This is a genomic window from Natrialba sp. PRR66, from assembly GCF_034808065.1.
Taxonomy (GTDB): Archaea; Halobacteriota; Halobacteria; order Halobacteriales; family Natrialbaceae; genus Natrialba; species Natrialba aegyptia.
This window is the reverse complement of sequence record NZ_JAXHGN010000001.1, coordinates 680,347-795,689: the sequence shown is the minus strand read 5'-3', so window position 1 is coordinate 795,689 and position 115,343 is coordinate 680,347. Positions and strand designations below refer to the sequence as shown.

Annotated in this window: 102 protein-coding genes and 1 tRNA gene (1 of these 103 running past the window's edge); 41 read left to right on the top strand and 62 right to left on the bottom strand. The window is 63.5% G+C overall.

The window, feature by feature from the left end:
• Positions 1-1,042, top strand: the 3' portion of a protein-coding gene (locus SM755_RS03735) for a hypothetical protein (RefSeq protein WP_323171501.1). The gene continues 281 nt to the left of window position 1, outside the view; 1,042 of the gene's 1,323 nt are visible here — the last part of the coding sequence; the start codon falls outside the window, past its left edge; its stop codon occupies positions 1,040-1,042.
• 14 nt (positions 1,043-1,056) lie between these two features.
• Here SM755_RS03735 and SM755_RS03730 read toward each other — a convergent pair whose 3' ends face one another.
• From SM755_RS03730 to SM755_RS03700, 7 genes are all read right to left on the bottom strand, one after another.
• Complete coding sequence (locus SM755_RS03730) at positions 1,057-1,833, bottom strand: hypothetical protein (RefSeq protein WP_323171500.1); 777 nt, start codon at positions 1,831-1,833, stop codon at positions 1,057-1,059.
• A complete protein-coding gene (locus SM755_RS03725; RefSeq protein ID WP_323171499.1) occupies positions 1,830-2,330 on the bottom strand; it encodes a hypothetical protein in 501 nt (166 codons plus the stop codon). Before SM755_RS03725 ends, SM755_RS03730 begins: the two co-directional genes overlap by 4 nt.
• Positions 2,327-3,127, bottom strand: a complete 801-nt coding sequence (locus SM755_RS03720; RefSeq protein WP_006664105.1) for a hypothetical protein — start codon at positions 3,125-3,127, stop codon at positions 2,327-2,329. The genes SM755_RS03725 and SM755_RS03720 overlap by 4 nt, the downstream gene beginning before the upstream one ends.
• 74 nt (positions 3,128-3,201) lie before the next feature.
• Positions 3,202-3,861 carry a hypothetical protein gene (locus SM755_RS03715; RefSeq protein ID WP_323171498.1) on the bottom strand — a complete coding sequence of 220 codons (660 nt, stop codon included), beginning with the start codon at positions 3,859-3,861 and terminating at the stop codon, positions 3,202-3,204.
• Positions 3,862-3,865: 4 nt separating this feature from the next.
• Positions 3,866-4,492: a hypothetical protein gene (locus tag SM755_RS03710; RefSeq protein WP_323171497.1), complete on the bottom strand. Its 627-nt coding sequence runs from the start codon at positions 4,490-4,492 to the stop codon at positions 3,866-3,868.
• Between the two features lies 1 nt (position 4,493).
• Positions 4,494-6,548: a type II secretion system F family protein gene (locus SM755_RS03705; protein ID WP_323171496.1), complete on the bottom strand. Its 2,055-nt coding sequence runs from the start codon at positions 6,546-6,548 to the stop codon at positions 4,494-4,496.
• On the bottom strand, positions 6,545-10,747 hold the full coding sequence (locus SM755_RS03700; RefSeq protein WP_323171495.1) for an ATPase, T2SS/T4P/T4SS family: 4,203 nt from the start codon (positions 10,745-10,747) through the stop codon (positions 6,545-6,547). Before SM755_RS03700 ends, SM755_RS03705 begins: the two co-directional genes overlap by 4 nt.
• A gap of 236 nt (positions 10,748-10,983) precedes the next feature.
• Here SM755_RS03700 and SM755_RS03695 point away from each other — a divergent pair, with 236 nt between their 5' ends.
• Positions 10,984-11,751: a 3-oxoacyl-ACP reductase family protein gene (locus tag SM755_RS03695; RefSeq protein WP_323171494.1), complete on the top strand. Its 768-nt coding sequence runs from the start codon at positions 10,984-10,986 to the stop codon at positions 11,749-11,751.
• A gap of 348 nt (positions 11,752-12,099) precedes the next feature.
• Here SM755_RS03695 and SM755_RS03690 read toward each other — a convergent pair.
• Positions 12,100-12,172, bottom strand: a tRNA-Arg gene (locus tag SM755_RS03690).
• Positions 12,173-12,184: 12 nt separating this feature from the next.
• Positions 12,185-12,493, bottom strand: coding sequence for a twin-arginine translocase TatA/TatE family subunit (tatA, locus tag SM755_RS03685; protein WP_323171493.1), 309 nt, complete (start codon positions 12,491-12,493; stop codon positions 12,185-12,187).
• A gap of 327 nt (positions 12,494-12,820) precedes the next feature.
• Here tatA and SM755_RS03680 point away from each other — a divergent pair, with 327 nt between their 5' ends.
• Both SM755_RS03680 and SM755_RS03675 read left to right on the top strand, forming a co-directional pair.
• Positions 12,821-13,300 (top strand): redoxin domain-containing protein, encoded by a 480-nt coding sequence (locus SM755_RS03680; protein ID WP_323171492.1) that lies wholly within the window; start codon positions 12,821-12,823, stop codon positions 13,298-13,300.
• A gap of 64 nt (positions 13,301-13,364) precedes the next feature.
• Positions 13,365-14,180 (top strand): HD domain-containing protein, encoded by an 816-nt coding sequence (locus tag SM755_RS03675; RefSeq protein ID WP_323171491.1) that lies wholly within the window; start codon positions 13,365-13,367, stop codon positions 14,178-14,180.
• A gap of 54 nt (positions 14,181-14,234) precedes the next feature.
• Here SM755_RS03675 and SM755_RS03670 read toward each other — a convergent pair whose 3' ends face one another.
• Entirely contained in the window at positions 14,235-14,459 is a 225-nt protein-coding gene (locus SM755_RS03670; RefSeq protein ID WP_006109584.1) for a helix-turn-helix domain-containing protein, read from the bottom strand.
• 153 nt (positions 14,460-14,612) lie between these two features.
• Between SM755_RS03670 and SM755_RS03665 the strand changes: the two genes are divergently transcribed.
• A complete protein-coding gene (locus SM755_RS03665; protein ID WP_323171490.1) occupies positions 14,613-14,807 on the top strand; it encodes a DUF1427 family protein in 195 nt (64 codons plus the stop codon).
• A 34-nt stretch (positions 14,808-14,841) separates the two neighbouring features.
• On the opposite strand, the gene SM755_RS03660 is transcribed toward SM755_RS03665, so the two are convergent.
• The 6 genes from SM755_RS03660 to SM755_RS03635 form a co-directional block, all read right to left on the bottom strand.
• Complete coding sequence (locus SM755_RS03660) at positions 14,842-16,146, bottom strand: 5'-deoxyadenosine deaminase (protein WP_323171489.1); 1,305 nt, start codon at positions 16,144-16,146, stop codon at positions 14,842-14,844.
• Between the two features lie 131 nt (positions 16,147-16,277).
• Entirely contained in the window at positions 16,278-18,110 is a 1,833-nt protein-coding gene (locus SM755_RS03655) for an FAD-binding protein (protein ID WP_323171488.1), read from the bottom strand.
• 1 nt (position 18,111) lies between these two features.
• On the bottom strand, positions 18,112-18,990 hold the full coding sequence (locus SM755_RS03650; protein ID WP_006664118.1) for a succinate dehydrogenase/fumarate reductase iron-sulfur subunit: 879 nt from the start codon (positions 18,988-18,990) through the stop codon (positions 18,112-18,114).
• Position 18,991: 1 nt separating this feature from the next.
• Positions 18,992-19,357, bottom strand: coding sequence for a succinate dehydrogenase subunit D (locus SM755_RS03645; RefSeq protein WP_006664119.1), 366 nt, complete (start codon positions 19,355-19,357; stop codon positions 18,992-18,994).
• The gene (gene sdhC, locus SM755_RS03640) at positions 19,357-19,788 is read right to left on the bottom strand and encodes a succinate dehydrogenase, cytochrome b556 subunit (protein WP_006664120.1); all 432 of its coding nucleotides are present in this window, start codon (positions 19,786-19,788) and stop codon (positions 19,357-19,359) included. The genes SM755_RS03645 and sdhC overlap by 1 nt, the downstream gene beginning before the upstream one ends.
• Positions 19,789-19,930: 142 nt before the next feature.
• Positions 19,931-21,073, bottom strand: a complete 1,143-nt coding sequence (locus SM755_RS03635) for a succinylglutamate desuccinylase/aspartoacylase family protein (protein WP_323171487.1) — start codon at positions 21,071-21,073, stop codon at positions 19,931-19,933.
• Positions 21,074-21,182: 109 nt separating this feature from the next.
• Between SM755_RS03635 and SM755_RS03630 the strand changes: the two genes are divergently transcribed.
• From SM755_RS03630 to katG, 4 genes are all read left to right on the top strand, one after another.
• Complete coding sequence (locus tag SM755_RS03630) at positions 21,183-21,932, top strand: GNAT family N-acetyltransferase (RefSeq protein WP_323171486.1); 750 nt, start codon at positions 21,183-21,185, stop codon at positions 21,930-21,932.
• 323 nt (positions 21,933-22,255) lie between these two features.
• Positions 22,256-23,731: a flippase gene (locus SM755_RS03625; RefSeq protein WP_323171485.1), complete on the top strand. Its 1,476-nt coding sequence runs from the start codon at positions 22,256-22,258 to the stop codon at positions 23,729-23,731.
• A gap of 179 nt (positions 23,732-23,910) precedes the next feature.
• Positions 23,911-25,254 (top strand): RimK family alpha-L-glutamate ligase, encoded by a 1,344-nt coding sequence (locus SM755_RS03620; protein WP_323171484.1) that lies wholly within the window; start codon positions 23,911-23,913, stop codon positions 25,252-25,254.
• Positions 25,255-25,560: 306 nt separating this feature from the next.
• Positions 25,561-27,744, top strand: a complete 2,184-nt coding sequence (gene katG / locus SM755_RS03615) for a catalase/peroxidase HPI (protein ID WP_323171483.1) — start codon at positions 25,561-25,563, stop codon at positions 27,742-27,744.
• 124 nt (positions 27,745-27,868) lie between these two features.
• Here katG and SM755_RS03610 read toward each other — a convergent pair whose 3' ends face one another.
• The 4 genes from SM755_RS03610 to SM755_RS03595 form a co-directional block, all read right to left on the bottom strand.
• On the bottom strand, positions 27,869-29,605 hold the full coding sequence (locus SM755_RS03610) for a hypothetical protein (RefSeq protein ID WP_323171482.1): 1,737 nt from the start codon (positions 29,603-29,605) through the stop codon (positions 27,869-27,871).
• A gap of 254 nt (positions 29,606-29,859) precedes the next feature.
• Positions 29,860-30,489 carry a DNA-3-methyladenine glycosylase 2 family protein gene (locus tag SM755_RS03605; RefSeq protein ID WP_323171481.1) on the bottom strand — a complete coding sequence of 210 codons (630 nt, stop codon included), beginning with the start codon at positions 30,487-30,489 and terminating at the stop codon, positions 29,860-29,862.
• A gap of 84 nt (positions 30,490-30,573) precedes the next feature.
• Positions 30,574-33,150, bottom strand: a complete 2,577-nt coding sequence (locus SM755_RS03600) for a heavy metal translocating P-type ATPase (RefSeq protein ID WP_323171480.1) — start codon at positions 33,148-33,150, stop codon at positions 30,574-30,576.
• A gap of 119 nt (positions 33,151-33,269) precedes the next feature.
• Positions 33,270-34,025: a helix-turn-helix domain-containing protein gene (locus tag SM755_RS03595; protein ID WP_323171479.1), complete on the bottom strand. Its 756-nt coding sequence runs from the start codon at positions 34,023-34,025 to the stop codon at positions 33,270-33,272.
• A gap of 59 nt (positions 34,026-34,084) precedes the next feature.
• Here SM755_RS03595 and SM755_RS03590 point away from each other — a divergent pair, with 59 nt between their 5' ends.
• The 3 genes from SM755_RS03590 (at position 34,085) to SM755_RS03580 (ending at position 36,976) form a co-directional block, all read left to right on the top strand.
• A complete protein-coding gene (locus tag SM755_RS03590) occupies positions 34,085-34,666 on the top strand; it encodes a hypothetical protein (protein WP_323171478.1) in 582 nt (193 codons plus the stop codon).
• Between the two features lie 177 nt (positions 34,667-34,843).
• On the top strand, positions 34,844-35,401 hold the full coding sequence (gene hpt / locus SM755_RS03585; protein ID WP_323171477.1) for a hypoxanthine/guanine phosphoribosyltransferase: 558 nt from the start codon (positions 34,844-34,846) through the stop codon (positions 35,399-35,401).
• A 180-nt stretch (positions 35,402-35,581) separates the two neighbouring features.
• A complete protein-coding gene (locus SM755_RS03580; RefSeq protein WP_323171476.1) occupies positions 35,582-36,976 on the top strand; it encodes a nucleobase:cation symporter-2 family protein in 1,395 nt (464 codons plus the stop codon).
• Positions 36,977-37,093: 117 nt separating this feature from the next.
• Here SM755_RS03580 and SM755_RS03575 read toward each other — a convergent pair whose 3' ends face one another.
• Positions 37,094-38,245, bottom strand: coding sequence for an acyl-CoA dehydrogenase family protein (locus tag SM755_RS03575; RefSeq protein WP_006664134.1), 1,152 nt, complete (start codon positions 38,243-38,245; stop codon positions 37,094-37,096).
• Positions 38,246-38,360: 115 nt separating this feature from the next.
• Between SM755_RS03575 and SM755_RS03570 the strand changes: the two genes are divergently transcribed.
• Complete coding sequence (locus SM755_RS03570) at positions 38,361-40,340, top strand: 3-hydroxyacyl-CoA dehydrogenase NAD-binding domain-containing protein (protein ID WP_323171475.1); 1,980 nt, start codon at positions 38,361-38,363, stop codon at positions 40,338-40,340.
• A gap of 340 nt (positions 40,341-40,680) precedes the next feature.
• On the opposite strand, the gene SM755_RS03565 is transcribed toward SM755_RS03570, so the two are convergent.
• Positions 40,681-42,654, bottom strand: coding sequence for a PAS domain S-box protein (locus SM755_RS03565; RefSeq protein WP_323171474.1), 1,974 nt, complete (start codon positions 42,652-42,654; stop codon positions 40,681-40,683).
• 237 nt (positions 42,655-42,891) lie between these two features.
• Positions 42,892-43,266, bottom strand: coding sequence for a cupin domain-containing protein (locus SM755_RS03560; protein ID WP_006664138.1), 375 nt, complete (start codon positions 43,264-43,266; stop codon positions 42,892-42,894).
• Positions 43,267-43,549: 283 nt separating this feature from the next.
• On the opposite strand from SM755_RS03560, the gene SM755_RS03555 reads away from it, so the two are divergent.
• Entirely contained in the window at positions 43,550-44,008 is a 459-nt protein-coding gene (locus SM755_RS03555; protein WP_323171473.1) for a hypothetical protein, read from the top strand.
• Here the strand turns inward: SM755_RS03555 and SM755_RS03550 are convergent.
• The 3 genes from SM755_RS03550 to SM755_RS03540 form a co-directional block, all read right to left on the bottom strand.
• A complete protein-coding gene (locus SM755_RS03550; protein ID WP_323171472.1) occupies positions 43,993-44,688 on the bottom strand; it encodes an O-methyltransferase in 696 nt (231 codons plus the stop codon). The two genes, SM755_RS03555 and SM755_RS03550, sit on opposite strands and share 16 nt — an antisense overlap.
• Before the next feature lie 101 nt (positions 44,689-44,789).
• Complete coding sequence (locus SM755_RS03545; protein WP_323171471.1) at positions 44,790-45,959, bottom strand: hypothetical protein; 1,170 nt, start codon at positions 45,957-45,959, stop codon at positions 44,790-44,792.
• A 333-nt stretch (positions 45,960-46,292) separates the two neighbouring features.
• Positions 46,293-47,876 (bottom strand): long-chain fatty acid--CoA ligase, encoded by a 1,584-nt coding sequence (locus SM755_RS03540; protein WP_323171470.1) that lies wholly within the window; start codon positions 47,874-47,876, stop codon positions 46,293-46,295.
• Between the two features lie 197 nt (positions 47,877-48,073).
• Here SM755_RS03540 and SM755_RS03535 point away from each other — a divergent pair, with 197 nt between their 5' ends.
• Positions 48,074-48,700: a universal stress protein gene (locus SM755_RS03535; RefSeq protein WP_323171469.1), complete on the top strand. Its 627-nt coding sequence runs from the start codon at positions 48,074-48,076 to the stop codon at positions 48,698-48,700.
• A 45-nt stretch (positions 48,701-48,745) separates the two neighbouring features.
• Here SM755_RS03535 and SM755_RS03530 read toward each other — a convergent pair whose 3' ends face one another.
• Positions 48,746-50,014: a cation:proton antiporter gene (locus tag SM755_RS03530; protein WP_323171468.1), complete on the bottom strand. Its 1,269-nt coding sequence runs from the start codon at positions 50,012-50,014 to the stop codon at positions 48,746-48,748.
• 96 nt (positions 50,015-50,110) lie between these two features.
• On the opposite strand from SM755_RS03530, the gene SM755_RS03525 reads away from it, so the two are divergent.
• A complete protein-coding gene (locus SM755_RS03525; protein ID WP_323171467.1) occupies positions 50,111-50,740 on the top strand; it encodes a hypothetical protein in 630 nt (209 codons plus the stop codon).
• Between the two features lie 62 nt (positions 50,741-50,802).
• On the opposite strand, the gene SM755_RS03520 is transcribed toward SM755_RS03525, so the two are convergent.
• The 3 genes from SM755_RS03520 to SM755_RS03510 form a co-directional block, all read right to left on the bottom strand.
• On the bottom strand, positions 50,803-52,656 hold the full coding sequence (locus tag SM755_RS03520) for an acetyl-CoA carboxylase biotin carboxylase subunit (RefSeq protein WP_323171466.1): 1,854 nt from the start codon (positions 52,654-52,656) through the stop codon (positions 50,803-50,805).
• Positions 52,657-52,782: 126 nt separating this feature from the next.
• Positions 52,783-53,175: a hypothetical protein gene (locus tag SM755_RS03515; protein ID WP_323171465.1), complete on the bottom strand. Its 393-nt coding sequence runs from the start codon at positions 53,173-53,175 to the stop codon at positions 52,783-52,785.
• 1 nt (position 53,176) lies between these two features.
• Positions 53,177-54,721: an acyl-CoA carboxylase subunit beta gene (locus SM755_RS03510; protein ID WP_006664148.1), complete on the bottom strand. Its 1,545-nt coding sequence runs from the start codon at positions 54,719-54,721 to the stop codon at positions 53,177-53,179.
• A 157-nt stretch (positions 54,722-54,878) separates the two neighbouring features.
• Between SM755_RS03510 and SM755_RS03505 the strand changes: the two genes are divergently transcribed.
• Together SM755_RS03505 and SM755_RS03500 are read left to right on the top strand one after the other, a co-directional pair.
• Complete coding sequence (locus tag SM755_RS03505; RefSeq protein WP_323171464.1) at positions 54,879-56,219, top strand: sodium-dependent transporter; 1,341 nt, start codon at positions 54,879-54,881, stop codon at positions 56,217-56,219.
• A 142-nt stretch (positions 56,220-56,361) separates the two neighbouring features.
• Entirely contained in the window at positions 56,362-57,639 is a 1,278-nt protein-coding gene (locus tag SM755_RS03500) for an ABC transporter substrate-binding protein (protein WP_323171463.1), read from the top strand.
• A 133-nt stretch (positions 57,640-57,772) separates the two neighbouring features.
• On the opposite strand, the gene SM755_RS03495 is transcribed toward SM755_RS03500, so the two are convergent.
• From SM755_RS03495 to SM755_RS03445, 11 genes are all read right to left on the bottom strand, one after another.
• Positions 57,773-58,477, bottom strand: coding sequence for an ABC transporter ATP-binding protein (locus SM755_RS03495; RefSeq protein WP_323171462.1), 705 nt, complete (start codon positions 58,475-58,477; stop codon positions 57,773-57,775).
• Positions 58,477-59,355 carry an ABC transporter ATP-binding protein gene (locus SM755_RS03490; RefSeq protein WP_323171461.1) on the bottom strand — a complete coding sequence of 293 codons (879 nt, stop codon included), beginning with the start codon at positions 59,353-59,355 and terminating at the stop codon, positions 58,477-58,479. The genes SM755_RS03495 and SM755_RS03490 overlap by 1 nt, the downstream gene beginning before the upstream one ends.
• Positions 59,352-60,887 (bottom strand): branched-chain amino acid ABC transporter permease, encoded by a 1,536-nt coding sequence (locus SM755_RS03485; RefSeq protein WP_323171460.1) that lies wholly within the window; start codon positions 60,885-60,887, stop codon positions 59,352-59,354. Before SM755_RS03485 ends, SM755_RS03490 begins: the two co-directional genes overlap by 4 nt.
• Positions 60,884-61,996, bottom strand: a complete 1,113-nt coding sequence (locus tag SM755_RS03480; RefSeq protein WP_323171459.1) for a branched-chain amino acid ABC transporter permease — start codon at positions 61,994-61,996, stop codon at positions 60,884-60,886. Before SM755_RS03480 ends, SM755_RS03485 begins: the two co-directional genes overlap by 4 nt.
• A gap of 319 nt (positions 61,997-62,315) precedes the next feature.
• Positions 62,316-62,618 (bottom strand): hypothetical protein, encoded by a 303-nt coding sequence (locus tag SM755_RS03475; protein WP_323171458.1) that lies wholly within the window; start codon positions 62,616-62,618, stop codon positions 62,316-62,318.
• 83 nt (positions 62,619-62,701) lie between these two features.
• Positions 62,702-63,595 carry a metallophosphoesterase gene (locus SM755_RS03470; RefSeq protein ID WP_323171457.1) on the bottom strand — a complete coding sequence of 298 codons (894 nt, stop codon included), beginning with the start codon at positions 63,593-63,595 and terminating at the stop codon, positions 62,702-62,704.
• Positions 63,596-63,606: 11 nt separating this feature from the next.
• The gene (locus SM755_RS03465) at positions 63,607-65,478 is read right to left on the bottom strand and encodes a hypothetical protein (protein WP_323171456.1); all 1,872 of its coding nucleotides are present in this window, start codon (positions 65,476-65,478) and stop codon (positions 63,607-63,609) included.
• Positions 65,475-66,794 carry a Single-stranded DNA binding protein gene (locus tag SM755_RS03460; protein WP_323171455.1) on the bottom strand — a complete coding sequence of 440 codons (1,320 nt, stop codon included), beginning with the start codon at positions 66,792-66,794 and terminating at the stop codon, positions 65,475-65,477. Before SM755_RS03460 ends, SM755_RS03465 begins: the two co-directional genes overlap by 4 nt.
• 127 nt (positions 66,795-66,921) lie before the next feature.
• On the bottom strand, positions 66,922-67,857 hold the full coding sequence (locus tag SM755_RS03455; RefSeq protein WP_369335239.1) for a hypothetical protein: 936 nt from the start codon (positions 67,855-67,857) through the stop codon (positions 66,922-66,924).
• Between the two features lie 274 nt (positions 67,858-68,131).
• The gene (locus tag SM755_RS03450; protein ID WP_323171453.1) at positions 68,132-68,467 is read right to left on the bottom strand and encodes a hypothetical protein; all 336 of its coding nucleotides are present in this window, start codon (positions 68,465-68,467) and stop codon (positions 68,132-68,134) included.
• On the bottom strand, positions 68,464-68,784 hold the full coding sequence (locus tag SM755_RS03445) for a helix-turn-helix domain-containing protein (protein ID WP_323171452.1): 321 nt from the start codon (positions 68,782-68,784) through the stop codon (positions 68,464-68,466). Before SM755_RS03445 ends, SM755_RS03450 begins: the two co-directional genes overlap by 4 nt.
• Positions 68,785-69,078: 294 nt before the next feature.
• On the opposite strand from SM755_RS03445, the gene SM755_RS03440 reads away from it, so the two are divergent.
• Entirely contained in the window at positions 69,079-69,753 is a 675-nt protein-coding gene (locus SM755_RS03440; protein WP_323171451.1) for a 2,5-diamino-6-(ribosylamino)-4(3H)-pyrimidinone 5'-phosphate reductase, read from the top strand.
• Positions 69,754-69,794: 41 nt separating this feature from the next.
• On the opposite strand, the gene SM755_RS03435 is transcribed toward SM755_RS03440, so the two are convergent.
• Positions 69,795-70,799, bottom strand: a complete 1,005-nt coding sequence (locus SM755_RS03435; RefSeq protein WP_323171450.1) for a nitronate monooxygenase — start codon at positions 70,797-70,799, stop codon at positions 69,795-69,797.
• A 172-nt stretch (positions 70,800-70,971) separates the two neighbouring features.
• Here SM755_RS03435 and msrA point away from each other — a divergent pair, with 172 nt between their 5' ends.
• The 3 genes from msrA (at position 70,972) to SM755_RS03420 (ending at position 73,361) form a co-directional block, all read left to right on the top strand.
• A complete protein-coding gene (gene msrA / locus SM755_RS03430) occupies positions 70,972-71,505 on the top strand; it encodes a peptide-methionine (S)-S-oxide reductase MsrA (RefSeq protein ID WP_006664157.1) in 534 nt (177 codons plus the stop codon).
• A gap of 114 nt (positions 71,506-71,619) precedes the next feature.
• Positions 71,620-72,057 (top strand): CBS domain-containing protein, encoded by a 438-nt coding sequence (locus SM755_RS03425; protein ID WP_323171449.1) that lies wholly within the window; start codon positions 71,620-71,622, stop codon positions 72,055-72,057.
• Between the two features lie 83 nt (positions 72,058-72,140).
• Positions 72,141-73,361: an FAD-dependent oxidoreductase gene (locus SM755_RS03420; RefSeq protein ID WP_323171448.1), complete on the top strand. Its 1,221-nt coding sequence runs from the start codon at positions 72,141-72,143 to the stop codon at positions 73,359-73,361.
• A 26-nt stretch (positions 73,362-73,387) separates the two neighbouring features.
• On the opposite strand, the gene SM755_RS03415 is transcribed toward SM755_RS03420, so the two are convergent.
• Positions 73,388-73,777, bottom strand: a complete 390-nt coding sequence (locus tag SM755_RS03415; protein ID WP_323171447.1) for a hypothetical protein — start codon at positions 73,775-73,777, stop codon at positions 73,388-73,390.
• A gap of 166 nt (positions 73,778-73,943) precedes the next feature.
• Here SM755_RS03415 and SM755_RS03410 point away from each other — a divergent pair, with 166 nt between their 5' ends.
• Positions 73,944-74,702 carry a glucose 1-dehydrogenase gene (locus tag SM755_RS03410; protein ID WP_323171446.1) on the top strand — a complete coding sequence of 253 codons (759 nt, stop codon included), beginning with the start codon at positions 73,944-73,946 and terminating at the stop codon, positions 74,700-74,702.
• A gap of 64 nt (positions 74,703-74,766) precedes the next feature.
• Here the strand turns inward: SM755_RS03410 and SM755_RS03405 are convergent, their stop codons facing one another.
• Positions 74,767-75,126, bottom strand: coding sequence for a helix-turn-helix domain-containing protein (locus SM755_RS03405; RefSeq protein ID WP_323171445.1), 360 nt, complete (start codon positions 75,124-75,126; stop codon positions 74,767-74,769).
• A 70-nt stretch (positions 75,127-75,196) separates the two neighbouring features.
• Between SM755_RS03405 and SM755_RS03400 the strand changes: the two genes are divergently transcribed.
• The 3 genes from SM755_RS03400 to SM755_RS03390 all read left to right on the top strand — a co-directional run bounded on the left by SM755_RS03400 (position 75,197) and on the right by SM755_RS03390 (position 78,354).
• Positions 75,197-75,949, top strand: a complete 753-nt coding sequence (locus SM755_RS03400; RefSeq protein ID WP_323171444.1) for a cob(I)yrinic acid a,c-diamide adenosyltransferase — start codon at positions 75,197-75,199, stop codon at positions 75,947-75,949.
• Positions 75,950-76,036: 87 nt separating this feature from the next.
• The gene (locus SM755_RS03395; RefSeq protein ID WP_323171443.1) at positions 76,037-76,795 is read left to right on the top strand and encodes an ABC transporter ATP-binding protein; all 759 of its coding nucleotides are present in this window, start codon (positions 76,037-76,039) and stop codon (positions 76,793-76,795) included.
• Positions 76,792-78,354: a hypothetical protein gene (locus tag SM755_RS03390; RefSeq protein WP_323171442.1), complete on the top strand. Its 1,563-nt coding sequence runs from the start codon at positions 76,792-76,794 to the stop codon at positions 78,352-78,354. Before SM755_RS03395 ends, SM755_RS03390 begins: the two co-directional genes overlap by 4 nt.
• Positions 78,355-78,384: 30 nt before the next feature.
• Here the strand turns inward: SM755_RS03390 and SM755_RS03385 are convergent, their stop codons facing one another.
• A complete protein-coding gene (locus SM755_RS03385) occupies positions 78,385-80,286 on the bottom strand; it encodes a 5'-nucleotidase C-terminal domain-containing protein (protein WP_323171441.1) in 1,902 nt (633 codons plus the stop codon).
• A gap of 167 nt (positions 80,287-80,453) precedes the next feature.
• On the opposite strand from SM755_RS03385, the gene SM755_RS03380 reads away from it, so the two are divergent.
• Positions 80,454-82,046 (top strand): cobyric acid synthase, encoded by a 1,593-nt coding sequence (locus SM755_RS03380; protein WP_323171440.1) that lies wholly within the window; start codon positions 80,454-80,456, stop codon positions 82,044-82,046.
• On the opposite strand, the gene SM755_RS03375 is transcribed toward SM755_RS03380, so the two are convergent.
• Entirely contained in the window at positions 82,047-82,445 is a 399-nt protein-coding gene (locus SM755_RS03375; protein WP_323171439.1) for a CopG family transcriptional regulator, read from the bottom strand.
• Positions 82,446-82,649: 204 nt separating this feature from the next.
• Between SM755_RS03375 and SM755_RS03370 the strand changes: the two genes are divergently transcribed.
• Together SM755_RS03370 and SM755_RS03365 are read left to right on the top strand one after the other, a co-directional pair.
• The gene (locus SM755_RS03370; protein WP_006109640.1) at positions 82,650-82,901 is read left to right on the top strand and encodes an MTH865 family protein; all 252 of its coding nucleotides are present in this window, start codon (positions 82,650-82,652) and stop codon (positions 82,899-82,901) included.
• A 175-nt stretch (positions 82,902-83,076) separates the two neighbouring features.
• A complete protein-coding gene (locus SM755_RS03365) occupies positions 83,077-85,626 on the top strand; it encodes a bacterio-opsin activator domain-containing protein (protein ID WP_323171438.1) in 2,550 nt (849 codons plus the stop codon).
• Between the two features lie 313 nt (positions 85,627-85,939).
• On the opposite strand, the gene SM755_RS03360 is transcribed toward SM755_RS03365, so the two are convergent.
• The 7 genes from SM755_RS03360 to SM755_RS03330 all read right to left on the bottom strand — a co-directional run bounded on the left by SM755_RS03360 (position 85,940) and on the right by SM755_RS03330 (position 92,719).
• On the bottom strand, positions 85,940-86,317 hold the full coding sequence (locus tag SM755_RS03360; RefSeq protein WP_006664171.1) for a winged helix-turn-helix domain-containing protein: 378 nt from the start codon (positions 86,315-86,317) through the stop codon (positions 85,940-85,942).
• A 202-nt stretch (positions 86,318-86,519) separates the two neighbouring features.
• Positions 86,520-87,560 carry a trehalose-phosphatase gene (gene otsB, locus SM755_RS03355; RefSeq protein WP_323171437.1) on the bottom strand — a complete coding sequence of 347 codons (1,041 nt, stop codon included), beginning with the start codon at positions 87,558-87,560 and terminating at the stop codon, positions 86,520-86,522.
• A gap of 101 nt (positions 87,561-87,661) precedes the next feature.
• Positions 87,662-89,266 (bottom strand): trehalose-6-phosphate synthase, encoded by a 1,605-nt coding sequence (locus SM755_RS03350; RefSeq protein WP_323171874.1) that lies wholly within the window; start codon positions 89,264-89,266, stop codon positions 87,662-87,664.
• 197 nt (positions 89,267-89,463) lie between these two features.
• Positions 89,464-89,640 (bottom strand): hypothetical protein, encoded by a 177-nt coding sequence (locus tag SM755_RS03345; protein WP_006664174.1) that lies wholly within the window; start codon positions 89,638-89,640, stop codon positions 89,464-89,466.
• 26 nt (positions 89,641-89,666) lie between these two features.
• On the bottom strand, positions 89,667-89,831 hold the full coding sequence (locus tag SM755_RS03340; RefSeq protein WP_323171436.1) for a hypothetical protein: 165 nt from the start codon (positions 89,829-89,831) through the stop codon (positions 89,667-89,669).
• The gene (locus tag SM755_RS03335; RefSeq protein ID WP_323171435.1) at positions 89,806-90,966 is read right to left on the bottom strand and encodes an iron transporter; all 1,161 of its coding nucleotides are present in this window, start codon (positions 90,964-90,966) and stop codon (positions 89,806-89,808) included. The genes SM755_RS03340 and SM755_RS03335 overlap by 26 nt, the downstream gene beginning before the upstream one ends.
• 115 nt (positions 90,967-91,081) lie before the next feature.
• Positions 91,082-92,719 (bottom strand): hypothetical protein, encoded by a 1,638-nt coding sequence (locus SM755_RS03330; RefSeq protein ID WP_323171434.1) that lies wholly within the window; start codon positions 92,717-92,719, stop codon positions 91,082-91,084.
• A 163-nt stretch (positions 92,720-92,882) separates the two neighbouring features.
• On the opposite strand from SM755_RS03330, the gene SM755_RS03325 reads away from it, so the two are divergent.
• The 7 genes from SM755_RS03325 (at position 92,883) to SM755_RS03295 (ending at position 100,084) form a co-directional block, all read left to right on the top strand.
• Positions 92,883-93,629, top strand: coding sequence for an SCO family protein (locus tag SM755_RS03325; protein WP_323171433.1), 747 nt, complete (start codon positions 92,883-92,885; stop codon positions 93,627-93,629).
• A gap of 2 nt (positions 93,630-93,631) precedes the next feature.
• Positions 93,632-94,228: a TlpA disulfide reductase family protein gene (locus tag SM755_RS03320; protein WP_323171432.1), complete on the top strand. Its 597-nt coding sequence runs from the start codon at positions 93,632-93,634 to the stop codon at positions 94,226-94,228.
• The gene (locus tag SM755_RS03315; protein WP_323171431.1) at positions 94,225-94,911 is read left to right on the top strand and encodes a cytochrome c biogenesis protein CcdA; all 687 of its coding nucleotides are present in this window, start codon (positions 94,225-94,227) and stop codon (positions 94,909-94,911) included. Before SM755_RS03320 ends, SM755_RS03315 begins: the two co-directional genes overlap by 4 nt.
• A gap of 89 nt (positions 94,912-95,000) precedes the next feature.
• Complete coding sequence (locus SM755_RS03310) at positions 95,001-95,132, top strand: hypothetical protein (RefSeq protein WP_323171430.1); 132 nt, start codon at positions 95,001-95,003, stop codon at positions 95,130-95,132.
• 62 nt (positions 95,133-95,194) lie between these two features.
• The gene (locus SM755_RS03305; protein ID WP_006664180.1) at positions 95,195-95,635 is read left to right on the top strand and encodes a universal stress protein; all 441 of its coding nucleotides are present in this window, start codon (positions 95,195-95,197) and stop codon (positions 95,633-95,635) included.
• Between the two features lie 220 nt (positions 95,636-95,855).
• Positions 95,856-98,909, top strand: a complete 3,054-nt coding sequence (locus tag SM755_RS03300; protein ID WP_323171429.1) for a bacterio-opsin activator domain-containing protein — start codon at positions 95,856-95,858, stop codon at positions 98,907-98,909.
• Positions 98,910-99,259: 350 nt separating this feature from the next.
• Entirely contained in the window at positions 99,260-100,084 is an 825-nt protein-coding gene (locus tag SM755_RS03295) for a helix-turn-helix domain-containing protein (protein WP_323171428.1), read from the top strand.
• 32 nt (positions 100,085-100,116) lie between these two features.
• On the opposite strand, the gene SM755_RS03290 is transcribed toward SM755_RS03295, so the two are convergent.
• Entirely contained in the window at positions 100,117-100,356 is a 240-nt protein-coding gene (locus SM755_RS03290; RefSeq protein WP_006664183.1) for a hypothetical protein, read from the bottom strand.
• Between the two features lie 141 nt (positions 100,357-100,497).
• Positions 100,498-100,686: a DUF5786 family protein gene (locus tag SM755_RS03285; RefSeq protein ID WP_006109654.1), complete on the bottom strand. Its 189-nt coding sequence runs from the start codon at positions 100,684-100,686 to the stop codon at positions 100,498-100,500.
• 638 nt (positions 100,687-101,324) lie between these two features.
• Between SM755_RS03285 and glmS the strand changes: the two genes are divergently transcribed.
• Positions 101,325-103,139, top strand: a complete 1,815-nt coding sequence (glmS, locus tag SM755_RS03280) for a glutamine--fructose-6-phosphate transaminase (isomerizing) (protein ID WP_323171427.1) — start codon at positions 101,325-101,327, stop codon at positions 103,137-103,139.
• A gap of 231 nt (positions 103,140-103,370) precedes the next feature.
• Here glmS and glmU read toward each other — a convergent pair whose 3' ends face one another.
• On the bottom strand, positions 103,371-104,552 hold the full coding sequence (gene glmU / locus SM755_RS03275; protein ID WP_323171426.1) for a bifunctional sugar-1-phosphate nucleotidylyltransferase/acetyltransferase: 1,182 nt from the start codon (positions 104,550-104,552) through the stop codon (positions 103,371-103,373).
• Positions 104,553-104,960: 408 nt separating this feature from the next.
• On the opposite strand from glmU, the gene SM755_RS03270 reads away from it, so the two are divergent.
• Entirely contained in the window at positions 104,961-105,170 is a 210-nt protein-coding gene (locus tag SM755_RS03270; RefSeq protein ID WP_006664187.1) for a hypothetical protein, read from the top strand.
• A gap of 445 nt (positions 105,171-105,615) precedes the next feature.
• On the opposite strand, the gene glmM is transcribed toward SM755_RS03270, so the two are convergent.
• Complete coding sequence (glmM, locus tag SM755_RS03265; RefSeq protein ID WP_323171425.1) at positions 105,616-106,929, bottom strand: phosphoglucosamine mutase; 1,314 nt, start codon at positions 106,927-106,929, stop codon at positions 105,616-105,618.
• Between the two features lie 190 nt (positions 106,930-107,119).
• On the opposite strand from glmM, the gene SM755_RS03260 reads away from it, so the two are divergent.
• Complete coding sequence (locus SM755_RS03260; RefSeq protein ID WP_006664189.1) at positions 107,120-107,434, top strand: helix-turn-helix domain-containing protein; 315 nt, start codon at positions 107,120-107,122, stop codon at positions 107,432-107,434.
• 80 nt (positions 107,435-107,514) lie between these two features.
• On the opposite strand, the gene SM755_RS03255 is transcribed toward SM755_RS03260, so the two are convergent.
• The gene (locus SM755_RS03255) at positions 107,515-108,540 is read right to left on the bottom strand and encodes a GNAT family N-acetyltransferase (RefSeq protein ID WP_323171424.1); all 1,026 of its coding nucleotides are present in this window, start codon (positions 108,538-108,540) and stop codon (positions 107,515-107,517) included.
• Positions 108,537-110,162, bottom strand: a complete 1,626-nt coding sequence (locus SM755_RS03250; RefSeq protein WP_323171423.1) for an alkaline phosphatase family protein — start codon at positions 110,160-110,162, stop codon at positions 108,537-108,539. The genes SM755_RS03255 and SM755_RS03250 overlap by 4 nt, the downstream gene beginning before the upstream one ends.
• Positions 110,163-110,387: 225 nt before the next feature.
• On the opposite strand from SM755_RS03250, the gene SM755_RS03245 reads away from it, so the two are divergent.
• Positions 110,388-111,521, top strand: a complete 1,134-nt coding sequence (locus SM755_RS03245) for a DegT/DnrJ/EryC1/StrS family aminotransferase (protein ID WP_323171422.1) — start codon at positions 110,388-110,390, stop codon at positions 111,519-111,521.
• A 65-nt stretch (positions 111,522-111,586) separates the two neighbouring features.
• On the opposite strand, the gene SM755_RS03240 is transcribed toward SM755_RS03245, so the two are convergent.
• Positions 111,587-113,431, bottom strand: coding sequence for a DUF87 domain-containing protein (locus SM755_RS03240; protein WP_323171421.1), 1,845 nt, complete (start codon positions 113,429-113,431; stop codon positions 111,587-111,589).
• Between the two features lie 211 nt (positions 113,432-113,642).
• Positions 113,643-113,855 carry a hypothetical protein gene (locus SM755_RS03235; protein WP_323171420.1) on the bottom strand — a complete coding sequence of 71 codons (213 nt, stop codon included), beginning with the start codon at positions 113,853-113,855 and terminating at the stop codon, positions 113,643-113,645.
• 141 nt (positions 113,856-113,996) lie between these two features.
• Here SM755_RS03235 and SM755_RS03230 point away from each other — a divergent pair, with 141 nt between their 5' ends.
• Complete coding sequence (locus tag SM755_RS03230; RefSeq protein WP_323171419.1) at positions 113,997-114,341, top strand: hypothetical protein; 345 nt, start codon at positions 113,997-113,999, stop codon at positions 114,339-114,341.
• Between the two features lie 47 nt (positions 114,342-114,388).
• Here the strand turns inward: SM755_RS03230 and SM755_RS03225 are convergent, their stop codons facing one another.
• A complete protein-coding gene (locus tag SM755_RS03225; protein WP_323171418.1) occupies positions 114,389-115,051 on the bottom strand; it encodes a hypothetical protein in 663 nt (220 codons plus the stop codon).
• Positions 115,052-115,343 lie beyond the last annotated feature (292 nt).

Here is a 115,343-nt window from a genome sequence, read left to right as displayed (position 1 = left end):
GATGACCTGGAGCGGTATCGACCGCGCTCTCTACACGAACGGCCACGAGTTCATCTGGCTTGCCGACAGTACTGGAACCACTGGCACCGGTACCGACACCGACACCGACACCGTCTCCGTCGGCGTCGACCACCTCGTCTGTGACCTCGCCTCGCTCGCCGACCACGCCACCTCAGTCGATCACTTCACCCGATCGACCATCGCCCAGCAACTCGACCCCAGCGCTCGCTCCGCAGTCGCCCGGCAACTCGCCCTCGAGCGCCGGGCAGTCGTCGACGCCCTCGTCGCTGAACTCGTTTCGACGACGCGGTCGGAAGGCGACAGGGCTGACGAACTCGAGGCGTTAACGGATCGATTCGTCGAACAGCTCATCGTGGTGTTTGCGGACGATGACAGCCATGTAGCGACAGCTAGCGAAGACTCGGCCGAAATATCGTTTCAGTTTACCGACTCGTCAACGGCTGACTCGTCAACGGCTGACTCGTCAACGGCTGACTCGTCAACGGCTGACTCGTCAACGGCTGACTCGTCAACAACCGACGAGGAGACGCCAGGAACGAGGACAGGGACAGCGACACCGGATGCGAAAGGCTCGTCGACTAATAGTGGCACCGATCGCCCGGCAGAGACGACGGAGTCAGAGACCGAAACAGTCGATATCGAAACTGAATCCGGCACCGAGACGGAAACCGAAACTACCGACGGCGACGGCAGCTACGTCGTCCGGTTTTTCAATGACCGCGGTTCGATCGGCGCAATCGGCCATTCGAGTTCACGCCAGGCGCTCGTTCAGGCGGCGGAGTACCTCTTCGAACGCGGACTGAGTGGTGTTGCCGTGCCGTGGCAGCCGCCGGATGGCGAGCGGACGGTCCTGAACGATGAGCCAATCGTCGCCGATGGGTCTCCGATGGAGTCGCCACAGCAACTCTCGAACGGACTGTATCTCGAAACGGCGGGCACTGCCGACGAGCACGCTGCTCGTGTCGAGTCCCTTACGGCACGGGCCGGCTTACGAGCGATGCTGACGGAAGCGTGGGCATAGCACAGTCTCTCATATCAGTACTCGATCGTCGCCTCAACGACCGTCACGAGCACTTCATCGACGCTGTCACACACGCCGTTATTCCAGCCGTTGCGCTCGAGAACGCCCTCTTCCCAGGCGCGTTCGGCTGATGACTCCTCAACGTCGATCGAGACATCCTCCGAAACGTCGATAATCTCGACGGTCCGATCAGTGGGAGTCATCGTAAACTGGAGTCCATCACTGCTCTGGATCGACCGCTCGGTCGCATTGAGCGCCACCAGCGAGATTACTGCTCGATCGCGTTCAGGCGAACACATCACCTGCGGCTGTCTTACGACTGCACTGCCGGTCTCGCCCTCTCGAACGACGGCACCGCCATCGTAGGCGATCGTCTCCGAGCCGGCCGCGTATCTGAACTCGCCGAGCGTCACGGTCTCCGTATCGGGATCGTAGAACTCGCTACCGTATCGGTTTGTGATCGGGGTTCCATCGACGGAGACGTTCAGTTCGGTTCCGCCGCTTCCGGTCGTCACCGTCCCCTCTCGTAACGAGAGTTCACTATCGCGTTCTTCGATCCCACTGTACTGTAAGACGTCGTTGAAGTTCTCCGCGAGGGCGTCCATCGCCCGCTCGGCGTTTCGCAACTGTTCGTTTTCCTGATAGTCTTCCATCGCCTGGAAGCCGGTCACCGAGAGGAGCGCGACGGACGAGAGGATGATTCCGAAGACGAGGATAAACGCGACGACTTCGGAAATCGCGCGCTCGTCGGTGTGGAACGAACGCGGCGGGTTTGGATCGTGCCCGTTCATCGGTTCCCACCGTCGATCGTCAGGGTGTTCCCATCGGCGCTGATCTCGATCGTTCCACCCGGCGCTGAACTCTCGTCGATATCTAATTCGGTGACGACAACGGGAACGTAAACGACAGTATCGGCCCCGTTCGACGTGAGTTTGACACAGTCCGTTTCGCCATCCAGAAGCGGTGCCTCGCAGTTTTCGGCTATCTCGACGGTGTATCCGGAGTTCGCGACCGTTCGTGGGTGGGACGCTCTGATCGTCACGGTATCGTCGCCAAGCCGGTCGACGCTTTCAATTTCACCGGCAATCCGCTCACCGATCGTCTCTAATGAGTGCTCTGCAGACCGATCCGTCTCCGTATCGAGCAACCCGCCAGCACTGGTGAGTAAGAGCGCGATCAAGATGGTCGTGATCCCGATCGTCAACACGTGCGTGACGGCGATCGACATCCCCCGATCGGTATCGCTCCGTTCGAGGGAATGGGTGGCGGAACTGGAATCGAAACTCATGTGCCGCCTCCGTAGACCGAGACATCGTCTGTTTGCTCGAACGAGACTGTGTTCGATTCGTAGGTTATCGTGGCCGTTACTGCCCACGCACCGTTGTGTGTGTTCAGCCTGGTATCCAGGCTATTGTCCCCTTTCGCGACGAGTTCGTATGTCCCATCGACGTTCGAGCCGACGGTGACGGTCACGTCGTCGTATTCCGTGTCGGGATCGAACACCTGCGGAACGTCCGATCGAGAGGTTCCATTGACCGTGCCAGCGACAAGATCGATTCGTGCAGGAGTCGACCCGACCGTTCCGCTGTCGATCCTCGTCGAGTCGGTCGAGTTGTCGATAACTATTCCATCGCCGTTGAACTCCTCGATCTCGAGGACGAAGTGGCCGACCTGCGCGTTGTGATCGTCGGCAGAGATGTTCCCACCGTTGAGATCGTCAACATCTCCAGTTGCACCCGTCGCCTCACTGGCCGGGCTCGATTCGATACCAATATCGGTCATCACAGCGCCCCCACTCGCCGTTACGTTCCGGAAGAGCGATGGATAGCCGTTGATGCTATAGTCATCATCATCGAGATTAGATCGATGCACGATCCCAGCCACACCGTTTTCGAGTTCATACTGGGTCACCTCGACATCGGCAGCGCTCTGGCTGGTTGAACTCGAAGAGATGGTTTCGGTGTAGAGAACGCCGTTGAAGACGACGACGATACCGAGGATGATGAACGCGAGTGCGATAGCGCCGATGAGGATGATCTGGCCCCGGCCGTGGCGTTGCTGCTGATCACCGGGAGATCCTTGCACGGGTTGAACACGGTTACGAGTCCGCTTCCGTTTCTGAGTCCGGGACCGATTCTGGGATTCGGTAGGCTGGTCCGCTACCATACGACCAGTCGCACCTCCACAACGTTGTAGACCGAACCATCAACGCCTTCTGCGGGAGGAATCACGGGTTCCTCGTTCTCCGAATCCGATGCAAACTCCTCGAGTGTTTGGTCGTTAGCTGGCGTAACGTACTGGTCATCATACAAAGTCACAGTATAACTTGCTGTAATCGCGTCTGCCGACGGACTCCCCTGATAGACTGCCGTCTTGTGTTCGGTCTCGATCTCAGTTCCGTCCGTGTAGTGGAACTCGAGGTTGTAGTTCCACCCCTGATTCGCGAACCGTTGGTTCAGAATCCCACCCAGAACGGAAGCGTTCTCTAGGTCGTTCTGCGTGAACGTCTCGTGATCCTCACCAGGTGCAACAGACCCGTTTGTACCTGCAAAGCCGCCGTCTTCGTCCCAGTGGCGGAGCAACGCTGAGACGTTCTCGTCGTGGTCGGCGACGACAAGTGCATCCTGCGCTTCCTGTTGGACCTGCGACTGGACCGATCGGTCGGTCAGTCCGCCGGATGATGGCGTGATGACCACCGACTGGAGCGCAAAGAGGACGGCCAGCAGCACGACCATCGCGCCGATGAACCCCTCGAGCGTGTAGGCTTGACCGCGATCGGTGTGCGCTGCGTCCGTGAGTGGTGACTGCCGGTTCCTCATACGGTCACCACGTCCTCACGACGAGTCTACACGCTGGCTCACAGTCACCGTCGTCGAGGATCCCCTCTTCATCGGCCACCGTAACGATTCTCGCGGCACTTGCTGCTGACTGATTGTTGTACGTCTCTCCGGCAGCCAGTGCCGTCGAGTTCACGTACTGTTCGTCGGGTGGTCCATCGGTAAGCGTCTCAACGCTTACGTTTACCCGATCGAAAGCCACCGTTTCACCCCCGTTCTCACTCGCACGCAATCCGAGTTCAGTTCGCAACTCCGCGGCCGAGCGTCCCGCATAGCGGTCTTCGAACTCGCTGGCATTGATCTCGTTTGGCCGGTCACTATCGGAGAGGTTCGTGACGACCTGGTCTGCGATTCGGTCGGCCTGTGCGATCTCCGCACCGCCGGCCGACGAATCGAACGGCGTGATCAGCGAGGGGAGAAACGAGAACACGAACGCCATCGCCAGAATGAAGATCCCGATCCCGACCACGAAGTCCTGCGTGGTCTGTCCACGCTGTCCGCGGGTTAGAGACCGGCGTTCGATTCCGGTTCCGATTCCGATTCCGATCCCAGTTTGCGATCTCGTTCTCGTTCCAGCCTCGATCGAACTCGTTTCTGTCCGTTTCCCGAACATGTCAGGCCACCATCGTCCAGCCGAGAAGAGCGATCGTCGCCAGGATGATCGCGTATTTGAGCCCGCTCAGTACGTCCGCATCGCGGATATAGCCACAGATGAATCCGGAGATGATCCCCTGCAGCGTCACCGCGTGGAAAAACAGCGCCGACAGCATATCGATCTGGATATTGTCGCTCAGGTCGGCCTGTGCGAGTTCACTGTTGGCCTCGCCGGCACCGCCGCTGTTGGTTTCGAGACCGGCCATCGTATCGATGAACTGCGTCTTGAGGATCGCGATTACGGCGAGGACGGTCAGGAACGTCATGACGATGATGACGACCTGCATCCGGGTGCGGGACTTGCGCTCGCGTTCGATGTCGTCGTGATTTTCGCTCGCGCTTGCGGCCGTCCGGAGCACGTCCGTAATCTGGTTCGAGGCCTCCTGTGCCTCCGTGATGAGCCGGGTCGTCCGGGCGAGTCGCGGAATGTGGTACTTGTTGTTGAACTCGATGAGCGCCGACTTCAGACTCGTCCCGTAGTTGACTTTCGTGTGCATGAGTTCGAACTCGCGGGCGAGTTTGCCACTCGTCGTGTCGGCGACGGACTTGAACGATTCGAGGAGTGTGAGACCAGTATCGTTCGCACTCGAGAGTTTCCGTAGGTCTTCCGAGAGCGTGTTGACGACGGTATTTCGGTGGCGGACGTTCCACTCGCGGAAGATCGAGAGCGGGATCGCAACGATATAGAACGGAATGTAGACGTAGATGACGGTTCCCCAGATGACGTTATCGAGCAGGGCGCTCCACGAGAGTGGTGCGGAACCGGTCATCATCGCCGTCGTCACGACGACAAGCGCCAGTGGGATCGTAAGCGCGACCGTGTACAGCGGGTTATCCCTGAAGAAGATGTGCGGTCGCTTTACGACCGCTATCGTTTCGTGGGTCCCCTCTCGGTTCTTGATTCGGTCGAAGACGCTGTGTTCGCCGGTGAACTGTTCGACGAGACCGAGATTGAGCAGTCCCTGTTCCGCCTTGCTCTCGACGTATCTGTTGCCGGTCGTATTCGAGAGGTAACCGTCGCCGGGCTCGTCGTGTTTGACCGTCGAGACCAGTATGAGGAACCCGACCCCGGTGAGCGGAATCAGCCCGTAGACGGTCATGTACAGCATGTTATTGGTGACATCCGCCTGTGGAATCATCTGCATCACGACCATGATGATGATGAGCAAGAGCGGAAACAGCGACAGCGTCATGTACATCTCCCCGAAGAGTTCGAGCGTCTCGAGGGTGAGTTCCTGTTCCTGCTTGGCCGTGCGCATGTGCTTTTCTTTCTTGTCTTCGAGGAAACTCTCCATGTCGCCGCCGCTGTTGACGATCGAGAGCATATCTGTCAGGAACTGCGAGAGTTCGTCACTCGGCGTTTCGATCGCCTGAGTGCGGATCGCGGTCCGGTAGTCGACGTCGAAGTACTCGGTTTCCTTGACGATGCTCTGGAACTCCTTTGCGACCTCGCCGTAGGTGTCGTCGGCCTGGGCCATCGCGTCGATGATCTCGAGTTGGTTTAGTCCGCCGACTGACAGCGCGTACATGAACGAGACGGAGTCGGTCAGCAACATGTTGATCTCGCGCTTGCGTGCCGATGCGCGCGAGTACGGGATCGCAGTGAGCGAGCCAAAGCCGAGTGCAAAGCCGATCGTCCCGAATATGATCCCGGTGATGAAGACGAGCGCCGGCACTCGGAGCGCCTCGATAATCGCGAGTAGCGTATCGTTCCCGACGGGGAACCCGATGATGGTATCGACGGCGATCAGCCCAGTCGCAAAGAGCGTATACCCGAGTGTGAGACCAATCAGCCACAGTGCAAGGCCACTGATGAACCCGATGCCGAGCGCGCGAGAGAGATAGAGTTCAACTGTGTCGGTCATTCGGGCCTGGGCGAGTTTCGTCTCGACGTCGGCGACGAACTCGCTGTCCTCGCCGAAGAGACGGCTATACAGCGGATAGAACGTTTCACCGAGGATATCGGATCCGCCGGCAACACTTTCGGAGTCGCCCGTATCGGTTTGCAGGCTCATTCGTCGCTCGCCTCGTCTTCGTCGGTTTGGCTGGCGGGTTCAGTCGGGGACTCGTCGTCCGTATCGGCACTCGTCTCGTCCTCGGCGGCGAAAATACTCGATTCGGATTCGGTCGTTCGTTCTGGATCAAACATCGACCCGTCGTCGGAATCGGCGCGACTATCGTCCTCGTCGTCGCTAAAGACCGACTCCGATTGCTCGCCGAAGATCGAGTTCGATGTGTCGCCGGTCTCGTTCGCGCTCGGATCAGCGGTTCGGTCTCCCGTCTCTACGGCCCTCTCCCTCTCACTGTCCGTGTCTGCGTCGGTGTCTGTATCCGTGTCCGCACCCGCGTCAGCGGCTGATTCGATCGTCGACTCGTCGAACGTCACTACGTCGCCTGTGTCACCTGCGTCGCCTGTTTGATCGTCCTCCGTTCCGTTATCAGGGGTCGAAGACGGCGCTGACGGATCTGGACCGGGATTGGACTCGGAATCTGGCCCAGGGTCCGCAGTCGCCTCGTGTTCGTATTCGTACTCGTCTGACCGGTCCTGATCTGACGCCGAATCGGGCGACCCCGTCGAAACATCCGTCGTCGGTCCAGGCCCTCGCTCTTCGACCGGTGTCCCAGAGCCGAGTTCGATCGACGGAACGGCGCTTTCGGGAACCGTCGGCTGCCCCGATTCTGTCGCCTCGTCGGCAGCAGTCGAGTCAGCGGCTGTTTGGTCGGCCTCCGCAGACGCTGACCCTGGCCCTGACCCTGATCCTGACTGCGCGTTCGGCTCCGTTACCGACTCGTCGGTAGTCCGGCGGTCGCCCTCGGCTCCATTCGGATCGGCCGATCCGCTCGGCGATTGTGACGACGCCTCGTTGGTTTCGCCACCTGCCGTGTCGTCCATCGAACCCGGATCTGGACCCGAACCCGGATCTGGATCGAACACGTCATCGAACTCGTCGCCGGCGAACACCTCATCCGTCGCAGTTGTATCGACGGTCCGATCCCCTGACTCCGCACCCGCAGTAGCCGATTCGAGTTCATCGAGCGTCTCGCCCATGTCGTCGAAGAGACCGCCCAGATCACCGTCGGCATCGTCGGACGGGAAGACGGTAACGTCGCCCGTCTCTCCGGAACCGGACTCCGTTGCTCCGGCGGTCCCATCGCTCCAGGCCGGCGCTTCGCCCGCAGCGAACTCGTCTGCTGTCTTCAGGCTGTCTATCTCGGGGGATGTCGAGTTCGCAGACGCGGGTTCAGTCGTCGTGTCGGTTCCGGTGCTGGTGCCGGTGCCAGCCTCAGTTCCGGGGCTGACACCGGGATCGGCCGCTCCGGTGTCCGCACTAGCCCCGTCACCGGTGCCCGCACTGGCACCACTGCCAGCAGTCGTCTCGGCGGTCGTCGCCTCGATACCAAACCCGCTGCTGTCCGTCTCTGCGAACCAGTCCGGTTCGTCGTCGTCCGCACCCATCGCCATCGTCGCCGCCGTATCCGCAAAGTCGGTCGCGCCGTCGCCGAACGTCCACTCCTCCGCGATGCCGTCCTCGATACCGCTCTCGAAGTCGAACTCGTCGTCCGTTCCGTCGACTTCGATCGGGTCTTCGTCGGCGACTTCTCCGAGTGCGCTCGCGAGACCGCTCGGCACCTTCCCGCGATAGTCTTCGAACAGCGACTCCTCGGCTCGCTCGAGGAGGTCCATCGAGAGGTTGTACGTTTCGGAGGTCGAATCCGGGCGCGGAACGAGTTCTTCTTTCTCCTGGTCGACGTCGATCAGGACGCTTTCCATCTCCCGGAGGTCGTCGAGGCTCTCCTCGAGTTGGCCGTTCGCGATGAGCGTCAGGATTGTATCGGGATCGTTGATGAACGCCTGGACCGTCGCGGCGACCTCGGCGTAGGTGTTGAGACCGTTCTTGATGAGGTAGGCGAGGATGACCTCGCGTTTGAACAGTTCTTCCTCGAGTTTCTCCGTGCTCCAGCCGCGGTCGAACTGGATCTCCTCTAAGGTGTTCGAGTCCCCCATCTTGAGGAACTCGTCCGTTTCGGCCTGCCACTGATAGACGTCTTGAACGTTGATCTCGTCGTGTTCGGCCTCGTAGTGGTTGATCTCCGTGAGCGACTTGTTCCGGCGGACCTTCCGGCCCTGGACCCGGGTCTGGGTCTGAATCGAGACCAGATCCAGGGCGGTGAACATCGTCTTCGAGACATTGATCGGGTCCGTCGTGAATCGCTTTAACACCTCGTCGACGGAGTCCGCGTGGAACGTGGTGTAGGTCGTGTGTCCCGTCGACATGACCTGGAACAGCGTCCGCCCCTCCTCACCGCGGATCTCGCCCATCACGATGTAGTCAGGCCGTTGGCGGAGGGCGGCTTCGAGCAGATCGAACTCGTCGACATCGCCCTGCTCGTCGTCGGCGAACGAGGGGCGAGTGACGCTTGCAATCCAGTTGCGCTGTGGCAATTCGACCTCGCGAGTGTCCTCGATCGAGACGATCTTTGCGCTGCTCGGGATGAACAGCGAGACCGCGTTGAGGGAGGTCGTCTTCCCGGATGCGGTACCCCCGGCGAAGATCAGGCTCTTGTGATTCTCGATCGCGAGCCAGAGGAACGCCATCTCGTCCAAGCTGAAGGTGTTCCAGTTGATGAGGTCGATCGGGGTAAACGGCACGTCCTTGAACTGACGGATGGTGTAGTTCGTCCCGTGATCGGACACCTCCTGACCGAGCGTCAGTTGCGCACGCGAGCCGTCCGGCAGCGTCGCGTCGACCTGCGGCAGCCGTTTACTGATGCCCTTGCCCGATCGCTGGGCGAGTTTGACGACGAAGTCGTCGAGTTCATCTTTGCCGTGGTAGATGTTTGAGATGATCTGTTCGTACTCGGAGTGATAGACGAAGACGGGCGAGTTGTAGCCGTCGACGGAGATGTCCTCGACGTTGATGTCGTGTTTGATCCCGTCGATGCGCTCGTAGCCGATGAAGTTTCGTTTGAGGAAGTACAGGAGCTTCTCGACCTGGTACTCGTTTAGCGTGTCCGGGTCCTCCGCGAGGAGGATCGGTTCCGGACGGACCTCGATGCCCTCGAGTTGGTTCTGGGAGAGGGCTACGTCGTCCGCCGTCTCCTCGTCTTCATCTTCGTCTGTATCGGCATCGTCATCATCGTCCAGCAGCGTCTGGACGGTCTCCAGAAGCCCCGCTTTCTTGCTCCCCGACTGCTTCTCGAAGAGGTCGTAGCGCTTTAACAACTGTCGCGTTTCGTCCTCGATGACGACCCGGCGGCCGTCCTCGTTTGCCTTTTCCTTGACGCCGTCATCGGAGTACTTGATCGCTTTCCTGAGTTTGCCCGAGAGGAACTCCTGGAGTTCCACCTCGATCTCGTTCAGGTACGGCTCGACCATGTAGTATTTCTTCTCGTTTTCCTTCTCGGAGTGGAAGACGACGACGAAGGCGTAGGGTTTGTTCACCCAGTAGCGCTCGACCTCTCGAAAGTGCGTCTTCTTCTCGAACGGCACCGTCTTCTCGAGGTCGTAGCGATTGCTGACCGTCGTGTTCCCGGCTGCGGTCGAGAAGAACTCGTCCTCGTCGATGTCTTCCTGGATGTTGACGGTCCGTTCCTCGACGATGTCATCGAGTTCCATCGCGATATCGTCGGCGATCGAGAGCCGATCCTCGAGCGTGTCGGGATCGAAGCCGAGGGCTTCTTCTTTGTCGTGGCGAACGATGTCACCCTCGTCATCGTGGGGCCGGTTTCCGTCTTCGTAGTAGTACTCCCACTTGTAGTGCTCCCAGGTCCAGACGTCTTTGACGACCGGCGTCGTCTCCGGGTCGACGTACTCCAAGAACGGCGTCTCGAGAGCGTCGGCGTTCGATCCGGCGATCGGCAATACCCGGTCGACTAACTCCTCGGGCTGGTAGCCGAGATACGGCTTCGGATCGAACGAAACGCGATCCCAGTCTCCGTCCGAAGGGACCGCCGGCTCCGGTTTCTCGTCGGTGTCGAGACCGAGTTGATCCGTCGGCTCGTCGGTGTCCCGCACAGCCGAATAGAGCGTCGAAACCTCGTCCCCGTACCCATACTCCTCCATAAAATCCGCCCACGTATACTCGCCGACACGAACGCCGGATCCCGAACCGGCATCCGACTCGTCGGAGTCCACGTCCCCCGACCCAGATGCAGACGTCCCAGCCGCAGACGCCTGTTTTGCATCCGGTTGGTCGGCTTCGTCAATAGCCATTGCACCTACCCTCTCAGTCACCCTTCAAAAAATTCATCCGCTCATTACCATATCTGATAACTTGGGAAGTCAAGGAATCAACATGTGCTCCGATACGGGTGTCTCCGTTCGGAACTCGTGGATGTGTCTCCCACATGCATTATTGATAGATGAATTATCTATCCGCGGTCACTACCCGCCGTGCCACCCGAAGCCAGTTTGATATACGCCCCGCACAGGACTACAAACGAGACCCCATGACAACCCCGTTCGACCTCGACGACACCGTCGCACTGGTTACCGGCGGGAGCCGCGGTATCGGCCGCGCCATCTCCCTCGAACTCGCAACCGCCGGCGCTGCCGTCGTCCCCGCTGCTCGCTCGACACCTGAACTCGAAGCAGTCGCTCAGGAAATCGTCGCCGATGGCGGCGACGCCCGTCCCGTCACCGCAGACGTTACCGATCCAAACGCCGTTGCGGACGCCGTCGACCGAGCCGAAGCCGAGTTCGGCGGCGTCGATGTCGTCGTCAACAACGCCGGCTTCAACCCCGACGACGCACTCGGCCGACCCGAAGACGTCTCGACAGCGGATTTCGAGCGGACGCTCGGCGTCAACCTCACTGGTGCCTACGAGGTGACAACCGCCGCAGCCCAATCCCTCCACGAAAACGACGGCGGCGCAGTCGTCAACGTCGCCAGCGTCGGCGGACTCGTCGGCCTCCCACGCCAGCATCCCTACGTCGCCTCCAAACACGGCCTGGTCGGACTCACGAAGAGCCTCGCACTCGACTGGGCCCCCGACGTCCGCGTCAACGCCGTCGCCCCCGGCTACGTCTCGACCGACCTGACCACCGAACTCGAGTCGAACGACCGCCTCCGCCAATCGATCCTCGATCGAACCCCACTCGATCGGTTCGCCGATCCGGAAGAGATCGCCGGCCCCGTCGTCTTCCTCGCGAGTTCAGCGGCGAGTTACGTCACGGGGTCGTGTCTGGCGGTCGATGGCGGATGGACCGCACGGTGAAGGACCGTTGTGTCGGCGCGAACAGTCGGAGTCGGAGTCGGAGGTGAACTCGGTTGGCCGGCTCGGCAGAGACGCCGTGAGAGCCGCTGAGCGTGGTGGTTGGGTTCGTACTCGAGACCGAGCTGTCTGTAGAATCGGCATTTCACTCGCACGGTGTGTAGTCACTTTGTAGAGACCAGGCGTGGCGGGATTCGAACCACGCTTGAGAACCTGCTCGCTAGCGCTCACAGGAACACGGGCGGGATTCGAACCGGAGCAAGACGATCACCTCCTTCGCTCGGCGCTGCGACTTGCAGGGTTCAGGAATCCCGCCATGCCGGTTCACTCGTCACTTCGTTCCTCGCTGCACGGGCGTGGCGGGATTCGAACCCACGATCAGAAGGTTAGGAACCTCCTGCCCTCTCCGCTAGGCCACACGCCCCGCAAAAGACGGTTAGTTGGTCGTGGTGTCTGTGCTGGTTTCCGTCTCCGTGTCGTCGTCTTCAGTGGTGACCGGCTCCGTGTCGACGAAATCGTCGTCCTCGTCGTCGAGGTCGCCCTCGAAGTCACCGTCGCGCATCTCTTCGAGTTCTGTTTCGACCTTCTCACGCCCCTTCTGGAACTCGCCCATGGCCTCGCCGGTCGAGCGTGCTAGTTGCGGGATCTTGTTCGCCCCGAACAGCAGAATGGCGATGAAAAGGATGATCAGTAGTTCTGGGCCCCCTGGAACAGGAGCGAACAGCGGTGCGATTTCGGCTACCATCTCTATGCGTGGCTTACCCGCTGGCAATTATAACCTTTTTGGACCTCCCAGTCCTGCAGGGACCGCCAACAGGTCACTCTCTGACGAGTTCAGCCAGCGACCACCGCCAGTATTCACAACGTGTTTTGTCCGGTGAATCGCCCGAGCAGCCGGTCGGAAGGGAACTGAGAGTCAGTGAGCAGCCCTCTACAGTCCCGTTCAGTGCTGTACTGGCGAGAAAGCGGATGATCCACACGAACGGTCTCTCACTGAACTCGTCACAATCCGCCACGCAGGTTCGGTCCGCGAACGAAACTGTCTTTCCTGCCTGTACGTAAGGTGGTGACGATGCCAGCAACTGGTGATGCCGCACCCGACTTTACCGCACCGCTCGCAAACGGCGATGTTGACGAGTTCAGTCTCTCGGCTAAACTCGACGAGGAGGCACCGATCGTCCTTGCGTTCTTCCCCGGTGCGTTCACGGGCGTCTGCACCGAGGAGATGTGTACGTTCCAGGATCGGCTCGCTGCCTTCGATGACCTCGACGCGTCGGTTTACGGAGTCAGCCGTGACTCGCCGTTTGCGCTTAACGAGTTCCGCGCGCAGAACGACCTCGAGTTCGGCCTGATCAGTGACTTCAACAAGGAGATCATCGACGAGTACGGTATCGAGATGGACTTCGACGACCTTGGCGTCTACGGCGTCGCCAAGCGCTCGGTGTTCGTGGTCGATGCAGACGGCGAAATTACGTATTCCTGGGTCAGCGACGATCCGGGCGTCGAACCGGAATACGCGGAGGTCGAGGCGGCTGTCGAGGACGTCGCCTAAGCGCATCGTCACCGAATCGGCAACCGGCGTAGCGCTTTTTTAGCCTGCAACCGACGTGGATGGTATGAGCGATACTGCTGGTGACGAGAATGGAAGTCGTGTCTACGTTCCCGAGAGCGAGCACAACTTTCCCGACGAGAAACTGAATGCCGTCCTCGAACGCATCGAAGAGGACGAGGAGATCCAGACGTATCTCGAGGCCCAGAACGTCAACGCCGTCGATCGGATGCGCTACAACGATCACGGTCGGAAGCACATCGAGATCGTTCGCAATCGCGCGCTCTGTCTGTACGACCTCCTCAAAGCGGGCAACGTCGACTTCAACGGCGCACGCCAGCAAGGACTCGCCGAGGCGGACGAATCGGTGATCATCGCTCTCGCGGCGACGCTGCACGACATCGGCCACGTGGTCCATCGGGACGAACACGTCTACTACTCGATCCCGCTCGCTGCCGACATTCTCGACCGGATCCTCCCCGAGTTCTACGAACTCGCCGAACAGGTCCGCATGAAAGGGGAAATTCTGCACGCGATCCTCTGTCACCACACGGCCGAGACGCCGCTGACGACCGAGGCCGGCATCATCCGCGTCGCCGACGCGCTGGACATGGAAAGCGGCCGCTCGCGCATCCCCTACGAACACGGCGGTCGCGGGATCAACACGCTCTCGAGTCAGGCGATCAGCCGCGTTTCGCTCTACGAAGGCGAAACCAGTCCGGTGATGGTCGAAATCGCGATGACCAACGCCGCTGGCGTCTATCAGGTGGACAACCTCCTCAAGGCGAAACTCCGCGACTCGGGGCTGGAGGACGAGATCCGTATCGTCGCGGTCAACACGAACGAGAACCACGACCAGTTGGTCGAGCGGATCGAACTCTAGACGCTTCCCCGATCGCATCAGCGACCGGTTTCCTCCCACTGCCAGTTATAGCCGTCAACAGAGCCGATATTGGCCCTCATCCCGTTCGACGTAGCCGCGCTTGCGAAGCGTTCGGATGATCGAAAGAACGGTTCCCTTGTTGATACTCAATGCCGCACAGAGGTCGTCGGCCGTCGATCCTGGCCAGACGTGCAAATAGAGATAGACGACTTTCGCCTGGGCCGAATCGAACTCGTCCGGGATCGAGACATCTGCCGTCGGTCGTTCGCTGAGTTGCATACTACACCATCCCTTGTTCGACGATATTAAAATTGAGTATCGTCGTTCGTCGAAATCCGTAGGACGAGAACAGGACCTGTTGCGTCAACGAAGAAAGCGATGGGCCGAACGCAAGCCAGCGTGTTTTTGTCGCTTTCCGCGTTCTCTCCCGGTATGAGCAGTCAACTCGTCGTTCTGGGACTGCTTACCGGTACACTCACCGGCGCGTTCTTCGCACTGATCGACGTACCGATTCCGGCCCCGCCCGAACTCCCCGGTCTCGTGGGCATCGTCGGAATCTCTCTCGGCTACAACGTCGTTACCGCAACCGCCCTCAGCCTCGGCGTTCTCGACTCGATCGAGTTCTGACGCTAGTTCACGTCGACTGTCGAACGACTATTCGTCACGCGGTGACATCCATCTCGGCAGCGAACTCGCGGGCGCGACTCCTGATCGCGTCAGCGTCGGCAACGAGCACCTCGCCGTCCTGCATGAGGACCTCCCCATCGACCATCGTGAACTGCACGTCGTCTCCGTGAGCGGCGAACGTGAGGTGTGAGAGGACGTCGTGAAGCGGGGTCGCGCGGGTAATGTCCGTCTCGAGACCGACGATGTCCGCCTTCCAGCCCTCGCGGAGTTTCCCGACGCGGTCGAAGCCAGCCGCCCGAGCGCCGTTGACCGTCGCCATCTCGAACACCGTCGTGGCCGGCAGCGCTTCGGAGTCAAGGTGGTCGACCTTCTGGAGCAAACTGGCCTGTCGCATCTCCGTGAACGGATCGAGCGTGTTGTTACACGGCGGCCCGTCGTTCCCCAGCGCGACGTTGATCCCGCGGTCCAGGTAGTCGAGCACCGGCGCGATTCCGCTCGCGAGTTTCATATTCGACGACGGACAGTAGGTGACGTTGGTCCCCGTCTCCGCGAGCACCTCGCGTTCTTCCTCGTCGGTCCAGACGCAGTGGGCGAGCACAACATCCTCCCCGGTCAGCCCGACCTCGTCGAGCCAGTGGATATTTCGCTTGCCGGTTTCGTCCTCGACGGTTTCGATCTCGCCGCGATTCTCGCTCGCGTGCGTGTGGATCGTCACCCCCTCGTAGGCGTCCGCGAGTTCTCTCGCGCCGCGGAGACACGCCTCGGTACAGCTCACGGCAAATCGGGGCGTCACGGCGTACTGAATGCGGCCGTCGTCGACGCCGTGATACCGCTGAATGAGCCGTTCGCTCTCCTCGAGTGCCGCGTCGGTGTCTTCGAGCAGGCCGGCCGGTGAATCCTTGTCCATCAGTACCTTCCCGAGCCGTCCGCGGATACCGAACTCGCGGGCGGCCTCGAAGGCTTCGTCGGCGTGGGCGACGGAGAGGTGGTCAATGCAGGTCGTCGTCCCGCTCTCGATCAGTTCGAGATACCCCAGTTCGGCGGCGGCGCGCATCCCGTCGGCCGAGAGGGAGGCCTCCATCGGGAGGACGTACTCGGAGAGCCATTCGAGCAGTTCGGTGTCGTCGGCGATGCCGCGACCGAGACTCTGGACGGAGTGAACGTGTCCGCCCACTGTGCCTGGCACGAGCACGTCACAGGCGCGGTGCTCGTGGTCCGGATATTGGTCGCGACACGTCGAACGGTCTCCAACGGCAACGATGATATCGTCCTCGACGACGACGGCACCGTCCGGAATCACGGTGTCGGCGTCGGCGACGACGGTCCCCGACAGCAACATACCGGCCCAGGATAGCCTGGCGGGTGCCTTAGCTCTGGTGGTTGGTGGGTGTCGAGAACGGGAGAACGGGAGAACGGAACACGGGGAACCGAGTTCGAAGAATCGACCGCGAGCAGAACCGCAGAGAGGCGTCAGTAACTGCGCTCTTTCGGCTCGTAGGTCTTGTCCTGCCCCTCGAGAATGACCGGGCGGTAGAAGATATCGGGCGCACCGTCGTCCCAGGAGACGAGCGTGTGTTTGAGCCAGTTCTCGTCGTCGCGGATCTGGTTCTCCTGTCGCCAGTGTGCGCCGCGGAACTCGTTTCGCACGAGTGCGCCGAGTGCGATCGTCTCGGCGACATCGATCAGGTTGCGCGTCTCGATCGTGTGCTGGAGGTCGGTGTTGAACGTCCGCGATGGATCGTCGACGTAGACGTTCTGGTACTCCTCGCGGCACTCGCGGATGATCTTCAGCGCTTTCTTGATGCCGTCTTCGGTCCGGAAGACGTTGACGTAGTCGGTCATCGCTTTCTGGAGCTTTGCGCGAATCTCGGCGTGCTGGACGCCCTCGTCGCGCTCCATCAGGCGATCGACGCGCTCGCGCTCGCATTCGACGGCGCGCTCGAGCGTTCCCGTCTCGGCCGCGACGCCACCGTCGGCAACGGCGTCGGACGAATCGAGTCCGGCCGCACCGGGAGCGACCGGTAACTCGGTATCGTCTTCGTCCTCGACGTCGTCGCCGTAGCCGGTCCGAATCTCGGGTTCGCCGAGGTCCTCGCCGGCGGCGTGACGGCCTGCGCGCTTGCCGAAGACGATGAGTTCGGGCAACGCATTCCCGCCCAGTCGATTCCCGCCGTGGACGGAGACGCAGGCGCACTCGCCGGCCGCGTAGAGGCCGTTGACGCAGGTCTGGCCGTTCTCGTCGACCTCAATGCCGCCCATCGCATAGTGCTGGCCGGGCTTGACCGGCATCGGCTCGACGAGGCCGTCGACGCCCTCGAAGTCCTCCGCGAGGTGCAGGATGTTCTCGAGTCGGTCCATGATGCGCTCTTCGCCCAGGTGGCGCATGTCGAGGTGGACGTACTCGTCCTCGATCCCCCGCCCCTCGTTGACCTCGGTGAGTTCGGCGCGGGCGACGACGTCGCGGCTGGCGAGTTCACCGGAGTTGTTCGCGTAGCCGTACTCGAACATGAACCGCTCGCCCTCGTTGTTGTAGAGGATACCGCCCTCACCGCGGACACCCTCGGAGATGAGGACGCCGGTCGACGGGAGCGAGGTCGGGTGGAACTGGATGAACTCCATGTCCTCGAGCGGCGCGCCCGCGCGATAGGCCATCGCGTGGCCGTCGCCGGTACAGGAGACGGCGTTGGTGGTGTGATCGAAGGCCTGGCCGGGGCCGCCGGTCGCGAGGATGACGCCCTGGTTGGCCTTGAATCCCTCCACGGTTCCGGACTGCACGTCGTAGGCGACGACGCCCTCGCACTGGCGGTCGTTGGGATCGTCCTCGTCGGTCGTCGCCAGGTTCATCACGTACCACTCGTCGTAGACCTGGATACCGCGTTTGACGACCTGCTCGTACATCGTGTGCAGCAGGTGGTGTCCGGTCTCCGCGCCGGCGTAGGTGGTACGAGGGTACGAGAGGCCGCCGAACGGGCGCTGGGAGACGCGGCCGTCGTCCTCGCGGGAGAAGGGCATGCCCCAGTGTTCGAGCGTGATGGTGTCTTCGGGAGCATCCTGAGCGAGGGTCTCGACCGCCGGCGCGTCGGCCAGGTAGTCCGAGCCCTTCATCGTGTCGTAGGCGTGGAGTTCCCAGTCGTCGCCCTCCTGAAGTGCGGCGTTGATCCCCCCTTCCGCCGCGCCGGTGTGGCTGCGGACCGGGTGGAGTTTCGAGACGATCGCCGTGTCGGCTCCTGCCTCGTTCGCTGCGATCGCGGCTCGGAGGCCGGCGCCGCCAGCGCCGACCACGATGACGTCGTGTTCGTACATGTTACCAGAACTTCAGGTTCTTCTTGACTGCCTCCCGCTTGAGCTCCTGAATGTGCTCGGTCAGCGGGATGTCCTTCGGACACACATCGGTACAGGAGAACTGGGTCTGACACCGCCAGACGCCGTGTTCCTGCTCTAGGATGCGGAGTCGGTGCTCCTTGACGTCCTCGGGTTCGCGGTCGTCCATCGCGAACTTGTAGGCCTTGTTGATCGCTGCCGGCCCGAGGTACTCGTTGTCGCCCGCGGCGATATTACACGAGGACATACACGCGCCACACCAGATACACCGCGTAGACATCTTGACCTTCTCGCGGTTCTCGCGGGACTGGCGCTGTTCTTCCAGATCGCTCGAGTCGGGCGTGTCGTCGTTCTGGAAGTAGGGTTCGACGGCGTGCATCTGGTCGTAGAAGTGGTCCATGTCGACGACCAGGTCCTTGACGACCTCCTGGTGGGGCAGCGGTTCGATGCGAACCGGCTGCTGCAGGTCCGAAATCTGGGTCTTACAACCCAGTCGCTGCTTGCCGTTGACGAAGAAGGCGTCGGATCCGCAGACCGCCTGCCGACAGGAGTGACGGAACGTCAGCGACGAGTCGAACTCGTCGCGGGCGTACATAACCGCGTCGAGGACGGTCATCCCCTTCTCGAAGGGGACGTGGAAGTCGTCGAAGCGAGGTTCCTGCTTGTCGGCGACCTCCGGATCGTACCGGAAGACCTTGAGGTGGACCGTCTCGCCCTCGACCTCGGTCTCCTTTTCGGCCTGGTCCTCGACCATGCCCTCCTGTTTTTCCCGGAGTCGCCGCTGCTGGGGCGACTCGGTGCCTTTCATCTCCGGATCCTGTGGCGATTCCTGACTCTCCGGCTCTTGTTGCTGGGTACTCATGTTAGATCATCTCCGCCATGACGAGCGCAACGTAGGTTCCCTGTGCGACGAGCGCGAGTCCTGCGAGGCTAAGCACTGCGAGCACAACCTTCTTTGGGGTGCCGCTCAGCCCCTGGTTGACGAGGGCGTTGTAGACGCCGTTGACGCCGTGGAAGGCACCGGCGACGAGGAACAGGACCATCGTCAGGAAGTAGCCGATGTGGTCCATGCGCTGCTGTGTTCCCATGAAAGTGACTTCGGCGGCGTGGTTGACGAAGTGCAAGAGGAAGAAGTGGAACGCGAGCACGACGATCAGAAACGCCGCCGTGACGCGCTGGAGGAACCACGCCGTGCCGCCGGGCGTGAACGAAGAATATCGTTCCGCCATCAGAGACCCACCCCCGAGAGGAAGGTCGGCACGCTCGCAACGGTGATGGCGCCCGTCAGAACGAGCGAGGCGTAGAAACTCTTATCCTGTGCAGTGAGACCGATACCGAGATCGACCATCAGGAGTCGGATTCCGTTCAAGATATGGAAGACGGCGACCGCCAGCAGTCCAACCTCGAGTATGCGAACGATAAAGAGCCCCTCGAGGCCCTGAATTGTCCCGGTGTATGCGTTGACCTGTTCTCCGGCAAGCATCATCGTTTCTCCGTTCGCCGCTGCGATGGCGCTGCTCAGCACGGCGATGTGGGTGAAGAGATAGCCGATAAGCATCCACCCGGTGAACTTGTGGAAGATCCACGCCCACATGCCGGCCGAGAACTCCTTCCAGCGACCGAAGTCCTCGATGAGGCCGCGATTGTAAGACTGACTCATACGCTCATGTGGACGGTTAGACCGCGGGGGTATAGAAGTTACTTTTATCGCTCTCATTGCCTCTTCGTCCCGTCTCCGTTTCTACCAGCCATCCGAATTCACTCGCACCCGAGTTCACCTCTCGAACGGTCGTGAATCTCGACTATCGCAGCTCCGACCGCGACCGCTCGGTCCGCTGTTCGCGCTCTAATGCCGTGCGCGTGTCGCGTTCGAGGCCGACGAGGTGACAGAGCGGGTTGCCGGGATACACGACCGGGTTCTCGAGGACGCCGACGATGAGCCCGGTGAACGGGGCCTCGACGGCGACGATATCGTCCTCCTCCTTGAACGGGTTGGTGATCGTACAGATCACGTCGCCCTCTTCGACCAACGCGCCGCGTCCGTGTTTCATGTCGACGATTCCGCCCGCATCCGCGCGCAGCCACGTCTTCTCGTCGTCATCGGTGATAACGACCCGCCAGCCGGGCCAGTGAACCGCGGACTCGCGATGACAGCCGAACTCGGCGAGGACGCTTGCGACGCCGGTCAGAGCGCGATCGATCAGGCGGCGTTGAAACCGGTGGGCCTCCCCCATCTCGACGGTAATGGTCGGGATGCCGGCCTCGGTCGCCTCGCGGCGGAGCGTTCCGGACGGGCCGTCGCCGCCGATGATGACGTTCGAACTGAACGCGTTCGCGAGTCGGACGACCGTTGGGTTATCCAGGTCCGCTCGGACGTGAAGCATGTTCGTTCGCCCGCGAGTGGATGTATGAAAGTCGATCCCCAGGTCACAGGGTTCGATGAAGTTCGTAAAGATCTGGTGTGCCATTCGGCGGGCGCTCGTCGACCCCTCGCGGCCGGGAAACGACCGGTTGAGGTCCCGGTCGTAGATCGGCAGATATCGCTCCTGGGCGAGAAAGCCCGGGACGTTCAGCACGGGCAGGCAAACCAGCGTTCCGTGTAACTCCGAATGATCCCAGTCGTGGGCAACCTCGCGGACGACCTCGATTCCGTTGAGTTCGTCCCCGTGGGCCGCAGCGGAGAGACAGACCGTCGGCCCCGGTTTCGCCCCGTTGATGATCGTCACCGGAATCCTGATCGGATCTCCGAGATACGTCTCGCTGATTCCATAGCGGATGTTCGCCGATTCGCCGGGATCGACTCGGCCACCGTTGTATGTGAACGCCTCATCGCTCTCAGCCGCAGTGCCATCTCCACCCGTCGCCCCCGACGAGTTCAGCTCCGTGTCCGTGCCGGTGTCCGTGTCCGCGTTCGACGAGCCATCGGCCGGCGTGTCACCTCCCATGGGCGTTTCTCGACCGGCAGTGACGTGAATCTTCGTCCCTGCTGTCTTCGGGGTAGACACTGTTCAAGCCGGGGCATACGTTTTATACGAGGTCATGATACACTCGCGCATGGAACTGCGCGAAGCAACTATCGACGATGTCGAGACGATTCGATCGATCGCACGTGATTCACTGCACTCGACGTATACCGACTTTCTCGACAGCGAGACGATCGATGACGCCATCGACCAGTGGTACAGTGACGGCTTCGCCGACGAACTCGAGAGCGACGATGCGGTCGTCCTCGTGGTCGAACGCGACGACGAACTCGTCGGCTACTCCCAGAGCGACCTCGTCGGCCAGCAGTACGGCACCGGGCGGATCCTCTGGCTCCACATCGACCCGGATGCGCGCGGCAGCGGCACCGGCGTCCGCCTGCTCGTCCGCACTCGCGAGAAACTGCTCGATTCGGGGGCCGATCAGATCGAGTGTTTCGTCCTCGCGGACAACGAGGGCGGCAACGAGTTCTACCGGGAACACGGGTTCGAACAGGCCGGCCAGCGCGAGGTCGACATCGGCGAGGAGACGTTCACCGAGAACGTCTACGTCGAACAAGATCTTGGCGACGAGGGGTGGGGAACCGTCGACGAACTCGATATCGACGGGACGACGGTCTACGTCAACTACGGCGAGGCGGCCCGCGGATCGCAGTCACCGTTCTACGTCGCCTACGAGGACCAGGAGCGGACGACGCAGTACGGCTGGTTCTGCGGGAACTGCGATTCGCTCGAAAACGCAATGGACGCGATGGGTCGGATCGAGTGTAACGTCTGCGGGAATCGGCGGAAGGCGACGCGCTGGGACGCGTCGTATCTGTGATCGCCAGCGGTCGTAATCCGTGATCAGAGTGCGGTGAACTCGACCGCAGGAGAACTCGTGATGGAAGGGGAACTCGCGGTGGATCGTTCGGGTTGGGGGCCGAACTACTGATCGCGAGTTCGTCGCGCTGGTCTCTTTCCCGGTCGGTACGCCGAGCCTACTCCTGTTGGCTGTGCATTACAATTGGCCCTTCTCGCATTCGGACACGCAGTGCGTACTCGGCTGTGGTCGCGCCACTGCAACCGGTTCGTCCGTCTCGCTCGACCACTCGACGCAGCCTCTCGCCTACTGCACATCGGGAGTACCGGACCAGTTCCCACGCTATGACCTCAGAGACACAGAATCACATCGTCCGCGGATTCAAGGCAACGCTCGTCGCTCGGGCCATCTATATGGTCTCGAGCGCCCTGCTGATGTTCGTTCTCGCCCGGTTTCTGCTCGATCCGGACGGCTACGGCGCGCTCTACTGGGTGATCGGTATCCTCGCCGTCATCCAACTGTTCGCCGACATCGGACTCGGCAAGTCGAGCGCTCGATACATCTCCGAATACAGCGAGCGAGACCCCGGTCAGATCCCCCACCTCCTCCGGACGACGATCATCGCCAAACTGTGTGTCGTCAGCGTCGTCGCGCTCGTCCTCCTACTGGTCTACGACGATCTCGCCGCCGTTCTCGGCAATCCCGGCGTCGCCTCGTTTCTCGCTATCGGCGCGCTCTACATCGTGGTGAACTCGTTTAACGCCTTCTCGCAGGTCGCGTTCCAGGGATTCAACGCCCTGGGCTATAGCGCTGCGATTCAGGCGATCGCCGGCGTCGCCCGGTTCGCCTTCGTCATCGCGCTCGTCCTCGCAGGCTTCGGCGCGCTCGGCGCGCTCTTCGGTTACGTCATCGGCTATACGATCGCCGCCGCGGTCGGGATAACCATCCTCTACGAACGGTTTTACCGCACGTACGAGCCGGCCGACGAGTTCGAGCCCGGTCTGTCGCGTCGCCTCCTCAAGTACAGCGTTCCGCTGACGGCGACGCGGAGCGCCAACGTCATCGACAAGCAAATCGACACGGTACTGGTCGGGGCGCTCCTGACGCCGACCGCGGTCGCCTTCTATACGCTCGGCAAGCAGATCACGGATTTCGTCCTCGCACCCGCGGAGGCGCTCGGCTTTACGATTTCGCCGAACTTCGGGGAACAGAAGGCCGCGGATCAACTCGAACAGGCCCGGCAGATCTACGAAACCTCGCTCGTACAGACGATGCTCCTGTACGTGCCGGCCGCAGCCGGTCTCGTGATCGTCGCCGAACCGTTTGTCAGAATGGTTTTCGGTCCCGACTACGCCGGTGCTGTTCCCGTTTTGCAGGTCCTCGCCGGGTTCGTCGTTCTGCAGGCGGTTACGAACCTGACCAGCGACAGTCTCGACTACCTTGGTCGCGCACGCGCTCGTGCCATCGCGAAGGGCGGCACCTCGGCCGCCAACTTCGGCCTCAACCTCCTGCTCATCCCGATGCTCGGCGTCGTCGGGGCCGCAATTGCAACCGTCATCACCCACACGGTCTACGTCGCGGTGAATCTCTACATCGTCCACGCCGAACTCTCGTTGCGCCTCGATCATCTCGGGCGGTCGATGGGTCTGATCTGTCTCATCACCGGCGTGATGGCGGTCGCCGTCTTGCTCGTCACGCCGATGGTGTCGAACCTCGTGATGCTCGGTGGCGCAGTTGCACTCGGTGCGGCCACGTGGGCCGTTCTCGCCGTCGTGAGCGGCCTCGTCGATCCGCGCGAGGTCCGTGCAGCGATCCGGTGATACTACGGTCTGCTGTAACGATTTACCGGTGCAACCGCGCCCGTCCTGCGGTTGCGCCGGAAATGACTTACCGCAGTCCGTAACGGCGACGTGATACAGCGGGTAGTCACGCCCGCACGACACTCTCACTGCGAACAGCGCCAGCCAATACTTTTCCCGTCCGTCGATGTGGAAGTGGTATGGCCGTTGCCGATCCCGTCACCGTCGGGGTACTGAGTCTTCACACGAGCAAGGAGACGAAAGCAATACTCAACGCCGTCGATAAACTCGGACACAATACCGAGTGGCTCCGCCACGAAAACACCTCGATCAGCGTCACGGATGGTCGCGTCGACCTCGAACCCGCCGTCGATGTCATCGCCAACCGGATGCTCCTTTCAAACACCGAACAACCCGCCGAAGAACTCGGTCTCGCGAACACGTTCGCCCAGGTCGTCCCGATGCTCAACGACCCGGCGACGGTGCTCACTGCAATGCACAAACTCTCGACGGCGACGGCACTCGCAACGGCTGCTGTGCAGGTCCCCAACGTCGTCCTCGCCCTCAGCAGCGACCAACTGAACGCGGTCCGCGACCGATACGGCGACGAAGCGGTCTATAAGACGGCGATCGGCACCCACGGCGGCGGCACCTGGAAAGTCGGCCCCGGCGATCCAGTAAACGCCAAAGTCGGCAACCGCTATGCGTTCCTCCAGGAACTCATCGACCGCGACGACCGACGCCACCGCGACGTACGCATCTACGTCGTCGACGGCACGATTATCGGGGCGATGTACCGCTACGCGCCCGACAACGATTGGCGGACGAACGTCGCCCTCGGGGGCACCGTCGAAGACGCAACCGACGACCTCCCCGATCCCGCACGACGACTCGCCACCCGTGCCGCGGACGCCATCGGCCTCGACTACGCCGGCGTCGACCTCGTCGAAAGCGACGACGGCTGGTACGTCCTCGAAGTAAACCCGACGGCCGGCTTCAAAGGCCTCTACGAAGCCACCCGGATCAGCCCCGCCCCCTACATCGCCAAACTCGCCATCGAACACGCCGGCGGCACCGTCGACCAGGACCGCGTCGACGAACTCGCGACTGAACTCGACGACTCCCAGCCGGGTGCACAACCGATCAGGCAAACGCAACCCGAAACGGAGCCGACAGTGATCGGCTACACCGAGGAAGTTATTCTCTCGGGAACGAGCGGGTCGACGGGGGTCCTGGCGAAATCGGACACGGGCGCGACCAGAACGAGTATCGACACCGGCCTCGCAGCCGAGATCGGAGCCGGGCCGATCAAGTCGATTACGCGGGTCAAATCCGGCAGCAGTAAGACCGCGCGTAGCCGTCCGGTCGTCGACGTCGTCGTTGGCGTCGGTGGGAACCAACACACCGTGACAGCGAGCGTCGAAGATCGGGACCACATGGATTACCCGGTCTTACTCGGACGGGACATTCTCTCGCACTACCGCGTCGACGTCGGTCGGCGTGCAGACCGCGACGCGGATGATCTTCCGGAGGAAGAAGAGTAGACGAGCGGCTGCCCGACCCGAGAATCCTCGTTTCGATTTCGAGAATTATCTCGGGAGAAACCGGAATCAACAGTTGCGTTTGCCACACCGATCGTTCCCTCGAAGCGATCGCGGGAGGTATCTTGGTTTTCAAATAGCCGATCGTATCGACGGTCATCTAGTACCGGTCTCAACGGTTGTGTCGAAGAGACACCGCGACTATATCACTGATAAAAATTCCCGCGTTCAGAAGATTGCTTGGGTCGTAGCGAAGACATCATACCGGATTAGGAAATCTTAATAGGCGAACGCAGCAATTGCACACTGATGACGAAGTCAATCCAAGACTGGTGGCCAAACCGGTTGAACGTGGATCTCCTCGATCAGAACGTCCCCGCATCCAACCCGATGGATGAGGACTTCGACTACGCCGAGGAGTTCGAAAAACTCGACCTCGACGAAGTAAAGGCCGACCTCGAGGACGTTATGACGACGTCGCAGGACTGGTGGCCGGCGGACTACGGCCACTACGGCCCACTCTTTATCCGGATGGCATGGCACAGCGCCGGCACGTACCGCACCAGCGACGGCCGCGGCGGCGCAGCCGGCGGTCGACAGCGCTTTGCGCCCCTCAACAGCTGGCCCGACAACGCGAACCTCGATAAGGCGCGCCGACTGCTCTGGCCCGTCAAGCAAAAGTACGGCCGCAAGCTCTCGTGGGGCGATCTGATCGTTCTGGCCGGGAACGTCGCCCTCGAATCGATGGGCTTCGAAACGTTTGGCTTCGCCGGCGGGCGCGAGGACGAATACCGACCCGACGAAGCCGTCGACTGGGGGCCCGAGGACGAGTGGGAAGGGTCCGACCGCTTCGACGAGAACGGCGAACTCGAAGGGACGCTCGCCGCCACCGTGATGGGGCTTATCTACGTGAATCCGGAAGGCCCGGACAGCGAGCCGGATCCGGAGAAGTCGGCGGAACGGATTCGAGAGTCGTTCGGCCTGATGGCGATGAGCGACGAGGAGACGGCCGCGCTCATCGCCGGCGGCCACACCTTCGGGAAAGTCCACGGTGCCGCCGACCCCGACGAACACGTCGGCCCCGAGCCCGAAGCGGCTCCTATCGATCAGCAGGGACTCGGCTGGGAGAGCAGCCACGGCTCCGGCAAGGGGTCCGACGCGATCACCAGCGGGATCGAGGGCCCGTGGAATACCACACCAACCCAGTGGGACATGGGTTACATCAACACCCTGCTCGAGTACAAGTGGTGGCCCGAGAAGGGGCCCGGCGGTGCCTGGCAGTGGACCACGCAGAACGGTGAACTCGACGAAGCCGCACCGGGTGCCGAAGATCCGTCGGAGAAAGAAGACGTCATGATGCTGACGACGGACATCGCACTCAAGCGCGATCCCGACTACCGGGAGATTCTCGAGCGCTTCCAGGAGAATCCCGACGAGTTCCGTGAGCAATTCGCGAAGGCCTGGTACAAGCTGATCCACCGCGATATGGGTCCGGCAGAGCGATTCCTCGGCCCGGAAGTGCCGGACGAGGAACTACTGTGGCAGGATCCGATCCCCGACGCCGACTACGACCTGATCGGCGACGAGGAGATCAGCGAGCTCAAAGAAGAGATCCTTACGTCGGATCTCTCGATTTCCCAGCTGGTCAAGACCGCCTGGGCGTCGATGTCGACGTACCGCGACAGCGACAAGCGCGGCGGCGCGAACGGGGCTCGCATCCGTCTCGAACCGCAGAAGAACTGGGAGGTAAACGAACCGGACCAGCTGGAGACGGTGCTTTCGACCTACGAAGCGATTCGGGAAGAGTTCAACGGCTCGCGGTCCGACGACGTGCGGGTCTCGCTGGCCGATCTGATCGTGCTGGGTGGGAACGCGGCCGTCGAACGTGCTGCGGCGGACGCCGGCTACGACGTGGAGATTCCGTTCGAACCGGGTCGGACCGACGCCACGCAGGAACAGACCGACGTCGAGTCCTTCGAGGCGCTCAAACCCGAAGCCGACGGGTTCCGGAACTATTACTCGGACGAGGCCGACCGGTCGCAGGAGGAACTGCTGATCGACAAGGCGGACCTCCTGGATCTGACGGCACCCGAGATGACGGTGCTGGTCGGCGGCATGCGCGCACTGAACGCGACCTACCAGGACTCCGAGCTCGGCGTCCTCACCGACCAGCCGGAGACGTTGACCAACGACTTCTTCGTGAACCTGCTCGACATGGATTACGAGTGGGAAGCGTCCGACGACTCCCAAGACATCATGGGTTGGGAGGCGACTGCCGACTCCGAGACCGGCCAGGTCTTCGACCTGTGCGACCGCGAGACGGGCGATGTCGAGTGGACGGCTACCCGCGCGGATCTCGTCTTCGGTTCGAACGCTCGGCTCCGATCCATTGCGGATGTCTACGCCTCCGACGGCTCGGAGGAGAAATTCGTGCGTGACTTCGCAGACACGTGGAGCAAAGTGATGATGCTCGATCGCTTCGACCTCGAGTAACCCCTCCCTGAAGTCGAGCGTCACACGGCCGCCACTCGAGATTTCCGGCGACGCTGACCTGCTCGGGGACGCCACTTGCAGTCTCCGAACGGACTCGAATACCCGTTCTCTCAGCGCGTGCCCTTCATTCGCTTCTGACGACCACCTCGTCCTCTCTTACCGCCGTTATCTGTGCCGGTTCGACCGGATACTCGTCGTCACTGTGACCGCCCCAGTTGAGCCGGGCCCGCAGCCGGTCCGTAAGCCCCGGCTTCGGATCGACGTACGCGGTCCCCTCCTCGACCGTCGAAATAATTCCGATCTGGTTCCCCGCCTCGTCGACGACATTCTTTCCTTGATCCGAAGCCGAAATCGATACCGTCGCATCCGGGTCTACGGTCGGGGTCTCCGACTCGGGCACTGACTCCGACTCCGACTCTCCCGGCGACTTCGACTCCGGCTCTGCACCCATTTCGGATTTTTCAGTTCCGTCTCGCGTTTCGTCCATCTCACCCGCACCCGTTTCCATCTCGTCACCGGCCGCCGACCCCGTTCCGGCCTCCGCCGAAGCCGATTCCGCACCGGCTCCACTCGGTTCAGCCATCTCCGCCCCTTCGCCGGCAGCAGTCTCCTCGTTACCGGCCGTTCCGGTCTCCAGCGCTTCCGTCTGATCGCTCCCGCCGGACTCCATCTCCGACGTCTCCATCCCCCCGGGTTCTGCTTCTGCGCCCATTTCTCCTGTCGCACCCTCGCCCGACTCGGCATCTCCCGTCGCTCCGGCCGGCGAACGCATCTCCTCCGCCGCCATCGTCTCGTACTCCTCGCTGTCGATGATCTCCCCCTCGAGAACCGTGCTGCTGACGAGTTCAGAATCGAGGATGTCGCTGTCCTCGAGCGCAAAGCGCATCACGAGTCGTTCGTCGATTTCGTCTTCGACGGTGCGACGCTCGATGAGGTCGCTCCGAACGGTATCGCCCTCGCCGCGCTTGCTCTCGATGACTTCCTGTTCGACGACAGCAGCGGGGTCGGCGTCCGTCCGGACGATGTCGCTCTCGAGAATCGATTCCTGGACGCGCTCGAAGGCATCGTCCGTCTCGATCTCGTCTCGAGTGAGCGCGTCGTTGTGGTCGATATCGACGTCGACGACGCGGCTTTCGACCGCGTAGCGCTCGATTTCCTCGACCGTTTCGAGGCGGGCCTCGTCGGTCGTGACCTCGACGAGCGACTCGTCGATGAACTCGATATCGACGGCCTCCCGGTCGAGGAGTTCGGAATCGACGACGCGGCGTTCGAGGAGTTCCGAGTCAACAATCTCACTCTCGAGTGTGTCGCGTTCGACGATGTCGCGCTCGATTCGCTGCGTTTCGACGAGTTCAGTTGTGACGCGCTCGCCCTGTCGGAGTTGGTCCTCGAGTTCGCTCTCGCCGAGCTCGACGCGATCGAAGGCCCGGGTTCGGTCGACGAGTTCGAAGGTGCCGAGCGAGGGATTGTCGGCGTCCGGTTGCGCATCGGCTTCGTCTTCGACGTCGGTTTCGGCCGTGTCCGTCGCGCCGTGGCCGCGGTCTTTTGCTGCGGGCTCTGTGGCCTCGTAGACGAACACCAGATCCTCGTTACCGAACGTCTCGCTGAACTCGTCCCAGGACTGCGCTTCGTGGTGGTCCTCGAGGTCGTTTCGACGGACGAACGTGTAGTCGTGGCTGCTACCGCTGCCTTCGCCGCCGTACGAGACGGGAACGGCGTCGCGGGACTCGGCCCACTCCCGGATTCGGTCGGGGTCGGTAGTCATTCGACGGTGGGCGCGCCGCCGGTGAGTCCCCGAGTTCTCGGTCGGCTTCGCGCTCGCGTTCGTGTTCGACGAACTGCCGGGTGGGTCCTCGGACATAGTCAACCTTGCAATCGGACCGTACTTCAGTCGGCGGGGCCGTCTCTTCGACTCAGTTCTCGGTTTCCATCCCTGAATCAGTACTCGTATCGTGTCGGCACCGGACGCAAAATCGTAATAACGGATTGCGAACTCGTCCCGACTTCGATGACAGTCATCGGCTGCGAGGATCGACGCGGACAGTGATCGATTACCGGCACTGAAACCGATGACCGTACCGCTCGACAGGTGCTCGCCTGGCTGGTGGCCGTCGGTTAGCCGTCGGCGTTGACCAGGTCGGTAACGTCGATACTCGATTCCGCCTCGTACTCGGCCCAGATATACCGCGTCGCCGCGCTCCGATAGGGCCGCCACGATTCGGCGATCTCGCGCATCTCGTCCCGCGTCAACTCCGCGCCGTCGCCGTAGAGTTCGTCGATCCCGCGGCGGACGGCGAGGTCGCCGAGCGGCAGGATGTCGGGCCGTTCCAGCACGAACAGGAGGTACATCCGAGCCGTCCACGCACCGATCCCCGTGATCTCGGTGAGTTGGTCGACGACCGCCGCGTTACTGAACTCGGCCAGGCCCTCGCGAGTGTAGTCGTTCTCCTGAAAGGCCTGGGCAGCGTTTTGCAGATACGAGACTTTGCTGCGGGAGAGACCGGCGTCGCGCAACGGCTCCTCTTCGGCCGTAAGCACTGCTTCGGGGGTGAGTTCGCCGCCGAAGTGATCGAAGACGCGCTCGCGGACGGCAGCCGCGCTCGCGGTCGAGAGTTGCTGGTTGATGATCGAAATGCAGAGGCGTTCGTACTCGGTCCAATCGGGTTCGACGTAGGGATCGTGCGTTTCGATCAGCCGGTTCATGACCGGGTCCCGGCGCAGCACGGATTCGGCCTCGTCCATCATACGGGATACTGTAAGAGGTGTTCGAGAAGGAAAGCGCTCCCGGTTTCGGCGACCGAACCGAGTGAGATCGTCGCGCGTCAGGCGTCAGTTCGACTCGGGAGAGTTCGGACCGGTGTCGGCGGCCGGCGTCTCCGGCTCCACGTTTGCGAGCCGCATCGCGTTGCCGGTCACGCCGAGACTCATGCCCATGTCGCCGATGATGACCGCGTGAATAACCGTCACGAGTCCGATCGGAGCACCGATCGCGAGCACGGCTTTCACCGCCAGACTCGCCCAGATGTTCTGTCGGATGACGCCGGTGGCCGTCTTCGAGAGATCGAAGAGATACGGCAGCCGGGTGAGGTCGTCACCCATCAACGCCACGTCGGCGGTTTCGAGGGCCGTGTCCGTCCCCGCTGCGCCCATCGCGATCCCGACGCTCGCGGTGGCCATCGCGGGCGCATCGTTGATCCCGTCGCCGACCATCGCGACGCGAGCCTCGTCGCTCTCGCTTTCGAGTTGCTCGATCCACGCGAGTTTCTCATCGGGAAGCAACTCCGCGTGGAACTCGTCGATACCGACCTGCTCGGCGATGGCGCGGGCCGTCCCCTCGTTGTCGCCGGTGAGCATCACGACGCGAACGTCCTGCTCTTGGAGCCGCGAGACGGCCCATTCGGCGTCCGGTCGAACGCGATCCGCGACGGCGATGACGCCGAGCGGGTCGTCTTCGGTCCCGACGACGACGACCGTCTTGCCGTCTCGCTCCAGTTTCGGAACGATGTCCTCGAGCACGTCGAGACACCCCTCGCGCTCACACTGCGAGCGGTCGGGCGCGTCGACGACCGCGACGCCGCCGTCGGTCGTCGCGTGGACGTGCTCGAGATCCGCGAGTCCGTCGAAGAGGTCCGGCTTTCCGACGTAGTGCGTGTCGCCGTCGAGTTCGGCGCGGACGCCCTTGCCGGTCAGGGCCTCGAAGTTCGAGACGCCGGCGTCGCGGCCGTCGATTCCCTGCTCGTCGGCGTAGCCGACGATGGACCGGCCGACGGGGTGTTCGCTCCGCCGTTCCACGGCGCTGGCGCGGCGGAGGACGTCCGCCTCGGTGGCACCCTCGAGCGGGATCACGTCGGTGACGGAGAGATCGCCAGTGGTCAGCGTGCCGGTCTTGTCGACGGCGAGTACGTCGCTCTCGCCGGTGGTTTCGAGATGGCGACCGCCCTTGATCAGGACGCCGTTGCGAGCGGCGCTCGTGATGCCCGAGACGACGCTGACGGGCGTGGAGATGACGAACGCGCAGGGGCAGGCGATGACCAGCAGCGTGAGCCCGCGCAGGAACCAGGTGTTCCACGAGGCACCGGCGAGCAGCGGCGGCAGCGTCGCGACGGCGAGCGCGAATACGACGACGAGCGGCGTGTAGACACTCGCAAAGCGATCGACGAACTGCTCGCGTTTCGTCTGGTCGCGCTCGGCGTCCTCGACGGTCCGGACGATGCGGGCGATGGTGGAGTCGTCTGCCTCGCTCTCGACTTCGACTTCGAGATAGCCGGATTCGGGGATCGTCCCACCGAAGACTTCGTCGCCCTCGCGCTTGTCGGCGGGCACGCTCTCGCCCGTGATCGGGGCTTGATCGACCGCACTCTGGCCCTCGATGACAACGCCGTCGGCGGGGATCTTCTCGCCGGGCCGAACGACGACCACGTCGCCGATCGCGAGTTCGTCGGCGGAAACGGTCTCCGTCGAGCCGTCGTCGCGGCGGACGGTCGCGGTGTCGGGGGAGAGGTCCATCAGTTCGCGCAGCGAGTTCCGGGCGCGGTCCATCGAGAAGCGTTCGAGGAGCTCCGCGACCGAGAACAGGACCGCGAGCATCGCCCCTTCGAAGGGGTGGTGTGCGGCCACGCTGGCGACGATGCCGACGCCCATCAGGAAGTCGATATCCAGGCTCCGGTTGCGGATCGAATAAACGGCGTTCCGGAGAACCGGCGCGCCGGCGATCGCGGCGGCCATGATGAACAGAAGCTGCGAGAGCGCGTAGGGTCTGCCGGCGACGGTTCCGAGGGTGGGATCGGCGGCCGGGACGACGAAGGAGAGACCGATACCGACGGCTGCGATGGCCCCGCCGATCGCCGTGCCGATGGCGCGGCGGCTCCGCCAGATCGAGTCATCGTCGCCGAACCCGATCTCGTCGTCGCCGTCCATCGGCGTCGCCTCGTAGCCCGCCGAGCCGACCGCGTCGACGACCGTGTCGGCGCTCGTCTCGTCGTCGACCGCGACCGTCACGCGGCCCGAGGTGGGCTGTGTCTCGATCTCGTCAACGCCGTCGAGAGCCGCGAGCGCGTTCTCGACCTTGTTCGCACACGACGCACAGTCCATCTCGGGTACCGACAGCGAGAGGTCAGCCGCTCCCCCGTCGCTGCCCTCGTCCGCAATCTGATAGCCGGCTGCCCGCACGCGGTCCCGAATCTCGGACTCGCTCGTCCGCGCCGGATCGTACCGGACAAGCAGACGACCGCTCGTTACCCGTGGGTCGATGTCGTCGATGCCGTCGAGTCGCTCGACGCTCTTCGTCACCTTGCCGGCACAGGAGGGACAGTCCATCTCGGGGACCCGCACCTCGAGCGTTTGATCGGTCCCTGATTGTTCTGAATCCGATGAATCGGGCGGCACACTCGGTGGTGAATCTCTCATTACGTCCTCCTACTTTCCCCACCAGTATACGGATTATTTGGCGTGCGCCAAACCAGGGATCGGGGTGCGACAATTTTCGAGTTCTCGAGTCCGCGAGCCCCTGAGTTCCCGAGTTCAATTCACAACCCCGCCGCCAGTTCGATCGTTTCCATCTCGCCGACGAACGTCGACGCAAGCGTCGCCTCCGCCCGCCGAAGCCGATAGGAGAGCGTCGACCGCGGGACGTCCAGTCGGTCAGCGAGTTCCGAGAGGTCGATCTGGCGTGGCGTCTCGTAGTAGCCGTACTCGACCGCCGCCTGCAACGCCGCCTGCTGCTCCTCGGGGAGTGCGTCGGCCGGATTGACCGCCGCCTCGACGGCGTTTCGCTCTGGATCGAGTTCGGTCAGGCGCAGCATCTCGATGCCCGTACACTCGCCGACCTCCTCGCCGAGCGCGTCGAAGAACTCGTGGATCGGCGCGTCGCTTCCGAGGACGATCCGCCAGCGGTAGCGACGGCCCTCGCGGTAGGTCTCGAAGAGCAGCCCCTCGCCCAGATATTCGAGGGCTACGTGGGGGACCGACGTGCAGACTTCGGTTCGCTCCCAGTAGGTGTAGACGACGAGCGTATCGCTCGATCGATCGAGGACCTGCACCTCACAATCCGCCCCGCAGTGGTCCTTGACGAGACAGTCCGCGAAGTAGTCGGCCGTCTCGTAGGCGCGTTCGAGTTCGGCGAGCGCCGCGTCGGGTCCGCTCGCGAGGTCGACTCGCCAGAGGCTATCGGCGCTGACGTGACACGACAGCGAGCGGACCGACATCTCGGGGTAGTCCGCGAGCACGTCGGCGACCGGGTTGGTTCCCGGTTCGTACTCCAGTGCAAAGACGAACTCTCTCATTGTCGGCACTAGGGGTTCACGCGACAAATGGTTTCCCGCTTGATGGCGTACCGAACGGTATGGGACAGCCGGCAGCAGCACGGATCAGAACGGAACTCCGCGAGTTCTGGGAGTTCTACCGCGGCTATACGAAGACGGCGATCCACGCAGCCACTGCGGCCGGACTCACGATCTTCGGACTGCTCATCTTCATCGATCCCTGGTTTGCCGCGATCGCGATCGCCTGTTACGTCGTTCCGCCGGTCACGTTGTATCTGCTGGAGGTGAACTCGATTTGGGAGGCGGGTGACAGCGAGCGCGACCGTCGGGGTGTGAAAGAATCACGGCGGGATCGGGTTCCCGAGACCGACACCGACGCCGACGCCGATGCTGATGCCGATGCCGGTTCAGCCGAACCGGAGACGGCGCTGATACACCCGCCGTCCGGAAGCGATGCGACTGTTGGTTCGGCTTCCGGGGACGGTGATACAGATTCAGATTCAGATTCGGACTCGGATTCGGACGACGGTGACACCGACACCGACACCGATTCCGGGGGCGATGGCGACACGGATAGCGATACTGACGATGGCGATACCGACTCGGACACGGATACCGACGATGGGGATACTGATTCGGATTCGGATTCGGACAGCGACTGATAACGCCATCGCCACGCCCGTGAGGCGAACATCCGGAGCGACCAGTGATGGAACGCGATTCGTTCAACACGAGCCGAACGACGGTGAAAACTCCACTGTCGAGTACCCAACGCGAGAGGCCGCTCCGCTCGGAGTCGAGAACGAACCGCTTTTGCCGCGATTGCCCCAATCCACGACATGGACCGACTCCTCGCATCGCTTGATGACGCGCCGATCATCGACAAAGACGGCTACGAATACCTCGTCCACCCGATCAGCAACGGCGTACCGGTGCTCGATCCCGCGCTGTTGCGGGAGGTCGTCGTCGAGGTCATGCAAACTGCCGACCTGAACGTCGACAAGATCGTCGCCCCCGAAGCAATGGGCATTCACCTCGCAACCGCGGTGTCACTACAAACCGACATTCCGCTCGTCGTGATTCGCAAACGAGAGTACGGCCTCGAGGGCGAGGTATCGCTCCACCAGGAGACGGGCTACTCGGAGTCGGAGATGTACATCAACGACGTCGAACCCGGCGACCGCGTCGTCATCCTCGACGACATGCTCTCGACCGGCGGCACCCTGGCGGCAATCTGTACGGCGCTCGACGACATCGGAGCCGAAATCGCTGACATCGTCGTCGTCATGCGAAAGGTCGGCCCGTCCGCCCTCGACGAGACGCCGTTCGAGGCGACGAGCCTCATCGACATCACGGTCGAGGACGGGGACGTTACCGTTCACTCATCGCACTGCTGAACTCGGCTTCGAGAGCGAACGGCTCCGTATCTTCGCTCGCCGACAGGTCCGTCGAGTAGCTGTCCGACTCCTTGCAGCGTCGAAATATGCATGCTTATGGGTGAAAGCACTGCTGAGAGTGCGTGATCTGAGCGCATATACGAGACTTTTTACCTCTCGATTGCAAGCAGATCTCTATAGATGTCGAACGAACCCGGGGATGGCATTCAGCTCGAGTACGGACTCGACGAGAAACCACCGTTGCCGAAGTCGATCCTGCTGGGACTCCAGCACGTCGCGGTCATGATCGTGCCGGCGACGGCGGTGGCCTACATCGTCGCGGGCAGCGTCGGACTGAGCGGTGCCGATACGGCCTACATCGTCCAGATGGTGCTGTTGTTTTCCGGCCTGGCGACCATCGTCCAAGCCTACACGGTCGGCCCCGTCGGCGCGAAACTGCCGATCGTTATGGGAACGAGCTTTACGTTCCTCGGCGCGATGACGACGATCGGCGCAGACTTCGGCATGGCCGCGGTGTTCGGTGCGATCCTCGTTACTGGCTTCACCGTCGAAGGACTCATCGGTTGGCAGTTCAACCGCATCAAACCCTTCTTCCCGCCGCTTGTCACCGGTCTCGTCGTCGTCATCATCGGACTGTACCTGATCCCGACGGGAATGGACTACGCCGCCGGCGGCACCGCTGCCCACGAAGCCGGCGAGTTCGGCGCGCTTCACCACATCGGACTGGCCGCGCTCGTTCTGGCCATCGCCGTCGGACTCAACATGTTGACGCGCGGAATCACCCGTCTGCTGAGCATTCTCGTCGCGATCACGGTCGGCTACGTCGCCGCGGTCGCGGTCGGCCTCGTCGACTTCTCGCCGATCGGAGCGGCCGCATGGGTCGCCGTTCCGTCGCCGACCCGCTTCGGGTTCGAGTTCGAACCGATCGCGATTCTCGTCTTCGCCTTCCTCTTTCTCGTCTCCGCGATGGAGACCGTCGGCGACATGTCCGGCGTAACCGCCGCCGAAGGGCGAAACCCCGACACCCGCGAGTTCCGCGGGGCCCTCTTTACCGACGGCCTGCTGAGTTCGCTCGGCTCCGTCTTCGCCACCTTCCCCGTCACCTCGTTCTCCCAGAACGTCGGCATTATCACCTTCACAGGCGTGATGAGCCGCCACGTCGTCGGCATCAGCGGCGTCATCCTCGCCGTACTCGGTCTCAGCCCGAAAATCGGTGCCGTCGTCACGACCATCCCGAGCGCCGTCTTCGGCGGCGCCACCCTGCTGATGGTCGGGATGGTCGCCGCCAGCGGCTTCCGATTGATCGTCCTGCACACTGAACTCGACCGGCGGAACATGGTCATCGTGGCCGTCTCGCTCGGCCTCGGCCTCGGTATCGCGACGACTCCCGAAGCGATCAGCGGCCTCCCGAACGCGGCCCAGACGTTCTTCGGCGAGCCGGTGATCCTGACCGCGCTGTCGGCGCTCGTCCTCAACACGTTCGTCCCCGGTGAGCAGAGCCCGCTGTTCGACGCCGAAGCTGCAACTCCCGTAGACGACAACCCCAATCCTGCTCCCGGTCCCAGCGACGACTAGCGTCCCTTACGAAGACGGCCCCTTCTACATCCTCGCCGCGGATCGCCTCAAGAAGGAAGCTTCGATATTTTGCCGAGTGCGGCCGCGAAGCGACCGGCGCAGAGCAACAGTTTGGTTCTAGAAGCCCTTGCCGAGCATCTCGCGTGCGATGACGTTCTTCTGAATTTCGGAGGTGCCCTCGTAGATCTGGGTGATCTTCGCGTCGCGGTAGAACCGCTCGACCGGGAAGTCGTTGACGTAGCCGGCCCCACCGTGGATCTGGACGGCCTCGTCGGCGGTCTCGACGGCGATTCGGGAGGCGTACTCCTTGGCCATCGAAGCGAGCTTGGTGATGTCCTCGCCCTGGTCGACGTTCCAGGCCGCCTTGTAGGTCAGGTTGCGGGCCGCCTCGGTGTTCGTCGCCATCTCGGCGAGTTTGTGCTGGATGGCCTGGAACTCCGAGATCGACTGGCCGAACTGCTCGCGGTCCTGGGCGTACTCGAGCGCGGCGCGGGTGGCACCCTTGGCGATGCCGACGCCCTGTGCGGCGACGGCGGTGCGGGTCTCGTCGAAGAACTGCATCTGCTGCATGAACGCGGCGTCTTTGGTGCCGATGAGGTTTTCCTCGGGGACGCGCACGTCGTCGAAGACGAGTTCAGCCGTGTCCGAGGCGCGGATGCCCAGTTTGCCGGTGATCTTCTCGGCGGAGAAGCCGTCGCGATCGGATTCGACGACGATCTGGCTGAAGCCGTTGTACCGGCCCTGTGCGTCGGGGTTGGTTTTACAGAGGACGACGAAGAAGTCGCCGACGGTCCCGTTGGTGATCCACATCTTGTTGCCGTTGATCACCCACTCGTCGCCGTCCTTCTCGGCGCGGGTCGAGACGGAGGACACGTCGGAGCCGGTGTCGGGTTCGGAGATCGCAGCGCCGGAGATTTTCTCGCCGAGCGCGACGGGCTCTAAGAAGCGCTTCTTCTGGTCGTCGGTCCCGAAGTTCATGATCGCCTCGCAACCGAAGGAGGTCGAGATGATCGACAGCGCGATTCCGGGGTCGTAGGAGAACAGTTCCTCGGTGATGATCGCGGTGTCGAGGATGGAGTACCCGGCACCGCCGTAGTCGATCGGGATGTACGAGCCGGTCAGGCCCATTTCGGCGGCCTCGTCGATGACGTCGTGGGGGTATTTCTCCTGTTCGTCGTACTCCTCGGCGATGGGGACGATTTCGTTTTCGGCGAACCGCTGTACCTCTTCGCGGATCTGCTCCTGTTCTTCGGTGAGACCGAATTCCATGGTCAATCGTTATTATCCGAGCGATAAAGAGCTTTGTAACCGGCTATAAACGCAAAGAAAGTTTCTAACCCGGAAGAGGGAAACGTTCAAACGGGTGCCCATTGCATGATTATTCATGGAACTGGAAGACATCAACACCGTCGCAGTTCTCGGCGCGGGGAACATGGGACACGGCATCGCGGAGGTCGCCGCGATGGCGGGCTACGAGGTCGCACTTCGCGACATCAAAGACGAGTTCGTCCAGAACGGCTACGAGCAGATCGAGTGGTCGCTGAACAAGCTCGCGGAGAAAGACCAGCTCAGCCAGGACGACGCCGATGCCGCCCTCGAACGCGTCACGCCGCTGGTCGACGTCGAGGAGGCCGTCGGCAATGCGGATGTCATCATCGAGGCCGTCCCGGAGAAGATGGAGATCAAGAAGGACGTCTACGGCGAGGTCGAGGAACACGCACCCGACCGCGCCATCTTCGCGACGAACACCTCGAGTCTCTCCATTACCGAACTCGCGGACGTGACGGAGCGTCCCGAGCAGTTCTGCGGGATGCACTTTTTCAACCCGCCGGTTCGGATGCAACTCGTCGAGGTCATCTCCGGCGCGGAGAGCGCCGAAGACACCCTCGATGTGATCGAGGAACTCGCCGAAGACTTCGGCAAGACGCCGGTCCGCGTCCACAAGGACTCGCCCGGCTTCATCGTCAATCGCATCCTCGTCCCCCTGATGAACGAGGCCAGCTGGCTCGTCAGCGAGGACGAGACGACCATCGCGGAGGTCGACTCGACGACGAAGTACGACATGGGCCTGCCGATGGGCAGCTTCGAACTCGGCGACCAGGTCGGCAACGATGTCAGCTACCACGTCCTCGAATACATGCACGAGGTGCTCGGCGACGCCTACGAGCCGGCGCCGCTCCTCGAAACGAAAGTCGAAAACGAAGAACTCGGCAAGAAGACCGGCAAGGGCTTCTACGATTACGAGGACGGCGACGGCGTCGACATCCCGACCGACAACCAGTCCGAGTTCGTCAAAGAACGGCTACTCGCAACGATGGCCAACGAGGCGGCGAAGCTGATCGGTAACGACGTCGCCCCGCCGGAGTCCATCGACGAAGCCGTCCAGCTCGGTGCCGGCTTCCCCGACGGCCCGGTCAAACTCGTCGACGAGTTCGGTCTCGAGACGCTCCTCGAAACGCTCGAGGACGCCTACGACGAGACCGGCCACGAGCGCTATGCGCCGGCCGACTACCTCGCGGAGCGCGCCGACGAAGGCGGCTTCTACGAGCGCGACGGCGACGGCGAGACCGACGGCGTCGACTTCGACGCCATCCGCGTCGAGTACCCCGGCGACATGGTCGGACACATCGTCCTCGACCGCCCGCACCGCATGAACACCATCAGCGACGACCTGCTGGCCGAACTCTCCGAGGCCATCGACCTGCTCGAGGACGACGAGGAGGTCCGCGCGCTACTCATCACCGGCGCGGGCGAGAAGGCCTTCTCCGCTGGTGCCGACGTGCAGAGTATGGCCGCCGGCGGTGCCGACCCCATCGGCGCGGTCGAACTCTCGAAGAAAGGCCAGTCGACGTTCGGCAAGCTCGAAGCCTGCGACATGCCGGTCGTGGCCGCTATCGACGGCTACTGTCTCGGCGGCGGCATGGAACTGGCCACCTGCGCGGATCTACGCGTCGCGAGCGACCGCTCCGAGTTCGGCCAGCCCGAACTCGATCTCGGCCTGCTCCCCGGTTGGGGCGGTACCCAGCGCCTGAAACACATCGTCGGCGAGGGGCGCGCGAAGGAGATCATCCTCACCGCAGAGCGCTACGAGGCCGCGACGATGGAAGAGTTCGGCTTCGTCAACGAACTCGTCGGCAACGACGAACTCGTGGACGCGGCGCTCGAACTGGCGACCGACCTCGCCGGCGGGCCGCCGATCGCACAGAAATTCACCAAGCGCGCGATGCTCGCGGGCCGCGACGACACCGAGGCGGGGCTCGAGTACGAATCCTCCGCGTTCGGCCACCTGATGGCGACGGACGACCTGATGGAGGGCATCACGGCGTTCATGGGCGACGGTGAGCCGGAGTTCGAAGGGAAGTGAGGAAGTGAGGCGACCGTCGAAAGACTCGCTGTGCTCGTCTTTCGGTAGCGAACCGGCGTTCGAAAGGCAGTAGAAGACGACGGTGTCCGACTGAGAGCGAGGAGAAACGCTCTCGCGTGTCTCTTGCGGTTCTTGAACGCTTGCGATTCCGGCCCGTTCGATCCGATCACAGCGTGTGGCGGGCGTCTCGAGTCGAACTGCGAGCTTCTGTTCGGCGCAGTCGTTCGAGCGCTGCTGTCTGCTCGCATCACTCTTCCGTCGCCCGCGACACGTTGGACACCCGTTCTAGACGGCTGGTCGCGCAGTCCCACCGTTCGTTTGGCCTCGTTGACGACTCCGATCACGAACTCGATCGTCCGGCCACCGTCACGAACTCGAACCGCGCGCCGCCGGCCTCGCTCTCCGTCGCGGTAACGCGCCAGTCGTGGCCCGCCGCGACCTCGCGGACGACCCAGAGTCCGATTCCGAGGCCGTCTGCGTCGGTCGACACCGAGGGGTCGAAGAGTTCAGCGGCGGCGGCGAACTCGTCGGGAAGGCCAGCCCCGTCGTCCGCGACGAAGAAGCCGCACGGGTCGTCCGCTTCCAGTCCCCCGCCGGTACCGTTCTCGATTTCGTCCGTCGCGAGCGAACACGCGCCGAACTCGAGTGTGCCGACCCGGACGGTCAGTTCGTGCTCGGACTCGTCGCCGTCGCAGCCGTGTTCGATCGCGTTCCGAAACAGGTTCTCGAAGACGCGCAACAGTCGGGAGCGATCGGCCGTGAGCGTCATCGTATCCACGATCGAGAGCATCGCCCCGCCAGTCGAGACGTGGTTCCAGGCCTCCGTCGCAGCCGATTCGAGATCGACGCGCGTTGTTTCACTCGCCCACGCGCCGTCGCGAGCGATCGCCAACACGTCGTCGATAATTGCCTCCATGCGGTCGAGACTGCGCCGAGCCGTCGGAAGGTGCTCGAGCGACTCCGTCTCCGCGACGAGTTCGAGATAGCCCTGGGCGATGCCGAGGGGATTGCGCAGGTCGTGGCTGACGATGCGGGCGAACGCGTCGAGGCGCTCGTTCTGCTCGCGAAGGCGGCGCTCGTTTCGCTTGCGCTCGGTAACGTCTCGGACGACGCCGACGCAGCCGCTGAACTCGTCGTCGTGGACGAGGACGGTGAGTTGGACTTCGCAGGGAATCCGGGCTCCGGACTTCGTTTCGAGCGGAGCCTCGATCGTCGTCGAACGGTCGTTGCTTCGGAGCAGCGAGCCGATCGCCGTTTCGGCACGGTCGATGGTCGACTCGTCGAAGAGCAAGTCGGCGTGTTCGCCGAGCAGCCCCTCGCGTGTGTAGCCGGTCATCTCGACGATCGCGTCGTTGATCGTCATGATGTGGCCGGCCGCATCGAGGACGTAAATACCGTCGCCCGCGGTCTCGACGAGGCGTTCGTATCGGTGTAGGGTCTGCTCTTGCTGTTCGAGCTGGCCGCGGATCGCAATCGTTTCGAGGACGTGCGAGGCCACCTCGGCGACTGAACGAATCGTCTCCCGCTCGGCCGTCGACAGCGCCGTGGGCGCGTACACTACGAGCACGCCGTAGCGCTCCTCACACGTTGCAAGCGGCGAAACTGCCACCGCCTGCACGTCGCGTTCGCGGGCACGATCGACAAACGGAATCGACCGCGTGGCGTCGGTACTGGCGGTCTGTAAGGTCTGCGTGTACAGCGCGCGTTCGAGCAACGGATTCGAACCGTTGCCGACCCGAAACGTTCGGTGTGTCGGCCAACTGGTCGCCTCGGGGTCCGTGATCCAGGGCACGACAGACTGCTCACCGCGGTCGTACTCGCCAGCCCAGGCGAACACGAACGCATCGCTTGCCGTAAACGTCGTGCGAAGCACCTGCTCGACGGTTCGCGGCGACATCGCATCGGCCAATTCACACCGGATCGTCTCGACGAGTTCAGGGCGGCGATCCGCGGTCGAACTCGGGGTGATACTGTCGAGAATCGGCTGTGTGAGATCCGTTGCGGGAGCCGTCGCCGGGCTGGACGCGGGGAGTTCGGTGAGAATCGGTGTCGTCTCGCCGCCGTCCGTATCCCAGTAGGCGAATATCGAGAGAGTCGGCGCGATGGATTCGAGGGTGCTGCGGACGGCCGGAACGTCCGAAATCGTTCTCGCGTCGATGACGACGGCATCGACCGGGTCCCGTTCGAGACGGTCGATAGCCACGGCAGGTTCCCGTGCAACGGCGACGCTAACGGGAGCATCTGTCAGTGCGAGCGTCAGCGTTGCTCGCGTCGACCGGTCGCGACTTATACAGAGGATCTGTCGACGGCTCATAGCAGCGGGTGTGTGATGCGGTTCTGTCTCGGCGTCATCATCGTCATCCCTATCGCCGTCGCCATGATCGTCGCCAGCGTTGCCAGCGTCACCAGCAGGTGTCCAGCGGAAACCATCACACGAGTGCACTCGTGTGAGAACTAATTGTACTTTCTACATATCTGCCGTCTCGGTTGTAAGAACTGCGCGCAGTAGTGCCGAAGTGATGGGAGCGGGAAGCGGCGCTACCGACTCCAGTCACCCGGCAAAACCGGAGAGGGGCCACTCGCTGTCATCATCGTCGTCCTGAATACTCGGTGCGCTCACGAGGACGAATGCGCTTTCGTCGTCACCGTTTTGGATCTGGCGCGTCGACGTTGGCGGAATCCAGAGTGCATCGCCGGTTTCCATCGCGACCGGTTCGTCGTCGACGACGACTGTCGCTTCGCCCTCGATGAGGACGTAGACTTCCTCGTGATCGTTGTCAGTGTGGTCGTGTGGCTTGCTTTTCCAGCCCGGATCACAGCGGGCAACCGTGACGCCGACCTGTTCCGTTTCGAGCGGATCGCTCAGGAAGTGCATCGCACTCGACACCTGCTCGACTTCCTCGTAGTTCACTTTCCGATAGGACATGGCTGTGCCTTGGTGTGGACGACAGTAAAGTTACGCGTTCATCCACCTTCCCGATCGGGTCGAACCCGTCGACCGGCGCGACCGCGTCCTCGACCGGCAGGTGCACGTGCCATTCGCAACTCGGCCGAACAACATGGGTCCACCTCCGTCGGGGGATCGATCACCTGATTGCCCCGGTTCGACGCGCGTCACCGCCGTATCCCCGTCAGTACGCCCGTCTATCATACTGGTATACCGGAGCCAACAGCTATATAGCCACCCAGCTATAGGTGCCAGCAAAGCGGTGCACGACGTGATCCTGACACCAACACGTTCGGATCGACTCCTGGTCGCCGTCTCGCTCGCCCTGTTCGGCGTCGCGGGCGCTTTGAGCGCTTCCGTCGACGAACTCGGCCCAACGCTTGGCGCGACGACACTCGCCATTGCGGGCGTCTACACGCTCGCCAAGTACGCAAACAGCGTTACTCGGCGTGCGCTTGCTGCCCTGGCACTCGTCCTCTGGGCCGGATTCCTCGCAGTCGCTACCCTGCACGTCATCGGACTCCAGACGATCGGTGCCGCCGTTCCCGGTCCGACGGCCGTGCTCGTCATCGCAGTCACCGCGGCGACGTGGGCACTGCTTCTGACCGCCTGTTCGACGACTGCGTTCCTCGGGTTCCGCGAGTACGGGACAACCGTCAGTACCGAGACCCTCGACGAGCAAAGCATCGAGAGCGAGCCGTCCGACTATTCGACGCGGTAACTCACCGCAATTCCCTCGCCGAGGGGCACGACGACCGTCTCGAACGACGGATCTTCTCGAACGCGCTCTAGATACGACGCGATTCCGCGCGTGTGTTCGTTGCTCTCGGCCGCAACTCTGCTTGCGCTCTCCTCGCCGCCGTCCGCCGCCTCGACCATTTCCAGTAGCGCCTCGAACTCGATACTGCCGGCCGAAATCGCGTTATCCGCAACGACGACGCCGCCCACCGGAACCTTCGAGCGGACGGCCTCGAACGCCGCTTCGTACCGATTCTTCTCGAGGTCGAGCAACACCACGTCGAACGGCCCCTCGTATCGCTCGACCGTCTCCAGTGCGTCGCCGAGTTCGTATCGTGCAACGTCGTCGTACCCGCCGGCAGCCATGTACTCGCGGGCCTGTTCGAGTTCAGCCTCGTCGACTTCGGTGAGGACGAGTTCGCCGTCAGCGGGAAGTGCCTCGGCGAACCAGTACGCGGAGTAGCCATAGCCCGAGCCGAACTCGAAGATGCGCTCGGCGTCGGTGAGACGGGCAACGAATCGGAGAAAGGCACCGACTTCGGGACCAACGTGAGGGAAGCCCTCCTCGCGGGCGAACTCGTCCATCTCGGCGAGTGTGTCATCGGGGTCGGGACCGGTTGCACGAACGAAGCGGCTGAGCTCGGTTGTGAGTACGTCGACCATGGCTAGTGGTACGGGAGCGAGAATATCAAGCTCGGGGGACGATGCCACGCCGTGCGGTCACCCCTGCGAACCGTTCCGGAACCGAGATTCGGGGGTGACTCTCAGCCGACCGTGGCGGGGACGAGCAACACCAGCACCTTCGCGTACAGGACCATGAACAGGAGGGCGAAGGGGTAGGTGTTGCCGTAGGCGGCACCGACCTCGTCGGCGTCGGTAGCGTCGATCGCTGCGGCGAGGCCTTTCGTGTCGGTGTGGCCGCCGCAGATACCGCCGGCGGCCGTGATCCAGTCCTGGCCCCAGAGCCGTCGCGTGACGGCCAGTCCAACGAGAATCGCGGTGAGGCTCGTCAGCGCCGACGCCAGGACGATCTGAACGCCGTACTCGGCGACCGTTTGAACGAGCCCGCTGCCGGCTTCGATGCCGACCGTCGCGAGGAAGAGGCCGAGCGTGAGCGACCGGAGTTCCGAGAGGATCGTCCGGTCCATCCGTAGCGTGACCGGCCCGAGTTCGCCGTAGTAGCCGAGCACCAGCGCGGCGATGATGACGCCGCCGGTCGTTCCGAGCGTCGGCGCGCCGAGTGGACCGAGCGGGAGCGGAATCGACCCGAGCACGACGCCGACCGCGAGCACGAGTCCGAATCCGATGAGGCTGAACGGTACCCGTTCGATCGGCGAGTCGTCGGAACCCGATTCGGCTCCGTCCACGTCGGCTTCGTACCGTCGACGCTCCGAGTCCATTTCGAGGCCGGCGAATCGAGGATAGAGTTGCTGAAAGAGGACGATGAGGACGGCACCGACGACGTAGCCGATCGAGTGTCCGATCTGGTATGACGCCTGTGCGCTACCGGACAGACCGTCGAGGGCGGATGCGAGACCGGGACTGCTCGTCAGCGCGCCGGTGAACGCACCCATGAGCAACGGCGTGTTCGTCTCGGGGAACAGGACCGTCGCCGAGAGGGCGGTAACCGCGAAACCCGACGCGGTCATGACGGCCGCGAGGACGACGAAGTACGGGCCGTAGGTCCGGATAACCCCGGAGATGTCTTCGGCGGCGATCAACCCGACGCAGGCGACGAACAGCGCGAGTGCGAGGCCGGAGTACGACGGCGGGACCGTCAGTCCGAGGTGACCGAGCACCAATCCCGCAAAGAGCGGGCCGGCGACCCCGAACGAGACGCCTCGAATGGTGACGCGCCCGACCGCCATGCCGACGACGAGCGCCAGAAAGACGACGAAGATTCCGTTACCGAGCACGTCGCTCACGACGGACACGGTCGCTCACCTCCCTCGAGTGCCGTCGCGTTCGTCCGACCGATACCGAGAACGTTCCGCCGATACAGCGATGATGCCTGTCTGATGGGTAGTAGCACCTCCAAAGCGGCGCTTCTCTCGTTCCGGCCGGTCGAGCGTCGCGAAGCGATGCCCGGCCGTGCCATTCAAAAATTACTACCCAACGAGTAAGATCTCATCGATGTAGAGAGAATGTCCATATCGTCAATTATGATCGCCACTACTGCGGATTAGACGCTCTGAATCGCCTCTCCCCACACTCACAGCGGGTGTAGGATCAACGAATTTCGCTTTCAGTGCAGCGCAGTAGAGCCGTCAGTTCGTCTCTGCTTCCGCCGTCTCCTCGCGCTCGCGAAGCTTGAACTTCTGGACCTTCCCCGTCGTCGTCCGCGGGAGTTCCTCGACGAACTCGATTTCGCGCGGGTGCTTGTACTCCGCCAGATTAGTCAGACAGTACTCCCGGAGTTTGTCGGCCGTCACGTCGGCGTCGGGCGTCGGCACGACGAAGGCCTTGACCGTCTCCCCCCGTCGATCGTCCGGAATGCCGGCGACCGCGGCGTCGGCGACGGCCTCGTGTTCGAACAGCAATTCCTCGACTTCGCGCGGGTAGACGTTGTAGCCGCCCGTGACGATCATGTGCTTCTCGCGGTCGACGACGTAGAAGAAGCCGTCTTCGTCGTGATAGCCCACGTCGCCGGTGTGGAACCACGTCGTTCCTGCTGCCTCGGTGAAGGCCTCCTCGTTCGCCTCGGGCAGGCCGTAGTAGCCTTTCATTACGTTCGGCCCGGAGACGACGATTTCGCCGGTGATCTCGGTCAAGTCCGTTTCGTCCTCGTCGACTGGGCCTTCCTCGACGGGCGAGACATCTTCGAACTCGTCATCGACGACCTTCGAGTCGACGCCAGGGACGGTCTTGCCGATACTGCCGACACGCCGCCCGTCGATCGGACTGTTGAAGTGCGTGATCGGGCTGGTCTCGGTGAGCCCGTATCCCTCGTAGACCTTCGGTTCGTAGCGGTCTTCGAACTGCCGGAGGACTTCGGTCGGAATGCCGGATCCACCGACGCCGCACAGCCGAACCGAAGAGAAATCGAACTCGTCGGCGTTGGGCTGGTTGATCACGTCGTTGTACATCGCCGGCACGCCGTGGAAGACCGTTATTTCCTCGCTTTCGACGAGCGAGACGGCGTCCTGGGCGTCCCACTCGGCCATCGGGTAGTAGGCTGCACCGTTGAACAACGCGGCGTTCATCGTGACGGTCATCCCGTAAATGTGAAACAGCGGCAGAACGCCGAGTTGCCTGTCGTCGGGCCGAATTCCGTCCGGAACGAGTTTCGCCGCCGCCGTCGCATTCGAGGCGAGGTTTTCGTGCGTTAGCTGAACGCCTTTCGGCTGTCCCGTCGTCCCCGACGTGTACGGCTGAACCGCCACGTCGTCGCCGGCGCGGTCGACGACGTCGGGTGCGCCGCGCTCGAGAAACGACTCGAAGGTTGTCGCACCTTCGGCCTCGCCGTCGATGCTAACGACGTGTTCGACGCTCGTTTCGTCCTGGACCGCCGTGACGAACGGCACGAGATCGGAGAGTGTGACGACCACCCTGGCCTCGCTGTCGCCGAGTAAGTGGCTGATCTCCCGTGACTTGTACTGCGGGTTCATCGGCACGACGACGCCGCCCGCCCGTAGCGTTCCGTGGAAGGCGATCAGAAACGGCGGGACGTTCGGCAGATAAAGCGCAATACGGTCGTCCTCCCCGATCCCCCGCTCGTCGAGCGCGGTCGCGAACGCACCAGTCTGCGCCCAGAACTCGTCGTAACTGGTTTCTTCCCCCCGGAATCCGATCGCGGTGTTGCCCCCGTGTTCCTCGACGGCTGCCGCGACGTTCGTGACAAGGTTTGTCATTGCTCACGCAAACTGTTGTCGTACTGTGTGAAAAACATTTACATTGTTTATACTATATTGATTCGTCCTTACCAGGCTGACGAGTTCAGCGCCAGCACTGGTACTCAAGAGCAAACAGGTAGGACACTGAACTCGACTGTAGCAGTGGCCCAGCGGGAGTCGAGCCTATTTACGTTCGTGCGCCAAACGTCCGAGCGATGTACGATCACGTCCTCATTCCGACGGACGGAAGCGACGGGACCCGGCGGTCGATCACGCACGGATTGGCCATCGCCGATCAGTTCGGCGCGACGGTCCACGCACTCTCGGTCATCCCGGAAGGACCGCTCGGAACGTTCGAGACCGAAGCCGCGACCGAGGCCGCCCGGCGAGCCGTCGACCGCGTCGCGGTGGAAGCGCGAGCGGCCGATCTCGAACCGATTACCGCCGTCGAACAGGGAGTACCCCACGAGGAAATTCTCGCCTATGCGGACGACAACGAGATCGATCTCATCGTCATGGGGACCCAGGGGCGGACCGGTCTCGACCGCGTCCTCGTCGGGAGCGTCACCGAACGCGTCGTCCGCATGGCCGACGTGCCGGTCGTCACCGTCCGACTGACGGACGACATCCGAATTACCGACGCCGAGGAAGCGCGTGAACTCGCGCACGAACAGGCCGAACAGGAGGGGTACGAGGACGTAACGAGTGTCGGCGAGCCACACCGAACCAGCGCCTCCTGGATCGTCCCGCTCGAAGCGAACGGCCACTCGATGCAGGTCCACATCGACGCGGTATCCGGCGAGAGCCGAATTGCAGACCGAACTCGTGACGAGGACCGATAAGAATCGATGCGACAGTGTCCCCCGCACGGTGGGCCGTGCAGCCGATTACCGTTCTGCTGATCTGAGGTGATTGACGACTGGTGTCGCAGTAATCCCGTGGACGACGACCGAGAGCAGGACGACCGCACCGACCAGCGCCCACACCAGGTCCGCGTTGGCAAAGACGGCCTCGTTGAGGCCGTGTGAGAGATAATAGAACGAGCCGATTCCGCGAATACCGAAAAAGGCGATCGTTCCGCGCTCACCCCAGTCGCGGTCGAAACCGAGGAGACCGACGATCCCTGCGACCGGTCGAACGACGAAGACGATTACGACAGCAGCGATTGCGGCCTCGATCGTCAACGGCGCGAGAAGGCCGCCGACGATCGCACCGCCGAAAAAGACCATAATGATCGCCATCACGGCTTGCTCTGCTAACTCGCTGATCTCGTGTAACGCCTCGTTGTACTCGTGCGAGCGCTCGTAGTTCCGAATCAGCAGCGCTGCAATGAAGACAGCGATGAACCCGTAGCCGCCGGCGAGTTCAGTGAGGCCGTATACGAGTAGCGTCGCGGCGACGGCTTCGAGGCCCTGTACCGATTCGGCGATCTGGGTGGTCGGGTTCGTCCGGAAGACGATGCGGGCCGTCACTGCGCCGAGAACGGCACCGAGTGCGACGCCGACGGCGATTTTGTAGGCGACGGCGACGAGGAGCCACTCGCCGAGCCAGTTGCCGGGAGCGATACCGACGAGGGCGATCGCGATGGCGAGATTCGTAAACGGGAACGCGAGGCCGTCGTTCAGGCCGGCTTCGGAGGAGAGCGCGAATCGGACCTCCGCCTCGTCTTCGCGGGCAGGCGGGGCCTCGATCTGTTCGTTGGTTCCCGAGCCGGGTTCGTCGACCTGGACTTCCGCGGCGAGGACCGGGTCCGTCGGCGCGATGCACGCCCCGAGCAGGACGGCCGTGGGGAGAACCAGGCCCGCGAGCCCCCAGCCGAGCAGCGCTGCGCCGGCAATCGACAGCGGCATCGTGATCGCGAGGAGTCGCCACGTCGACGCCCAGGCGCGAAGTCCGGGTGGGCGGTCGAGTTTCAGCCCGACTCCCATGAGCGCGAGGATCACGCCGAGTTCGGCGAGGCGTTCGGTCGTCTCGCTCTGTTCGAGCGGGTCCGGCGGCGGGAGATCGATCGGGAGGCCAAACACCAGTAAGCCAAAGGCGACGAAAAAAAGCGGCAGCGAAATCGATCGGTTCGCGACGAGACGGGGCAAGATCGCGACCCCGAAGAGTACGATTCCGACGAGGACGAGGCCGATGTCGTACAACTCGAGTACCATCAGGGACCAGTAACTACCGACAACGGGAGTCTTGAAGCCGATGCAGGCAGATGCAGAACGAACCCCTATTGCGGCCGACGCCACAGAGCCGACACGATGACGCGACGCGGCGATTCCCCGGACCGTCAGGCCCAGCCTCACGACCGTCCCCGAACCGAGACGTGCCGGCGGCGGCTCCTCCGGTGGGGCGGCCTCGTCGGCCTCACTGCCCTGAGCGGCTGTACCGCGGATATCGGCGAGGAGTTCCCGCCGAACGAAAAGTGGCCGACCGCCGACCTCGCGCCCTCGCTCCCCGTGAGCGAACGATCCACCGTCCTGGAAAACGGAATCGAAGCGATGGCTTCCGAATCGATCGCCGACGAAGCCGCGTTCGAGACGGCGATCGACGAGTACGGAATCGACGTCGAGACAGTCGAGCGAGACCGGGACGTGCTGACGATCGAGTACGCCGCGACGGAGCGCTACGAGACGAGTACGCTCCACACCCTCGGCCCGATTGCAGGCGCGTTCGCAGCCCTCGTCGACGCCGGCTACGACGCCACCGCGCTCGCCGTTACCATCCTCGATCCCGCCCCCGACTCGTTCGGCGAAGCCTCGATCGAACGCCCGTGGGCCGAAGCCTACCTCGACGGCGACCTGTCCGCGGCGGAGTACGGTGAACTCGTCGCCACGACGGTCGCCTCCGAACGTTATCGGCCGGATGTCGAAGTCTCACCGTCAGAATAGCGTTCTCGCGGTATCGACCCTTGTTTCCCGTGGTTTCTGCCTCCCGATTCGCCCGAATTTCCTTATTCGAGCACGACCAGCACGTCACCCATATCGACGCTCTGTTCCTCCTCGACGGCGATCTCCGTCACCGTCCCGCCGCGGGAAGCCACGATGTCGTTTTCCATCTTCATCGCTTCGAGCACGACCAGCACGTCGCCCGCCGCGACCTCGTCGCCCTCCTCGACTGCAACGTCGAGGATCGTCCCCTGCATCTCGGCGTCGACGGTCTCGCCGTCGCCGGCGAACTCGTCGCTGCCGCCGCTGTCGCCGCCCGCCGGCTGTGGCGGACTTGCCGCCCCCGTTCCGGTGCCGGCCGCCGCCCCGTCACCGACCGGAATCGCCGGCGCGCCGTGCTCTGCGAGTTCAACTTCGAAGCGCTTGCCGTTGACCTCGACGGTGAACTCGCGTTCGACGGTCTCTTCGTCTTCGCCTTCACCCTCGGCCCCGCCGTCGCCGGTATCGCCGCCCCACTGCGCCTGGGCCTCCTCGATCCGGCTCTCGTCGAGTTCGTTGTCGAGGTACTTCGTCGTGTGCGTGCTCGCGACGAACTGCTCGTCGGTGAGCATGAGCCGGTGGAAGGGGATGATCGTCGGGATGCCCGCGATGTCGTACTCGCGCAGGGCGCGAAGCGAGCGGGCGATACACTCCTCGCGGTCCTCGCCCCAGACGACCAGTTTGGCGATCATCGAGTCGTAGTCGGTCACGAGGTCGTCACCCTGTCGGAGCGCGTCGTCGAGGCGGACGCCGACGCCGCCCGGCGGATCGTAGGTCTCTAGTTGGCCGCCGGTTGCGGGTGCGAAGTCCTCGGCCGCGTTCTCGGCGTTGATCCGGAACTCCATCGCGTGGCCGTCGATGTCGACCTCGTCCTGATCGAAGTCGACTTCCTCGCCTGCGGCGATCTGAATCTGGCGCTTGACGATGTCGTAGCCGGTGATCTCCTCCGTGACGGTGTGTTCGACCTGGATCCGGGTGTTGACCTCGAGGAAGTAGAAGTTCGCGTCCGGGCCGAGCGGCCCGTCGCGGCCCGACTCTTCCTCGACGAGGAACTCGACGGTGCCGGCGTTGGTGTAGTCGGCGGCGGCGACCCCGCGGCGGGCAGCCTCGCCGATCTGTTCGCGGAGTTCGTCGGAGAGTGCCGCGGAGGGGCCTTCTTCGATGACCTTCTGGTGACGCCGCTGAAGCGAACAGTCCCGCTCGCCCAGGTGGCGGACGTTACCGTGCTCGTCCGCGAGAATCTGGATCTCGATGTGGCGGGGCTGTTCGAGGTAGCGCTCGAGATAGACCGAGTCGTTGTCGAAGTAGGCCTCGCCCTCGCGCTGTGCACTCTCGAGTTGGTCCTCGATCTCGCTTTCGTCCCAGACGACCTTCATCCCGCGCCCGCCGCCGCCACCCTCGGCCTTGATGGCGATCGGATAGCCGTGTTCCTCGCCGAACGCCGCGACCTCCTCGGGATCGGTAACGGGGTCCGTCGTCCCGGGGACGATCGGCACGTCCGCTTCGGACATGATCTCGCGCGCCTTCGTCTTCTCGCCGAGCGATTCCATCGCGTCGCTCGACGGACCGATCCAGGTGATCCCGTCCGCGGCTTCGACCTTGCTCGCGAACTCGGCGTTCTCCGCGAGGAAGCCGTAGCCGGGGTGGATCGCGTCGGCGTCGGCCTGCTGTGCGGCCTCGATAACGGCCTCGTGATCGAGATACGAGTCCGCCGCGCGAGCGGGCCCGACATTGTACGCCTCGTCCGCGTATCGGACGTGACCGCTATCTGCGTCGGCCTCGGAGTAAATCGCGACAGTTCCGACGTTTAACTCCTCGCACGCCCGCATCACTCGAACGGCGATCTCGCCGCGGTTCGCCACGAGAACCTTCCTGAACATTCCTGTGGGAACGGTTGCGTGGCCACTACCTTACTTTTTCGCAACGAGGCGAGTACTCCTCACGAATAACCGGGAAAGACAGACAGTACCGCGGGAACGCAGTCCCGGCAAACCATACCGCCGCGTTCAGAATCGATCCGTTCTGCCGGCGGCGGCCCACGCATCCGTCGGCGCCGACCGCGGCACTCGGCTGAACTCGCCTTGCTGCGCTCGAACGCGACCCGAGAAGGCCCACCGCTTGCCGTCCCACGTCTCTTCCTCCTGGGCCGCTGCGGCCGCCGCACGCGCCTGATCGTGCAGGTGTGCCCCGATCGCAGCCGCGATCGCCGCCGCCTCCTCGTCGTCCGCATCGGCCGGCAACTCGAGTTCAACACCGGCGGGAAGGCCGACCTCGAGCGGCCGCGTCTCAGTCTCGGCCGAGTCGGGTTCGGTGTGCGCTGCGGACGCCTCGGACTGCGGCAGTTCTGCGCCGTCAGCAGCGCGAGTTTTGTCGCTCGCTTCCGGGTGCTGTGCAGTCATACTAGAGCGGGATGTTGCCGTGTTTCTTGTCCGGGTTCTGTTCGCGCTTGGTCTCTAACATCTCGAGGTCGGCGATCAGCCGCGGCCGCGTCTCCGTCGGGACGATCACGTCATCGAGGAAGCCCTTGTCCGTCGCCGTGTAGGGATTCGCGAACTCTTCGCGGTACTCGTCGATGAGTTCCTCGCGGAGTTCGTCGGGGTTTTCGGCCTCGGCGAGTTCCTCGCGGTAGAGGATGTTGACCGCGCCTTTCGGCCCCATGACGGCGATTTCGGCGGTCGGCCAGGCGTAGTTGACGTCCGCACCGAGGTTCTTCGAGGCCATGACGCAGTAGGCACCGCCGTAGGCTTTGCGGGTGATGACGGTGAGTAGCGGCACGGTCGCTTCCGCGTACGCGTAGAGAAGCTTCGCTCCGTGGCGGATGATACCGCGGTGTTCCTGGTCGGTTCCGGGCATGTAGCCGGGTACATCGACGAAGGTGACGATCGGGATGTTAAAGGAGTCACAGAAGCGCACGAACCGCGAGCCCTTCATCGAGGCGTCGACGGTGAGCGTGCCGGCGTTGACTCGCGGCTGGTTCGCGACGAGTCCGACGGAGCGCCCGTCGAGGCGGCCGAAGCCGACGACGATGTTCTTGGCGAAGTTCTCGCCGACTTCGAAGAACGAGCCTTCGTCGACGGTTGCATCGATCACGTCCGTCATGTCGTAGGGCTTTTGCGGGCTGTCCGGCACGATCGAGGTAAGCCGGTCGTCGCGCCGGTCCGGATCGTCCCACGGATCGACCCGCGGTGGGTCCTCGACGTTGTTCTGCGGGAGGTAGGAGAGGAGCCGTTTGATGTCGTCTAGGGCCTGCTCCTCGCTCTCGCAGGCGAACTGGGCGACGCCGGTCTTGTCGGCGTGGGTCATCGCGCCGCCGAGTTCTTCGTGGGTCACGTCCTCGCCGGTGACGGTCTCGGTGACGCCGGGCCCGGTGATGTACATGTGGCTCGTGTCCTTGACCATGAAGATGAAGTCGGTGATCGCCGGGGAGTAGACGGCACCGCCGGCACACGGCCCCATCGTCGCGGAAATCTGTGGGATGACGCCGCTCGCTTCCTGGTTCCGGCGGAAGATTTCGGTGTAGCCGGCGAGACTCTTGACGCCCTCCTGGATGCGAGCGCCGGCGGAATCGTTGAGCCCGATAACGGGTGCGCCGACTTCCATTGCCATGTCCATGACCTTACAGACCTTCTCGGCGAAGACCTCGCCGAGCGAGCCGCCGAAGACGGTAAAGTCGTGTGCAAATACAAAAACTGTTCGGCCGTTTACCTCGCCGTGACCCGTGACGACGCCGTCGCCCCGGATCTTCTTCTCGTCCATCCCGAACTGCCGGGTCTGGTGGGTCCGAAGCTGGTCGAACTCGGTGAATGTGCCCTCGTCGAGGAAGTAATCGATCCGCTCGCGGGCGGTCATCTTGCCCTTGTCGTGTTGTTTGGCGATTCGGTCCTCGCCACCGCCGAGGCGGGCCTCCTCGCGCAACGCTTCGAGTTCGTCGATCCGATCGTCCATCGTCATGCAGGAACCACCCCGCTTGGATTCATACGCCGTTGTGCGAGGACCAATAGGAAAAGGATTCCGTAACTCCATCACGATTAATAGACACTCCATTGACAACTCAGCGTTGCCACGGAAAGTTATATATAAGTCCTATTTAAACAGCGTAGGCATGGCACAACGTGAGTCATGGGCAACGAGGACAGGGTTTATTCTCGCTGCCGTGGGTAGTGCTGTTGGGCTTGGAAATATCTGGCGGTTCCCGTACCAGGTGGGTGAATATGGCGGGGCAGCATTTCTCGTCGTCTACCTGCTGTTGGTCGCGCTTGTCGGATTCCCGGTCATGATGGTCGAGTTCACGATCGGTCGACACACCAAACGGAACCCCGTCGGTGCACTCAAACGGGTCGGAAGGGGGGGCTGGACGAAAATCGGCTGGGTGTTCATCGCTGCCGGCTTCGTTATTCTCTCGTATTACAGCGTCATCGCCGGCTGGATTCTCCGGTACACGGCCATCGGATTGCAGGGTAATTACGCCGCCGGCGGTGCCGGCGAACAGTTCATGTCGGTTGCTGGGGGGATGGGATCCGTCGTAACCCACGCCATTTTCATGGCCGCAATTATCACCGTCGTCGCGTTCGGCATTCAGCGCGGGATCGAGTTCTCGGTCAAGCTCATGGTGCCCGCGATCATCGCCCTGCTGATCGGCCTGGCGGTCTACGCCGGAACGCTTTCCGGCGCTGGCGAGGCGTACGCGTACTACCTCTCGCCGGATCTGGGGACGATCGCCGCGAACTGGACCGCTATCCTCCCCGCTGCGGCCGCACAGGCGTTCTTCACGCTCTCGCTCGGGATGGGCGTGATGATCACCTATGCGTCATATCTCGGTGAGGATCGGAACCTCGCGAAGGACGGGGCCATCATCGTCGCGCTCGACACCGCAATCGCGTTTACCGCCGGACTGGTCGCGTTTCCGGTACTCTACACCGCCGACCTGACGGATGTCGTCGACGGACCGAGCTTCATCTTCGTCAGTCTCTCCGAAGCCTTTAGCAATGTCCCGCTCGGCGGGATCCTCGGCGCAGTCTTCTTCGCCATCGTCACGATCGCCGCGCTGTCGAGCGCGATCAGCATCATGGAGGTCGTCGTCTCGTATCTGATCGACGAACATGGCGTCGACCGGCTCCCGGCAACGGTCGGTCTCGGTATCATAATCTTCCTCGTCGGTCTGCCGGTAGCGTACGAACCGAACGGACTCAACTGGCTCACCGTGTACGACGGGCTCGCGAACTCGATCCTGCTCATCCTCGGGGGTCTGCTGCTTGCCATCTACATTGGCTGGATCGCGACCGACCTCGGCCTCGATGAACTCAGCAAAGGTATTCAGGACCTCGGATCGTGGGGAATCGTCTGGATCTGGACGCTCCGAATTCCGGTCATCATCGTGTTGCTCGTCGTCCTTACGCAGAACGTGATCGGGTACTACGACAGCCTCATGGGGATCTTCGGCTGAGAGACGAGCGCCGAACTGCGTATCGAAATCGAACAGAGACGAGCTTTTTTTCGGTCGATCGCTGCACTGATCCACTTACGAGAACGGTCTCCAGTCGTCAGTTCACCTAAACTCTTTTATATGGTCAGTGTGATCATGTACCATGGTTGGGGAACTCAACCGACGGCGGGTACTGAGTGGTATCGGTGCAGCAGGTGTGGCCGGAGTGGCCGGTTGCATCGGTGACGAAGGTGACGTCACAGAAGGCGGGCCGGACGTCCTGAACATCATCGGCTATCCCGAAAGCGGCATCCAGATCTTTCGGGACTACTACTCGAACTACGACAACGGAACCGACATTATCGTCCCTGACGGGCTCCAGGACGGCGATCTTCCCGGTGAAGTCGACAACGATATGGAAAACGTCATTGGGACAGCACCAGCCTCGGAAGGACCGAACGAAGATGCCTTCAACGACCTCTACGAGGACGAGTTCGGCGACTCGCCGGGCGTCTTCAACTCGCACACGTTCGACGCGGTCGCAGTCTGTATCCTCGCAAACATCGCAGCCGGCGAGAACGACGGCGAGGCGGTCCGCGACCAGATGCGCCGGGTCGCAAACCCCGGTGGCGACGAGTACGGCCCCAGTGAGCTTCAGGACGCCGCAGAAGCCGTCGCCGACGGCGACGAAATCTCGTATCAAGGTGCCTCGAGCAGCGTTACCTTCGACGATATCGGCGATCCGGCGGACGCCGGCTACGACGTCTGGGAGTTCGCGGACGGCGGAACTGAGACGATCGATACGGTCACATTCGAGGGCGAGGGGCCCGGTGGCGAGATGGCAGACGATTCTCCCGGTGGAACGGATCGCGAGGTAATGGTCGCGATGTTGCTCCCCGAGACCGGCGACCTGGGTGAACTCGGCAGCCCGATGATCCAGGCCGGTGAACTCGCTGCCGCCCAGTTCGAGGGGACCAGTTTCGAAATCGATCTCGCGATCGAGGACACCGAAACCGACGAAGATCAGACGATTTCCAACGGCGGCGCGCTTATCGACGCCGGCTATCCAGCGATCGTCGGCGCAGCCTCCTCCGGGAACTCGGTGCCGCTCGTCGGGGAGACGAGCAGCGCGAACGTCGTCCAGTGTTCGCCGGCGAGTACGGCACTCTCGCTATCGCAAGTCGACGACGACGACTACTTCTTCCGTACGGCACCGAGCGATCTGCTCCAAGGCCAAGTCATGGCCCAGGTCTCGGCCGAGCGCCTCGACGCCGACACCGTCGGCACGCTGTACGTCAACAACGACTACGGTCAGCAACTCTCCGAGCAGTACGTCAGCTCGTTCACCGAGGAACAGGGCGGCGAGGCGCTCAACGAAGTCTCGTTCGAACCCGAACAGGGATCGTACACCGGTGAACTCGAGTCGGCACTCGCCGAGTAAGCCGAGTAAGGCTGCGCCGGTTCGAGGGCACCTCACCGTCCTCGAGATCGTCACGTCTTGTTTTTGCTGCCACCTGATCGATGCTCTCGATTCCGACTGCTGTGGTGGCGAAACCGAGCGCTGAAAATGTGAGTTATCCGCCGAGGAACTGCTGGCGAACCTCTTCATCGTGGAGCAACGCATCCCCGTCATCGACGTATCGATTTTGCCCCTGGACGAGAACGTATCCTCGGTCACAGCGACGCAACGCCTCCTTGGCGTTTTGCTCGACCACCAGCACGGCCGTTCCGTTGTCGTTGATCGTATCGACGTGGTCGAACATCTCGTCGACCAAATCCGGCGCGAGGCCGGCACTCGGTTCGTCGAGCAACAACAGGTCCGGATCCAGCATCAGCGCCCGGCCCATCGCGACCATCTGCTGTTGCCCCCCGCTCATCGACCCCGTCTTCTGGTCCCGGCGCTCCCGCAAAATCGGGAACTGGTCGAACACCGCCTCGAGTGCATCCTCCGGGACCTCATCGAGGATGTACGCGCCCATCTCGAGATTCTCCTGCACCGTCAGCGACGGAAAGACGTTCTCCGTCTGGGGAACGTAGCCGATTCCCTTGTGAATGATCTCGTCGGGCGAATGACCCGTGATGTCCTCGTCGTTGAACTCGATCGAGCCACCCATGTAGGTCGTCAGGCCAAACACCGACTTCATCGCGGTCGACTTGCCGGCCCCGTTCGGCCCGACGATGACAACGTACTCGTCCTCGACAACCTCGAGATCCACATCGCTCAGGATCTGCAGGTCGCCGTACCCGGCATCGAGCTCGGACACGTCGAGCATCGCCATCAAACCTCACCTCCGAGATAGGCCTCGATGACCCGATCGTTCGACGTAATCTTCCCGGGAGCGCCCTCCGCCAGGACCGATCCCTGGTGCATGACGATCACGTGCTCGCAGTTGTCCATAATGAGATCCATATCGTGTTCGACGATCAGGAAAGTGTACCCGTCCGCTCGCAGTTCGTGGATATGCTCGAGCAACTTCTTCTCGAGCGTCGGATTGACGCCCGCGAACGGCTCGTCGAGCAGCAACATCTCCGGGTCCGTCATCAGCGCCCGCGCCATCTCGAGCAACTTCCGCTGGCCGCCCGAGAGCGTCCCCGCCTTCTCCTCGGCAATGTGCTCTATCTCGAAGAACTCGAGCGTGTCCCAGACCCGTTCGAGGAGTTCTCGTTCCTGTTGCTCGACCTCGCGTCTGGCAACCGGCATGACCGACCGCCAGAGGGCCTCTCCCTGCTGGTGTTTCGCCGGGAGCATCAGATTCTCGAGGACGGTCATGTTCGCCATCTCGCGAGCGATCTGAAACGTCCTGACGAGGCCGTAGTCGACACACTCGTACGGATTGATGCCGGTGATGTCCCGGCCCTGAAACGTGACGGTACCGGCATCGGGTTGGTGGATACCGGTGATGCAGTTGAACGTGGTCGACTTGCCGGCCCCGTTCGGCCCGATCAATCCGGTCATCGAGCCGGATTCGACCGCGAACGAAGCACCGTCGACGGCCGTAATCCCGCCGAATCGCTTGCCGAGCCCGTTGACCGCGAGTTCAACGTCGTCGAGGTGGTCGGCCGTCGGTCTCGAGACGGATTCGGTGTCTGTATCCGTGCCGGCGTCGATGTTCGTTCCCGTTTCGGCTGACCGGACGTTTGCTGGGCTGTCACTCATGGGTTCTCACCGCCGGTGTGGGTCGTTTCGCTCGATTTGTTCGTCTCGTTTGTCTCGTTCGTCTCGGTCGTCGCGTCCGTGGCCGTTCCCGGCTCGGTGTCGTGGCCGTGCTCGGGTGCGTCAGTGCCGATACCGTCCGGGTGGTCGTGAGTGCGGTCGTGATCGACTCCCGCCCCGGGACCATCACTGCCACCGCTATTGCTGCCGCCACCGCCACTGCCGTTGTGACCGCCACCGCCGCCTCCGGTTCCGGCCCCACTCGGACGCCTCCCCAGCGGAATCGCAGCTGCCGTTTCCTCGCGATGGCCGAGTAATCCCTCCGGCCGCCGTTGCATGAGGAGGATCAATGCGACGCCCATGATCACGAACTGGAGCGTCAGGAACTCGTCGAACGTGTACCGAACCAGCGGCGCGGGGTTCGCAGAGAGCAGCGGTCCGACCGCGCCCGCGAAGGTGTTCGGGGCGTCGCCGACCGCCACGACCTGATCGATCACTCGTCGGAGGTACTGCGGCCCCTCGAACAGGACGGCGACGAAGAGCCCGGACCCGAGAACGCTTCCCGTGTTCGAGCCCGCACCGCCGATGATCAGTGCGATCCAGATGTAGAACGTGACGTGCGGACGGAACGCCGTTGGCGTCACGCCAGTTCGCCGGAATCGCCACAAAATTCCGGCGAGCCCCATCAGCGCACAGCCGAGCACGAACACCTTTATCTTGAACCGGTTCGTGTTCTTGCCGAGCGACTGGGCCGCCTCCTCGTCCTCGCGGATCGCCTTCAGCACGCGTCCGAACGGCGACCGGCTCGTCCGCTGAATGAGCCAATAAAAGCCCGTCAGCACGAGCACGAGCACGATCGAATATGCGAGTGCCCGCGCCTGCGTCGGCCCGAACCCGAACAGACTGTTCGTCAGATCGACGAACGAACTGAACGCCTCGAGTTCGAAGATGGCGTTCATCGGGTCGCCGTAGTTTCGGATGAGTCCGCGGCCGCCGCCCGTGCCGAGTTCAGCACCGAGAACGGTGAACTCCTGGAGCGCACCGGAGGTAACCCCGAGACGGACGATTTCTGCGAACGCGATGGTCGTGATGGCGAAGTAGTCGGCCCGCAACCGCAATGCGGGAAGGGCGACGACGAGGCCGGCGAGGCCGGCGACGACGACGCCACCGACGATGGCGATGGGAACCGGAAGTCCGAGACCGGAGTACTGTGCGGCCCCGCTCGGGTCGACCGGCTTCGCGAGCATCATGGTGGCGTACAGTCCGATTGCCATGAAGCCGGCGATGCCGATGTTGAACAGTCCGGTGTAGCCCCAGTGGAGGTTCAACGCCAGCGTCACCATCCCGTAGACCGCGATCAGGTAGGTCATCCGCCGGAGCGTGTTGATGATCCCGTCCAGCGAGTAGCCGAGAACGAGGCCGATCACGGCGTAGACGAGGTAGATCGCGCCGATAACCGCGACGATCTTGAAGGCGTCGTGTTCCCACAGCGTTTCCAGTTGTGCTCGGTAATCGGAGTGCGGTGTCGCGCTCATGCTGTCGTCTTCCCTCCAAAGAGCCCGGATGGCCTGATCAGCAAGACCAGGATCATCATCAGGAACGCCGTGATGGTCGTAAAGTCGCCGCCGGGGAGCCAGATCATCGAGATGTGCATGGTGACGCCGATGATGAGCCCGCCGAAGATCGCACCGTAGATCGAGCCGATCCCGCCGAGGATCACGGCGGCGAAGATCAACAGCAAGAGCAGCCAGCCGAACTGCCAGTCGATCGTCCCCGTCCACAGCACCATGAGGTATCCCGCGCTGCCGGCGAGTCCCCCGCCGATCATCCAGGTCCAGCGGATCACGCGCTCGGTCGGAATCCCGGTTACGAGCGCCAGGTCCTTGTTATCCGACATCGCCCGCATGGCCTTCCCGAGTTTCGTTCGCTGGAGCAGCAGGTGGACGCCGATCATCAGCGCCGCTGCCGCCGCGATCAACGTCCCGTCGTGGGCGTCGATCGACACGTAGCCGTCGACGAGCAACAGATCGGCCGACGGGACGCTCGCGGTAGTCCCCCGAGACTGGCTCGAATACACGAACACGATGAGGTAGCGCAGCGCGAAGGCGACGCCGATACTGGTGATCAACAGCGGGATGCCGTCGGAACCGCGCATCGGCTTGTAGGCGAGGCGGTCGATCAGCACTGCGAGTAGCGCGGTCCCGACGCCAGCGAGCAGGAGGCCGCCGAAAATCGCGATCGGCGTTGACATAACCGAAATGCCGAACTGTGGCCCCCCAATGCCCCGCTGTGGACCGACGAGGGCCAGATGACCGATACTCGCCGCGCCCCAGCCGCCGATGAGATACGTGCCACCCCACCCGATGAACGCGCCGACGGTGATCGTATCACCGTGTGCGAAGTTTGCGAAGTTGAGGATGCTATAGGTCATCGAGAGACCGATTCCCGCGAGACCGATTATCAGCCCGTACAGGACCCCTTGCGTCACGTATCGCCCGATACGTGAGATGTTATACGTTCCGTCAAAGACGCCGAGGATGAGATCTCCCACCAGGAGGAAAGCACCAGCCCCAACAGCGAGCAACAAAAGTTGCTCGACTGTGAGATTTCTCCCCCGTGTAACGGCGTCATCTACAGTCGACATTCATTCCCCTCCGTAATGCCACTGTTTCCCATGTTACCATGATATATGTTATGGTACCACATCCAGAAGATTCGAGCGAGCGAGACGAGCCCTTTCCGTCCCTCCTCACCCGCTGAACTCGCCGAAGACCGCAGTTGGGCGATCGAGAACGGGATCGAACGCGTGTTTACAACAGTCATCCACGAGTCGAACAGGACGAGAACAGCCAGTGCGACAGTTCGCTCTGCCCGACACTACTCCTGCCGGTCGACTCCGTTCCCCGGTCCGAGACACAGTACAGTCCGCTCACGGAAACCGAGAAGATACCTCCAGACGCCGCTCACTCCATCTCCCACTCCGCATCATCCGCTCGAACGGTCGCTACCTCCTCCCGGTCGCCGAGCACGCGAAAGACGAACCCCGCATCGTCCCGTTCGAACTGCAGGTCGATCGTCGTGATATCCGCACTGAACTCCGCTACCTCAGATGGTGATCCGTCCCGCGATGCGGGCGCTTCGAGGCCGTAATCCTCGTATGCGACCTGTGTCGAGGCGACGATCATGTCTTCCGCATCGTATACGTCCGCATCGATCCCGTTTGCATCCGTCTCTCGAACCTCGAGTCGGTACGTCTGAATCGGCATAGTGGCCGTTCTCTCGGGTATCGGATGGCAATACGGCTTACATGCGCATGCGTCGCAGCCGAGACGGCACAACGGAGATCAGATCACACCGACTCGTAGGAGCCAAGCCGAGTCCCATCGAGAAGATACGCCTCTCCGTCCGCGAGGCCGTCCGGAAGAAACGGCGAGAGAAACGACTGCTCCGGCAGGTTCACCCACGTCCCGCCGACGAGTTCATTGAACGCCGGGAGGACGATAATCTGTGGTGGCTCGGCCGTCGCGTCGTCCGCGAGCCACGGCAGTGTCGCGCCGAAGTGGTCGCAAAACGGGGCCGGGTCGAGCCGACCGCGGAGCCAGACGCGCTCGACGCGACTCCCGCCGACTTCGTCTTCGAGGCGGACGCACGGGTGTTCGTGGCCGAGACAGACGACTGATGAGCCGAGAACGGCGCGCGAGGGCCAGGTGTGTCCGTGACAGACGCCGACGGTGCCGGTGGTAGTGCTCTCGGAACCATCGGGGCCGAGCGCGATACCGTCGCCGGAAACGACGGTTACCGACCCCGCTGGCGGACCCGCCGAGGGGGCAGCCCCATCGGCTGGCTCCAGCCACGTCTCGATCGCGCCGTCGTGATTGCCTTTCACGATCGTCACGTCGAGCGATCGCAGCGGTTCGGATTCGAAGAGCACCTCGAGTTCAGCGCGCTCGGCACCGCCGGGGTCGCCGATCGAATGCATGAGATCGCCGAGGACGACGAGGCGGTCGGGATTGGTGTGCTCAATGAGCGAATAAAGTCGTTCGCGGCGCTCGGGGGCGTGACTGGGGACGTCGACGCCGCGTTCGTACCGCAAGCCGGCTTCGTAGCCGGCGTGGTAGTCCGCAACGAGAAGCGCCCGCTCGGTCCCGAGGTCGGCGAGTGCGGCCGGTTGGCCGGGGACGGGTTCGACGTGGGTGGTCGAAGTCTCGTTCTCGTGGGTGTCTGGCGGGCGGGAATCTCGCATGCCGAACTCGATCAGATCGCTTTGAGCGTTTCGTCACCCGATTCGTAGCACTGCCCGCCCATCAACGCGTCCTGAATCGCGTCTTCGACGTCGGCCTCGGGCGCGCCGGTGTCGGCGGCGACGGTTTCGACCAGCTCCGTGCGGTCCGCTCCGTCGCCGTCGTCTAAGTCCTCCATGATGTCGACGACGTGGGCCTGGAGGTCGACAGCCTCCGACTCCTCGGGCTCTTCAGCTTCAGTCTCGTCCGCATCGGTCGCGTCCACGTCACTCGCGCCGGTGTCCGGTTCCGGCTCTTCCGTCTCCAGGTCCGGTTCCGATTCCGCTTCGTCGTCTCCCTCGGATTCGGTCTCGAGATTCGATGCCGGCGGTGCACCGAGGTCGTCGCTCGCGCTCGCACTCGTTTCCGTATCCGTCTCCGCTTCCGTCGCCGCTTCGCTCGATTCACCGTCGCCAGCCGTCGCATCGTCGGCGTCGGCGTCGGTGACGTCCGCAGCGTCCGGCACATCGATGTCCGCCTCGCCCGGATCGTCGACCTCGGTCCCCGTCGTGAACTCGGTCCCGAACTCGTCTTCGATCTGCTCGCGCTCTTCGTCGTCCATCTCGTACATGCCGCTGTCACCGGGATCGGGATCGGGGCCGGAACCAGAACTGGAACCGGTATCGACCTCAGCATCGGCATCCGAATCGGCATCGAAGTCGCCGAGCGATTCGGACCCTGCATCATTGGCTTCGGTCGATTCGGCCGTGTCGTCCGCGGTATCCTCGGAATCTACAGTCCCTTCGGTACCGGTAGTCTCCTCGGGATCCGTCGTACCGGCTTCGGTCGCCGACTCCTCGGCCGCATCCGTTTTTTCGCTCGCTGCAGCCGTCTTGCTCTCGTCCGACTCGAGTTCATCGTCCGTCGTCGCCGCGGCAGTGGCCTCGTCACCGGACTCGTCGAGTTCGACGCTCGTCGTTTCCGTCTCGGTCGCCGTGCCGGTGGCGGCCGCCGTTTCGTCGGCGCTTGCCGGTCCGTCGCCCGCTGTTGCCGTTGCCGCAGTGGCCGTGTCGGCTGTCTCCGACTCGGCGTCCGTCGCTCCACCAGCGCCACCAGCGAGTTCACGCTCGTCGATATCGAGGCCGTCGCTGGCAGCAAGCGACGCGAGCGAGTCGAAAGTCGCGTCCCCGCCCGTTTCGTCCGGTCGAACGGTGAACTCGCCGACCTCGTCGCGGTCGTTCGCGACGACTTCGACCGCCTCTATCGCACAGTCGCGAAGCGCGGCGAGGTACGACGGCGTCGTCCCGTAGTGGTCTCGTGCGAGCGGGATGCCCGCCGCGAGGCCGAACTCGACGCCGGCCTCGCGCAGGGCGTCGGTCACTCCGTCGTCGCTCGCGTCCGGCAGCGAGTCGAGCGTCGCAGCTTCGGCGTAGGTGCCGACGCGATCGATGGTCTGTTCGGCCGTGGTGACGACCCACCGATCGCGCGTTGGGGCGTCGACCGCGGCGATGCTCTCCGGCCGAATCGACGTGTAGACGCGGTCGCCGTCGTCGGGTTCGAACGTGCGAGCTTTGCCGGTCACCGCGACGAACGCCGGCGGTTCGACCTGCTCTAAGAAGGCCAGTGCATCGGGCTGGTACTGCCCGGCGTAGACGACGAACGCACCCGTCGGATCGACGACGCGGGCGCGAACCATCTCGTCGTTGACCGCCGTGACCTCGGTGAGCGTCCCGACGGCGAAGACGCGGTTGACCCGGGCACCGGTCGGTGAAACGACGTAGTTCGGCGCGCGCTCCTCGTCGCTCTCTGCGTACGACAGCGAGGCGTCGTCGTACTCCGCCGCGAAGAGCCGATAGGCGATTTCACGGCCCGGAATCTCCTCGTCGTCGGAGCCGTTTGCGCTCATGCGTCCACCTCCTCGGCGTCCGCGCCATCATCGATCTCCGCTACCTTCTCAACCGCCTCGAGGAAGGCGCGTGCACGCGCCTGCGGATCGTCGTCGCTCTCCCCGAAGCGTTCCGCGTCGAGATTCGCCCCGTACTCGTCGACCGAGAGGTGTCCGCGCACGCTGAACTCGCGGCCGACGATGCGCTCGCGGATCGTGTCGGCGACGACCGACTGGTCCATCGCCTCGCGCGCTTGCTCGAGGGCGTCCTCGAGCGTGCCGCCGTAGACAGCCGCGGTCAGTTCGTCGTCCAGCACGACCGTGACGGTGCCGGTACCGTCGTCGAGGATCGCCTTCACGCGAAGGTCGTCGATCCCGTCGACGTCGCCGTGGGTCCGGCACTGCCCTTTCTGAATGACGCGGTAGCACTCCGGACAGCGCTGGATGAGCCCGGAGCCGTCCCGTACCGCGATCACGTTGCCGACGAGTTCAACGTCGTAGATGCCGCCCGTCGCGACGGCCTCGCCGACCGCCATCGTCGTCGTGTCCGCGCCGACCTCGATCTCGCGGTCGAGTTCGGTGACCGTCGAGAACTCGGAGACGTTGACCTCGGGGACGCCGCGGAACTCCTGGACGTAGGCGTTTTCGATGCGAACGGGGCCACCGTCCTCGATTTCGGGAGCGGGGTCCCAGTTCGTGAACGGGAGGCGGCCGCTCTCGTCGCCGACGACGCCGCTCAGGATCTCCGTCTCGCCGTCCCGGCCGTCGATCGTCCGGCGTTCGCACTCGAGGACGGCGACCTCGACGACTCTCGCGCGGTCTCCCGTCTGGAGGTCGGCGAGGGTCGCCTCGCCGCCGATTTCCTGCGTGAGCTGCAGCGACTCGTCGACGAACGAGAGCGAGGTGCTTTCCCCGAGGTTGAGTTCGGGTTCGCCGTCCCACTCGCGGACGCCGGCGTTGCCGGCGGTGATCGTGTCGCCCGGCGAGAGCCCGAAGTCCTCCCAGGCGGTGTAGTCGATAGTGCCGGTCTCGTCGGCGAGTTCACCTTCGACGATGACGTGGTCCGATCCCTGGTAGCGGATCGATCGCTTGCCAGCAGTCAGGACGGTGCCCGTGACGGTGACGTTGCCGTCGTCGGGCGTGATATCGCCGATTTCCTTGCTTGAGGGGGCACCGCTGCCGCCGCTCGCGCCGTCGCCGTACTTTCGGCGGAGGCTCTGTTTGGCTTCGTCGACCGGAACGCTGTACTCCACGAGATTCTGCAGGTCGGATGTGACCTCCTCTTTGTCAACACCGAGGTCGGAGGCGAGATCCTCGGCATGATCGTCGAGTTCCATCACTTGCCTTTCGTGTGGGGGCTTCAAAAGCGTTCCCGCAACGGGGTGAAAGTAAAGTGTCCGAACGGATTTCAGCGGACTGAGTTCGCCGGTGGACCGCGGGCGTGACCGGATGAGGAAGACGTTGTTAGTCCGCGTAGCCGAGCGCCGAGAGACGTTCCTCGACGTCGCTCTCGACGGATTCGGCCGATTCGTCGGCTGCGGTCGGCGTCTCGATCGTCTCCTCGGGGGCGTCGCCCGATCGCACAATCTGTTTTCGCTCCGTATACGGCGGAACGAACCACGGGACGGTGTTCAGTTCCGGCATCCGGATGTTCGTCGGGTGGAAGTAAACCGGGACCGGGAACGGCGTGGCCCACTCGCCGAGCGCGTTTCCGTGATCGGCTGTGATCACCGTCTTCCCCGGGAGATCCTTGGCGAGGGGCACGGCCTCCTCGAGCACCCGGATCAGGTTGTCGCGATAGGCTTCCCAGAAGACGCCTTCCTCGATCTCACCGTTTTGCAACTCTTCCCAGACGAATCCGGGCGCATCGTCCATCGAATCTTCAAGCATCATATCCCGAAGTCCGCTCGTGATGTCGCTGTCGACATCGAGTTGCGTTTCGCCGATGAACGGGACGTGGGGCTGCATGAAGTGAGCGATCAGCCGCTTGTTCGGGTAGGTGTCGTGAGCGGACCGAGCGCGTTCGGAAAGAACCTTCGGGAGAACGGTCCCTGCCTCGTCGTCCCAGTCGTCGATCCAGGCGCGGTCCGTATCGTAGAACGCGTCGTCAAGAATTCGTTTTTCGTGGGGGTTCGCGGTGACGTAGACGGTGTCGTTGTGGGTCCGTCCCTCGAAGTTCTCGGAGAGGAACTCTGGCGACGAACTGCCGCGAGACTGAAACCGGGAGAGGTCGCCGTCTAACGAGTTCTTGGTATAGATCTGCGTGAACAAATCGTATCGACAGCCGTCGAGAATAATCAGGTTGTCCCAGTCCGCATCCATGACGTACTCGCCGTCGTTTCCCCGAATCCGCTTCTGGATCGGACCGAGAACGGAGGACAGCAGGAGTTGCCGTCGCATAAAGGGAGACGTCAGTGTTCCCTTTGCCATAGTCAGTTTTTCCTGTAGGACCATGAATGACTGTTCATTCACAGCGATTAAAAGATTACCGAATGTGATTTCCGAAAACAACAAACACGGTGGGAGTTGGGAGCATGTCCGTCAAATCAGGAACAGGACGACGACTCGTCCGCAGTGATTATCAGTAGTTGGTAGCGCGGTTTCTTTATTCAGTCTGACCTCTAAATTGAGATCGGCAGTTCGTAAGGGCGTTGAGCCATGGGAAACAGTACTCTTAGCGGACGCTGAGATATCCAGCAACTTCGGTAGCAATTTTTTCTGTCGTCGCTTCGACGAGATGCCCCTCTTCGCGCTCCATGTCGGCATGCCGAATCGTGACGACTGTCCACGGATTTACGTAGCTCTCCCTCGGTAGACCGCCCGAAACAAAATCATCATCAGTGAGCGGGATAGCAACCGCCCGTCGCGTCGTCGTGGCCGCCGCGTAGAGCGCTTCCTCGTCGTGGAACGGGTGTGTGCGATCACTCAGGCAAACGTACGGCCGGTGATCGTGGTCCGCGAGAAGATCGGGGCCTTTTACGACCGCGCCGCGCTCGTAGACGTCTGTCATTCCTCGTCGTTGTAGTAATCGTCCGTTGTCGAAGCGGAACTGGCGTTCATCTGTGCAGCGTAGGAGGCGAGACGGTCGTCCTCGGCGATGGCCCAGTATCGGCCCCGGTGGCGAACGAGGCCGCGGTCTTCAAGGCGGGAAAGTGCAGCGCCGACGCTCCCGCGCTTGATGCCGGTCGCTTCGTGGAGTTCCGTCTGCGTGAACGCCTGATCGCTGTGGTCCGTGAGGAATTGCAGCAGCCGATACGGGTGCGTCCCTTCCTGGAGATCGAGCGCGTCCACGGGTTCTTCGTCGAACCGGTCGATGCTGATTGGCATGTGCAATAGAACGCAATATAGTGCAATAAGTCTGTGGGGAAATCCTTCGGCATCGACGGACAGGGGGATCAGTCGTCGCTCAACCAGCCATCAGACCACGGCTGAACGTTTCAGGGAATACGCTGGATAAAAAAACCATATTGCCAACTATTGTCATGGATTACGCATCACAAATCACGAGTTCACTGTGCCGCCATCGGCTCGCCACTCGTGGCGGACGGATCGCACGCCGTGACTACCACCGGCGGCGACGGACACCGTAGCTTCTTGGGGATTCCCGCCAGAGGGGGGCGTATGCACGTCGTCGTCAACGCCGCCACGAGTGCGGACGGCAAACTCTCCTCGCGTCGGCGCGAACAGGTCGCCATCAGCGGCGAGGCGGATTTCGACCGCGTCGACCGACTCCGGGCCGAAAGCGACGCCATCGTCGTCGGCGTCGGCACCGTGCTCGCAGATGACCCCCACCTCACCGTCAAGGACGACGCCCTGCGCGAGCAGCGCCGCGAGGCGGGCGAGCCGGCGAACCCCGCCCGCGCCGTCGTCGACTCCACCGGTCGAACGCCGCTCGACGCCGCCGTCCTCGACGATGCCGCGACGACATACGTCTGCCTGACCGAATCCGCACCCGTCGAACAGCGACTGGATCTCGCCGACCGCGCCGAACTCGTGACCGCGGGCGACGAACGGGTCGACCTCCTGCGCGCCTTCGCCGCCCTCCAGAACCAGGGCCTCGAGCAGCTCATGGTCGAAGGCGGCGGCGAACTCATCTTCTCGCTGTTCGACGCCGGCCTCGTCGACGAACTCTCCGTCTTCGTCGGTCCGACGATCATCGGCGGTCGGGACGCGCCGACGCTGGCTGACGGCGACGGCTTCGTTGCAGACTTTCCTGAACTCGAACTCGCGGACGTCGAGCGGCTTGACAACGGCGTGCTGTTACGATGGCGCGTCGCGGACGGAGCCGGAACGTAAGGTCGTCCGACACCCGCGGCTCAAGAGTGCCGACGTGGTGCTCACCGAGTTCGGTCGAGCGCCGCGAGCGTTTCGTCGGCGAGTTCACGCACGAGTTCAGCTGCGGGAAGCACGTCGTGCGTGATGCCCGCACTCTGGCCCGCGTACAGCGGTAGTTCTTCGACCTCGCCGCGTAGCTCTGGAGTGGCAAGCGAATCTTCGTATCGGCGGACTGGCGTTCCGTCTCCGGTTTCCGCGACGGTATCGTTCGAGCCCGGACGGTCGGTTTCGGGTTCACCTGCGGCCTGCCAGTCCGCGACGGTTTCGTTGTCGAGCACTCGGTGTGGGACGTTTGGCCATCCTTCGTCGTAGAGGGTGGCGTAGACGGTTTCGGTTTCGGTTGCGTCGAGCACTCGTTGTCGATAGAGCCGATGAACGCGGGCTTCGGAGGTCGCCAGGAACCGCGTGCCGAGCCACGCTCCGTCCGCGCCGAGCGTGAGCACGGCACCGATTCCGCGCCCGTCCGCGATGCCGCCGGCGGCGATAACCGGCGTGTCCGGCACGGCGTCGACCACGCGGGGAACCAGCGGGAGCGTCGCAACGTTGCTCTGGACGTGACCGCCGGCCTCCCAACCCTGTGCGACGATACAGTCGACCCCTGCGTCGACGGCGGCCCTCGCTTCGTCGGCGCTTCCGACGGACTGCAGTACCGTCCCGTCGTGGTCGTGAATCCGATCGACGTAGGGTGCGGCGTCGCCGAACGAGAAGGAGAAGACGTCGACTCCTTCCTCGAGACAGCAGTGGATGTGCGTCTCGGTTGGAACCGTCTTCGCGTCCGGATCGACGACGATATTCACGCCGAAGACGCCGTCCGTTCGGCGGGCGGTTTCGGCGACGACCTCGCAGGTCTGAGCTTCGTCCCGCCAGGTGACGGCCAGCATGCCAAGGGCACCGGCATCGGCGGCGGCAGCAGCGAGTTCGGGACAGGTTGCACTGCCGATGGGCGCTTGCACGAGCGGCACGTCGAGGTCGAGCACTTCGGTGAGCGAGGTTTCCAGGCGCGACATAGCCGAAGGGAAACAGTTCGTCGGGCCGTCGCTTGAATCTGGTGCTCCCTGCGTTCGTCCGGTTGTCGGTCGATCGTCGCCCGATCGCATTCGTCCGGCCGTCGTCGTCCGGTCATCATCGTCCGCATCCACTCCCGTCACATCTATCCTCCCGCAGCACCTACAAGCGGATATGGAACGAGCTACGTTCGGCGGCGGCTGTTTCTGGTGCGTCGAAGCGGCGCTCGAAGCGCTCGACGGCGTCGAATCGGTCACCTCCGGCTACGCGGGCGGCCACACCGAGAACCCGACCTACGAGGAGGTCTGTTCCGGACGCACCGGCCACGCGGAGGTCGTCCAGGTCGAATACGATCCGGCCGACATCGCCTACGAGGACCTGCTCGAGGTCTTCTTTACGATCCACGACCCGACGACGAAAGACCGCGAGGGGCCCGACGTGGGCTCGCAGTACCGCTCGGCGATCTACGCCCACGACGACGAGCAACTCGAGACGGCCGAGGCCTTCGCGGCTGAACTCGAGAACGAAGGGCTCTACGAGGGGATCGTCACCGAAATCGAGCCGCTCGAGACCTTCTACGAGGCCGAGGAGTACCACCAGAACTACTTCGAGAAGAACCCCAACGACGCCTACTGCTCGATGCACGCGGCACCGAAGGTCGAGACAGTCCGCGAGAAGTTCGGCCCCGACGCGACCGCGGAGCACTGAGTTTTCGACGGAGCCGAACCGGCGGTCTCGGAGTCTACTGCTGTTGCCTACGACAGTGCGCTCATTCGAAAGCTTCCGTTTGAATACCGGACCCGTGATAGCGTTCTCTAAACGATGCCCGTTGGAAACCTCGGTCCGGACGACGTTATCACGGCGAATCGCGACGCTGAACTCGGCGAAATAGCGCGGCTACTCGCGGAGGAAAACGTCGGCGCGATCGTCGTTACCGACGATAGTGGCACCGAACCCGTTGGGATCGTCACCGACCGCGACGCGGCACTTGCGATACACGACCACGACGGCGAGGATGTCGCGTCCGCGACGGTCGACGAGGCGATGACGGCCGATCCGGCGACGATCCGCGAGGACGCGGAGTCGATCGAAATCTCGAGGGCGATCGACGAACACGGAGTTCGTCGGTTTCCGGTCGTCGACGACGACGGCGAACTGACCGGAATCGTCACCCTCGACGATCTCGTCGCGACGATCGGCGAACAACTCGACAACGTCGCCGGCACGATCGAACAGCAGTCGCCGGAGTACAGTCCGTAACGCCGCTCGGTCCGCAGCCGTCGTTTCCAAGCGGAATTCCCCGGCAGTGAAACATACGTCCCGCTAGAGCACCTGCGTTCAGTATGGCCCACTCGACTTCGGTTCTCGTCATCGGCGGCGGCGCAACCGGCACCGGAATCGCCCGCGACCTCGCGCTCCGCGGCGTCGACGTAACGCTCGCCGAACGCGGCGGCCTCTCGGCGGGCGCATCCGGGCGTTCACACGGCTTGCTCCACAGCGGCGCTCGCTACGCCGAGTCCGACGCGGCAGGCGCGCGCGAATGCATCGAGGAAAATCGCATCCTGAGAGGCATCGCCGGCGAGTGTGTTCGGGAGACGCGCGGGCTCTTCGTCCAACTGACCGACGACGACCCGGCCTACTTCGACGCGAAACGCGACGCCTGCGAGGAACTCGGTATCCCGGTCGACGTCATCGACGGCGATCTCGCACGGGACGCCGTTCCGGAACTCTCGGCCGACGTCGAACGGGCGATGTGGGTCCCCGACGCCGTCGTCCTCCCCTCCCGACTCGTCGCGGCGAACGCCGCCGATGCGCGCGACCACGGCGGCGACATCCTGACCCACGCGCCGGTGAACTCGATGACCGTCGAGGACGGGCGGATCACGGCCGTCTCCCTCGGCGGCGAGTTCAGCGAGACGATCGAGCCGACGGTCGTGGTGAACGCGGCCGGCGCTCACGCCGGGGAGGTCGCCGAACTGGCGGGTGTCTCGGTCGAAATGCGGCCGACGCGGGGCGTGATGGTCGCGGTCGAACACGGCGGGCTCGGCCCGGTGCTCAACCGCTGTCGAGAACCCGCGGACGGGGATATCGTCGTTCCCCACGAGGACGAGGTCGTTCTCGGGACGACGAGTGTCCCGGTGTCCGATCCTGACGAGTTCAGCCGCGAGGAGTGGGAGGTCGAGCAGACGATCCAGGAGTGTGCGACGATGCTGCCGTCGGTGGCCGACGAACCACAGCTCCGGACCTGGTGGGGTGTTCGCCCGCTGTACGAGCCGGACGAGGCGACCCGCGGGGGCCGCGGGATTTCGCGTGGCTTCTTCCGAGTCGAGCATGCGGACGATGGCGTCGAGAATTTCGTCAGTATCGTCGGCGGCAAATTGACGACCTACCGGCGGATGGCCGAATCCGTCGCCGATCTGGTCTGCGAGCGACTCGAGGTCGACGAATCGAGTTCGACCGCAGAACGCGAGTTACCGGGCGCGTCGGAGCCGGCTGAACTCGACGCGTTCGTCGAGGAGTTCGACGGACAGGGGCCGACGGATACGGATCTCGTCGGGCGATAGGTCGCCCTATCGCCTGTAGAAAGCGGTTACTGGTTGCGAAGCCACGCCTCGGCGTCGTCCCGGTTGTCGAAGATCCGCGAGGTCGTGTTCTCCCCGACTTCCGAGACCATGTCTTCAACGGACATGTTGGCGACGACGCTCTCGGGCTGGATGATCGCCATGTTCCGAAGCGAGGAGTCGAACGCGCGCGGGTGCCAATCGTCCTGGGTCCACTCGCGGTCCTCCGGGGTGACCGTTCCAAGTTCTCGGAGGTCGGCGAGCCAGTTCTGGGCGCGCTTCTGGTTTGCGAGATCGAGCCCCGCATCAAGGCCGTCGCGGTAGGTATCGCCCTTCGCGAAGTCCTGCCAGTTCATGACGACTGCATCGAGCGTTCGATCCCATTCGACGGTCAGCGCATCCGATTCGTAGTGTGCCATTACAGTAGTGGAGACATGTATTATTTATAAGTATTTCCGCCACCTCTCCAATAGAAAACAGAATAATCGATCGTTCATATATTCCTGTGAGGTGTTATATGCCGAGATATGACGGAATGACAGGTGCCCAAAATAGATATCTCTCGGCGGACCGATAGAACAACTAATGCGACTAGTCGAAGATCAGGTGGCAGTTATCACCGGTTCGGGGTCCGGAATCGGGCGCACGACCGCAAAGACGTTCGCCGACCAGGGAGCATCCGTCGTCGTCGCGGACGTGGATACCGACGGCGGGGAGGCGACCGTCGACGCGATCACCGACGACGGCGGCGAGGCGACGTTCGTGCACGCGGACGTTTCCGATTCTGCGGACGCTGAGGGGATGATCGAAACCGCCGTCAGCGAGTTCGGCGGGATCGACGTGCTCTTTAACAACGCGGCGATCGAGGGGCCCGTGTCGCGACTCGACGAGTACGACAACGACGCCTTCGAGCAGGTCATCGACGTGAACCTCAAAGGTGTCTGGTACGGAATGAAGTACGGCATCGAGGCGATGCTGGCCGACGACGGCGGCTCGATCATCAGCGCCTCCTCTATCGGCGGCGAGGTCGCCGTGCCCCAGTACAGCGGCTACGGCGCGGCCAAGGCGGCCGTCAGTCAACTCACGAAGTACGCGGCGATCGAGTACGCCGAAGAGGGCATCCGGGCGAACGCGATCGCTCCCGGCATCGTCCGCACGGAGATGATCGAACGGACGATCGACGAACACCCGGAGATGGAGGCCCAGTTCGAGGAGACCGAGCCGATGCCCGGCCTCGCGGACCCGGAGGAGATCGCAAACGCCGTGCTCTTCCTCGGCTCCGACCTCTCCTCGCGGGTGACCGGCGTCACGCTCCCCGTCGAAGGCGGCTACCTCGCACAATAAGCCGGAGCAGGCCGCACCGGTTCGTCGCTACGGTTCGTCGCTGCGAGTCGTTCGTTCTCGATCCTCACTGCTGTCGCAACCGTTCCCGTAGCTCGAGCGACTGCGTCGCTGCCCGGCCGAGATCGACGCTGAACTCGCGGTCGTCGTCGAGTTCGATATCGATCCGGTCGAAGGTAGCGACATAGTGGGTGCTGTCGTGGCGACCGCGGTGGTGTTCGGTCGTCTCGGCGATGAGTGCCGCGTCGCGGAGGCGGTCGAGTTTGCGGTAGGCGGTCGACAGCGGAAGGTCGGTTTCGTTGGCGATTTCGCGGGCGGTCTGTGGGGTTTCCAGGAGGGCAATGATCGCTCGACAGTCGGGATCGTCGAGGGCATCGATGATCGCCGCGAGCGGCGGCGTTTCACCGGTCGAACAGTCGAGGGACATCGCAACTGCGTAGGGATCGAGGACTCAAGACGGTTGTGTCGGATTCGAGCGGTGCGACAGGAATAGCTACATGTACGGTCGGGTCGACGGCTGGGATATGGGCGAGGATCGGACGCCGGAGACGGCAGATACGCCGGAATCGGTTGCATCGACTGAGGCCGTTATCGAAAACACGCCAGGACAGGGCCGAACGCCGGAGGCGGAGCGAATCGAGCCGGCAGCGCCCGACGAGTTCGGACTCGTACAGGTCTGGTGGGGCGACGGAAAAGGGAAGACAACGGCGACGCTCGGGATGGGGATGCGCGCCGCGGGTCACGGCTACCGCGTGCACGTCCTGCAGTTCATGAAAGGCGGGGCATCGAGCGTCGAGGCCGTTCGCGGCGAGTACAACGCGATCGACGCGCTGCCGGGAATGAGTTACGAGAACCTCGGCCACTACGGCTGGCACGGCATGGCAGACGGCAGCGACGAAGCACAGCACGAGGCCGAAGCGCAGGCGGGCCTCGAACGCGCCCGCGAGGTTCTCACCGCAGCGAGCGAGGCCGACCTGGGTTCGCCGCTCGACCTCGACGGCGATCCCGAGGACGGCGTCCACATGCTCGTCCTCGACGAGGTACTCTACGCCGTCGAACGCGATTTGCTCTCTGAAGACGACGTACACGACCTGATCGATGCGAAGCCGGCCGATCTCGAACTCGTACTCTCCGGCGGGCACGATGAGCCGACGTATCTCGAGAAGCGCGCGGATTTGATCACGAACGTCCGGAAGGAGAAACACCCGATCGAGGACGGCCAGCGGGCACGTCGCGGAACGGAGTTCTGATTCTGCTCTCCGCCGCTCTCACCGCCCGCGGTGGCAGGTGGGTGCCAGCACAGTTATTACCAGCCACTGTGAATGACCGTTCAACTGATGGGTGTCCTTCGAGTCGATGAGTTGCGCAAGTCGTACGGAGCCGTCCGGGCGGTCGACGGAATGTCTTTCGACGTCGAACGCGGAGAGTTGTTCGGCTTTCTCGGGCCGAACGGTGCCGGCAAGACGACGACGATTCGGTCGCTGACCGGCCAGATCGTCCCCGACGGGGGAACGATCAGCGTGCTGGGAACGGACCCGACGACAGCCCCGCTCGAGACGAGACGGCGGGTCGGTATCCTTCCGGAACAAGCCTCGCCGCCGAGTTTTCTCACGCCGCGGGAGTACCTCGAGTTCGTCGGCGACGTGCGCGAGTTAGACGAAGCGGCTGTCACGGCGGGTATCGAGCACTGGGCGGAGCGACTCGGCTTCGCGAGCAAACTCGAGACGCTGCATACGGACCTCTCGCGGGGCCAACAACAGAAGGTGATGATCGCGCAGGCGTTCATCCATGAACCCGACGTGGTGTTGATCGACGAGCCGCTTGCGAACCTGGACCCGCTCGTTCAGGAACAGGTCAAGCAGTTTCTGACCGCGTACGCGGCCGACGATAACGCCGTCTTCGTTTCGACGCACAACATCGACGTTGCGGCCGACATCTGCACGCGAGTCGGCATCGTCGCCGACGGCCGGATCGTCACCGAGCGGTCGCTCGTCGACGAAACCGGCGACTCGCTGCTCGAGACCTTCCTCGAGCACGTCGACGACGCGGACGCTCGCGACATGCCGGCGCTCGAACGGACCGAGATCGAGGCATGAACGGAGAACGGACCGGCCGAGACGAGTCACAAACCGGCCAACTGGAGAGTGCCACCGATATCGGCGGCGGCATCGGCAGCGGTGGCGTCGACAGCGGCCGCGTTGGTGGCATCGGGAACGGCACGAACCGCCTCCTGTTTACCACCCTCCTGCGCGAGGAGTGGCGGCTCCACACGCAACTGTTCGGCGGCTGGCGCTTTGCCTCCTTTCCCCTCCTGATCGTCCTCCTCGCCGCCGGCGCGACCATCGCGCTCCTCGAGACCGGCACGGCCCCCGCGACCATCGTCCTCGGCCTCCACGTTCTCGCGCTCGGATTCGGCCTCTACAGCGGTACCGCCGGCTTCGCCGGCTCGAACATGCTCGAAAACGTCTTCGGCCGGCTCTCGCTCGTCCTCTCGTCTGCGTCCACGCTTCCCCTCTCCCGACGGCGGCTCCTCGGGATGTTTCTGGTGAAAGACGCGCTGTTCTACGCCGTCGTCTTCGTCCTCCCGATGGCCACCGCCGCGATCCCGATCGGCGGCCCCTCGGCGACGACGCCGACTGAACTCGCCGTGCTCTGGCTCTCGCTCTCGCTCGTCTTCGCCGCCGGCATGACGGCGACGGTCGCCCTGATCGCCGTCCGAACGCGGGGCGTACCGACCTGGGCAATTGCGTTGGCTCTCGTCAGCGCTGCCGCCGTCACCTGGGCGCTGGACGGACCCGCCGCGATCGAATCCGTCCGCACGCTGGTCGTCCCGCTGTCGGGATCCCTCTCCGCAGCGGGCGGTCTGGCGATCGGAACGGCCCTCGTCGCCGCCGCGTCGCTCGCGCTGTACGACCCGACCTACGGCCGGCCGACGCGAACGGCGGGCGACCGGTTTTCCCAGCTACGGACTGTCGGCGACCGGCTACCGTTCGCGGACGACCCCCTCGTTGTCAAAACGCTGCTCGACCTCTCGCGCTCCGCCGGCGGCATCTGGAAGCCGTTCGTCTCTGCCGGCATTTTGCTGGCGCTGGTCGCCGCACTCGTCGGCGTCGTCCGCGAAATCACGGGCGTCGAACCCGCGCCCGGCATCTTCTTCGGTGGCGTGTTGGGTCTCGCCGCGTTTACGACCTACAACTGGCTCACGCAGTTCGACTCGCTCGAGTTCTATCTCACCTATCCGGTCGCCATCGACGACGTGTTCCGCGCCAAGCGCGCGGCGTTCGTCCTCGTCGGGACGCCGGCGGTCGCCCTGCCGTACCTCGCTGCCGTCATCCGGTTCAACGCGACGCTCGTCGACGCCGCCGTGGGGGCGATACTGCTCGCCGGCTACGGCCTGTACTACTACGGGCTAACGGTCTCCATCGCCGGGTTCGATCCGAACGAGTTCCTCTTCGATTCGGTCCGTTTCGGAACCTTCACCGTCGGCGTCGCGGTCGCGATCGTCCCGACGCTGGTCGCGGGGTTCGTCGTGGTCCCGCCGACACCGACGCTCGCGGCGGCCCTGGCCGTCGCCGGAATCGGCTTCGGCGCGCTTGGCATCGTGCTCTCGGATCGGGCGGGGCCGAAGTGGGCCGAGCGGTACCGGAACGAGTAACGCCTCGCTGAACTCGCGCTCGCGTCGCCGTCACCGCCGGCGATTCACCGCCTCGTCGGGCATCGCGTACCGATTCGGAATCAGCCGCGTCTCGCAGTACGCCTCGCCGTCCGCGTAGTCGACGCCCGGCTGCACGAACGGATACGGCCCGTCTGTGGGCGTGTTCTGGACGGTGCCGCCGTCGTCCGGCGTCGTGACCAGGCCGTCGGTATCGACGTCGAGCGGGGATTCGTCTGCGAGATACTCGACGAGCACGTCGACTGCCGTCGTTCCCGCCTCGATCTCGACGTTCCGGAACGGGAAGTTACAGCCGCCGAGTTCACGCGCGGCCGAGCCCGGCTTGTCGAGGGCTGCAACGGTGTAGGAGTCGTCCGGATCGATCGGCTCGCCGTCGATCGTGAACGCGACGAGGCGGCGCTCGCGCTTTGCCGTCGGATCGATCGTCAGCGAGACGTTCGGGGAGAACGACCGGACGCGACCGTTTTCCTGCTCGTAGACGTGCGGCGAGAAGTTGTCGTTCAGGGATGCCTCTACGTGGTTCGTGAGCTGTTTGCCGTAGGCGTCGCCTGTCGCGACCGGCGAGATCATCGGAAACGCACCGTAGCAGTCCTCAAGCGTGATCTCTCCCGGCGGTACCGCGAAGCCGAACCGGTAGCCGTTCACGACGGCCAGATCCGCGCCGGTGAACTCGACGAGCGCGTCGGTCAGGGCCGCGTTCCACGAGTTCACCAGGAACGATCGCCGGGCGAGCCGGGTGGCCGTCTCGCCGACGACGGTATCGAGCGGCTGCTCGAGCGTGCCGTGGCCCTGCTCGAACTCGGTGTCGTCCGCGAGGAACGGCTCGCGAACGCGCTTGACGGCGTTGTGAGCGGCGGCGTCCGGATCGGGCGTGTACTCGTGGTCGGGCGCGAGACAGTAGAGGACGTGGCGGACGGCGAATGCGTGGGCGTCGTGGTCGCCCTCGGTATCAGCGCCGTCCACGTCACTGCCGTCGGCATCCGCGTCCGCGTCCGCGTTCCCTCCAATTCGACGAATATCGAGCCGTCCGAGGGCGTCGCCCATCCCCGATTCGATGACCGCCGTTCCGTCGACCACGATCGGCTCGTAGGTGTACTCGTGCGTGTGCGAACTTAGTGCCACGTCGATCGAGGGGCAGTCTTTCGCCGCCTGGACCATCCACTGGAGGCCGATTTCGGTGACCGCGATCACGAGTTCAGCGCCGTCGGCTTTCGCCTCCCGAGCGGCCTCCTCGAGCAGCGCGGGGTGCTTGCCGAACTCGTACTTGTCCTCGTGGAGGGCGGGTGCCATCCGGTCCATGTAGACGTTCGTCATGCCGACGACGCCGACGCTGATGCCGTTTCGCTCGACGAGCGTGTACGGTTCGTACAGGGAGTCGGTCGTCCCGGCGTCGTAGAGGTTGTTTGCGAGGACCGTCGTCCCACGGGTCTCGAGTCGGTCGAGGTACTCCCGGAGCGCGCCATCGTCGCTGCTCTCGTCGGCGATGTCCCAGTTTCCCGGGACGTAGACGGTCGGGTCGAGGTGGTCGGCGACGAGATCACAGAGGTCCCGTCCGTCCCCGTAGGTCGCGACGGCGGACCCGTGGAAGGTGTCGCCGCTCATGAGCGTCAGCGTCGCCGGGACCGCCGATCGAATCTCGCCGAGTTTCGCCGAGAGAATCGGGATCCCGCCGGCTCGTTTCACGAGTTCGTCCGCGTCGCTGAACTCGAAGGCCGCTCGCGAGTTGGAGTGGGGGGTGTCGTAATAGACGTGGTGGCGCGGCGTGAGTTGCCCGTGGAGGTCGCTGACGTGGGTGACAGTGAGTTCGTCTACGTCGCCGTCGCTATCGCTATCGTTGGCGTCGATGCCGACGGACGAGTCTCCGGTAAGGACGCGCCAATCGCTCACGTACTCGTTGTCGAGTGTCGGTGGCATCGGGTCGGGAGACGCTCCACCGGCGATGTACGTAGTTGTCGGGCCTGCGACGGACCGGTCCGTGGCGTCGGTGAACTCGGTCCGGTTGTGGCGGGTCGAGAACGGCGGTGGGAAGCCGGAGGTGGAATCGACAGGACGATACGCTGGGACGCAGCAGGGACGTGTGAATGACGCGGACGCTTCTGGTCGCCGGGACTGCGAGCCACGTCGGCAAATCAACCGTCGTCGCGGGACTCTGTCGCCTGCTCGCGGATCGGGGCGTCTCGGTCGCACCATTCAAAGCACAGAACATGAGTAACAACGCCCGCGTCGTCATCCGCGCGGCGGGGGAAGACAGCGGCAACCCGTCGGCTGTGACCGCCGAAGCGAACTCGAACGAGGTCGACGACAGGTGGGGCGAAATCGGCGTCTCGCAGTTCACGCAGGCCCGCGCGGCGCGGCTCACGCCGACGACGGATTGCAATCCCGTCCTCCTGAAACCGCGCGGCGACGGCGAGAGTCAACTGGTCGTGCAGGGCCGGGCCCGCGAGCACGTTCCCGCCGGCAGCTACTACGAGAACCACTGGGAGGACGCCCGTATCGCCGCCGAGGACTCCTATCGGCGGCTGGCGGCCGACCACGACGTGATCGTCGCCGAAGGCGCGGGCAGCATCGCCGAGATCAACCTTCACGACCGCGACCTCGCGAACGTCGAAACCGCCCGGTTCGCCGACGCTGATATCCTCCTGCTCGTCGACATCGAGCGCGGCGGCGCGTTCGCCAGCCTCTACGGAACGATCGAACTCTTACCCGACGACATCCGCGAGCGCGTCGTCGGCGCGCTCATCACCAAGTTCAGAGGCGACCCGTCGCTGCTCGACCCCGGAATCGAGGAGATCGAATCGCGGACTGGCGTCCCGATCCTCGGCGTGTTACCCTACGACGATCCCGGCCTGCCGGAGGAGGACAGCGTCGGCCTCCCCGGCGTCGAGGAGCGGGGCGTCCGCGGCGACGACGACGGCGTTCCGGGAGAGCAGCGGCTTCGAATCGCCGTCCCCCGTCTCCCGCGCATCTCCAACGCGACTGATCTCGAGGCGCTCGCCGCGGAACCCGGCGTGTCGGTCGTCTACGTGCCGGTCGACGATGGAGCGAGCGAGAATCCCCTGGACGCAGTTGCGGCCGACGCCGTCGTTCTCCCGGGGACCAAAAATACGGTCGACGACCTCCGCGCGCTCCGCACCGCCGAGTTCGGCGATGCACTGCACGTCTTCGACGGCCCCGTCGTCGGCATCTGCGGCGGCTACCAACTCCTCGGCGAGCGACTCACCAACGCCTCGCTCGAAGGAACCGGGACCGACGATACACTCGACGGGCTCGGATTGCTCCCCGTCGAAACGCGGTTCGACGAGGACAAGCGACTCGAGCGGACGACGGTCCCCGTCGACGGATCGGCGACCCCGCTGCTCGCCGGCGCGGAGGGGACCGCTTCGGGGTACGAAATTCATGCCGGCCGAACGCGGGCGCTCGAACCGATCCAGCGCCCGCTCGGTGACGCGAGTGCAGCACGCGGGCGGGTGCTCGGAACCTACCTTCACGGCGTCTTCGACAATACGGGCGTCCGCACAGCGTTTCTCGAGGCTGTGGCGCGGTCTGCAGGTGTCGAGTGGCCAGCCCACAACGCGAACTCGTCCGGAGAAACAGCGACGGCACCCGCAGATCGGGCTGCAACATTACTTCGACAGCATGTCGACGCGGCGTTTCTCGAGTCGATTCGACCCTGATTACGGTTGATTTGGCGTTCCCTCTCGGTACGTCCCGAGCAACTCCTCCAAGATGATACACTCCTGATCGGTCGCTTCGTAGTGGGTGTCGATAAACCGCTCTGCAGCCTCGTAATTGCCCCGCAGCCCCTGTTTGCGGACTGTAATCACAGCATCGAGGAAGAACGTTCCACCGTCCGTGCCCAGCGCCTTCACGTGATCTTCTTCAGTGATATCGAGTTCGGATTTGATCTCGTCGAAGTTGAACGTCTCGACGTCGTGATCGGGGTCGATGAGCGTGAGTACGTACTCCGCAGAGAAGCGATAGAACTCGGATTTGCTCTCGAACATACCGTCGTCGACGAGCGTGTCGATCTCTTCGACGACCTCGTCGGGGTACCTGACGGTATCTTTCGCCATGGGTTGACATGCAGTCCGGGGCATAATTACTGTTTCGGAGCTGTTGGAGCCGATGACTATCTCCCGGCCAGTGAATACGCTAGACAGACACTATCAGTGCTATGAGAGCGGAAGAAACCCCAGCGAAGGGAAGAATTACGCTCTCACGCTGAACGCGCAACTACCTACAAATTTATTATTTATCGGACGTAACGGAGTCACGCAATGGCAGATGAAGACGAAATCCGTGAGCAGATGATCGACGCGTTCGAAGGCGCTGACTACCCGATTTCGAGTCCAATGGACCTCGTCCCAGCGCTGCCGAACGGTCCGGGGACGAAGTTCGAGTCCGGGGATTTTTCGATGACTGCGATGGAACTAAACACGAAAATATCCGGCGGCGACTTCCCGTACGACGATCCGGAATCGTTCGTCGACGACGTCATCGGCGAACTGAAAGCAGCAGACGAACTCTAACCGGTTCGGAGACGGGATGCGACAGTAGCACAACCCTCGTTCACTCGCACGGCCACCTGTTGGCCGACCGTCGAATCATTTCGACCCCTATGTTTTATTGCAGGTCGCGGTGTTGAGTAGAAAGTATACCGGCTCGGAGCACTGGCGTAGTGACGAATAGCCGATACCCCGGACCATGGAGCACTCACAGGAAACCGTCTCACTCGTCTGTGTAACGAACGCACCAGCGAGCGAACACCGACTCCGTACGGAACTCGAGGCGATGGATCGTGATCCGCCAGTGGAAATTATCGTTCGGTCACTGGCTGAACTCCGATCAACGGATCGATCCGGGCCCGCGTTCGCGTTCAATCCGGACGGGATCGTCATCGATGTCGATCGGCCCGCGTCGTTGCAAACGGCTATTGGTCACGTTACGGACGTGAGAACCAAAGCGCGAACGCAGACGCGAACACGGACGCGAGCGTCCGACCGGGACACGGCACAAGACGACGGCGAACAGCCGATCGTCGTCACGCCACGAAACGGCAGCGAAACGCTCGCTGCAGCGGCACTCCGGGCCGATGTGAGCGAGTACGTTCCGGCGACCGATAATGCCGTCACCCGCGTTCTCAACGTGGTTCGAGAAGAGACAGCGACGACTGGCAGCCGTGGGAGTGACTCCGAGGGGGAGGAAGGCGAGGACGGAGACGGAGACGAAGACGAAGACGAAGGGGAAGGGGAAACGGAAGAAAAACAGGAACAAGAACAGGAGCAACGACAGAAACAGCGACAGAAGCAGGCAAGCGCAAACACCGACTCAACCGTCGGTACCAGCACCGACTCCGGCCCCGACCCCGACTCCGAACAGCGCGTGGAACGTGACGCCGAATCGACGCCCACACCGAACGCCACCCACGACGATACCTATCACCGAATCATCGCCAACGAACTGCCCGACGAGGCGTTCGTCATCAGTGCCGACGGGACATATCTAGAGTCCAAAATCCGACCGAGTTCAGCCGAACTCTACACCATCTCCGCGGCTGAACTCGTCGGCAAGCGCCTCACCGATGCGTTCCCGGAGGAGACCGCGACACAACTGCAGGACTGTCTCGACCGCGCACTCCGAACCGGCGAGGTCCAATCCGTCGAGTACAGCGTCGAGACCACCGAAGGCCGCCGTCGCTACGAAGCGCGTGTCGTCCCGATCGACGAACGCATCGACGGCCAGCGCGCCGTCATCTGGCTCGCCCGCGACATCACCGAGCGCGCACAACGCGAACGCAGACTGCGGGCCAGGCAGGCAAATCTCGAGACGCTCAACCGTATCAACGCCGTTATTCGGCAAGTGATCGAAACGCTCGTCGACGCCCCCACCCGAGATGCGATCGAACGAGAGGTCTGCGCTGAACTCGTCGATTCGGATCTCTACTGTGGGTGCTGGATCGCCGAACGCACCACGAACGGCGAGTTCACTTATCGAACGGGTGCGGGCGAAGCGACGACGTATCTCGAGGCCGTTCGGAACCTCGACGACGCACGGTATGAACACTCACAGGAACGGACGCAAGCGGGGGCAAGTGGAGAGTCCGAGGCTGACACGGCAACCGCGACCGCGGCGGGTGAGGAGGCTGACGATGATACCGACGGGAGCGCTGATGAGCACGGTGACAGTGGTCGTGAGAGCGAACACGATGGAGACGGCGGTACCGACGCTGACACCGACAGCGATACCGACACTGAGAACGGAGCTACCAAACCCGCCTCACCAACGGACATCCAGAGACCGGTCGAACGAACCGGAACCACGGGGGAAATACTGACGGCAAACCACATCCTCGAACGAGAACCCTTACCCAAGCCGATACAGGCCGCCGCCAGCGAAGACACCGTTCGGGCGGCGATCGCCGTTCCGATCGTCCACGAGCAAACGATCTACGGCGTGTTGACCGTCCTCGCGAGTCGAGCCGATGCGTTCTCGGACACCGAACAGGAAGCGTTCAAACTCCTCGGGGAAACTATGGGCTTTTCGATCATGGCAGTCAAAAGCCGCCAGTTGCTATTTGCCGATACCGTCACCGAACTCGAGTTCAGAATCGACGGCGGGGAGTCGTTTTCGTTCGATCTGACGACGAAGTACGACTGTACGTGTTCCCTCGAATGGTCGGGAACCACCTCGGACGGCCGGCCGATCCAGTACGTGACCGTCGACGGACTCGATGGGGAGACGGTGATCGAGGCGGCATCGGAACACGAGTCGATCGAGTCGTGTCGGCTCATCCACGACGGGCGGGATCACTGTACGATCGAGATGCGCCTGGTCGAGTCCGGCGTTCGAACGATTGCGAATCACGGGGGAACGATCCGGGACGTGACGGTCACAGACGGGATCGGAACCTGCATTGTCGAGGTGCCCCAGCATAGCGACGTCCGGGAGGTCGCCGAGGCGCTGTCCGCAATCTACGAAAGTACGGAACTCATGGCGCGTCGCGAGGTCGACCGGCCGGTCCACACGGCAGTCGAACGCCGCAATCGAATCCACGAGGAGCTTACAGACCGGCAGTTGACGACGCTGCGCCTCGCCTACTTCAGCGGCTTCTTCGAGTGGCCGCGCTCGAGCACCGGCGAGGAGATCGCCGAGACCATGGGTGTGACTCCACCGACGATGCACCAACACCTCCGAAAGGGGCTCAAGACGGTCCTTTCCGAATTCTTCGAAGAGGGGAGTAGCCCGACGGAGTGACCGGCTCCAAATTGGAGCCACGAATGGCCGTCTCTCCGGTGAACTCGTCTCTGTGAGACGACTGTACCCGACCGAGTTCATCGCGGTCTCATACGGTCTGCTGTAACGATTTACCGGCGCAACCGCGCCCGTCCTGCGGTTGCGCCGGAAATGACTGACAGCAGTCCGTATCAAAGGCTCGAAGGGTCGTCCACCGGGAGGGTGGGATGACTCGCTACGATGGTCGCTGGTCCGCTGATAAGATGGCGCGGATAAAATGCAGCCTCATGCCGCGAATGATCCAATCGATCGCGGCTGAGCGGCGGAAACGGGATTACTCGTCGGCGTCTGTGTTGGCGTTTTCGTCGTCTACGTCACCGTTTTCCCCGCGGACGAACGCTGCCTGGCTGTCACCGTTCTGATCGAGATCGCCCGCGCTGGGGCCCTCGATGAGGTCTTCGAAGTCGTCGGCCTCGCCGTACTGATCCTGATAGACGAGTGCTGCTTTGCCTGTCGAGGAAATCTCGTAGAGGCCGGATCGTTCTGCTGGCCCGATCTTCTCGACTAAGCCGTAGTCTTCGAGGACGGGGAGACGGGTGTTGATGTTTTTTCGACTCTTTCCCGTGTGGGCGGCGAGATTCGTCGCGACGTTTCGCCCCTTATCCTCGAGCGCTTCGAGGATCAGGAAATCAGTTGGCTGGCGTAGCTTCACTCTCTGTCACTCTCGTACCGAATCTTTATTTCCACTGGTAACTAATACTTTCGGCTTGTCCCGGGGAGTTCGCTTTGGCAATCACTATCGGCAACAATATATGTGATCACGCGTAACGATGGCGTGGGGCCAGCAAACCCCCGCTGAACGCCGGCCGAAGCCATCGGAGCCGGCGATTATCAGCGCCAGCAGCCAACGGTATTTATTCATTCGCCACGGGCGTCGGCCAGCGTTCCGGGATCGGCCCGACACGCGGGTCGTCGTTCCACAGCTCAGTTCCAGACAGCGACTGCGTTCGCTGCCCGACGAGTTCGACGCCGGCAGTCCCGAGCCAGTCGAGAACGCGGGCGACCGCGGCGGGTGACCGGACGCGGAAGGATGCCGTGGAGGGATCGTCATCACCGACGCGAATACTGATGCCGTCGGCGTCGATGGCGCGGAACGCGGACTCGTCGGTCACGTCGTCACCGATGTAGAGTGGAACGGTACCGTCCGGAAGCGTCGACGTGATGACATCGACGGCGTCGCCTTTGCCCCAGTCGATCGTCGGTCCGATTTCGAGGATGCGTTTGCCGGGGGAGATATCGAGTTCGTCGCCGCCGAATCGGTCGACGATGGTCCGTGTAAGTCGGCGAACGGTGGGGCGAGCAGCGGGTGGGACGGTGCGCACGTGGACGGTTCCGGTCAGGCGCTTGTTTTCGATTCGAACGTTCGGGATCGGGCCGAGGACGGTTTCGAGCGCTTCGCAGACGGTTTCGAGCCGAGCGGCGCGTTCGTGTGCAACCGGGTGAACGGCGACGGTCTCGTTCCAGGCGAGTTCGAGGCCGTGGTTGCCGGCGTAGATGCGCGGCCCGTCGATGCGGGTCCGCACGTCGGCGAGGCTCCGCCCGCTGACGATAGCCGTCGTGACGGGAGCGGCATCGACGAGCCCCGCGACGGCGGTTTCGTTTGCCGTCGTCGGCGCGGCTGCATCGGGCTCGTCGACGATGGGGGCGAGCGTCCCGTCGAAGTCGAGACAGACCAGCAGATGCGTTGCGTTGGCGAGGGTAGCCCGGAGCTGTGGCAAGTGCTCGCCCGTCAGGAGTGGAGGCGGCTGCAGTGGTGTCTCGTGTGGGGAGTCGTCTGTAGTGGTCTCGTCGGTATCGGTGCCGATGCCGGCGTCGATATCGGTGTCGGTACTGGCGTCGGTGCTTTCGATACTGGTATCGGAACCGTCGTCGGTGGCTGCTGACTGGTCGGACATCGTTCGCAAATCGGGTGTGGGTGGAGTTCGGATGGTGGGATCGAGACTCGTTCCGTCACGGGAAGCGAGTGCAGAGACGGTCGAACGCACACGAGTTCAGTTCAGACGAGCGAGGTTCGTTCGTGCGAGCCGGAGTCGGAATCCGATTCGGAGTTGGCACCCGACTCGGCGTCGTCCGTTCCGGACTGCGAATTCGGTGCTGTCCAGTGGCCGTCGTGGACCCGGGACAGCCACTCGAACTGCGTTTCCATCCAGGAATCGATATCGTTCTCGAAGATCGTCTTTCGAAGGGCATCCATTCGACGGGCACGATCCTGTGGCGACAGTGTGAGTGCGTCTTCGATTCGATCGGCGAACTCCTCGACAGCTGTCGGATTGATCGAAATCGCGTTCTCGCTCAATCGTTCGTGTGCGCCCGTGCGGTCGCTCAACAGCAGGGTGCCGTCGCCGTCGACGCTCGCGGCTACGTACTCCTGGGCGACCAGGTTCATCCCGTCACACAGCGAACTGACGATCAGCAGATCGGCGTGCCGGTACAGCGCACAGAGGTCGTCCGCCGGCAGAATATCTTCCGTGTAAACGATCGGCTGCCAGTCGTCGGTCCCGAACCGGCGGTTGATCCGGTCGACCTCGCTCCGGACGAGGTCGCCGTGGCGAGCGTAGGCCGGAATCTCCGTTCGCGACGGCGTGGCCTTCTGAACGAAGGTGAACTCGCCGCGCCAGCCCGGATTCCCCTCGAAGAAGCGCTCGAGTGCGGTCAGCCGTTCCGGAATGCCCTTCGTGTAGTCGAGGCGGTCGACGCCGAGTCCGAGCGTCACGTTCTGCGGAATATCGTAGCGCTCGAAGAGCGCGTGGAGCCGGTCCGCATCCGCGGTGCGTGCGCGCTGATCGTAGGAGTCGGCATCGACCCCCATCGGCGTCCCAACGGCGCGGGTCGTGTGGCCCTTATAGTGGACCGTTCGCCGCTCGCGGTCGACCGCTGCGTCCGGCAGGTACCGGCGGACGCAATCGAGGAAGGCGTCGGCGTATCGCTCGACGTGGAATCCGAGCAAATCGTTGCCGAGCAGTCCTTCGAGTACCTGCTTGCCTTCGGGGCAGTACTCGAACGTCGCCGGCGAGGGCCACGGGATGTGCCAGAACTGCGCGACCGTCGCCGACGACGGAATCGACTCACGGATCATCCGCGGCGCGAGCGCGAAGTGATAGTCCTGCAGCCAGACGACCGAATCCGAACTCGCGTGCTCGGCGACCGCGTCCGCGAACGTCGCGTTGACCGTCCGATACCACTCGAAGTCATCATCCCGTTCCTCGACGAGCTCAGCGAAGCCGTGACAGAGCGGCCAGAGGACGCGGTTGCTGAAGCCGCGATAGTAGGCGTCGACGGCGTCGTCGGAGAGGTCGATCCGCCGAAGCGTGTAGCACTCCTCCTCGGGCGGGACGCCGACGCAGTCGCGCGCGTCGGTGACGTCGAAGTCGGCGTCGCCGTCGCCCCAGGCGATCCAGGTACCGCTCGTTTCCTGCAGAACGGGATCGAGACCGGCGGTGAGGCCGCCGGTGGGTTCGTCGACTGAGATCGCCGCCGTGTCCGCTCCTGTCTCCGCGTCCGGCTCCGTTTCCGCGTTTCCGTTCGTTTCCGCCTCCGTGTCGTACTCGTGGCGATACGGCTGCCGATTCGAAACGACAGTGAGAGAGTCGGGAACTCGCATTCGCTGAAACAGAACAGGGCCGCCACTGGTTGCTTCGCGGCCTGCAGCCGCAGGGGGGTTAACAGTCGTCCGGTAGCGTTTCCATCGTCCGGACAGTCCGGCTTCTCGAGGGCTCTGTCCACGAGCGGCAGCGAGCAACTGCACCCGTCGATATCGAAGCCGACGGCAGTCCGAGGTGAACTCGTTTCCCCGGCCCATCAGTAGAAGTACAGTTCGAGTTCGTGACCGCAGTTGCGACAGGCGGTTTCGGTGCCGCGTAATCGGTCGGCCGTGCCGTCGTCGACGAGTCCGGGACCAGCAGGGACGGCGGTAGTGACGGTTGTATCACACTCCGGGCAGCCGATCTGCATGGTTGCGTTTTCCGAGCGAGACATACACACGAGGTAGTCCGGATCGGGGGTTAGTTATCATCGGCATAATGGGGCTGTTTCCGACCGTTCGTGACCGTTCCGATCGATACGAGTTCGTTTACGAACCGTTCGTCGCGGTAGTTGCGCCGTTCCGCCAGTTCGTCGTAACTCGAGGGCGTTTCGACTGGCTCAGCGCTGGGCCTGGAAGCGAACATCGTCGAACGCGCGAAACGCCGTCTCGTAGCCATCGTGGCGGGCGACCTGCGGCGGCGTCTCGACGCTGATCGTGATCGTCGTCTCCCGCTCGTCCGCGGTGGACTGGCCCGTACTAAGCACGTCGCTCTCGGCTCCGTAATGATGGCCGAGCGTCGGATCGACAGCTTCGGTGAGCGTCAGCGATTCGCGGGTTTCGGTCCCGCCGCCGTCTTCGTCGCCGCCGGTGCGTTCACTACCACCGCCATTACCCCCGCTATCGACGGTCGCGGAGAGCCCGGCAAACGGCAACATCACGTCGTTGTACGGCGTTCGGAGCGTCACCGCAAGATACGCACGCTCCGATGCGCCACCGACCCGCTCCGCGTCGAGCACGAGCGCCCCCACGCGCGCGTCACCACTATCGGCCGTTCCGAGGTGATCGCCGGGTAACTCAGCGAGCGGTTGGCCGCGCGAGGACGGCATCGAATCGTTCGTCCGCAAGTCGAGGGCTTCCCGGGTGCCCCGCCGCTGGGTGTCGATATACTCGACGCCGAGGTCGTGAACGTCCTCTCTGGCGTGGGTGAACTCGACCGTGAGCGTCTCGGTGCGGCCGAGACGATCCCCGAACGCCCCGGTTCGATCGGTGTCGAGGGGACCGACCTGCACGCGCGCCGTGTACGTCCCGTCACCGAATAACTCGACGTTATCGCCGTAGTGAAAGCCCATCTGCTGGGAAATCATCGGCCACAACGAACCGACGGGCGTCGCCTCTTCTCCCTCCCGTACCAGTTCGAGACGGACCGTCGCCGGAACCACGAGTTCGGTCTCCCGATCCCAGACCGTCACCATGAGATGCAGACTGTCCGACGGCTGCACGTCGACCTGATTCGACTCGCCGGCGAGTAGCCAGAACCGGTGCGGGATCGTATACCCGAGAGCGATCGCGAACTCGTCGCCGGTCGCGGTGCCGAGTCGGGCCATTTTCTCGGTCGATGCGGGGAGGTAGACCGCGTCGGGACGGTCCTGGACGAGCGGCGGGTTCGACCAGGCGGATTCTTCCTCGAACCCGAGCCGTTCGAGGCAGCCGGCGAGGGAGAGCGTGCCGATTCCGCTCCCGGCGACGGCTGTCCGACGGAGGATGCTCCGGCGATGCATTGTCTGCGTGTGCACTCCCGGAAACAAAACAACTATCGCAATCGATTGCGGTTCGATTGCGGTTCGATCGCGGTTCGATTGGGTCCAGAGGCGTGGTTTTGGTTTTGACGAGCGGTTATCCCGCAAGCGTCGGGGGTTGGACCGTCGGTAACGTCAGCAACCAGAGACTAACCGCCGTGTAACAGACCATCACCGCGATAAGTGGGTATTGACTCCGGATCGCCTGTAGTCGGCCCGGGAAACAATCGAACGCGGTCGCGTGGGCGACCCAGACTGCGAGCAGGTGGCCCGCGAGCAACGCGCCGATCTCGAGCATTCCAACCCACCCCGGTAGCGCCAGTGTCGCCGGATTGAGCGGCGGCGAGAGCGGACTCGTCACGACCGCGACCGTTGCGGGCGACAGCGAGAGGACGACCCCAACGTAGTGGGCGACGTGATAGCCAGCCGCGATCGCGAGTAACGGCGGGGCGAACCGCCGAGCCAGGGTCGCCGTCGAGAGGTACGTCGGCGCGGTTCGACGGGCCGTAGACGCAGCGAACCAGTACAGCCCGAAGGCGACGGCGTACCCGCCGGCGAAGACCACGAACGTTGCAACGGCGACCGGTGCCCCAGCGCCGACGAGTTCAGCGAGCAGTTGGCTGCCGGGCGGGGTGACAACGAAGCCGTTGAACGTGAGTTCCCAGACCAGGAGGAGAACGAACGCGACGTCGCTGGTGTCGGTGACGAGATCGGGGTCGCGCAGGCGGGAGCCGGGGAGGACGAGGGTGAGGCCGCGTCCGTCGCGACGGCGCTGAATCGGGGCTACAGCGCCGTAGAGCCGGAAGACCGTCGCCAGCGGATCGGCGTGGCGGAGCCACGACTGAAGCCCGAAGAGCGTTCCGCCGGCCACCGTATAGACCGTATAGCCGACGGCGAGTCGGGCAAGGAGGGCGGGATCGGACGTAACCGGAAGGACGAGTTCGAGCCAGACGAGCGCGCCGAGGCCGGCGACGGCGGGCCACGAGGCGAGGGTGGAGGGATATGTGAGTAGCCCCGATCCGCCGTCGGCGATCGCGTGGGTATCGGTGGGACCAGTATCGGTACTGTCGGTATCGGTACCCCCGAAGGACTGGATCGGCGGGAGCAAGCACATGACGCCCTCCCCGAGGGCGGCCAGCGCGCATGCGAGTCTGCGAAACGGATCGAGCGCAGGCCAGGGGTTCCCGACCAGGAACGCGACCATCGGAAGCAGCGACCGGAGACCGACGAACGAGAGAATGATCGCGAGGTTCGCGGTCGGCGCGACGCGGCCGGGCCCGGTCAGGCCGACGACGACAGTCCCGACGAGCGCGGCGACGCCGACCAGCCCGGTGAGCCACCACAACCCGCTCGCGAGTTCGGATCGGGACGGGACCAGTACTGAACTCGTTTCGGAGCGGTTCGATGGGTTCGATGGGTCGGACCGGGAGGCTGAGAGCGGCAGCGACCAGGTGTGGAGGGCGTCGACGAGTTGCCGGTCGGTGACCAGGGCGGCGAGCAGTGCCGAGGCACCGATGGCGACGCCGCCGGTGAACACCGTCAGCCAGGCTGGAACGGTGAGTTCGCGATCGTCACCGAGTCCGGCGGCGGCGTTCGACGCGCTGGCGGTATCGGCGGCCGCGCCGATGCCGAGACAGACGATGGCGAGGACCGTGGCGATGGCAACGAGCGTACGTATTGAATGCCACTGCCGTCGGAGACGGGACGGGGGTGTCGGTGACAGCCACGAGCGCATGGACGATACGGTGAGTGACGGAGGCGAGACCGAAGTAGGTACTGACTTCGATAGTGTCGGCGGCGGTCGAAAACGATAGCGACGGAGAACATCTCGTGATAGTACATGTTGCTTCGGCAGGCGAACCAACGAACCTTTGCTCGCTCCGTCCAACGTATCCCGTATGGAGCGACGCACGTATCTCGGCTCGTTTGGTGCGGTGGGGGCTGCCGGACTGACCGGGCTTGCCGGCTGTCTCGGTGAGGTCGGCATCGGCGACAACGCTGACAACGACGATGGCGACAACGACGATGGAACGATCCTCGATCCGCCGGACCGCCCCGGCGATCCGGATGCGATTTCACATCCCACCCACGGCCAAGAGTTCCCCGACTTCTCGCTCCCGGATCCGTTGAGCGGCGAGACGATCGATACCGCCGATTTCGCCGGCGAGAAGTCGTTCCTACTGACGTTCTTCTTTACGTCGTGCCCCAACGGAGCCTGTCCCGCCCTGCTCTTGCGTCTCCGGCGCGCCCAGGCGGACGCCAAGGAAAACGGCTACACGGACGATCTCAGCCTCCTCGCGATGACGTTCGATCCCGAACGCGACACCGCGGACACGCTCGAGAGCTACGCGCACGAACAGGGCGTCGACCTCGAGGCCGGCAACTGGCACTTCCTTCGCCCGGAAAGCTACGAGAGCGGCAAGGAACTGCTCCACGATCAGATCGGGATGCGAATCGAAAAGGTTCCCGAGGAGGAGACCGAACACGAGAACCACGACGGCTACTCGTTTACCCACCTGAACCTGATCCTGCTGGTCAACCAGGACGGCATCGTCGAACGATCCTATCCACAGGCGCTCAATCCTGAACTCGGCGGGAGCGTCGAACAGATCGTCGACGACACGAGTACCGTCGCCCAACAGTAACCATGCACCGACGAGACGTTCTCGCTGGGCTCGGAAGCGCGGGCGTGCTCGCCGGTGCGGGAGCGGTCGCCGTCTACGGCGTCCCCTCCCCCGACGAGTTCAGTTCCGGCGGTGGCGGCGAAGGGGCCGACGCGTCCGAGCAGTCTGAGCCGCCCGAGCCGATAGAGATCGAAACGGTCGACGCCCCGGGCAGCGAGGCGGGAACCGCTCTGGTGCCGTCGCCGTCCGAGCCGACGTTCATCGACCTCTTCGGCACCTGGTGTGCACCCTGCATCGAGCAGATGCCGGCCCTGGCCGAGGCGCACGCGCAGGTCGGCGACCGGGTGCAGTTCGTCTCGGCGACCAACGAGTCAGTCGGCGAGGGCCGATCGATCACCGAGGACGAACTCGTCTCGTGGTGGGACGAACACGACGGCAACTGGACGCTCGGACTCGACCGCAACGCCGAACTCACCGTGCGCTACGGCGGGAACGGCTACCCGTCCGCGGCCGTCGTCGACGCTTCGGGTCGGCTGCAGTGGTCGGACAACGGCGTCAAGAGCGCGGACGAACTCGTCTCGAAGATCGAACTGGTACTCGACGGTGATGCGGACCAATGACGGGGATCACGGGTGAAGCGACGATTCTCTCGACGATCACGTTCTCGCTGCTCGCCGGCGTCTCGACGTTTTTCTCGGCCTGCGCGTATCCGCTGTTGCCGGGGTACGTCGGCTTCTACGCCAGCCAGACCGACGGTGACGAGGCCTCGTTGTCGGGGTCGCTCATCAGGGGTCTCGTCGCCGGGCTCGGCGTTCTGGTAACGCTCGCGCTCATTATCGGCGCGACCTACTGGATCGGTCACTCGACGCTGTCGCGCGTGACGATTTTCGAGCCGATCGCCGGTGTGTTACTCATCGGTTTCGGTCTGCTCATCGTCTTCGATCGGGCACCCTCGATATCGATTCCGCTGCCCAAACGACGGTCGAGCATCCTCGGCTTCGGGATTTTCGGCGTCGGCTATGCGCTCGCCGCTGCGGGCTGTGTCGCCCCGATTTTTATTTCGGTGACCTCCTATTCGCTGACGCTGCCGGTCGGCGAGGCGGTACTCCTCGTCGGCACGTACGTCGGCACCGTCACGCTCCTCATGGTCTCGTTGACCGTCGCGACGGGGGTTGGCCTCATTGCCAGCGGTGGCCGGCTCACCGCACACACAAAGTTACTCGAACGGATCGCCGGCGCGGTCATGATCGTTGCCGGACTCGGGCAGCTCTACCTCTCTATTTTCGTCTTCAACGTGATCTGACGCGGCGACTCCTTCGATATCGAACGGGGACCGATCAAGACCGCCGCTACCGGCGCGTACATATAGGCTCCCGTTCAGTACCGCTCGTCGTGTGCCAGTACCAGTGTCCCAACTGCCTCGAGGAAGCCGGCGCCGAACGGTGCCGGGAGGTCACGGCCGACGGACTCGAGCGAACGTTCGCGTGTCGCAACTGCGAGTACGAGTGGACGGTCATCTTCTGAGCAGCGGCCCGGCAACAGCAAGTCAGACACGTATCCCGCTCTCTCTTGAACCGCTTGATGTAATGTACCAAGACCTGCTACTGGCGACCGACGGCAGCGAGGGCGCACAGTTGGCGACCGATCACGCGATCGAACTCGCCTACCGCCTCGATGCGACGCTACACATCCTCTCGGTCGCCGAGGAGGGGCCACACGGCAGCGAAAAGCGCGATCGGTTACGAACCGACCCGGAAAACGAGGCCGACGAGGCCATCACCCGGGCCGTCACCGAAGCCGAACAGGCTGCCACGGACACCGGGCTCGAGGTGACGACAACCGTCAGAGAGGGCGTCCCGCAGGACGAAATCGTCGAGTTCGCAACGATGAACGGCATGGATATGATCGTCGTCGGGACGGCGGGTCGCTCCGGACTCGACAAACTGATCGTCGGCAGCGTCGCCGAAGAAGTCGTCCAAAACGCACCCGTGCCGGTCGTTACAGTCAGAGAGCACGAGACCGAGTGACAGTCACGGCAGCGACGAAAGTCATCGTTACCCATCGGTACGGAATCGATACTTACCTCTCCAGCCCCGAACGGACATCCGTGACCGTGTGTGCCAGCCGTCGGCCCCGTGTATTCGCCGATCAATCCCGACGAACGGGCCACCGTCACCCATACAGAGCGGGCGGACAGGAACGGGTCGACTGGTTCTCGACCGGACGGTTCCCGGCGGTGGTCGGCCGATGAGCGACCGGCCCGCGATGAGTGCCGACGAACCGCGTTCCGTCCTCGTCGTCGGCTCATCGCCGCCAGTCGAGCGCACGGCGGCCGCGCTTTCGGCAACCCTCGACTCGACTGCGCTCCTCCGAGCGCGGACCGTCTCGGCCGCGCGCGAGCACCTTGCGTCCGCATCACACGCCGCGTCTTCGTCACAACACCGTGCGATCCACTGCCTCGTCTGCGAGTTCAGTCCCGAGTCGGAGACCGACACTGTGCAACCGACACCGCTCGCCGAACTCGCGTCACTGGCGGTGGACGGGGGTATCGACTCGCTGCCGCCGATCGTCGCCATCACCGACGACGAGCGGGTGGACGACGCGCTCGATCACGGGGCTACCGACGTGATTTCGCCGGCGGACTCGCGGGCGGCGATCGCGGCCCGGGTTCGAAACGTCGCAGAACTGCGCCACCACCGAGACAGTGCGCCGGATTCGGGGACAGCCGGTTCCCCGACGTTCAGTGGCGCGCAACTGGATGCTGCACTGGATCTCCTCCCCACTGCGGTATTCACGCTCGGACCCGCCGGTGAACTCGAGTACGCGAACGCGGCCGCCCGCGAGTTCTTTCGCGGTGCATCGGACGCGACCGTTCGAAACCGGGAGGAGACGCCGCTCGAGGGGACCGTCGTCTGGGAACTGTTCCCCGCAGAGATTCGGGAGACCGTCGTCGACCGCTGTGCCGAGGCGCGGGCGACCGGCTCCGTCGTCGAGTTCGAGACCCCGCTGCCCGAACGACTCCCCGCTCTCGCTCCCTCATCGGACGGCCCGTCCACGGCACAGCGCCGCCTCGAGGTGACCGCCGCTCCCGATGAGAACCGCCTCACAGTACTCGCTCGCGAGTTCAGGCGCGACCGGAAATCCGGCAACGGTGTGGAGCGCGACCGGCTCGCGTTGCTCGAGGAGACGGTCGACGCGCTCGAAGACGGCATCGCCGTTCTCGAGGACGGGACGATCCGAATCGCGAATACGACGCTGTGTGATCTCGCCGGCACCGGGACGCTCGTCGGCACAGCCGTCGACGCGCTGTTCGACGACGAACTCGCGGCGGCGATCCGCGAGCGCGCCGATTCCCCGGTCAGCAGGTGGATGGACCCCATTCAGGGTGAACTCGACGGCGACGGATCGGCACAGTCGGTCCCAGTCGACGTGTTCGTCGCGCCGCTGTCGGTCGCGGAGCGAACGCTCTGTGTGGTTCGCGACAGACGACGCTCGGCGGCGGGGACGCTCTCGACAGTCTGTCGGACGATCGATTCACTCTCGACGGCAGCGTCCCGATCTGCCGTGCGTCAGGCCGTCGTTTCCGGGATTCGAGAGTATACCGGAGCCGAGTTCACCGGCTGGTACCGATCCGCCGACGACGGGGACCTGCTCAGCCCCGCGGCGGTCACGACGGCCGAGTCGGTGCCCCGGATCGAGCCGCCGGCAGTCGAACGCGAGGACGTGCCGTTGCACGTCGGTCGTGACGGTGACGACCGTCGCGACGGGACCGACGGCGATAGGTACCGCGACACCGTTCACGCCACGCTCGTCGATCGAGCCGACGCCGATCCGTTCCTCGCCCGCTCGGGCCTGCGCGCAGAGCGCGTGCTCGTCGTTCCGCTCGCGGAGCGCGGTGTCATCGTTGCGACGAGCAGCGATCCGATGGCGTTCGACACGCTCGAGACTGCGCCGGTCGAGACGGTGTCCGCTGCCGGAGCCGCCGCTCTCGATCGAATCGCCGCTCGCGAACGCGTTCGAACGTCTCGCTACGAGCGCGCGCGCCTCGAATCGGAACTGGACACGGCCGTACAGCTCCGAGCGGGCGAGCGCCACCTCCTCGACGCCGATAGCCGGACGGCCGTCGAACAGCGCCTCTGTGAAGTCGCCGCCGCGCTAGCTCCGGCCGACGCGGACGAACTCGCCTGGGTCGGCCGCGCCACCGCCGGCAACGAGACCATCACCCCCCGGACCTGGTCGGGATCCGCGGCCGGACGGGACGGCGAGTGGCTCGACTCCCAAACGATTCCGATCGATCCTAACGCGGCGGCCCCCGCCGGCCGAGCGGCGGCGAGACGGGACTCGATCGTCATCGACGACCTCGCGGAGACCGCTGCTGACGCGGAGACGCACGACGGCGGCGAGAACGCGGACACGACCGCGTTCATCCGCGCCGCAACCGAACGGGGCGTTCGCTCGGCGCTGAGCGTCCCGATCGAACACGACGAGTTCAGCTACGGAACGCTCACGGTGTACGCCGACCAGCCGGCGGCCTTCGACGACCACAGCCGGCGGGTGTACGCCCACCTCGCGGCCGTCGCCGGCCACGCCATCGGCGCGCTCGAACGCAAACGGGCGCTGCTTTCGGACCGCGTCACCGAACTCGAACTCGTCCTGCGCGAGTCCGACGACGTCCTCGTCGCGCTCGCCCACGAACTCGACCAGCCGCTCGACGTGCAGGCGGTCGTTCCGCGCTCGGCGGGCGGCTCGACGGTCTACTGTACGTTGCCGTCCGGCGAGTTCGAGTCCCCGGCGGCATCGCGTCTCGACTCGCTCACCGAACTCGACGGCGTCGCTCGGGTTCGGTCGGTCGGGGAGGGCGAAACCGGCTCGGTCGTCGAGTTCACCGTCGAGACGGACACCATCGCGGACGCGCTCGCGGCTCACAACGGCCTCGTGCGGACGCTCGTCCCGGTCGACGACCGAACGCAAGTGGCACTCGATCTGCCCGATCCCGTCGACGTTCGATCGTTCGTCGAGGGACTGCAGCGTGCGTTTCCGAGCGCTGAACTCGTGTCTCGGCGCGAGCGAGAGCGGGAGACGCGATCGCCGCGGTCGTTCGACGCGGACGCTCGAGAGCGGTTATCGGAGCGCCAGTTTCAGACGCTCGAGGCGGCGTACTACGGCGGCTTCTTCGCCTGGCCCCGCAAGAGCACGGGTGAGGAAATCGCCGACTCGCTGGCCGTCTCGCAGCCGACGTTTAGCCGCCACCTTCGAACGGCCCAGCGGAAGCTCTTCGAACTCCTCTTCGACGAATACTGACGTGAACACCGCTCTTGCACTCCCGGCGAGCGAGACGAGTTCGGAATCGTCACGCGGCCGGTTAGCGACGCTGTCCAGTTCGGCCACGACTGCCGGTAATCTGCTGTTGGACGACCGTAATTCGGTTGTACCGCCGCGGCGGAGCCGGCGAAATTGGATAACCGGTTATTTCTTCCGCCCGGAAACAGTCACGGATTTCGACGGTTGAATCAGTATTGACTCGATTTGTTTATATATTTCCGTGTATAGCCTCCACGCCCATGTAGTCACAGTCGAATCACGGAATCGATGAGCGTGTGTTCGGTAACAACTCCTTACAGTAGCTTTCTACGCGAGCGGGGGATGATTCCATGAGTCTCGATCTTACCGAGACGACGGAGAAACGAGAGCGAGCGAGAACGGACGCCGAAGCGGAGTCACCACCCGCGTCCGTGACTGCGAGCCAGACCGAGTCGGCGACAGCCACGGTCGACACCGGTTCAGCCGACCACTCCGGAACAACCCCCGCACAGACGCCCCTGCGTACACAGGCGGATGGCGGCGTCATCGCGCAACTCCGCCTCGAACACGAGGCCCTCCTCCTGCGTCCAACCCTGCGGCGCGCACTCGATACAACCGTCGAACTCGAGTACCGCACGCAGACGCCGCAAGACCGGACCGTCGTCTTCCTCACCGTCTACGGGACCGAGTTCGAGCCGTTCGACCGTGCGCTGGCAGTCGACCCGACCGTCACGGATCCCGTCCTCGTCGACCGCTACTCCGACAGACGGGTCTACCGTGTGACACTCACCGACCGCGCACTGGCGCTCGCTCCGATGACGACTCCCGTCGACGGCCACATTCTCGATATCACGAGTTCGCGCGACGGCTGGCTCGTCCAGCTTCGCTTCCCGGACCGTGACGCGCTAGTCGAGTTCAACGACACCTGCCGTGCACGCGGCGTCTCCGTCGCGGTCGAGCACCTGCGGGTCTCGGACGACGAGGACGACGGCGTGGTCGCACTGACCGAGAAACAACAGGAATTGCTCCTCGTTGCCTACCAGGAAGGGTACTTCGACGTGCCACGAGGGATTTCGCAGGATGAACTCGCGGATCGACTCGATGTCTCGAAGTCGGCGGTCTCACAGCGGCTTCGCCGAGCGATCGGTGAACTCTGTGGGGCGACGATCGCCTGACTCGGCGATCGAGCGGCTCTCATTTCGCCCGGTTAACGAACGACGTGAAGTCGGAACATCGATCGCAGGCTCCAGAGTACAAGCGCGCTACCGACGATGAGTCCGATCGGAAGCAAGAGTAGAGAGTTGTTGAACGATGAAGCGAGAATCTGAACGCCGAGGATCGCAAGGAAGAGCAGTCCAATCGTTTTGAGGCCTGTTTTGATCCATTCTTTGAAAACAGCGCGGGCGATCTCACGGACGCGTTCCTCGTCGAGTTCTGCAGCGGGCACAGGGGGAACGACGAGGAGGGCATTCACAATTGTTGTGTTTGAAGACGAGAGCGTGGAAGGGCGGTCGAGACGAAACTGAACCCGAGTCGCGTACAGCGCTAGCTCGAGGACAGAGCGAGAGCGGAGAGAAAGCGGCACTCGTTACTCGTCGGCGTCGTCGGACTCGTCCCGCATTGCGCCCAACTGGGAGACGAGTTCGTCCGTGGAGGCGTCGGATTCGAACGAGAGTTGGCCGTCGTGGTCGTTCTGGTGGACGTTGACGGCATCGACATCGTCTTCGTCGGCTGTTTGTTGCTGTTGCTCGGATTCGTCGTAGCTACCAAAACCCATGGGCATACTGGACCGAGCGGGACCATAGGTGTGGCGGTTCGACGCCGTGCTGTGGCGTGTTGACGCGCACGAGACCTGTCTCTAGGCGAATCTTTTTTCGACCGAACGGCCGGGGAACAGGGCGAGACGAGATGGCGGTGAAAGACAGGTGGCTGTCCGCTCGTTGGCCGAGTGTGAGCAGTCCATACCACTGATTCGGCGCACCTTACGGGAATGTTCGGAGCAACATACGAATCATCGGATCGCTGTTTGGTTTACATACTCACAAATATCTGGGGAGAGGTGCATAATTGATGACGAGTAACAGAAATAGTGAAGAATCCATCACTTCTGAGCCGTAACTATAGAACAGTCACGAAACGGTGATTGGGTGGCGTGTAGTGAATCACTGTACTCATCCTGCAATACCGCTGGTTCCGGTAGTCTACCTATAGTAATGGGTTCGGCTTGCCTGTGGTCGTACCATGTCCGTGCCCCGTTTCCGTCCGTGCCGGATTGTGGCGGGCGATCGACCCGCTCGGCTGACTCGATCGTCGACACCGCTATCACACCCAGGAACAGCACTGCTGACCACACGCGATTCGCCAGTGGCCCACACCAGCCGCCACATCCGGCGGCCACTTCGAGGGTGACTACCGATGTGTGGAATTATCGGACACATCGGGACCGGAAACGCGCTTGAAACGCTCCTTACGGGGCTCGAAAATCTCGAATATCGCGGCTACGACTCCGCCGGAATCGCCGTCCAGAACGGCTCCGGAATCGCCGTCCAGAAACGCTCCGGCAAGGTCGACGAACTCAAGAACTCGATCGGTGACAGACACATCGAGGGGAACGTCGGCATCGGCCACACCCGCTGGTCGACTCACGGCCCCCCGACCGACGAGAACGCCCACCCCCACACGGACGACACCGCGGACGTCGCCGTCGTCCACAACGGAATCATCGAGAACTACGCCGACCTCAAATCGTGGCTTCGCGAGCGCGGCCACGAGTTCACGAGCGATACCGACACCGAGGTCATCCCCCACCTCATTCAGTACTATCTCGACGCCGGGATGGCAAACGAGGCGGCCTTCCGGCGAGCGATCGATGAACTCGAGGGGAGTTACGCGGTGACGGCGATGCTCGACGGCGAACACGTCCTCTACGCGGCGCGGCAGGGATCGCCGCTCGTCGTCGGCGTCGAGGACGACGAGTTCTTCCTGGCGAGCGACGTGCCGGCGTTCCTCGAGTACACCGATACCGTGGTCTATCTGGAGGACGGCGACGTTGCGATCGTCGACGAAGACGGCGTCGAGTTCACGGATCTCGCGGGGGAGTCGATCACGCGCGAATCGGAGACGGTCGAGTGGGACCCCGAGCAGGCTGGCAAGGGCGAGTACGACCACTTCATGCTGAAAGAGATTTACGAGCAGCCGACCTCGCTCGGGCAGGCGATCGAAGGCCGGATCGATCCCGAGAACGGACGAATTGCGCTCGAGGATTTCCCGCCGGGAACCTTCGAGGGCGTCGGGAACGTCCAGCTTATCGCCTGCGGAACGTCCTATCACGCGGCGCTGTACGGCTCGCTCGCGCTGAACCAGGCAGGGATTCGCGCGACGGCGCTGCTTGCGAACGAGTACAGCGTAACGGCACCGCCGGTCGACGACGAGACGCTCGTCATCGCGGTGACACAGAGCGGCGAGACGGCGGACACGCTGAACGCGTTGCGCCAGGCGATCGCGGCGGGTGCGGACACGCTTACCGTGACGAACGTGGTCGGCTCGACCGCCGCCCGCGAGGCGGACGACACGCTGTTCATCCGCGCCGGCCCGGAGATCGGCGTCGCCGCGACGAAGACGTTCTCCTCGCAGGCGGTCATGCTCACGCTGTTGGCCCAGCGTATCGCCGCCGATACCTGCGGCGAGCCGCCCGCGGACCTCACATCGCTTCTACCCGACCTGTCTCGAATGCCCACACAGCTCGAGTCGATGCTTGCGACCGACGACGCAGCGCGGATTGCGGACCGCTATCGGGACAGTCAGTCGTACTTCTTCATCGGACGCGGACTCGGTTATCCGGTCGCACTCGAGGGGGCGTTGAAGTTCAAGGAAATCACCTACGAGCACGCGGAGGGCTTCGCCTCGGGTGAACTCAAACACGGGCCGCTTGCGCTCGTCACGCCGAACACGCCGGTATTCGCAGTCTTCACTGGGGAGGAGGACGAGAAAACGCTCAAGAACGCCGAGGAGGCCCAGACCCGCGGCGCGCCCGTGATCGCGATCTGCCCGGACGACCATCGGGCGGTCGAGGTGGCGGACCGGCACATCGCGATACCGGCGACCGATTCCGAACTGGCGGGTCTGTTCGCGAACGTGCAACTGCAGCTCGTCTCCTATCACGCGGCAAACCAGCTCGACCGGCCGATCGACAAGCCTCGCAATCTGGCAAAGAGCGTCACCGTCGAATAGACCGCTGTCGCCGCTCGAAACCGCGGGATTCGAGGCCACCCCCGTCGCCTCGAATCCGTACGGCAACGCGAATCGGTGGCCCGAACTCGAACGGATCTGCGATCGATGTCGACGCCGAGACGGGCTGTTGGAGACGACGATCGTGCACGCTGTGACCGATCGACAGCCTCCGAACTGACTAGCCAGACACCGCTACATAAAATCGCCGCCTGAGAGCGTCGGTTGCGTTCGTTATCGGTCCCGTTCGACGACCTCGCCGGGTCGCGTCGTCGCCGCCGTATCGAGTTTTAACCCGGGCGTGAGGCTCGTATTGATTCCCGTCTTGACGCCGTCGCCGGCAACGACGCCGAACTTTCGCCGATCCGTCGAGACGCGTTCGCCCTTGACGGTGAATTTGACCGCCTCGTCGTCGTGTCGGAGGTTGGCGACCGTCGTCCCGGCTCCGAAGTTGATGTTGCGACCGAGGACGCTGTCACCGACGTAGGACAGGTGACTGACCGACGTGCCCCTGGAGAGAACGCTGTTTTTGATCTCGACGGCGTTGCCAACTGATACGTCTTCGCCGAGGAGCGTCGCCCCGCGAACGTACGCGTTCGGGCCGACCGTCGCTCCCGAGCGGATCAGTGCCGGCCCTTCGATCACGACGCCCGGCTTTACGGTTGCTCCCTCCTCGACGACCACAGCACCTTCGAGTTGCGCGGCGTCGCTGACCTCGCCCTCGATGCAGCGGTCGAGTTCGCCGAGTTTCCATTCGTTGGCTTCGAGCAGTTCCCAGGGGCGACCGACGTCCATCCAGCGGTCGGTCGTGACCGGCGTGACGGCGAACTCGTCGATGACGCGGGCGAGAACGTCGGTGATCTCGTGTTCTCCGCGTTCGCTTGCGGGAACGTCGAGCCAGTCGCGGGCGCGTTCGGGGAAGGCGTACGCACCGGCGTTGGCGAGATTCGTTGGCGGGTCGGCGGGCTTTTCGACGATGTCGACGACGGTGCCGTCGTCGGTGCTCAACACGCCGTAGTTGCGAGGGTCCTCGACCTCGATCGCACAGACGGCTGGGCAGCTATCGAACAGAGCCGCAATCGCGGCCGGATCGTACAGATTGTCACCGTTCAGAACGGCAAAGGGACCGTCCAGGTGCTCACTGGCCGCGTTGACGGCGTCGGCAGTGCCGTTCTGGTCGGTCTGGACGGCATACGAAACGGAGACACCGCGATAGGTAGCACCGAAGAACTCTCTGACGGTCTCGGACTCGTAGCCCACGACGAGGACGATTTCGTCGGCACCGGCGTCGATAGCGGCATCAACGGTGTGGGCGACGAGCGGACGATCAGCGACGGGCAACATCGGCTTCGGAACGGAGCCGGAAAGGGGTCGAATTCGCGTCCCCTCCCCCGCTGCGAGAACGACTGCTTTCATGACCGCGACCTACGGCAATCGGTGGGATAAATATACAGCATCTAATCTCGCCAGGGATGTCACTGAATGTACGGGGAACGCACACGTACCCGCCGGAACCGGCATCGTTGTCCCGCGCACATCTGTTCAAATCAGTTTCACCGGATTATTATACCGGCCCGTGGAAGATCGATCTGAGAGTTACGAGCGGGTGCACTACACTCTGACGATCAATCGGGGCAAAAACACCCGGTAAAACGATTCATTACGCTCAAGAAATATTGAATTTCGCGGTTGAAAACCGGTTATACAACCGATTCTCCGCCGTTCCGAATTACCCCGGGAATCGGACGTGAAATCCGAGACTACCTTTCAAAAATCGAGTTATGCAGTCTATATTAAATACCGTTCTGTGGTTACGGCCTGTTGATGTCGACGGAACCAACCGATGCGAAGTGGACGCCGATGACGTCTCGCCAGCAAACGAGTGCCCCCCGGTGTGTCAACTGCGGCAATCAGGTTACCCGTCAGTTCGCTCGCGTCTTCGGTGACAATCGCGATGTTGTCCACGCCTGTCCCGACTGTGCAACCTACCGGGAGATGAAGACGTCCGACTTCATCCCCGAAGAAGACCGCTAGCACTCGGTTGCCACAGCTCGCTCTCGGCCCAGAGACTACCGCTCTCACCGCACTCCCACTACCCTCCCACCCCCACTTACTCCCCGAACCCTACCCACTCCCGGCATCAACCCACAAACGTCAATCGATGCCCCGCCGTTCCCACCGACACCACCCCCGTTCCCTATTCCATCACCCCACTCATCCCACTCACACCGCCTTCCACGGACTGAACTCGCCGCTTATGGCGCGTCGCCGATCGCTCGTTCAGTAACAATCGGCTCTCACAGCCCGGTTCGGACACCAGCGACCACTGCAATACAGAACTCGTAGCAGTCGCCTCCGGAGAACCCAGATTCCACGCTTCAGCGCCCAAATCTTCAGCGCCCAAATCGCCAGCCCCTCTCAATAGTCAGTAGTCACTACTTGCGCCCCCGCACAACCGCATCGCTACACGCCACCGAGTTCAGCTTTCGTCCTCGACGAGTGAACTCGCCTCGTCGAAGACGCGCTCTGCGGCGGCGGCGGCTCGCGCCTCGGCCGTAATCCGAACGAGCGGCTCCGTTCCGCTGGCGCGGATCAGGAACCAGCCGTCGTCGGTTTCGACTCGGACGCCGTCCAGCGTGTCGACTTCGTCGTACGACGCGGTGACGCGCTCTCGAACGGCGTTCATGACCGCTGTCTTGTCCGTCACCTCGATCGACGTGCGACGGATCGGATACTGTTCGATTTCGCCCGCGAGTTCGGAGAGCGGCCCCCGCGAGGCGACGAACGCGACGAGTTTGCAGGCGGCGAGCGGGCCGTCGGGACACAGCGTTTCGTCGGGCCAGATCCAGGCACCGCTCGGTTCGCCGCCGAAGGAAACGTCGGCTTCGGTGGCGCGTTCGGCGACGTAGACGTCGCCGACCTGCGTGCGGGTGAGCGATGCGCCGACGGCCGTCAGCGCATCGTCGACGGCGAGACTGGTGTCGACGGGGGCGGCGACCCGGTCACCCTCACCGGCGGCCTCGCGAGCGAAGACGGCGAGGAGGGCGTCTTTCGGGACGAACGTTCCGGTTTCGTCGACGGCCATCATGCGGTCCGCGTCCCCGTCGTGGCCGATGCCGAGATCGGCGTCGGTGTGCTCGACGACGGCCGCGAGCGTCTCGAGGGTGTCCGCGTTGGGTTCGCTCGGTCGGGCCGGGAACGAGCCGTCCGGCTGTCCGTTCAGGGTTTCGACGGTACAGCCCAGATCGTCGAGGACGGCCGCCGTAATGCCGCCGGTGCCGTTGCCCACGTCGACGACGACGGTCGGCGATCCTTCGATGTCGACCGCGTCTGCGATTGCGTCCGCGTGGAACTGGGTCGCGTCCTCGTACCGGCGTCGGGTACCGAGTTCGTCCCACGCGCCGAGTTCGTAGTCGTCCTCGCGGATGCGCCGCTCGATTGCGTTTCGCTGCTCGGGACCGAAGGCTTTCCCTGAAGGCGTCCAGAGTTTGAGTCCGTTGTCGGTTTCGGGATTGTGCGAGGCCGTCACAACGATGCCCGCGTCCGCATCGAGGTGGGCGATCGAGCGGGCGACGGTCGGAGTCGCCTCGACACCGACCTCGATCACGTCCGTACCGCACTCGCGGAGTCCGGCGGCGACGGCATCGACCAGCATCGTCCCGCTCTCGCGAACGTCTCGACCGAGAACGACGCTGTCGTATCCCTCCGAGGCGACCGCTCGACCGACGGCGAGTGCGAGGTCCGCGGTCACCTCGTCGCCGACCGTCCCGCGAATACCGCTTGTTCCGAACATACCTGTCGTGATGCGGTCACGCGCCTTACTATGTTGTGGTTAACGCCGTTGACCCGCCCGAATAGCCGGGAGCTACCCGATCCCGACGCTCCGAGACACAACGGTCCGATCATTAGGAGGGTCTTAGACTTCTAAACTGTCGAAACCGTATAGGACGTTACGAGAATACTCCGGTACACCGATCGACCGTATGCGCGCAACTGATACTACTCCCGAACACGAGTTCGACGCCGACGGCGATTCCGACTCGAATCAGAACTCGAATGTCGACAAAACCGACCAAGCCGACGACGCGCTGACCGACCTTCCTCCGAGCGCGAAACTCGTCTACAAGGTCCTCGAATACGAGGGGACGATGACCCAGAACGAACTCGCCACCGAGTCGCGACTCTGCGCCCGAACCGTCCGCTACGCGCTCGGCAAACTCGAGGACGGAAACCACGTCGAGAGCCGCGTCTGTCTGCAGGATGCGCGGCAGTCGACGTATCGGATTATCGACTCTTGACTCTTGGCTCTTGTTGCCCGCCCTGCAGAGCGAGGCCTGCTCCTCGCATCTCCGTAACGACTCGAACGCGGCCGCCATGCCTACCGATACTTCCGGTACCGATCGACCGCCAGATCGAAGCCGAACGCGCCCGACGTGATGACGTAGTTCGTTACCAGGCGCGGATTGAACTTCGCCTTGTACCGGTTGATGCTCGGCACACCCGCCCCGACCAGGTCGTAGCGCTCGAGTTCAGCGCGGAGTCCGTCGCGCATGACGTGCCAGTCGAGCAGGTCGTTGATGGCGATGTCCACGTCCGCATCGGGCTTGACGCCGCCTTGCCACCGGTATCGAGTCGTCTCCGACTCGACGACCAGAATGCCGCCGACGAACTCGCCGTCGACGCGACAGACGTACGGCCGGATCGAGCCGTCCGGAAGCACCCGGTGCAACGACCGGGCGAACGCCGGACTCAGGTGAAACGCCCGCCCCTGGTTCTCGTAGCGGGCGGCGACCTGCTCGACGATCCGCTCGACGTCGTCGGTGTCGCCCTCCTCGATCACGTAGTCGTTCTCGCCCTCATCGGCGTTCCGGATGTTGCTCCGAGCGTCGCTGCTGAACCGATCGAGCAGGTCGTCTTCGGACCGCCCCCCACCCGCGAGGTCGACGACGTAGGTGTACGACGGCTCGACGTCGAACTCGTTCCAGACGAACGGGCGCACGTCGTCGAACTCGGCGGCGACGATCCGCGTGTACAGCGGCGAGATCTCCGCATCGAGCCACGCGAAACAGCCCTCGAGAAACCGCTTGATCCGCCGGTCAGCCTTGCGCTGTTTGAGCTTGTCGACGTTCAACAGCGCCGGCCCGAGATAGCACGACCACGACTGCGGTGCCGGCGAGAACATCCCCGTGATCGGCCCTCTGGTGAACTCGAAGAGTGGAAAGAGACCGACCGCTTCCTGGCCCTTGTAGCCGACGAGCAAGTGCGGCGTCGTGCCCGTATCCTGGGCCTGGAGTCGGATCGCGTCCGCCCGAAAAAACGGGTTCGTCCCGTCCGAGCGCTCGACGTACCGGTCCCACTCGGCGGCGTCCTGCCACGGATCGAGTTCGGTGACTTCGATCGTCATAGGTACCCCAGGTCGGAGAGCCGATCCTCGACGGCGCTGTCGTCAGTCGCCGTGATCGGTGCCGGCTCGTAGGCCGGGTACTCGGTCGTCGTACTCTCCTCGACGATCGGAAGCGTGGTGCCGTCCATCGCGGCGTCGATCGGCACGTCGAACAGCGAGCAGATCGTCGGTGCAACGTCGAAAATCGTCGCCCCCTCGAGACCCGCTTGTTCGTCGAACGCCTCCCCGACCGCGGCGACGACGCCGGTCTGTTTGTGGTTCCAGGATTCCATCGGCTCGCCGAACTGTGCCTGGCCGAGGTCGGCGACGACGGCCGTGTCGAAGGCGGCGGGGACCGTCACGATGTCGGGAGCGTGCTCGACGTGCGGGCCGTCGAAGTACACCTCCCGCGGGGCGACGGCGTCGAACATCGGCTCCCCGTCGGGAGTTCGAACATCGGCCAGGTTGTCGATAACCTCGTCGCGCACCTGCTCGTATTCGGGGGCGGCCACCTGCCCATTTGGCTCGCGACCCTCGAGATTGATCCGGAGCCCGAGTTCGCTTTTCGAGCGCATGTAGACCTGCGAGTTCGGGAAGTCGACCTGCTCGCTCGCCGCCCGGATCATGTCGTTCGGGACGCGGCGGCCGATCGGCTCCTTGAGTCCGACGTAATCGAGCGCGGTCGCGACGCGCTGTGTGGTGATCCCCACTTTCGCGGCCGCGTTCATGGCCGTCTCGATCGCGCTGGTTTCGTTGGACCCCGCGTCGTCGCCCTCGAGCAGGTCGTTCTCCCAGGCTTTCGACCAGTCGGGCATCCCCTCGCCACCCTTCCGCGCGCCGAGGTAGCCCTCGTCCCTGAGGAACTCGTTGATCCTGAACTCGGGGCCCGAAACCGGCCCCATGCCGTGGTCGCTGACTACAAGCACGTTGTCGGGGTCGGTCTCCTCGATCGTTTCGGCGAGCTGGGCATCGACTTCACGGTAGACGGCCTCGATGGCTTTCTTGTCGCCGGGCCGTTCGTGGAACACCGAGTCCGTCTGCTGGAACTGGACGAAGCCGAAGTCGGGGTCGATCCGGCGACAGAGATACCGAAACGCCTTCCCCCGGAGTTCGATCGTCCGCTCGTAGCCCTCGATCGAACGGTCCGGCTCGGGGCCGCTCTGTGGATAGATTCGATAGCCGCCACAGGCGAGTTTCACGTCTTCGAGAATCCCCTCGGGGTGGCAGTCCGGGTCTTCCGGTGCAGTCATCCCTGGGATCAGCGCGCCGTCGAACTCGCGGGCCGGATGCGTGACGGGCACGTTGACGACGACGCTCGAGATGCCGTGTTCGGAGAGTAGCTCCCACACCGGCCGTTCTCGAACGTGCGTCGAGTTCACCACGTCCCAGTCGTAGCCGTCGAACGAGAGGAAATCGAAGACGCCGTGCTTGCCGGGGTTCTTCCCGGTGTACATCGACGGCCACGCGCTCGCCGTCCAGGGCGGGATCTGTGACTCGAGCGGCCCGCTGGTCCCGGTTTCGAACACGCGTTGTAGCGTCGGAACCACACCCGACTCGAACAGCGGGTGAAGGATCGGACGACAGGCAGCATCGAGTCCGACTACCAGTAAGGAGAGCCCGGTTTCGTCGGTCGAATCATCCATGGCGGAGCGATTGCGTCCGTCCCTGCTTTGTTATGCGAGTATTTTGTCCGTGTAAGCCGGGTCTGTCTACTCACTCGCCAGTCGGCCGACGACGACTCCGGGCTGTAAGCCCATCCTGTCACTGGCACGATCAGTGTACTGTCTCCATCACTAAGGGCGCCTTCGGCTACATTCTGTTGTGATGTGCCTCGTGGTGACAAGGATTGCGACCCGTGCTGTGGACCGATGATCAGCGAACCGCCATCGCTGCTCGCCTCCTCGCTCCCATCTAGGCAGTCGACCGGTATCGAGCCGTTCGTCGACCGCTACGCTCGCGAGTTCAGCTTCTACGGCTCGGGGAAACTCGCCCTTCGCGACGGGCTCGCCGGACTCGTCGACGCCGGACCGGACCGCGAGCAGAACGTCCTCGTCCCGGCGTACCTCCCGGACGCCGTCGTCGAGCCACTTCGTGAACTCGAACTCGAGCCGCGATACTACGCCGTCGAACCGACGCTCGCACCCGATTTCGTCGACCTGGAACGGCGGCTGGACGACGACACGCTCGCGGTCATGTCGGTCAACTACTTCGGGTTCCCCCAGCCGGGACTGGACGAATTGATGGCAATCGTCGACGACTACGGCTGTTATCACATCGACGATAATGCCCACGCGCCGCTTAGCGTCGACCGCGACACGTTGCTCGGAACGCGCGGTGATCTCGGGATCACGAGCCTCTGGAAGCTCCTGCCGATTCCGAACGGGGCGATTCTCTACCGTACCGCTGACGCCGTGATCGACCGGTACGAACCCTCGCCGCTCGCCGGTGTTCACGATGCGTTCGACGGTCGGGACTATCAATACATCCTTAAATCGGTCGCTCAGGAGACGCTCGATGCCGTGCCGGGAGTGAAACACTCGTTCGAACGCCTTCTTGCCGGCCGGCGGCGTTCGCCGACCGTCCCGACGCCGCGCCGGCGATACGAAGCCTGGAAAACGCCAATGTCGAAACTCTCCGCGTTCGTCGCCGGCGACATCGATCCGGTCGCGATCCGTCGCACACGGCGGGCGAACTTTCGGACCTGGGTGCAACTCCTCGACGGTCACGAAGGCGTCGACCCGGTGTTCACCACGCTTCCCGAGGGGATCTGTCCCCAGGCCGTTCCGGTCCGTACGGACAACCCCCACGCGTTCATCACTGAACTCGAACGCTGCGGCGTCGGTGACCTCCACACCTGGCCGCGACTCTCGCCGGCGGTACGCGGCGAGTCCGAGTACGCGACGGCGACGCGACTCTCACACGAACTCGTCACGCTCCCGGTTCACCAGCATATCGACACGACGGCAATCGAGGCGGTCGGCGAGTCGCTTCGCTGGCCGTAGTTGTGGCATCTTATTCGGACGTATCGGCAGCGGAGTCGGCGTATCGGCAGTGAGACGTACCCGAGTCACTGCGTGCGCTGTTCCGGCCAGACTCCGGCTTCCTGCCCGGTCGCTTCGGTCTGTTCGTTCTCGTCGCGCTTGTTATCCCCGTCCCGGTCCCCATTGTCAGTCTCGGTTTCAGTACCCTCAGCCGTCGCTAACGCCTGCAGTTTCGACCGAACCGCATCCGCAAGATCGTACGACCGCACGCCGGTCCGGTCGAGGACGGCTTCCGTGCGCAGTTCCGAAAGGAGACTCTGAACCGCGACCGTCGAGCGGTCGACCGCCGTCGCGATCCGCTCCGTCTCGAGTGGTCCCTCACCGGCCAACACCACGAGCACGTGTGCGGCCGTCTCGACCGTACAGCGAGAGCCTTCGCTCGCCTGTTCGAGACGCCCGCCGATCCAGGTCTGCTCGAGCAACGCGACGACATCGCCCATATCGTACTCCGTCTCGTCGTTCGCGACGACGAGCGCCGACTGCCCTCCGTCACCGCCGGTACCGACGTATCCCAGTTCGACGGGAGTGCCGCCAGCATGCACGATCGCCTCCGACGCTGCGTCGGCGTCAGCGTCAGCGTCGGCGTCGCCGTCACCGACTTCCGCAGGGCCCACCGAGGTTTCGGCTTCGAGTTCCTGAACTCGCGACCGCAGTCGTTCGGCTTCCTCCCGCAGTCGCTCGATGGTTTCTGTCCGGGCGGCGAGCGTCCCTTCGAGTTCGTCGATGCGTTCCTCGCGCGCCTCGAGTTCAGCCCGGAGGCCGTCGCGCTCGTCCTCCAGGTCGACGACCTCCTCGTGGAGGCGGCGCAGTTCCTCGTCGTTGCCGCCGCCGAGTTGCGTCTGGACTGTGCCGGGATTGCTCAACGCGTCGGCCATCTGTTTGGCCGCGCTCGAGACGTCTCGGGCGGACTCGAGTTCGTCCTCCAGGGTCTCGATGCGTTTCTCTTTTTTCTCGAGTTCGGCCTCGAGTTCGTGGATGCGGTCCTGTTCGCGGTCCTTGCGCTCGGAAATGTCCTGCAAATCCCCGACGAGGGCGTCGGAGACGGACTTGAGTTCGGGGCGTTCGAAGTCGTCGAGGCCGGGCGTCGCGCCGGCGTCGAACGTTCGCTTGCGGCGGAACTGGACCTTGCGGACGTCGACGTCGGTCCAGTCGGTCTGGACGAACGCCTGGCCATCGTCCAGATCGGAGACCATCTCGGAGTACTCGGTGTCGATGATCCGGCCGACGACCTTGGTGTCGTTGTCCCAGGTGAGGCGGTGCCAGACGAGCCAGTTTGCCTGCGTGATGAAGTCCTTCTTGACGTCGGCCGGGCGCTGGCTGATGCCGAGGATGCCGAGGCCGTGCTTGCGCCCGCGCTTGCTGATCTTGATTAGGAGGTTGCCGGTTTCGCCGACGCCGCCGCCCTCGGGGATGTACTCGTGAACCTCCTCGACGACGAGCAGGAACGGCTTCTTGAGCTTCTTTTCCTTGACGAACAGCTGGCGGGCGATCTTTCGTAACAACTCGTCCGACTCGTCCTCGTCGAGATAGCCCGAGACGTCGAGGATGACGGGGACGTTCTCCTCTAAGGCGAGCGTCGCCATCTGTTCGGCGTGCTCCGGGCCGATCTGGATGTCACACTCCTCGTCGGCTCCGGCGTGGAGCATCTCGTACTCTTCCTTGAGTCCGTAGTACTCACCATCGGTGTCGACGATGAGCAGCGGGAAGCCGGCCTCGAGCAGTTCCTCGGCGATGACGGAGGCGGTGTTCGACTTGCCCGACCCGGACTTTCCGGTGACGAATCCGCGGCCGGTCAGCAGTTCGACGACCGGTAAGTACAGGTCCGTCCCGTCATCGGTTTCGCCGACGAGTACCTCGCGTTGCTCGCTCACCGCCACCCCACCTCGTCCGCGCGCGACTCACTCATTATCAATACAGTCCGAACACGCGACCTTGAATATTGGCCTCGACGTGAGAGTCCGACTCGGCGACCGGATTTCGACGGCGATTGCCGGCGCATAGTGTGTTCACGACTACCACACCTGAGAAAAGATTATGTCACTCCCGCTCAACGTATCGATCGTTCCGATGATCTCGACCACGTCACCATCCGCTCGTCACGCGGCAGCCATTGTCGCTGCCGGGCGAGTTCTCGAGTCCGTCGCCGGCGGGTATCTCGCTGGCAATGGGCTCATCGGTGGCCGTGGACGGGATCGCTGACGGCTCCACGTCGTCTTTGACCCCGTCCGCGCCGCGCACGTCTTCGCCGGTCGGGGTCGCTACGACTGTTCCTTTCCGGGTTTCTCCGTTACGCAATCGGGGATTCCGCCGTTCGGTTCATGCGACACCGGCCAGCGAGTGCTGCGCGGGGCGACGCCCCCGCAGTGGACTGGCCACCGGCGGACGCCCGACAACACGGGCCGTCCGACCGCCGAGTTCGACTCTCGGCGGGGGCCTATGGATCGCACCCAACCCGCAATCGCGGCGACGCTCACCGTTCGCGTGCCGATCAACGCGACCGGCAGTCTCGCCGACGGCGCAACGCGCGTCGTCGAACGAATCGACGCCGTCGACCGACTCGAAGACGCCACCGTTCGCGGCATCGATCCCGCACTGAACGACACGACAGTCGACCTCCGCGTTCGAGTCGTGTTCAGCGACCTCGCCCGCCGCGACGAGACCGACGCCAAAACTGAACTCGCGGCCGGCGTCGGCATCAAAGCCGTCGAAAATGTGGAACCAGAGCCCGCAGAGACAGCAGAGCCGGAGCGATCGCCGGCGACGCTCTCGGCCGTCGACTAGTTCGTCGCTCCGATCGCCGCCACTCGATCGGGACAGCACTCCCAGTCTCAGGCCCGCCCGAGCGTGAGCGACCAGTCTCTATCCACCACCGTATAACCCTGCGCCGCGTACGCTTCTTCCTGATAGCGATTCGCAGCCACCAACTGCGTCAACCGGTTCAGCGCGTACCGGCGCGTCGATTCGAACGCGACGACGACCGCTGTGTTCTCCCCGTCTTCTTCGACGGAGACACGGTATCGTCCCCACGGTTTCCCGCCCGCCGTGACATCGATCTCACAGTCGGCACCAGCGGACCTCGTCTCGGGACCGGAGCGAACGGTTACCGCCATCGTAATTGACCGCCGACCGAACAGATACGAGTACTCGTACACTCCGCCGTCCGCCGTCGAGCGAACCGTTTCGGCCCCGCCCCACTGGAACGGAAGCGCCGGCGGCAGCGCGCTCGCGAACTCGTTCCGTACGGCATCAGGATCCGCATCCGTTCGCAAGTGCAACTCACCCTCGGTTTCGAGCAGCGGAACTCGAACGAGTGCGATAGCTGCGAGCGAAAGCCCGAGGGCCGCGAAATACGGCAGAACGACGAACGCGCCAAACACAGCGATCACAGCAACCGCCGCGACGAGAAGCGTCAGAAGTCGTTCAGTACGTGTATACCGTTCGGTTAGTGTGCGGATCTGATCCGGGACCTCGACGCCGGCAGTGGCGGACATACCTAACTCGACACTGTCATGATCGGCTGATGAACGTTCCGAATCGAGTTCTCGTTTCGGTCGGCAAACTGCAGAAGTCCTGAAGAGAGCGGATCCGTCGTTACCGTCGGTCGAGACGATCGGTTGTCGCCGCTGTCCGTCTCGAGCGGCGTTCGACACCGCCGCTACGAGCGTCGCTTCAGACGGTCTGCTGTACCGAGTTCCCGGCGCAACCGCAGGAAAGTCGAAGTTACGCCGGAACTGAGTACCAACAGTCCGTATCAGGCCCGAAGCGATCAGATATCCAAACTCT

Bases quoted from the DNA above. Each gene is read 5' to 3' on its own strand.
- SM755_RS03320 (WP_323171432.1), top strand. From the start codon at position 93,632: ATGCACCGACGAGACGTTCTCGCTGGGCTCGGAAGCGCGGGCGTGCTC.
- SM755_RS03450 (WP_323171453.1), bottom strand. From the start codon at position 68,467: ATGACAGACGTCTACGAGCGCGGCGCGGTCGTAAAAGGCCCCGATCTT.
- SM755_RS03410 (WP_323171446.1), top strand. From the start codon at position 73,944: ATGCGACTAGTCGAAGATCAGGTGGCAGTTATCACCGGTTCGGGGTCC.
- msrA (WP_006664157.1), top strand. From the start codon at position 70,972: ATGGAACGAGCTACGTTCGGCGGCGGCTGTTTCTGGTGCGTCGAAGCG.
- SM755_RS03305 (WP_006664180.1), top strand. From the start codon at position 95,195: ATGTACCAAGACCTGCTACTGGCGACCGACGGCAGCGAGGGCGCACAG.
- SM755_RS03575 (WP_006664134.1), bottom strand. From the start codon at position 38,245: ATGGAATTCGGTCTCACCGAAGAACAGGAGCAGATCCGCGAAGAGGTA.
- SM755_RS03400 (WP_323171444.1), top strand. From the start codon at position 75,197: ATGTACGGTCGGGTCGACGGCTGGGATATGGGCGAGGATCGGACGCCG.
- glmS (WP_323171427.1), top strand. From the start codon at position 101,325: ATGTGTGGAATTATCGGACACATCGGGACCGGAAACGCGCTTGAAACG.
- SM755_RS03440 (WP_323171451.1), top strand. From the start codon at position 69,079: ATGCACGTCGTCGTCAACGCCGCCACGAGTGCGGACGGCAAACTCTCC.
- SM755_RS03460 (WP_323171455.1), bottom strand. From the start codon at position 66,794: ATGGAACTCGACGATCATGCCGAGGATCTCGCCTCCGACCTCGGTGTT.
- SM755_RS03610 (WP_323171482.1), bottom strand. From the start codon at position 29,605: ATGTCCGAGGACCCACCCGGCAGTTCGTCGAACACGAACGCGAGCGCG.
- katG (WP_323171483.1), top strand. From the start codon at position 25,561: ATGACGAAGTCAATCCAAGACTGGTGGCCAAACCGGTTGAACGTGGAT.
- glmU (WP_323171426.1), bottom strand. From the start codon at position 104,552: ATGAAAGCAGTCGTTCTCGCAGCGGGGGAGGGGACGCGAATTCGACCC.
- SM755_RS03495 (WP_323171462.1), bottom strand. From the start codon at position 58,477: ATGGCGATGCTCGACGTGTCCGAGCTCGATGCCGGGTACGGCGACCTG.
- SM755_RS03225 (WP_323171418.1), bottom strand. From the start codon at position 115,051: ATGTCCGCCACTGCCGGCGTCGAGGTCCCGGATCAGATCCGCACACTA.
- SM755_RS03475 (WP_323171458.1), bottom strand. From the start codon at position 62,618: ATGCCGATTCAGACGTACCGACTCGAGGTTCGAGAGACGGATGCAAAC.
- SM755_RS03635 (WP_323171487.1), bottom strand. From the start codon at position 21,073: ATGGGAGGTGACACGCCGGCCGATGGCTCGTCGAACGCGGACACGGAC.
- SM755_RS03380 (WP_323171440.1), top strand. From the start codon at position 80,454: ATGACGCGGACGCTTCTGGTCGCCGGGACTGCGAGCCACGTCGGCAAA.
- SM755_RS03470 (WP_323171457.1), bottom strand. From the start codon at position 63,595: ATGCGAGATTCCCGCCCGCCAGACACCCACGAGAACGAGACTTCGACC.
- SM755_RS03715 (WP_323171498.1), bottom strand. From the start codon at position 3,861: ATGAGGAACCGGCAGTCACCACTCACGGACGCAGCGCACACCGATCGC.
- SM755_RS03510 (WP_006664148.1), bottom strand. From the start codon at position 54,721: ATGGACGATCGGATCGACGAACTCGAAGCGTTGCGCGAGGAGGCCCGC.
- SM755_RS03605 (WP_323171481.1), bottom strand. From the start codon at position 30,489: ATGATGGACGAGGCCGAATCCGTGCTGCGCCGGGACCCGGTCATGAAC.
- SM755_RS03325 (WP_323171433.1), top strand. From the start codon at position 92,883: ATGGAGCGACGCACGTATCTCGGCTCGTTTGGTGCGGTGGGGGCTGCC.
- SM755_RS03300 (WP_323171429.1), top strand. From the start codon at position 95,856: ATGAGCGACCGGCCCGCGATGAGTGCCGACGAACCGCGTTCCGTCCTC.
- SM755_RS03700 (WP_323171495.1), bottom strand. From the start codon at position 10,747: ATGGCTATTGACGAAGCCGACCAACCGGATGCAAAACAGGCGTCTGCG.
- SM755_RS03370 (WP_006109640.1), top strand. From the start codon at position 82,650: ATGGCAGATGAAGACGAAATCCGTGAGCAGATGATCGACGCGTTCGAA.
- SM755_RS03625 (WP_323171485.1), top strand. From the start codon at position 22,256: ATGACCTCAGAGACACAGAATCACATCGTCCGCGGATTCAAGGCAACG.
- SM755_RS03550 (WP_323171472.1), bottom strand. From the start codon at position 44,688: ATGGTCGACGTACTCACAACCGAGCTCAGCCGCTTCGTTCGTGCAACC.
- SM755_RS03500 (WP_323171463.1), top strand. From the start codon at position 56,362: ATGGTTGGGGAACTCAACCGACGGCGGGTACTGAGTGGTATCGGTGCA.
- SM755_RS03485 (WP_323171460.1), bottom strand. From the start codon at position 60,887: ATGAGCGCGACACCGCACTCCGATTACCGAGCACAACTGGAAACGCTG.
- SM755_RS03520 (WP_323171466.1), bottom strand. From the start codon at position 52,656: ATGTTCAGGAAGGTTCTCGTGGCGAACCGCGGCGAGATCGCCGTTCGA.
- SM755_RS03285 (WP_006109654.1), bottom strand. From the start codon at position 100,686: ATGGGTTTTGGTAGCTACGACGAATCCGAGCAACAGCAACAAACAGCC.
- SM755_RS03650 (WP_006664118.1), bottom strand. From the start codon at position 18,990: ATGAGTACCCAGCAACAAGAGCCGGAGAGTCAGGAATCGCCACAGGAT.
- SM755_RS03565 (WP_323171474.1), bottom strand. From the start codon at position 42,654: ATGAGCCGTCGACAGATCCTCTGTATAAGTCGCGACCGGTCGACGCGA.
- SM755_RS03525 (WP_323171467.1), top strand. From the start codon at position 50,111: ATGACGCGACGCGGCGATTCCCCGGACCGTCAGGCCCAGCCTCACGAC.
- SM755_RS03535 (WP_323171469.1), top strand. From the start codon at position 48,074: ATGTACGATCACGTCCTCATTCCGACGGACGGAAGCGACGGGACCCGG.
- SM755_RS03420 (WP_323171448.1), top strand. From the start codon at position 72,141: ATGGCCCACTCGACTTCGGTTCTCGTCATCGGCGGCGGCGCAACCGGC.
- SM755_RS03645 (WP_006664119.1), bottom strand. From the start codon at position 19,357: ATGGCGGAACGATATTCTTCGTTCACGCCCGGCGGCACGGCGTGGTTC.
- SM755_RS03680 (WP_323171492.1), top strand. From the start codon at position 12,821: ATGCCAGCAACTGGTGATGCCGCACCCGACTTTACCGCACCGCTCGCA.
- SM755_RS03455 (WP_369335239.1), bottom strand. From the start codon at position 67,857: ATGCGACGGCAACTCCTGCTGTCCTCCGTTCTCGGTCCGATCCAGAAG.
- SM755_RS03270 (WP_006664187.1), top strand. From the start codon at position 104,961: ATGTCGACGGAACCAACCGATGCGAAGTGGACGCCGATGACGTCTCGC.
- SM755_RS03515 (WP_323171465.1), bottom strand. From the start codon at position 53,175: ATGACTGCACAGCACCCGGAAGCGAGCGACAAAACTCGCGCTGCTGAC.
- glmM (WP_323171425.1), bottom strand. From the start codon at position 106,929: ATGTTCGGAACAAGCGGTATTCGCGGGACGGTCGGCGACGAGGTGACC.
- SM755_RS03245 (WP_323171422.1), top strand. From the start codon at position 110,388: ATGATCAGCGAACCGCCATCGCTGCTCGCCTCCTCGCTCCCATCTAGG.
- SM755_RS03255 (WP_323171424.1), bottom strand. From the start codon at position 108,540: ATGACGATCGAAGTCACCGAACTCGATCCGTGGCAGGACGCCGCCGAG.
- SM755_RS03315 (WP_323171431.1), top strand. From the start codon at position 94,225: ATGACGGGGATCACGGGTGAAGCGACGATTCTCTCGACGATCACGTTC.
- SM755_RS03405 (WP_323171445.1), bottom strand. From the start codon at position 75,126: ATGTCCCTCGACTGTTCGACCGGTGAAACGCCGCCGCTCGCGGCGATC.
- SM755_RS03675 (WP_323171491.1), top strand. From the start codon at position 13,365: ATGAGCGATACTGCTGGTGACGAGAATGGAAGTCGTGTCTACGTTCCC.
- SM755_RS03465 (WP_323171456.1), bottom strand. From the start codon at position 65,478: ATGAGCGCAAACGGCTCCGACGACGAGGAGATTCCGGGCCGTGAAATC.
- SM755_RS03580 (WP_323171476.1), top strand. From the start codon at position 35,582: ATGTCGAACGAACCCGGGGATGGCATTCAGCTCGAGTACGGACTCGAC.
- SM755_RS03345 (WP_006664174.1), bottom strand. From the start codon at position 89,640: ATGTCTCGCTCGGAAAACGCAACCATGCAGATCGGCTGCCCGGAGTGT.
- SM755_RS03705 (WP_323171496.1), bottom strand. From the start codon at position 6,548: ATGAGCCTGCAAACCGATACGGGCGACTCCGAAAGTGTTGCCGGCGGA.
- SM755_RS03670 (WP_006109584.1), bottom strand. From the start codon at position 14,459: ATGCAACTCAGCGAACGACCGACGGCAGATGTCTCGATCCCGGACGAG.
- SM755_RS03350 (WP_323171874.1), bottom strand. From the start codon at position 89,266: ATGCGAGTTCCCGACTCTCTCACTGTCGTTTCGAATCGGCAGCCGTAT.
- SM755_RS03665 (WP_323171490.1), top strand. From the start codon at position 14,613: ATGAGCAGTCAACTCGTCGTTCTGGGACTGCTTACCGGTACACTCACC.
- SM755_RS03445 (WP_323171452.1), bottom strand. From the start codon at position 68,784: ATGCCAATCAGCATCGACCGGTTCGACGAAGAACCCGTGGACGCGCTC.
- SM755_RS03490 (WP_323171461.1), bottom strand. From the start codon at position 59,355: ATGAGTGACAGCCCAGCAAACGTCCGGTCAGCCGAAACGGGAACGAAC.
- SM755_RS03330 (WP_323171434.1), bottom strand. From the start codon at position 92,719: ATGCGCTCGTGGCTGTCACCGACACCCCCGTCCCGTCTCCGACGGCAG.
- SM755_RS03385 (WP_323171441.1), bottom strand. From the start codon at position 80,286: ATGCCACCGACACTCGACAACGAGTACGTGAGCGATTGGCGCGTCCTT.
- SM755_RS03480 (WP_323171459.1), bottom strand. From the start codon at position 61,996: ATGTCGACTGTAGATGACGCCGTTACACGGGGGAGAAATCTCACAGTC.
- SM755_RS03570 (WP_323171475.1), top strand. From the start codon at position 38,361: ATGGAACTGGAAGACATCAACACCGTCGCAGTTCTCGGCGCGGGGAAC.
- sdhC (WP_006664120.1), bottom strand. From the start codon at position 19,788: ATGAGTCAGTCTTACAATCGCGGCCTCATCGAGGACTTCGGTCGCTGG.
- SM755_RS03395 (WP_323171443.1), top strand. From the start codon at position 76,037: ATGGGTGTCCTTCGAGTCGATGAGTTGCGCAAGTCGTACGGAGCCGTC.
- SM755_RS03365 (WP_323171438.1), top strand. From the start codon at position 83,077: ATGGAGCACTCACAGGAAACCGTCTCACTCGTCTGTGTAACGAACGCA.
- SM755_RS03660 (WP_323171489.1), bottom strand. From the start codon at position 16,146: ATGTTGCTGTCGGGGACCGTCGTCGCCGACGCCGACACCGTGATTCCG.
- tatA (WP_323171493.1), bottom strand. From the start codon at position 12,493: ATGGTAGCCGAAATCGCACCGCTGTTCGCTCCTGTTCCAGGGGGCCCA.
- SM755_RS03530 (WP_323171468.1), bottom strand. From the start codon at position 50,014: ATGGTACTCGAGTTGTACGACATCGGCCTCGTCCTCGTCGGAATCGTA.
- otsB (WP_323171437.1), bottom strand. From the start codon at position 87,560: ATGTCCGACCAGTCAGCAGCCACCGACGACGGTTCCGATACCAGTATC.
- SM755_RS03230 (WP_323171419.1), top strand. From the start codon at position 113,997: ATGGATCGCACCCAACCCGCAATCGCGGCGACGCTCACCGTTCGCGTG.
- SM755_RS03695 (WP_323171494.1), top strand. From the start codon at position 10,984: ATGACAACCCCGTTCGACCTCGACGACACCGTCGCACTGGTTACCGGC.
- SM755_RS03590 (WP_323171478.1), top strand. From the start codon at position 34,085: ATGGGACAGCCGGCAGCAGCACGGATCAGAACGGAACTCCGCGAGTTC.
- SM755_RS03260 (WP_006664189.1), top strand. From the start codon at position 107,120: ATGCGCGCAACTGATACTACTCCCGAACACGAGTTCGACGCCGACGGC.
- SM755_RS03295 (WP_323171428.1), top strand. From the start codon at position 99,260: ATGAGTCTCGATCTTACCGAGACGACGGAGAAACGAGAGCGAGCGAGA.
- SM755_RS03540 (WP_323171470.1), bottom strand. From the start codon at position 47,876: ATGACAAACCTTGTCACGAACGTCGCGGCAGCCGTCGAGGAACACGGG.
- SM755_RS03505 (WP_323171464.1), top strand. From the start codon at position 54,879: ATGGCACAACGTGAGTCATGGGCAACGAGGACAGGGTTTATTCTCGCT.
- SM755_RS03425 (WP_323171449.1), top strand. From the start codon at position 71,620: ATGCCCGTTGGAAACCTCGGTCCGGACGACGTTATCACGGCGAATCGC.
- SM755_RS03630 (WP_323171486.1), top strand. From the start codon at position 21,183: ATGGAACTGCGCGAAGCAACTATCGACGATGTCGAGACGATTCGATCG.
- SM755_RS03600 (WP_323171480.1), bottom strand. From the start codon at position 33,150: ATGAGAGATTCACCACCGAGTGTGCCGCCCGATTCATCGGATTCAGAA.
- SM755_RS03390 (WP_323171442.1), top strand. From the start codon at position 76,792: ATGAACGGAGAACGGACCGGCCGAGACGAGTCACAAACCGGCCAACTG.
- SM755_RS03595 (WP_323171479.1), bottom strand. From the start codon at position 34,025: ATGAGAGAGTTCGTCTTTGCACTGGAGTACGAACCGGGAACCAACCCG.
- SM755_RS03620 (WP_323171484.1), top strand. From the start codon at position 23,911: ATGGCCGTTGCCGATCCCGTCACCGTCGGGGTACTGAGTCTTCACACG.
- SM755_RS03340 (WP_323171436.1), bottom strand. From the start codon at position 89,831: ATGTTCGCTTCCAGGCCCAGCGCTGAGCCAGTCGAAACGCCCTCGAGT.
- SM755_RS03710 (WP_323171497.1), bottom strand. From the start codon at position 4,492: ATGTTCGGGAAACGGACAGAAACGAGTTCGATCGAGGCTGGAACGAGA.
- SM755_RS03375 (WP_323171439.1), bottom strand. From the start codon at position 82,445: ATGGCGAAAGATACCGTCAGGTACCCCGACGAGGTCGTCGAAGAGATC.
- SM755_RS03725 (WP_323171499.1), bottom strand. From the start codon at position 2,330: ATGAGTTTCGATTCCAGTTCCGCCACCCATTCCCTCGAACGGAGCGAT.
- SM755_RS03730 (WP_323171500.1), bottom strand. From the start codon at position 1,833: ATGAACGGGCACGATCCAAACCCGCCGCGTTCGTTCCACACCGACGAG.
- SM755_RS03415 (WP_323171447.1), bottom strand. From the start codon at position 73,777: ATGGCACACTACGAATCGGATGCGCTGACCGTCGAATGGGATCGAACG.
- SM755_RS03435 (WP_323171450.1), bottom strand. From the start codon at position 70,799: ATGTCGCGCCTGGAAACCTCGCTCACCGAAGTGCTCGACCTCGACGTG.
- SM755_RS03335 (WP_323171435.1), bottom strand. From the start codon at position 90,966: ATGCATCGCCGGAGCATCCTCCGTCGGACAGCCGTCGCCGGGAGCGGA.
- SM755_RS03250 (WP_323171423.1), bottom strand. From the start codon at position 110,162: ATGGATGATTCGACCGACGAAACCGGGCTCTCCTTACTGGTAGTCGGA.
- SM755_RS03655 (WP_323171488.1), bottom strand. From the start codon at position 18,110: ATGTACGAACACGACGTCATCGTGGTCGGCGCTGGCGGCGCCGGCCTC.
- SM755_RS03560 (WP_006664138.1), bottom strand. From the start codon at position 43,266: ATGTCCTATCGGAAAGTGAACTACGAGGAAGTCGAGCAGGTGTCGAGT.
- hpt (WP_323171477.1), top strand. From the start codon at position 34,844: ATGGACCGACTCCTCGCATCGCTTGATGACGCGCCGATCATCGACAAA.